The following is a 106,558-nucleotide window of genomic DNA, read 5'->3' as shown; positions in this document are numbered from 1 at the left end:
CGGCGTGACCGCCGTGGGCGGCCGCCCGCATGCCGAGACAGAAGCGCTCGCCGAGGCCGGTGAACTGGCCCGAGGCGCCACCGCTTATGTGACATTGGAGCCTTGCGCCCATCACGGCCGCACGCCGCCTTGCGCCAACGCGCTGGTCAATGCCGGCATCGCGCGTGTCGTTGGCGCTGCCAGCGATCCCGATCCGCGCGTCTCCGGCAAAGGCTACGCCATCCTGCGCGCCGCCGGTGTCGAGGTGGTGGAGAAGGTGCTGGCAGCCGAGGCCGCCGAGCAGATGGCCGGCTATCTCACTCGTTCTCTCAAGAAGCGTCCGGAAGTAACTCTGAAGCTTGCGCTTTCGAGCGACGGCAAGATCGGCCGCAAGGGCGCCGGCCAGGTCGCCATCACCGGCGAGATCGCGCGGCGCGATGTCTATCTGATGCGCGCGGAGTCCGACGCCATCCTGGTCGGCATCGGCACCGCGCTCGAGGACGACCCGGCGCTGACCGTGCGCCTGCCGGGGCTGGAGAACCGCTCGCCGGCGCGCATCATCCTCGATCGGCAGATCCGGTTGCCGGAGACATCCAAGCTGGTGTCCGGCGTCGACCGCGTTCCGCTCTATGTCGCCTCGTGCCTCGAAGCCGACCCGCACCGGCGGGCCGCGCTCGAACGCGCCGGCGTGCGCTTCATCGGCACCGAAACCCATGAGGGCGTCGTCGCCCTGCCGGAATTGCTGGAAGACCTTGCCGCGCTCGGCATGGCAAGCGTTTTGGTCGAAGGCGGCGCCAAGGTGGCCAAGGCCTTCCTCGAGGAAGACCTTGTCGACCGTATCGTGCTGTTCCAGGGGCCGGACGCCATTGGCGAAGACGGTATTGCATCGCCGATCGACGCCGACCATATCCCGGCCGGATTTCGCAAACTGCGCGACATGCGCTTCGGCGAGGACAGCTACGCCGAGTGGGTAAGACCATGATCCCAAAAAGTGGAAACCGGTTTTTGGATCAGATCAGGTCAAAACGAAAGAAGCTCTCTGATGTTTACGGGAATTGTGACCGACGTTGGCACGGTAGCCGCTGTGAAGCCGCTCGCCGAAGGCGTCGGGCTGCGCATCGACACGGCCTACGATCCGGAGACCATCGCCATCGGCGCATCGATCTCCTGCGGCGGCGTCTGCCTCACCGTCACGGCGCTCCCCGAACATGGCTCGAACGCGCGCTGGTTCGAGGTCGAGGCTTGGGAGGAAGCGTTGAGGCTGACCACCGCGTCGAGCTGGAAATCCGGCACCCGGATCAATCTCGAACGGGCGCTGAAGGTCGGCGACGAGCTCGGCGGCCACATCGTCTCCGGCCATGTCGACGGCACCGCCGAGATCGTCGAGCGCAAGGAGGAGGGCGACGCCGTGCGCTTCACGCTGGAGGCGCCGCGCCATCTGGCGAAGTTCATCGCGCCGAAGGGTTCGGTCGCACTCGACGGCACATCGCTCACCGTCAACAAGGTCCAGGGCACCCGCTTCGATGTTCTTCTCATCCATCACTCGCTGAGCGTCACCACTTGGGGCGAGCGCCAGGCCGGCGACCGCGTCAACATCGAGATCGACACCATGGCCCGCTACGCCGCGCGCTTGGCGGAGGCGGGGAAGGAAGGGCTGTGATGACCAAAGACGAGATTGGCTCCGCTTGGCGGGAAAAGCTCCACGTCGAGGACGCGACGGCCTCAATCTGCCGGTCAACGATCGCAAGGTATTCATTGAAGCGCTGACCAATCCGCGGCCGGCGAACGATCGTCTGAGGGATACGGTGCGTCGCTATCGCCAGGCTACTGGCGTCTGACTGCAACAATCTTCCGCTTGCGATCAACCCCGCTTCGGCATAAGTCACCGGCAACCCCCCGGAGACTTTTATGGCAGGCACATCCCAACACGGCAAAGCGTTCATTCGCCCGAAGGCGAAGGCGCATCTGCTCATTGTCGAAGCGCGTTTTCACGACGATCTGGCCGACGCGCTTCTGGAAGGCGCGACAGCCGCGCTCGATGATGCCGGCGCCACCTATGACGTCGTGACCGTTCCCGGTTCGCTGGAGATACCGGCCGTCATCACCTTCGCGCTCGATGGCGCCGCCGAAGGCGGCACGCATTATGACGGCTTTGTCGCGCTCGGCACCATCATCCGCGGCGACACCTATCATTTCGACATCGTCGCCAATGAATCGAGCCGCGCGCTGATGGACCTTGCGGTGCAGGAAGCGATCGCGATAGGCAACGGTATCCTGACCACCGAGAACGACGCGCAGGCATGGACGCGCGCGAAGAAGACCGAGGGCGACAAGGGTGGCTTCGCCGCGCGCGCGGCGCTGACCATGATCGCGTTCAAAGAGAAATTCGGAGCCCAATCGTGACCGAGCCTGCCTCGACCGGAGCGGTACGTCACGCCAACAAGCGCGGCGCCGCCCGCCTTGCTGCCGTTCAGGCGCTTTATCAGATGGATGTGGCCGGCAGCGGCGTCTTCGAGATCACGGCCGAATATGAGGCCTTCCGCCTCGGCAAGGAAGTCGATGGCGCGCTCTACCGCGAGGCGGACGCGCAATGGTTCCGCGCCATCCTGACCGGCGTCGTCGAGAACCAGAAGACCATTGACCCGGTCATCCGCCAGGCGCTGACCGAGGATTGGCCGCTGTCGCGGCTGGATTCGACGCTGCGCGCTATCCTGCGCGCCGGCGTCTACGAATTGATGAAGCGCGAAGACGTGCCGGTGGCCGTGATCGTGTCCGAATATGTCGACATCGCAAAAGCTTTTTACGAGGAAGACGAACCCAAGCTGGTGAATGCCGTTCTCGATCGCGTCTCGCGCCGGGTTCGCGGTGAGGGGCGCGGCAAGGACGCTTCGTGACGACCGCAACGGCCGCGGTCGCCGCGACCGGCAGGGAAGGGCGCCGCACAGCCGTCCTGCTTGCCGCCGCGCAGGCGATCGTCGGTTCGGCCGCTCCGATCGCCATATCGCTCGGCGCGCTGGCCGGGCAATACCTGCTCGGTCCCGACAAGTCTCTCGCGACGGCGCCGATCACCGGCTTCAATCTCGGCGTGGCGCTCGGAGCCTTGCCGGCCGCCGCCATCATCCGCAGCCTCGGCTATCGCGGCGGCTTCATGACCGGCACCGTGGTCACCGCGCTCGGCGCCCTGATCGCGACCCTCGCGCTCTTCCAGGCGAGCTTTTGGCTGTTTGCCTTCGGCCTTTGCGTGATCGGCGTCGGCGGCGCCTTCGTGCAGCAGTTTCGCTTCGCGGCCGCCGACAACGCGCCGCCGCAATTCAAGGCGCGCGCCATCTCCTTTGTGCTAGCGGGCGGCATCGTCACCGCCATCCTTGGACCGCAGATCGTCATTTACACCCGCGAACTGCTGGCCCCAGTTATGTTCGCGGGATCCTTCGCTTCGATCCTGCCGCTTGCGGCGGTTGGCGCGCTTATCCTGTCGTTCCTGCGTGTGTCTTCAACGACCAACACCGTCACCGAAACCGCTGCAAGCGATGGCCGGCCGCTGGCTGAAATCGTCACCCAGCCGCGTTTCGTCGCAGCACTTTTCTGCACCGTCGGCAGCTACGCGCTGATGAGCTTCGTCATGACCGGCGCGCCGCTCGCCATGGTCGGCTGCGGCCTGTCGGAAGACGATGCGACGCTGGGCATTTCCTGGCACGTCATGGCCATGTTCGGGCCGAGCTTCTTCACCGGCTCGCTGATCCATCGCTTCGGCGCCGAACGCATCCTGGCCACTGGCCTCGTGCTCCTGATCGGCTGCGCCACGGTGGCGCTTTCCGGACTGCATCTGTGGCAATTCTGGACCGCGCTGATCCTGCTCGGGCTTGGCTGGAACTTCGGCTTCATCGGCGCAACGGCCATGGTCGCGGCCAGCTACCGCCCCTCCGAGAAAAGCAAGGTGCAGGGTTTCCACGACTTCGTCCTGTTCGGCTCCGTCGCCTTCTCCTCGCTCATGTCAGGCGCGATCTACAACGCATGGGGCTGGACGATGCTCAACTGGGTCGTCTTCCCGGTCGTCGCGCTTTGCTTTGTCGCGCTCGGCACGTTGAGGATGGTAGGCTCCCGCGAACGCTGAGGAAGGTGCCGAGGCCGTTCCGGCGACAAGTCCGAAACGGCCGGCGTCATGCATCAGGCGGGAGCACCTGCAGCACCCGCGCTATGAACATGTGGAACTCGTCCATGTAATTGCGCAGGAATGTTTCGGTTGACGCCACAGTCACCTCGCCGTCGTCGGTGATCAATCCCGGGGTAAACTGGATATAGGCTTCGGGAGAGTTCATCTGGGGTGCGTTGCAGAAGCTGAGCACGCTGCGCAGGCTCTGCTGGGCGACGGCTGTCGCGATCGCGCCTGGCGAGGTTCCGATGACGGCAGTCGGTTTGCGGGCGAAAGAGTTCTTGCCGTAGGGCCTGCTCGCCCAGTCGATTGCGTTCTTCAGGCCGCCGGGGATCGAGCGGTTGTATTCCGGCGTGACGAAAAGCACTGCCTGGACGGACGCGATGGCCTTCTTGAACTCCAGGGCGACCGGCGGAAAGTCGGCATCATAGTCGTAGCTGTAGAGCGGCAGGTCCTTGAAGGGGATTTCCGTCATCTCAAGTTCGGGCGGCGCCAGTTTCACGAGGGCCTTCGCAAGCTTGCGGTTGATGGAGCCCTTGGCAAGGCTGCCGATGAGGTAGCCGACTTTATGCTTGGCCATGACCCACTCCCTGTTTTGGCCGCCGACCCGCCTTTCCCTAATATCCCCCAGAACAGGGCAGGCCGCCAGCCGACCTTAGGTCGGCATAGCCATGGCGGGGTGCGGCCGTGCCTTCGTCTGGCCGAACAAAATTATTGCGTGTATTCCCCTAGTTATGAAACCGTATGCCCCGACCGGCCGTTGAAGCTGTGCTCATATGCGACCACCGACTGAACGGCTTATAGCAAGGGATTTTCACAATGTTTTCAGCTAGAAAGCTCGCTTTCGCGGCGATGGCGCTTGGTATTGCGACGGCATCGGCGAATGCCCAGGTGGTGGTGTCTTCCAAGATCGACACCGAAGGCGGCGTGCTGAGCAACATCATCCAGCTCGTGCTCAACGCCAACAACATCAAGACCACCGACCGCATCCAGCTCGGCGCGACGCCCGTGGTGCGTAAGGCGATCACCGCTGGCGAGATCGACATCTATCCAGAATATACGGGTAATGCCGCCTTCTTCTTCCAGAAGGCCGACGATCCGGTCTGGAAGGACGCCGCCAAGGGCTACGAGACCGCCAAGAAGCTCGACTACGATGCCAACAAGATCGTGTGGCTGTCGCCGTCGCCGGCCAACAACACCTGGGCGATCGCGCTGCGCAAGGAAGTGGCTGACGAGAACAAGCTCGCCACCTTGTCGGACTTCGGCAAGTATGTCGCCGGCGGCGGCAAGGTGGTGCTCGCGGCTTCCGCCGAGTTCGTGAATTCGGCGGCGGCGCTCCCCGCCTTCCAGACGACCTACGGGTTCATGCTGAAGCCGGACCAGTTGATCACCCTCTCCGGCGGAGACACCGCGGCAACCATCGCTGCCGCCGCCAACCAGACCAACGGCGCCAACGCCGCCATGGTCTATGGCACCGACGGCGGCATCCAGCCCTCCGGCCTCGTCGTGCTCGAGGACGACAAGGGTGTGCAGCCGGTCTACCAGCCGGCACCGATCATCCGCGAAGAGGTCCTTAAGCAGCATCCCGGAATCGAGGCGCTGCTGAAGCCGGTCTTCGCCAAGCTCGATCTCGTCACCCTGCAGGAGCTCAATGGCCGCGTCCAACTGGGTGGCGAGCCTGCCAAGGGCGTGGCGGAGGATTTTCTGAAGAAGAACGGGTTCTTGAAGTGAGGTGAGCTCGGCGCGCCGTGCTGCGGCGCGCCGCCGATTGGGGGGCGATCGTGACCATCCGCTTCGACAAGCTCGGCGTCGTCATTGCCGCGATCGTCGCCTACGCTGCGTTGGCGGCCCCCTTTGCGACGTTCCGCGCCAACCGCATTGTGCCAGGCCAGGCGCGTTCGATCCTCGAAGCGCTGCCGCCCGCGCTTGGCATGGTGCTGCTGGCTATGGTGATCGTCGCCGCCATCGTCGCCTTGCTTAAGACGCCGCTGATCCTCAGGCTGGCGGTCAGCGTCGTCGCGCTGGTCGCGCTATCGGTCCTGATCGGCACCGCCGGCGGTTTCCTGACGCCTGCCGGAAACACCTTTGCCCGCGTCGCGCCCGCCTCCGGTTTCTGGCTGCTGATCTTTGCCTTCACCCTGCTGTTGGCCGATGTGCTGACCAGGCTGAACCTGTCGCCCTGGTCGCGCGTCGGCGTGCTCGTCCTTGCCGCGCTCGCCATTGCCGTGCTGCTCGTCTCGGGAAGCTGGGACACCCTCTCCATCCTCAAGGAATATGCCAGCCGCGCCGACAGTTTCTGGGCCGAGGCTTCCAAGCACGTTAGCCTGGCGCTTGGCTCGCTGGCTGGCGCGGTGATCGTCGGCATACCGCTCGGCATCCTTTGCCATCGCGTCGAGAAGCTGCGGGCGGGGGTGCTGAACGTGCTCAACATCATCCAGACCATTCCCTCCATAGCGCTGTTTGGCCTGCTGATCGCGCCGCTCGGCTGGGTCGCCGTCCACGTGCCGGGGGCCGCCGCGATCGGCATCAGGGGCATCGGCACCGCGCCCGCCTTTGTCGCGCTCTTCCTCTATTCGCTGTTGCCGGTGGTGGCCAACACGGTGGTCGGGCTGGCTGGTGTGCCCCGCGCGGCCAACGACGCCGCGCGCGGCATGGGCATGACCGATCGCCAGCGCCTTTTCGATGTCGAGTTCCCGCTCGCCTTTCCGGTGATCCTGACCGGCATCCGCATCGTGCTGGTGCAGAATATCGGCCTTGCCACCATTGCCGCGCTGATTGGCGGCGGCGGCTTCGGCGTGTTCGTTTTCCAGGGCGTCGGCCAGACCGCGATGGATCTGGTGCTGCTCGGCGCGCTGCCCACCGTGGCATTGGCCTTTGCGGCGGCCATCATCCTCGACGCGGTCATCGAGATGACCGCCACCAAGCGCAGGGTAGTTGAAACGGCATGATCGAGATCGAGGGCATCATCAAGCGCTATGACGAGACGACGGTGGTCGACAATGTTTCGATGGTCATTGAGCCGCGCACCATCGCCACCATTGTCGGCACGTCGGGATCCGGCAAGACGACGCTGCTCAGGATGATCAACCGGCTGGTCGAGCCGACCTCCGGCGTCATCAAGCTCGACGGCGCCGACAACCGCTCGGTGCCTGGCTATCAGCTGCGCCGCAGCATCGGCTACGCCATTCAGGGCCATGGACTGTTTCCGCATCGCACGGTGGCGCAGAACATCGCCACTGTGCCGCTGCTGCTCGGCTGGGACAGGGATCGGATCAAGGCGCGTGTCGACGAGCTGATGACGCTTTACCAGCTCGATCCACAGGCCTACGGCCCGCGTTACCCGCACGAGCTTTCCGGCGGCCAGCAGCAGCGTGTCGGCGTGGCCCGCGCTCTGGCCGCCGAGCCAAACGTGCTTTTGATGGACGAGCCCTTCGGCGCGTTGGACCCGATCATCCGCACCAAGGCGCAGGAGGATCTGCTGGCGATCCAGAAGCGTTTCGGCACCACCATCATCCTCGTCACCCACGACATGGAAGAGGCGGTGCATCTGGGCGACAAGATCGCCGTCATGGATGCCGGCAAGCTGGTGCAATATGCCAAACCGGCGGAGATTCTGGCCAGGCCGGCGAGCGGCTTCGTCGAGACATTGGTCGGCGCCAGCGAAAGGCCGTTCCGGCTGCTGTCGCTCGGGCCTGTGCGCGATGCGGTGGAGCCGGGCGGCGCGGAAGGCGAAGCGATCCCCGGTGAGGCCACGCAGCGCGACGCGCTTGCCGAGCTTCTGTGGTCGGGGCGGCCCGCGCTGCCGGTAAAAGGCGCGGACGGCAGGCTCATTGGCCGCGTCACCGTCGAGGGCCTGGTGAAACGCGCGGCGAGGCCGCAATGAAAGCCTGGCTGCCCGCGCTGCTGAGGCTGGCTGTCCTGGCGCTGCTGGTGGTCTTCATCATCAGCCCGGGCTGGTTCGAGCCGCTGTTGAAACCCCTGACCGAGAATGGCGCGCCGGCGATCTACAACCAGGGCAGCCTGCTGACGCTGACCCTGCAGCACCTGCGGACCGTCCTGGTCGCGACGGTCGCGGCAACGATTGTCGCGGTGGCTTTAGCCATCCTGGTCACCAGGCCGGCAGGCGCCGAGTTCCTGCCCTTGTCGCGCAGCCTGGTCAATATCGGCCAGACCTTTCCGCCGGTTGCCGTGCTGGCGCTTGCGGTACCGGCCGTCGGCTTCGGCGAGAAGCCGACGCTGATCGCGCTCTTCCTCTATGGGCTGCTGCCGATCTTCGAGAATGCGCTGACCGCGCTGACCACGCTGTCGGGCAATGTGATGGAAGCGGCGCGCGGGGCCGGCATGACCGGCTGGCAAAGGCTGATGAAGGTCGAGTTGCCGCTCAGCGCCCCTGTTATTCTGGGCGGCATCCGGCTGTCGGTCGTCATCAGCCTCGCCACCGCGACGATCGGCTCAACGGTTGCAGCCAAGACCCTGGGCGAGGTGATCATCGCCGGCCTGATCTCGAATAACCTTGCCTTCGTGCTGCAGGGCGGTCTCATCGTCGCCGCGCTTGCGGTGCTGATCTATGACGGTCTGTCGGCCATAGAGCGCTACGCCGCGCGGCGGATGGGGCAGGGGGCAGAGTAGAGATGTTCAGACATCTGTTTCGCTGATTTCCGCCATCTTCAGAAGATGGCGCACGAGACCCGTCTTGAGGGGCTTGTTGCCATGTATCGGGATAGAGAGACGCACAATGCTTCCCTCTTTTCCATAAATATGATGGCTGCCTGCTATTCGCAGAAGTTGCCAGCCTCGCCGCTCAATGGCCCTGGCCAGATCCTTGCCCGAAATGGATTTCAAACTGCGATTTCCACCACCTTGCCGGGAACTGAAGTGACCGAAGACGGCAGATCTACCGAAAGGCAGCCTTCAATTGCCTCACGCAGATTTGCCATGAGTTCGTCCAGGGTTTCTCCTTCGGTTGCGCATCCCGGAATGGCGGGAACCTCGGCCCAGAATCCACCTTCTTCCGCTTCGTGCACGATAGCTTTGAACTTCATTGATCAACTCCTGTCCACCCGGAAGATATGCTTGGCATTGAGCATTTGCAAAGCGCCGATCCGTCAGCCGCCAACCTCGCCACGGACCGATCCTGAGCAGCCGGACCCAACGTCATTTCAATCGATCTAATTCCAGGCTCGCGCTGGCACAACGATTCCCGCCTTCTTCTTTTGGGCGAAAGCCGGGCAAAAACCGAACAATATCTTGACGTTCCAAGCCTTGTTTCGCATACCCCAACCAAGAGGTGGATTCCAAGCGCGGCATCCGTCTCCGTTCCAACGGCCCAGGGAGGGGTTCTTTTGGGCCAACAATCGAGGAAAATCCGGCAATGACCATTATTACCGCCGTCATCGCCTGCGGCTTGCTGTCAGTTCTGTACGCCATCTGGGCGACACGTTCGGTCCTTGCGTCCGATCAGGGCAATCAGCGCATGCAGGAAATCTCCGCCGCCATCCGCGAAGGCGCCCAGGCCTATCTGGCGCGCCAGTACACCACCATCGCCGTGGTCGGCATCGTCGTGCTCCTGCTTGCCTGGTGGCTGCTCTCGATCACCTCCGCTATCGGCTTCCTGATCGGCGCCGTGCTTTCGGGCACCGCCGGCTTCATCGGCATGCATGTCTCGGTACGCGCCAATGTTCGAACCGCGCAGGCCGCCTCCAACAGCCTCGCCGCCGGCCTCGACATCGCCTTCAAATCCGGCGCCATCACCGGCCTGCTGGTCGCGGGCCTGGCGCTGCTCGGCGTCTCGATCTACTACGCCATCCTCACCGGCCCGATGGGCCTGCAACCGAACGACCGCGTCGTCATTGACTCGCTAGTTTCGCTCGGCTTTGGCGCATCGCTGATCTCGATCTTCGCCCGTCTCGGCGGCGGCATCTTTACCAAGGGTGCGGATGTCGGCGGCGACCTCGTCGGCAAGGTCGAGGCCGGCATTCCCGAAGACGATCCGCGCAACCCTGCCACCATCGCCGACAATGTCGGCGACAATGTCGGCGACTGCGCGGGCATGGCCGCGGACCTTTTCGAGACCTATGCGGTGACCGTCGTCGCCACCATGGTTCTGGCCGCCATCTTCTTCGGCGGCACGGCGGCGCTGGGCGCGGCCATGCTCTATCCGCTCGCCATCTGCGGCGCCTGCATCCTGACCTCGATCGTCGGCACCTTCTTCGTCAAGCTCGGCTCCAACGGCTCGATCATGGGCGCGCTCTACAAGGGCCTGATCGTCACCGGCCTGCTGTCGATCGTCGGTCTTGCCGCCGCGACCTCCGCCACGGTCGGCTGGGGCGAGGTCGGCACCGTTGCCGGCATCGGCATCACCGGCAAGAACCTGTTCATCTGCGGCCTCATCGGTCTGCTGGTGACCGGTTTGATCGTGGTGATCACCGAATACTACACCGGCACCAACAAGCGTCCGGTGAATTCGATCGCCCAGGCGTCGGTGACCGGTCACGGCACTAATGTCATCCAGGGCCTCGCGGTCTCGCTGGAATCGACCGCGCTGCCGGCCATCGTCATCGTCGGCGGCATCATCGCGACCTACCAACTAGGTGGCCTGTTCGGCACGGCGATCGCCGTCACCACCATGCTTGGCCTTGCCGGCATGATCGTGGCGCTCGACGCCTTCGGCCCGGTCACAGACAATGCCGGCGGCATTGCCGAAATGGCCGGCCTGCCCAAGGAAGTGCGCCACTCCACCGACGCGCTCGACGCTGTCGGCAATACCACCAAGGCGGTGACCAAGGGCTATGCCATAGGTTCCGCTGGTCTCGGCGCGCTGGTGTTGTTCGCGGCCTACTCGAACGACCTCCGGTTCTTTGCCGCCAATGGCGACAAGTACCCCTACTTCCAGGGCATGGGCGACGTCTCCTTCGACCTCTCCAACCCCTATGTCGTCGCCGGCCTGATCTTCGGCGGCCTGATCCCCTATCTGTTCGGCGGCATCGCCATGACCGCCGTCGGTCGCGCCGCCGGCTCGATCGTCGAGGAAGTGCGCAAGCAGTTCCGCGAGGACAAGGGCATCATGGCCGGCACCTCGAAGCCGAACTATGCGCGCGCCGTCGACATCCTGACCAGGGCGGCGATCCGGGAGATGATCATCCCGTCGCTGCTGCCGGTGCTGGCGCCGCTCGTCGTCTATTTCGGCGTGCTGCTGATCTCGGGCTCGAAGGCCTCGGCCTTCGCCGCGCTCGGCGCCTCGCTGCTCGGCGTGATCGTCAACGGCCTCTTCGTCGCCATCTCGATGACCTCCGGCGGCGGCGCCTGGGACAACGCCAAGAAGTCGTTCGAGGACGGCTTCACCGACAAGGACGGCGTCAAACACCTGAAGGGTTCCGAGGCGCACAAGGCCTCGGTCACCGGCGACACCGTCGGCGACCCCTACAAGGACACCGCCGGCCCGGCCGTAAATCCGGCGATCAAGATCACCAACATCGTCGCGCTGCTTCTTCTCGCCGTGCTCGCGCACGGCTGATCGCGGCAGCTATTCCAGGATAAAGCCCGCGGGAGCGATCCCGCGGGCTTTTTTTTCACATGACACCATGCGTGCCGCCTTCCCGGCGGGCACTCAGTTGGCTTCGGGCCTTTCGGTGCCATGGCGATAGCGGGCCAGCAACGCGTCGATGTTCGGCTCTCGCTCGGGCATTGGCGGCAAGCCGCGTGTCTGGCGCAGCATGGCAATGAAGGCGCCTCGGCGATGCTGGCGGCGGAAGGAACGCGCCCGCGGATGTATGCCAAGCATCGCCAGGAGCCTGCGTTTAAGGTAGCGGGAACGCTTGAGGGGAGCAGGTTCCTCGGCGTTGCCAAGAATCCTGGCGCGCAAAGCGTCCGGCGAGCTCATCGCGTCCATCAGTTCTTCCTGCTCCTGCGCCGTATCACGCGCATAGCTGCCTTCGCGCTTGCCCGAATGCAGCATGAGCACGGTCAGATGCGGCATTGTCGCGATCACCGCACCCTTGCGCCAGGCACGGAACAGCCAGTCCTGGGAACTCTCGCAAACGCACTGGCTGGCCGGGCGCCATGGTCCAAGCCTTGGCAGCGACGTGCGCCGGATCATTTGCGCGGAGCCAAATCCGACCGTGGTGACTGGGTCATAGAAGCCGTCCCGCCCCATCCCGAGGATCATATGCCTGGAACCCTTGCTCGCGGCCGACTCGATGACCGCGCCGCGGGCGATCACTACATCGGCAGCGGTGGCGTCGATCCAGCCGCTCACGGATGCCAGATGGTCGGGAAACCAGAGGTCGTCATGATTCAAGATCGCAACAAAACGGCCGCGTGCTCTGGCAAAGCCGATATTGTTGGGCCCCGACTGTTCGCCGAAATTCACCGGAAGATCGATATAGGATATGCGGCCGTCGCCGAAAGCGGCGACCGTTGTCGCGGTGTCCGGCCGGCACGCGTCGCCGACGACGATGGCTTCCCAGTCCCGCAGGGTCTGGCCCATGAGGCTCTTCAGCGTCTGGCGCAGTACCGCGGGGCGGTTGTGCGTCGCGATGATGACCGAGACAAGCGGTTCGATCCGCCCTGTCGGCGGGCGCTGGCCGGCCTGTTCCACGCTATGCCAGCTTGTAGGGGATCTGTTCGGTATCGGGCGGTAGCCGCCAGTGATCGGGCGCGTCATAGGCGTAGGCCTTGTCGACCAGATTGAGCACCAAAGCAATGTCCGGTCCGAGCGCGACGACTCCGTGCCAGACGCCGGGCGGAATGACGACGATGGCAGGCCTGACCGCGCCGACGATCTTGTGCCAGACCGCGCCGAATGTCGGCGAGGCCTTGCGACCGTCGAACAGTGAGATGCGAACGCTGCCCACCGAGCAAAAAAGCCGGTCGGTTGTGACGCCATGGGCATGCCACCCCGTCACCGCGCCGGGATAAAGCGTGCGTTGAAACACCTGTCCGACTGGAAGCCCGTCCAGATCCCATTCCTCGCGAAAGACTTCAGTGAGGTAGCCGGTCGAAGTCGCGACAGGCCGGATTTCCTTGAGCGCGACGCCCTGGATTGTCGGCGCATCCCACGACGAGCCAGTCGGGTGTCGCGGTCTGCCGGTCTGGCGTGCCTGTCGCCATCCAGCCTTGCGGCACAGTACGATCGCTGTTGCTCATGACCGGTCCCCAATCCCGGCGAATTGATAGGGGGACGCCGGAACATAAGCAAGGGCGTCGGGCCGCACATACACAAAACCCGCCGGCGAGGTGGCGGGTTTTGATTGTTCCGCGGTTCGTCGATAGACTTAAGGCGTGCCGCTGCCGCCGCCGGGGATGCCGGGCGCCAGCTTGCTGGCGCCGTTGATGACCTGGGTGAGGAAGTTCTGGTCCTTGCCGCCGGTCGGTGTCGTCCTGGAGATGAAGTCGAAGATCTTGCCATCCTTGAGGCCGTAATTGGCGATCTGGGTCACGCGGCCGTCAGCGCCGAAATAGACCGCCAGCACATGCTGGTCGATGATGTGCGGGTTGTCGAAGGCGACGTAGCGCTTGCGCGTCTGCGAGATATAGTAGAAGGCCTCGTTGTCGAAGGTCGCCGTCGTCGACGGCGTGCCCAGCGCCAGCAGCACCTGTTCACGGCTCGATCCGACCGGTACCGAATCGATGGCCTGCTGGTCGATGACGTAGCCTTTCGTCAGCGTCTCGCTTGGATGGAGATCGCCGAACATCTTAGATGAATTGCAGGCGGAAAGCGCTGATACGACCATCAGCAGTGAAGCCACGCCCACCGGGGCGGGCGCAAGAAACGACTTGAATTTCAGCGCACCCAACAACAATTCTCCATCACATCCCCGCAACTTGCGCTGGGCCGCAAAACCGGTAAACCAGCTTGCATGCCGATGCAACAAGGCCAAATCAAACAACAGGTCCCCGGGAGACCGCCCTCAATGTTCCAGCGCCTTTTTGGCCGCGAACGCAATGCCAACCGCGCTATCACCGACGCGCTCTACGCACAAATCGTGGCGGCGGCGCGGCAAACGGTGTTTTATTCGGACTGGAATGTGCCGGATACGCCGCTCGGCCGCTTCGAGATGCTGTCGCTGCATATCTATCTCGTCCAGCACCGTCTGCATGGCGAGCGAGGCGTGGCGGCCGAGGTCGCGCAAGTGCTGATCGACGAGTTCTTCCTCGATGTCGATCATTCGCTGCGCGAACTTGGAATCAGCGATGTCGGCGTGCCCAAGCGCATGAAGAAGCTGGCAAGGATGTTTTACGGCCGCACGACCGCCTATGATGATGCCCTCCGAGAAAACGACCGGTCGGCGCTTGCGGCGGCGCTTGCGCGCAATGTCAGGCCGGACGCGGGCCCCTGGCCGCAGGCGTCGCTGCTGGCGGATTATGTCTGCGATGCCAGCCAGAAGCTCGCCGCGCAGCCGACCGAATCGATCGCCGCCGGCACGGTCGCATTCCCGGCCGCCGGGGCCGCTTGAAGGAGGCCAGCATGAAAGACGCTGAATTGCGCAGCCCGGTATCCTTTGTCGCCAATGTCGCGCGGCTGCCGCAAAAGGGCCTGCCGATCCTGGTCGAGGCCGATCAGCGCCAGCGCGAAGCACTTGCAGCCGAATATGAGCTGCTTTCGGTCGAAAGCTACCGTGCCGAATTGCTTGTTGCTTCGTGGAAGCGCAACGGCGTCAAGGTTACCGGTCGTGTCGAGGCCGACATCACGCAGGCCTGCATCGTCACCCTGGAGCCGGTAAGCGCACATATAGACGAGCCGGTCGAGGCGCTGTTCCTGCCCGAGCAGTCGAAGCTTGGACGCGAGGGCTTCGAGGGCGGCGGCGAGATTATTCTCGACGCCGATGGACCGGACAGTCCGGAAACATTCTCCGGCGACACGATCGACGTCGGTGCGCTGGCCGAACAGTTCTTCGGCCTGGCGATCGACCCCTATCCGCGCAAGCCGGGAGCCTCGCTCGACGTCGCCGGCGACGATCAGGCCGAGGAAAGCGAATTCCAGAAAAAGCTGCGTTCGTTGCTCGGAAAATCCTGAGAGTGGTCCGGATTTTGGAAAAGTTGGTTGTGCGCAGGCGCAAAACCGCTATTTTCGCCGAACCTTCGCGAGCCCCCTTACCTTGGCAGGCGTCCGCCGCTAGCCAGGCAAACCGTGAGAAAAACACCGAGTGATCAGGATTTCCATCGATGCCATGGGCGGCGATCACGGACCAAGCGTGGTCATCCCGGCGCTGATGACGGTCGTCATCCGCCGCCCTGACATCCGCTTCGTCATCTATGGCCGCGAGGACGTGGTGCGTCCCGAGCTCGCCAAGTTCCCGAAACTCGCCGAAGTGAGCGAGTTCGTCCATTGCGAGATCGCCGTGCGCATGGACGACAAGCCGAGCCAGGCTCTGCGCCACGGCCGCTGGAAGTCGTCGATGTGGAAGGCCGTGGAGGCGGTGAAGAGCGGCGCCGCGCAGGCCTGCATCTCGGCCGGCAACACCGGCGCGCTGATGGCGATGTCGAAATTCTGCCTGCGCACCATGGCCACCATCGATCGCCCCGCGATCGCGGCGCTCTGGCCGACGACGCGCGGCGAAAGCGTCGTGCTCGATGTAGGCGCCACCATCGGTGCCGACGCGCATCAGCTGATCGATTTCGCCATTCTGGGCACCGGCATGGCGCGCTCGGTGTTCGGCATCGAGCGGCCGAGCGTCGGCCTGCTCAATGTCGGCGTCGAGGAGATCAAGGGCCAGGAAGAGGTCAAGGAGGCTGGCCGCATGCTGCGCGAGGCCAACATGGCCTCGATGAATTACCGCGGCTTCGTCGAAGGCGACGACATCGGCAAGGGCACGGTCGACGTGGTGGTCACCGAGGGCTTTGCCGGCAATATCGCGCTTAAGACCGCCGAGGGCACGGCAAGGCAGATCGCCGGCTATCTTCGCGCCGCCATGAGCCGCACGCTCATGGCCAAGATCGGCTATGTCTTCGCCAAGGGCGCCTTCGACCGGCTGCGCGAGAAGATGGATGTCGGCCGCTCCAATGGCGGCGTCTTCCTGGGCTTGAACGGCATCGTGGTGAAGAGCCATGGTGGCGCCGATTCGGATGGCTTCGCTGCGGCGATCGAGCTCGGCTACGACATGGTGCGCAATAATCTGCTTGACCGGATCGAGGCCGACCTCGATCTGTTCCATGCGCGCAATCCCAATGCCCAGGCAAACAGGAAATCCGGCGTCTCCGCCGACGCCGAGGAATAGGAACGGACCTTGATCAGATCAGTCGTGCGCGGCAATGGTGCCGCGCTGCCCCGCCGCATTATGAAGAATGCCGACTTCGAAGGCATGGTCGAGACCTCCGACGAGTGGATCGTCCAGCGCACAGGCATCCGCCAGCGTCATGTCGCGGCCGATGACGAGACGACGGCCTCGCTGGGCGAGGCGGCGGCGCGCGCAGCGCTCGACAGCGCGGGCATGACGCCAGCCGATATCGACCTCATCATCCTGGCGACTTCGACGCCCAACAACACATTCCCGGCGACCGCCGTCGAGATCCAGAACAGGCTCGGCATGCATCACGGCTTTGCCTTCGACATGCAGGCCGTCTGCTCTGGCTTCGTCTATGCCGTCGCCACCGCCGACCTTTATATCCGTGGCGGCTTGGCCAAGCGTGTCCTGGTGATCGGCTCGGAGACGTTCTCGCGCATCCTCGACTGGAACGACCGCTCGACCTGCGTGCTGTTCGGCGACGGCGCCGGGGCGCTCGTTCTCGAAGCCCAAGACGGCGCGATCACCGACCGCGGCGTGCTGGCGGCGAGCCTACGCTCCGATGGCGCGCATAAGGACAAGCTCTTCGTCGATGGCGGGCCTTCGACGACGGGAACCGTCGGTCATCTCAGGATGGAAGGCCGTGAGGTGTTCAAGCATGCCGTCGGCATGATCACCGATGTCATCGAGGCGACCTTCGGCGAGGCCGGCATAACGGCGCAGGACCTCGACTGGTTCGTGCCGCATCAGGCCAATAAACGGATTATTGACGCTTCCGCCAGGAAGCTCGGGATAGCCGAGGAGAAAGTTGTGGTCACCGTCGATTTACACGGTAACACCTCGGCTGCCTCGGTGCCGCTGGCTCTCGCGGTGGCCGTCGCCGACGGCCGCATCAAGAAGGGCGATCTGGTGCTTCTCGAGGCGATGGGTGGAGGCTTCACCTGGGGCGCGGTGTTGCTCCGCTGGTAAGTGCCGAACGCGCCGGTTCGGTCCTTGACCTTGCCGGATCAATTACTTAGGCTCTGCCTTTGGCTGTATCGATTTACATTTTCTGCGAGCAGATGGGACGGTCGCATGGGGGGAAAGACACTGACGCGTGCCGACCTTGCTGAAGCCGTTTATCGGAAGGTTGGCCTGTCGCGGACTGAATCGGCGGAACTCGTCGAAGCCGTGCTGGACGAAATCTGCGAAGCCATCGTTCGGGGCGAGACGGTCAAGCTTTCGTCTTTTGCCACCTTCCACGTCCGCTCCAAGAACGAGCGCATCGGCCGCAATCCCAAGACCGGTGAGGAAGTGCCGATCCTGCCGCGCCGGGTGATGACGTTCAAATCGTCGAACGTGCTCAAGAGCCGGATTCTGCGCTCGCACCAGAACAGCAAGGGCAAAGGCGGCAAGTAGTTTGCTGGCGAATGCGGTTGAAAACCGCCCGCGGTTTTGACGCTGGGCTTGAATATCGCTTCATAAATCGCTGAAATAAGGGGCGATTCGGCATCATGCGCCGGATCGTGGTCCAGTGTGGAGGATTGGCCCATGGACAAGAGCCCCGATGCTTTCCGAACCATCAGCGAAGTCGCGGAAGATCTCGACCTGCCGCAGCACGTGCTGCGTTTCTGGGAGACGCGCTTCACCCAGATCAAGCCCATGAAGCGCGGCGGCGGCCGTCGCTATTACCGGCCGCAGGACGTCGAGCTGATCAAGGGCATCCGGCACATGCTCTACGATCAGGGCTATACGATCAAAGGCGTGCAGAAGCTGTTGCGCGAGAACGGCAACCATTTTCTGGTCGCCATCGGCAATGGCGACATGGCCGCGGTGGAGGCGATCGCCCAGCGCCGTCAAGCCGAGCAGGTGCCGCTGACGGCGGCCGCACAGCCGCGCGGCGATGAGGATGCGCTCGTCGGCCAGCCGAAGGTGAAGCCCAGCCGCCGTTTCTTCGGTCTCGGCAAGAGTGACGACGAAGGTCCGGTGCAACCGGACGCCTCAAAGTTGTCGCGTGACAATCGCGCCTTGCTGCAGGAGGCGCTGTTCGACTTGCTGGAATGCAAACGCCTGCTCGACCAGGTTCGTTGAAGGCATCATTCCACGTGATGCCGCGCGGTCGGGCCGCCGGAACTGGCCCGTCGTCCGTGCGTTAGGCCTTCTCGAAGAGAAGGACAATCAGCATGGCATCGTTTTCGACCCTCTCCGACCTCGACATCGACAAGCAGGTCGCGGCGCTTTCGCGGCAATTGAACGACCTCAAGAAGGTTTTGGCCAGCCGCGGTGACGCCTATTATGAGGATGGCCGCGAGGCGGCGTCCGACTATTACTCGCAAGTTGCCGACCGCCTTCACGAGGCGCTGCCGGCAATAAGGCGCAGGGGCAGGGTGCTCGAGCGGACGGCGCGCGACCATCCGGCGACGACCGCCGCCGTCGGACTTGTCGTGGTCGGACTGCTTGCCGGCCTTCTTATCAGCCGCCGCTGATCAATCGACGGAATCTGAAACAGAAACGGCGGCCGTCCTCGACCGCCGCCATTTCCATACCGTCGGCTGCAGGCGATCAGTTCGCCAGCTTGAGCCGCCTCTTCGGGTCGACCTTCATGACGTGGCTGCACTTGCCGTAGACGGTGCCGTTCTTGTCGGTGGCGTCGGTGTAGGTGCCCTTACAATCGAGCTGCAGCACCAGGCAGGAGCCCGAACCCTTACAGACGGCGCCGCCGTCGCCGGTCGGATGCGTGCCCGCGAAAGCCGGAGCCGAGACCGAGCCGAAAGCCGAGACGACGAGAGCCGCGGCGAGGGTGATACGCTTGAAGTTGGTCATTTGAGCATTTCCTTCCATTGGTTGTTGGGATCGGCATTCTGGCGTCCCGTTGGGTTGAGGAGCACCTTCGCGGCGCCCATGACCGGTTAGTGCTGTCTCCAATGGAAAGGTTCATATGCGATGCAAAAAATGCGGGGCAGAGAGGAAGTCGCGAGTAGAACTCTCACCTGCGTGTTGCCATGTGGCAAATCCGTCCTAACGACAGCATATGAGCGATTGTCCCGATGCCCGAAGCGAAACGGATGGCGTTCCTGCGGCGCTGTCGGATTGCAAGTTACGGTCACTGACTTGTTCGGGTTTGGAAAGGTTGCCAGGTCGCTTGGTGGCCTGCGCGGCTTCACATGGGCGGCGCGATGCCGTGATTCCCGACCACGACCCGATTCGCGGTGAGCTTGCCATCGCCACCTCGCTTGGCGTTGACGAAGACCGCGGCGCCCGGCGTCAGATCCGAAGGCGTGGCAGCGGCGAATGTCACGATCGGCGTCGTCTGGGGGATCGCGATCTGTTTTTTCTGGCCGTTGTCATAGGTAAGCGTGACCGTGCGGCCCTGGATTTCGGTGACGTCGGCCACGGTGCCGTTTGTCATGCGGCTGTTGGGCTGCAGATCCCAGTCGCGGTCGCCTTCTCCCGTGCCCTTCAGCGCCGCGGGAAAGATGACGACTTCCAGCGCCCCGCTGGCGCCATCGGCCTTGGAAAGCGAGGCGATGCCGAGAAAGTCGCCCTGCTTGATGTCGGCCGCCGATGCCTTGGCGACACCCGAAATCTTCCAGCCGTCGGCAAGTGTGATCGCATCGGTCTTGCCGTCGCGGTCCTTCACCGTCAGCGTCGATCCGGTTATACCGACGACAGTGCCTCGAACACGTGCGGCATCCGTCGCCCACGCTTCCCCGCAGATGACACTTGAGACTGTGCCGAGCACAATTGCGAATGATTTCAAATTCATGGCATTCGATCCTTCCGTGAAACGCCCGTCGCCCGGGTTTTGGCTGCCGGTGACGGCCAGCTAACGAATCGAGGCGTCGAAAATGCCGGCGAAACCGGTCGCGGAGCTTCAAAAGAACTTGATTGGGCGCCGCGCGATCTTACATGTGGGACGCCTGCGATACCGGCCGGAATGCCGCTTCACGATGGCGTGACGGCCTAAGCTCTTGGCAAATCATTTGTTAACGAGCATTCTCCCGCCAGTCTCAGGCAACGCCACATTTCATCCGACCGTTTCATCCAAAGGAGTTGCCATGCCCAACACCGCACGGAACGCCGTTTCCAACGACATCATTGCCGCGTCCGGCCTCAATCCGCTGAAGGCCGCTCGCGAAACGAGGGGATATACGATCGAGGAACTGTCTTTGACCTGCGGCCTGGCCGTGGGCGAGATCGTCGACATCGAGGACGGCAAGGACGCCGATCCCGCCAAGCTCCGGCGCATCGCTTCCGCGCTGCAGATGCCGGAAGAGGAATTGATCAAAGTGCCGGCCGCCGAGAATCGGCCCACGCATCAGTAGAGGCGCGAAAAGCGTCCATTCGAGCCCGCCGAGGTTTCGCCCGGCGGGCTTTTTAATGCCTGAAGGCGGAAAGCGCTGGCTCTTGCCAACGATGGCTTAGCCGTGCGATTCGCCGACCGCTGCTATCCGACAGACCTGACGAGGGGCCCACCATGAGCTTGGAATCGGTTCGCGCTTTCTTTGCGCGGCATGCGCCCGACATCGAAGTCATCGTCACCGAGGCCAGTTCGGCCACCGTGGCGCTGGCGGCGGAAGCCCATGGCGTGATGCCCGCGCAGATCGCCAAGACGATCTGCCTGCGCGTCGGCGACGAGACCATGCTGGTCGTCACCAGCGGCGTCGTCAGGCTCGACAACCGCAAGTTCAAGGACAGGATGGGCGGCAAGCCGCGCATGTTGGGCGGCGAGGAGGTGCTGGCCGTCACCAGCCATCCGCCGGGCGGCGTCTGTCCGTTTGGCCTGCTGGCGCCGCTTCCCGTTTATTGCGATCTGTCGCTCAAGGCCTTCGACGAGGTCGTCCCCGCTGCCGGCGCCACCAACGCCGCTGTCCGCATCACGCCGCAGCGCATGGCCGATCTGGTCGGCGCCATATGGGTCGACGTTTGCCAGTAACAATTACCGCCTAGATATCTCCTTGCGGTCCGTCGAGCGCCTTCGCCGGCATTCGGCCACAGGCGCACGCTCGCATTGGGTTGATGGCGGCGCTCATGGTCCATGCCTTTCGCGGCCGCGCCTCGACCAATCCGAAAAGCGTCGACTAACGGCCAAAGATTTGGACATTAGTCTTGACAGAAATACATATGTTCAATACCCGTCAAGCAATCAGACAGCATGCGATATGGGAGGAATAAGCGGCATGGCTTCCAATATTTCGTTGACGGGCCTTGCCCGGGATCTCGAGGAACGCGGCAAGTCCGGCAAGCCCATCCGCATCGGCCTAATCGGCTCAGGCGAAATGGGAACCGACATCGTTACCCGCGTCGCCCATATGTCCGGCATCGAGATCGGCGCCATTTCCGAACTCAACCTGCCGGCGGCCAGCAAGGCCGTCGATATCGCCTTCCAGGAAACCGGCCATGCGCGGGAAGTGTCGAACGCGTCGGCCATGACCGCTGCCATGGAAGCGGGCAAGATCGCCGTCACCAACGATTCCAGCCTTGTCATCGGCAATGACCTCATCGACGTCGTGATCGACGCGACCGGCGTTCCGGCCGTCGGCGCCGAGATCGGCCTGCGCGCCATGGAGCATGGCAAGCACCTGGTGATGATGAATGTCGAGGCGGACGTCACCATCGGCGCCTATCTCAAGGCCGAGGCCGACCGGCTTGGCGTCACCTATTCCCTGGGCGCCGGCGACGAGCCGTCTTCCTGCATGGAGCTGATCGAGTTCGTCTCCGCTATGGGCCACCCGATCGTTGCCGCGGGCAAGGGCAAGAACAACCCGCTCAACATCGACGCCACGCCTCCGGACTATGAGGAGGAGGCGAAGCGCCGGCACATGAATGTGCGCATGCTGGTCGAATTCGTCGATGGTTCGAAGACAATGGTCGAGATGGCGGCGATCGCCAACGCGACTGGGCTGGTTCCCGACAAGCCCGGGATGCACGGCCCGGCGGCCACGCTCGGCGAATTGTCGAAGGTGCTGGTGCCTGAGAAGGACGGCGGCGTGCTGTCGAAGGTCGGCGTCGTCGACTATTCGATCGGCAAGGGCGTCGCGCCGGGCGTCTTCGTCGTGGCCGACATGTCGCATCCGCGCATCTCGGAGCGCATGGAAGACCTGAAGATGGGCAAGGGCCCGTATTTCACCTTCCATCGCCCCTATCACCTGACCTCGCTGGAAGTGCCGCTGACCTGCGCCCGCGTCGTGCTCTACGGCAAGGCCGACATGGTGCCGCTGGCAAAGCCCGTGGCCGAGGTCTGCGCGGTCGCCAAGAAGGACCTGAAGCCCGGCGACAAGCTCGATGCCATCGGCGAATATTGCTACCGCGCCTGGATCATGACGGCGCCGGAAGCCCATGCGGCGCGCGCGATCCCCTGCGGCCTGCTGCAGGGCGGCTCCGTGACGGCGCCCATCAAGAAGGGCGAGCTCATCACCTATGCCAATGCCGCGCCCGCGCCGGGCTCGAAGATCGCCGATCTGCGCGCCCGCCAGGACAAGCTCGTCTACGGAACCGTGGAGGCGTGATCATGGCCGGAGCCAGCAAAGCCGTCGTGGATAGCCGGGCCAACCTGCCTTTCGTCTATCGCCAGTACCGTCCAGAGCAACTGAGACAGGTGCTTCACAAGATGTACCTCATCCGCCGCTTCGAAGAGGGCGCGGAAGAGTGCTACATGCGCGGCCTCATCCACGGCACCATGCACCTGTCGATCGGGCAGGAAGCGAGCGCCATGGGCATCTGCATGCCGCTCGCCGAGGATGACCAGATCACCTCGACGCATCGCGGCCACGGCCATTGCATCGCCAAGGGCGCGGAGGTCAGCCGCATGTTCGCCGAGTTCTTCGGCAAGACCACCGGCTATTGCAAGGGCAGGGGCGGCTCCATGCACATCGCCGATGTCGCCAAGGGCAATCTCGGCGCCAATGGGATCGTTGCCGGCGGCATTCCGATTGCCGTGGGCGCAGCGCTTTCATCCAAGAGGATGAAGACCGGCAAGGTGGTCGTCTCCTTCTTCGGCGACGGCGCCAACAATGAGGGCGCCTTCCACGAGGCCTTGAACATGGCGGCGATCTGGAAGCTGCCGGTGATCTTCGTGTGCGAGAACAATGGCTACGGCATGTCGACCTCGACGGCGCGCTCGACCGCGGTGAAGAACATCGCCGAACGAGCGGCCGCCTATTCGATGCCGGGCGTCATCGTCAACGGCAACATCTTCTCCGAGGTGGCCGAGGCGTCCTTCAACGCGGTCGAGCGGGCGCGCGCCGGCGAGGGGCCGACGCTGATCGAGTCCAAGACCTACCGTCATCGCGGCCATTCCAAGAGCGATCGCAACCGCTATCGCACGAAGGAAGAGATCGAGGACTGGATGGCGAACCGCGATCCGATCACGCTGTTCGAGACGGAGCTGCGCGATTTCGGTTTCATCGACGACCAGGGCATTGAGGCGATCCGCGACGCGGTCGCCAAGGAGATCGCCGACGGCATCGAGTTCGCCAAGGCGAGCCCGGCGCCCGAGATCGCCACCCTCGAAAACTATGTTTACACGGAGCAAGCGTGATGGACGCCGCGGTGCGTGAACTGAGCTACGCCCAGGCGATCCAGGAAGCCATGGCGATCGCCATGGACATGGACGAGCGCGTCTTCCTGATGGGCGAGGATATCGGCGTTTATGGCGGCGCCTTCCAGGTGACCGGCGACCTCGTCGAACGGTACGGCACCGACCGGGTGATCGACACGCCGATTTCCGAACTGGGCGGTGCAGGCGTCGCGGTTGGCGCGGCCGTCACCGGCATGCGGCCGATCTTCGAATTCCAGTTCTCGGATTTCGCCACGCTCGGCATGGAGCAGATCGTCAACCAGGCGGCCAAGATGCGCTTCATGCTGGGCGGCGAGGTCTCGGTGCCGGTTGTGATGCGTTTCCCTGCCGGCTCCGGCACGGGTGCAGCCGCCCAACACAGCCAGAGCCTGGAAGCCTGGCTCGGCCATGTGCCTGGCCTGAAGGTGATCCAGCCGGCGACGCCGCACGATGCCAAGGGCATGCTGCTGGCCGCCGTTGCCGATCCGGATCCGGTGATGATCTTCGAGCACAAGCTGCTCTACAAGATGAAGGGCCATGTGCCGGAAGGCCACTATACCGTTCCGATCGGCAAGGCCGAGATCCGCCGCGAAGGTCGCGACCTCACCATCGTCGCCACGTCGATCATGGTGCAGAAGGCGCTTGACGCTGCTGCCGCGCTGGAAGGCGAAGGCATCGACATCGAGGTGGTCGACTTGCGCACCATCCGCCCGATCGACAGGCAGACCATCATCGACAGCGTGAAGAAAACCTCGCGCCTGCTTTGCGTCTACGAAGCGGTGAAGACGCTCGGCATCGGCGCGGAAGTAAGCGCGCTAGTCGCCGAAAGCGAGGCCTTCGATTATCTCGATGCGCCGATCGTGCGCCTGGGCGGCGCCGAGACGCCGATCCCTTACAATCCGGACCTGGAAAAGGCCACCGTGCCGCAGGTTCCCGACATCATCGCCGCAGCGCGCGACCTCGTGAAAGGGGTCCGCTGAGCGATGCCGACAGAAGTCATTCTTCCCAAGGTCGACATGGACATGGCGACCGGCCAGATCTCGCGCTGGTTCGCCGAGGAGGGCGCTCGCGTCAAGAAGGGTGACGTGCTCTTCGAGATCGAGACCGACAAGGCGGCGATGGAGATCGACGCGCCGGCCAGCGGCACGCTTCGCAACGTCACTGGCAAGGAGCGCGTCGACATTCCCGTCGGTGAGCCCGTCGCCTGGATCTATGCCGACGATGAAGTGTATTCGGCTGAGACGCCGCAGAACAAGGCGCCAATCTCCCCCCTCGTGGGCGAGATGTCGGCGCAGCCGACAGGTGCGGGCGTTGTCCCGCCAACCTCTCATTCCGTCCGGCCCCCCTCAGACCTGCCGGCCGTCTCCCCCACAAGGGGGGAGATCAGCCAATCGCAGGGGCCCGCCCGAGCCACGCCTTTGGCTCGACGCTTGGCCCGTGAGGCAAATCTGGACCTCTCGGCCATGGCAGGCAGCGGCCCGCGCGGCCGTGTCGTGCGCGCCGACGTCGAGGCCGCGGTCGCAGCGAAAGGCACGGCCACCCTCGCTAAGCCGGCCGCCGAGATTCCGGCCGAAGTCCCGTTCGCCCCGGCGCCCGCGCCCAAGCCGATGTCGGACGACCAGGTGCTGAAGCTGTTCGCCGAAGGCTCCTACGAGCTCGTTCCGCATGACAACATGCGCAAGACCATCGCGCGCCGCCTGGTCGAGGCGAAGTCCACCATCCCGCATTTCTATCTGACGCTGGACTGCGAGCTCGACGCGCTTCTGGCGTTGCGCACGCAGTTGAATGCCTCAGCACCCATGAGGGAGACCGACAAGGGCGAGGTTCCGGCCTACAAGCTCTCGGTCAATGACATGGTGATCAAGGCGATGGCGATGGCGCTGATGGCGGTGCCGGATGCGAACGCCTCCTGGACCGAGAACGCCATGGTCAAGCACAAGCACGCCGATGTCGGCGTCGCCGTGTCGATCCCCGGCGGCCTGATCACGCCGATCATCCGGCATGCCGATGAAAAGACGCTGTCGGTGATCTCCAACGAGATGAAGGATTTGGCCAGCCGTGCCAGGAGCCGCAAGCTGAAGCCGGAAGAGTATCAGGGCGGCACGACGGCGGTGTCCAATCTCGGCATGTTCGGCATCAAGGACTTTGCCGCCGTCATCAACCCGCCGCATGCGACGATCCTGGCGGTCGGCGCGGGCGAGGAGCGTGCGGTGGTGAAGAAGGGTGAGATCAAGATTGCCACGGTGATGTCAGTGACGCTTTCGACCGACCACCGCGCGGTCGACGGCGCGCTCGGCGCCGAACTGCTCGGCGCCTTCAAGCGCATGATCGAAAACCCGATGGGCATGCTGGTGTAAGCCAATTCCTGCAGGCCTTTGATCCGGCTTGATCTTACGCTACGGGGCCCTCCGATCACCGACTTGCCAGGCCGGCAGCTCGCGCAAATCCCGGCCCGGTGCTTGAAGCCGCCGCCATTTCGTTCCACATCGGGCGCAATGAACGGCAAGATGCGGGAATGGTTTCGGAATTGGCGATGGGCCTTGGCCGCATCGCTGTTCCTGCATGTCCTGATTGCAGCGTTCCTGTTCTTTGGCCTGCCGAGGCCCGAGCAACAGCCGGACCAGCAGGAACAGCCGGTCAACGTCGCGATCGTGCCGCCGCCGGAACAGCCAAAGCCGAAGCCTGCTCCGAAGCCGCCGGAGCCGAAACCTGAACAGAAGGTCGAAAAGCCGCCTGAGCAGCCGGCTCCGAAGCCACCGGCTCCGCAGCCGCCGAAGCCGCAGGACATCCCGGTTCTGAAGCGCGTTTTCCAGTACGGCGAGAAGGATACCGGCCCGGAGAAATCTCTGAACGGGGGCAGCGCTCCGGCCAATGCGCCATCGCCGACCCAGAATGAGCCCGCGAAGCCGCCGGTCGCGCCGAAGCCCGCGCCCGGCCAGCCCGCTTCGCCTGCAACGCCCGAGCAGCAGGCTGACGCCAATAAGCCTCAAGAGAAACCGGCAACCGCCGCGACGGAGGAAAAACCCGCTCAAAGCGAGGAGAAGCAGGCGACGGAGGATGCTGACAAACAGCAGCAGGACAAGCAGGAAACAGCTCCGGAAACCGCCGAAAAGCCTGCGGCCGTGCCGTTAAAGCCATTGACGGCCGAGTCAGGCGACAAGCCCGCGCCTCCATCCATGGCCGAAAAGGCAAAACCTTCCAAGGCGATGAAGTTCAAATCCGCAAGAGCCTTGAGAGCGCCAAGCGGGAACCCGGCAAGGTCGAACTCCGCCGACAGCGCGGCTGCGGGAGCGCCGATCTATTCCGGCCTGCCGGGCGTCAGGAAACTTTACTCGCCGGGTGCGACCGGCAATATGCAGGCTACGAGCTCGATGGAGAACGTGCCGCGCGATCAGCGCATAGCCAATCTTTGCGCCAACGTCCTGAACCAGGAACTGCAAAGTGCCGACTACGCGCCGAAATGGCTGCCGACCATCCCCCTGAAGCAGGGCAATGTTCTCAACCCTCCGCAGGCCGCCTTCAGCACGACAACCCAATGGTACGATCTGAGCTTCCGCTGCGAGGTCGACGCCGATGCGACGAGGGTCCTATCCTTCAACTTCCGTGTAGGGGGATTGGTCCCGCCGGGGGACTGGACCCGGCGTCGCTTCCCCAGTCTCCGCTAGATTAGGCCGGGACACCAAGCTCCGCCAATTGCCGGGCAACCTCGTGCCAGTCGGCGCAGACAAAATCGGCGCCGGCGGCTTTCAGCCGCGCGCCGTGCTCGGGATAGGTGTGACCGCCGCCGGTATAGCCGATCGCGATCATGCCGGCAGCCACCGCGCCCTGAACGCCGAAGGGCGAATCCTCTACCACGATACAGTCGGTCGGCTTCGCACCCATCTTCTCGGCGGCGTAGAGGAAGATGTCCGGCGCCGGCTTACCGTTCTTCACCATCGAGGAGGAAAAGATCGCCTCGCCGAAGAAGCGCGACAATCCCGTGACCGACAGGCTGTGGTTGATACGCTCGACCGAGGACGACGAGGCGACGCAACGGTTTCCGGCAAGCGCGCTGAGGAATGGCGCGATCCCCGGCGTCGGCTTCAACTCCTCGGAGAAGAGCAGCTTGGTCTCGGCCCAGATGTCGCCATCGGCCGCCGGGGGGAACTGGTGGCCGGTCAGTTCCTTGATCTTCACGATGATGTCGGCCTGCTTCATGCCGATGCATTGCGCGATGATGCCGCCATGCACGCCCGGCATGCCGTGCTTCTCGTAGACGCGCTCGTAAGCCTTGGCGGCGAGCGGCTCGCTGTCGACGAGAACGCCGTCGCAGTCGAAAATCATAAGTCTGGTTTGCGCCACGCGCTTCTCCCGGCCTCTGTGCCAATGCGCACATCGCTATCGATAAAAAGTCAGATGTTCAATAGCGGGTGATTACGTCTCCAGCGGCTCAAAGCTGGCGCAACGCCTCGCTGACCGGCGAGGATCCGAGCGCGCGCTGCATGGCCTGGCGCGACTGGGCGCGGTCGGGTGTGATCCAGTTGGGCTCGGCGCCGAGGAACCGATCGAGGAAGGCCACGGCATAAGCGGGCATTTCCGATGCGTTCTCGCGGTAGGACCACCAGGTGCGCAGATCGTCGGCGCATTTATCGATGCTGGGCGCGTTGCCGAATTCCTGCTCGTGCACGGCCAGGATCGCCGACACGCAGTAGTTGGTATAAAGGAAACCTTCCGGCCAGAAGCGCACGATTTCCGCCGTGCCGGCATTTGCCTCGGTCTCGACCATTTCCTTCAGACCTGAGGCCTCCCGCGCCGGCGCCTGCCGGATCAGCTCACGCAGCACCAGCCCGGCGGCGAAGACGATGAAGTCCGCGCGGTCGACCGCCGCAAATCGCTTCTGCGCTTCCATGACTTCGATCCAGTCGAGGAAGGCGCGCGTCAGCTTGGCCTCGTCGATCTCGAAGCGCACGCCGAACGTTTCCGACACCACCCTCGCGCTGCTGCGGAAGGTGGCGCGGAACCAGCGCAGCTGCCGCAGCCTGTGGCGAAGGTCCGGCATAAGCGCCAGTTCGTGCCTGAAGGGCAGGTCCATGTCTCACATCCCGTTTGACGACAGGCTACCACAGCGCCGCCGATGCCGAAATCGGCCGGTCGGCTGTGGAGCGTTATGGCTGCTAATATAATACATGTTGACATTCGAGGAAACAAATGTTCTCACTTTCGGGTCGTCTCGCCTCCGTTCAATATGTGCCGGAGGAAGAGACTCGGGAGGAGACCGAAATGGCAATCTGGCAGTGGGCACTGCTTCTGCTGTTTGTTGTCTGGGCGCTGCAATCGTTGGGCGTCTGGCTGCAGATGCGGCATTATTCGGATGTCTTCAAAGGCGTCACCAGCCAGTACAAGGACGGTTTCGTCGGCGCGGGCAATTTCCGCGGACGCCTGGCCAAGGGCACCATCGCGCTCATCGTCGTGACGCCGGATCTCATCGTGCGCCGCATGATGGTCATGAGCGGCCGTTCGGTGCTGACCAAGTTCAAGCGACATGAAGAATTCGAGGGTATCCCCCTCGATCGACTCCGGTCCAACCCTGCGATCATGGGGGAGGGGGAACCCGGTGTGGCCGAGGCCGTGAAACGGGCGATCGAGCAGATCGACCGCGCACGGTCGGAGCCGGGGAAGAAGCCGGGCCTGGCCGGCTTGAACATAGCAAGGGCTTAAACGACGCCGGCAGCCGGCTGGGAATGACCGGCAGGGGTCATAAGGAGGAGAAATGTCTGTAATTACACTATTGGCGCAGCATGCGGACCTCGCGGTGCACAACCTGCATGTCGCAGGCACCATGGTTTCGGATGCTGCCTGGCACGGCAAGCTCGGCGTCGAGCATGCCACCGATCATCTCGTGGTCCTGGCGCAGGCGACGACCGACAACGCGCCGGTCACCGCCGATCAGCTCAAGGAACAGCTGAAGAACGTGCAGCAGGAAGAGCAGCTCGGCTGGCTCACCGCCATCGGCAAGTACTTCATCGGCATCTTCCAGAAGGGCGGCGAAGTGTTCGCCGGCTTCGTCACCGGCATCATCCCGACCCTGGTCGTGCTTATGACGGCCTTCTACGCCGTCACCGAGCTGGTCGGCGAGGAGCGCGTCCACGGTCTGGCGCGTGGCGCCGGCCGCATCGCGCTGACCCGCTATACGGTGCTGCCGGTGCTCTCGGTGTTCTTCCTCACCAACCCGATGGCCTACACCTTCGGTTCCTTCCTGGAAGAAAAGCACAAGCCTGCCTTCTACGACGCGGCAGTGTCCTATGTGCATCCCCCGCTCGGCCTCTTCCCGCACATCAACCCCGGTGAATATTTCGTCTGGGGCGGCATGCTGGTCGCGCTGCTCGACCTCGAGAAGCGGGGCGTCATCGCCAATGGTTATCACGTCAAGGTAGCCATCTGGTACGCCATCGTCGGCCTCGTCGTCATCCTGCTGAAGGGCATCCTGACCGAGCGCATCACGGCCATCATGGCACGCCGCCAGGGCGTCGAGCTCTAAGGGCGGGAGGACACCATGGCCAAGACATACAAGGCAGTAAAGATATCGAAGGGGTCGACCGGTTGGGGCGGCCCCCTGGTCATCGAGCCGACCGAGCAGCGCAACAAGGTCGTGTCGGTAACCGGTGGCGGCATCCATCCGGTGGCGCAGCTCATTGCCGACATGACCGGCGCCCAGGCTGTCGACGGCTTCAAGTCGCCGCCGATCGAAAGCGAGATGGCGGTCGTCGTCGTCGACTGCGGCGGCACCGCGCGCTGCGGCGTCTACCCGCGCAAGCGTATCCCGACCGTCAATCTGACGCCGGTCGGCCAGGCGGGTCCGCTCGCCCAGTTCATCACGGAAGACATCTACGTTTCGGGCGTGAAGCCGGCCAATGTCGCAATGGCGGACGGATCCGAAGCGGTCACCACTGCGGGGGGAGCAGCATCGATGAGTTCAAGCAACAACACCACAGCCAGGGCGGCCGAGCCGCTGCCGAGCGAAGGCGGGCTTATCGGCCTGATCAGCTCGATCGGCCGCGTCATGGGCCGCGTGGTCGGCATCTTCTTCAACTCCGGCCGCCGCACCATCGATCAGGTCGTCCGCAACGTGCTGCCCTTCATGGCTTTCGTGACCATGCTGATCGGCCTGATCCTCTATACCGGCATCGGCGATGTGCTGGCGCAGCCGATGGGTCCGCTGGCCAACAACATCGTCGGCCTGCTGGTCATCTCGGCCATCTGCGGCCTGCCGTTCCTGTCGCCCATCCTGGGACCGGGCGCGGTCATCGCCCAGGTCATCGGCGTCGCCATCATCGGCCCGCAGATCGCCAACGGCACCATCTCGCCCGCAATGGCGCTGCCGGCGCTGTTTGCCTACAACACCCAGGTGGGCTGCGACTTCGTTCCTGTCGGTCTGGCGCTCGGTGAGGCCAAGCCGAAGACGATCGAAATCGGCGTGCCGGCGGTGCTCATCAGCCGCCAGATCATGGGCCCGGTCTCCGTGCTGATCGCATGGGTCGTGTCCCTGATCGTGTTCTAAAATAGCAGTAATAAAACGAGGTTCGCCAAATGTCGGTTCTTCTCAAGACACGGGTCACGGCAATTGGACCCGAAGTGGCGGACCTCGCCGAAGGCGGCGTGCTCATCCTGTTCGCGGATGGCTCGCCTCCCGAACTGGCCGAGGTCTCCGTGCTGCACAAGACGGAAGAAGGCCCGAGCGACGATGCGCCGGCAACAGGCGCCTCCATCACGCTCGGGCCGGTCTCGGCGACGATAACGGCGGTCGGCTCCACGGCCTGGAGCAAGGTCCGCGAGATGGGTCATGTCGTGATCTCTTTCAACGGAGCATCCGAGGCCGAAAGGCCGGGTGAGGTTTGCGCGTCCGAGGTCGATACCGGAGCGCTCGTGGCCGCCCTTACACCGGGCGCTGTCATCACCATCGCCGCCTGATAATATCCGCGCTGTCTGTCGATAAGCGCCCAAACCTAGAGAATTGCCATGGAACGCTCGACCATCGTCAGAGTGCACGAAGGTTTGCACGCCCGTCCCGCCACGCGGTTCGTAAAACTCGCCAAGGGTTTTGAATCCGATGTCGAGCTGATCAAGGACGGCAAGGCGGTCAGCGCCAAGAGCTCGGTCAAGCTGATGCTGCTGGCGGTCAAGGAAAACCAGGAAGTCACCGTGCGCGCCAACGGCGCCGACGCCATCGAGGCGATCGAGGCGCTGATCGGCTATCTGGAGAATCCGCGCGCCGGTCTCGACGACGAGAGCGAAGCGGGTGAGGGCGGCTCTGAAACCGCAGCCGTCGCACCTGCGTCGGAGCCCGTAGCACCGGCTGCAGCGTCGGCGGATGGAACGCCGAAACTGCAGGGCGTAGCCGCCAGTGAGGGCGTGGCGATCGGGCCGGCCTTCGCCCATTTCCCGCCGGAGATCGAGGGGCCGGGCAGGCACCTGCAGGCCGGCGAGATCGAAAGCGAGCTGGAGCGCTTCCGCGGCGCCGTCGCCAGCGTCCAGGCGCGCATGGACCGCACGCTTGCCGAGAACAATCTCGCCGCCGGCGACCGCGGCATCGTCGCGGCTTTGCGCGACATCGCCGCCGACGACAGCCTGACCGGCGAGGTCGAAAGACTGATCAAGGGCGGTGACGATGCGGTCTCCGCGGTCATCGCGGCCGCGGCCACCATCGCCGCCGATTTCAGCGCGGTCGACGACCATTATCTCAATGCCCGGGCCGACGACGTCCATGCCGTCGGCGGGCAGATCTGCCTGGTGCTGCTCGGCCAGGACGAGGTCAGCCTGGAGACCATCCCTCAAGGCGCGATCCTGATTGCCGACGACATCGGTGCCTGGGATCTGGCGCGCGCGCCGCTGAAGCGCATCGGCGGCGTGGTCTGCGGCCATGGCGGCGCCACCTCGCACATCGCCATCATCGCCCGCTCGCACGGCGTTCCGGCCGTGCTGGGTCTGGGAGACAAGATCAACGAGTTGCGTGCGGCCAAGGAGGTCGCCATCGACGGCAATGCCGGGCATGTCATCGTCGATCCGGATGGGGCGACGCGCTCCGATTTCAACAAGCGCGTTGAAGCCGCGGCGCAGGAGCGCGCCGGGCTGAAAGTGTTCAAGAGCGTGACGCCGACCCGCGCGGATGGCACGGTGATCGAGGTCGCGGCCAATATCGGCTCGCTGGAAGAGATCGAGGCGGCGCAGGAAGCCGGCGCCATGGGCGTCGGCCTGTTCCGCACCGAGCTGCTCTTCATGCGCCACATGCACCTGCCTTCGGAAGACATGCAGGCCGAGACCTACAGCGCGCTGGCCAGGGCGTTCGCGCCGCATTCGGTCATCGTACGCACGCTCGACATCGGCGGCGACAAGCCGATCGCCGGCATCGAATTCCCCGACGAGGAGAACCCCTTCCTCGGCTGGCGCGGCATCCGCATGTGCCTGGATCGTCCCGACATCTTCAAGAGGCAGTTGCGGGCACTGCTCAGGGCCGCGGTTCACGGCAACATCAAGGTGATGCTGCCGATGGTCTCGGAAATCGCCGAGGTGACGCGGACCCGCGCGCTGGTCGATGAATGCGCGACCGAGTTGAAGGCCGAAGGCGTGCCGCATGCAAGCTTCGACCTCGGCGTGATGATCGAGACGCCAGCCGCCGTGCTGATCGCGTCGGCGCTGGCGAAGGAAGTGGCGTTCTTCTCGATCGGCACCAACGACCTCACCCAGTACATCATGGCCGCCGACCGCCTCAACCCGACGGTCGCCAAGCTTAACGACGTCACCAATCCGGCGGTGATGTCGGCGATCGAGCTGACGGCCAAGGCGGGTGTCGCCGCCGGCATCATGGTGGGCATGTGCGGCGAGGCCGCCGGCCGTCCGGACCTGATCCCGGCCTTCATCGGGATGGGCCTGACCGAGCTCAGCATGAGCCCGGCCTCGATCCAGCGCGCCAAGAAGACCATCGCGGCGATGGCGCCCGAAAGATAGCGGATTCCTCGCGGCGGTTACGTCAGATGCGCGAGCAGAGTGGCGAGAACCGGTGTCAGTTCCTGGACGGCATTGGCCTGAGCGCAAGCCTGCCGGATGCGATCCTCCCGCACTTCGGCCGCCAGCACCGCGATCTCGAGAATGTCGGGCTCCGGCGTGCAGCCGTCCGCCTTGGTCGCCAGTCCGCAGGCAAGCACGACAGGCGCCAGACATCTTATGTCGAGCGACCGGTCGGCCGTGGCCGCCTCGCCAGGCTGAACCGGACGGTGGTTGAGGCATTCGACCAGCAGAGCCGCGCAGGCCGCAGCGACCTGGTCGGTGGAGACCGCATCCGCCGTCGCTCCAGCCAGAAGATCGGCATGGCGCTTGCGCATCGCGGCGTGCACGGCGGAAAAACTCGCCTCGTGTACGCGGGGATTGTCGACGCCGTGACCGGCCAGAACCGCGCGGGTCAGATAATACATGTCGCGCCTGAATTGACGTTCGCCGCCGATCTGCCGGTCTTCATCGCCGTCCGGGAAATAGGAGCGCAGGCTTTTCACGGTCGTTCCGTCGACCTTGAGCGGCCGGGAATGGGGAACGAAGGATTCGGCGATCGTCAGCGCGTCGTCGACAGCGCTCGCGGCGTGGCCGAGCAGGCTGCGGCCCGGAAAGGGAGGCAAATTCCCGACTATATCATGAGACGTCTCGCCGGCGCTGTCGTGCCGGCTCTGGCGAATGGCGTCGCGCAGTTCCCGAAGCCGGTCCTTCAGGTTGGCGCGGACGTCCTCGGAGATTTGTCGCAGCATCGCCAATTGCCTCGAAATGCTGAAGTCGCCAACGGCTCGGGGGCGCCAGTCGCCCCTCTCTAGATTGTTCGTGTCGATTGGTAGATCAATAGACGATATTTAACCAGTACGCAGAATCGGCGACGGCATCGCGGAGGGGACCTTGGGCAGGCGACGGCAGGGCGAAGCTGAAAACGGCAAGGCGACAGCGGAGGCGGCCGACCAGGTCGTCAATGAAAACCGGACCGACCGGCTCAGGATCCGCGCCGCCTGGATGTATTTCGTCGAGCAGATGACACAGAACGAGATCGCCGACGTGCTCGGCGTCGGCCGGGTCACCATCGTGCGCATGCTGGCGGAAGCGAGGGCGCGCAACGAGGTCAAGATCACCATCGAGAGCGAGCTTCTGGAAATCGTGCGCCTGGAGCGCGCGCTGGAAAAGACCTTCGGCCTGCGGCAGGCGCTGGTGGCGCCGCTCTCCGACCCCAACGCCGATCCGATCCCGGCGATCGCCGCCAAGACCGGCATGTTCCTGTCCGACGCCATGAAATCCGGCATGCGGGTCGGCGTCGGCTGGGGCGTGACGCTGTTCCACACCTTGCCTTTCATCAGCGCCAAGTCGCTGACCGACTTCAGCGTGATCTCGCTGCTCGGCGGCGTCGGCGTCGCGCGCCGGGTCAACCCGGCCGAGTTCGCCTGGCGCTTCGCGCAGATTTTTCAGGGCGACGGCTATTTGATGCCGACGCCGGCCGTCGTCGACAGCGTCGAGACCAAGATCGCGCTGGTCGAGCGCTGCGGCCTGCAGGAAATCTTCGAGATGGCCGATGCGCTCGATGCTGTGCTGCTCAGCGTCGGCGGCATCGCGTCGGCCACCACCTTCTCGCGCGGCGGCTTTCTCAAGGAAGCGGACCGGGAGGCCCTGCTTGCGCGTGGCGCCGTCGGCGACCTTCTGTTCCATTTCTACGACCGCAAGGGCGACCTGGTCGACCATCCCGTCAACAGCCATGTGATGTCGGTGGATGTCGATCGGCTGCGCAAGGCTCCGATCCGAATCCTGACCTCCGGCGGCGAAGAGAAGACCGAGGCGCTGCTCGGTGCCATGAACCTGGTCGCGCCGACCGTGCTCATCACCGACGAGGAAAGCGCGCGCCGCATGCTGGCCGCGCATGGCGCGTCGAGGTAGTTGCCGCAAATTTCAATTGATGCAATATTGCTTGCAATATCACTTCTGCAACTCGATATAGTCGCATGAGGCTGGTTCTCGACACAGCACGCCGGCAAGGGTAAGCCGCCTGTCAAAGGTGACGAATTGGCAAAGTAGCCGAATTTCGGCTGGCTTGGAGTGAGCACGGCTTGCCTCGCGTTATACGCTGCTGTGCTTCGCTGCCGTAATCGCTCGAAAAAATAGAATAACGTGGAAAACAGATGGAAGGCCCGGCGTGATTTTGTCCTATTGGCCTCTTGCTTCTGAACCTTTGAGACTATAGGGCTTTGCGCGGTCCGGAGTGTAGCGCAGCCCGGTAGCGCACTTGACTGGGGGTCAAGGGGTCGTCGGTTCGAATCCGGCCACTCCGACCATCTATAAAAACAAGGACTTACCCCCAAAAGTCCGATCTCTGAATATCTTCTTAAAATCGTTCTGGGTAACGTTCTGGGTAACGAAAGCCCGCCCCATCGGCAGATGGCCACACGATGATGAAGCCACCAATTTACGAGCAGTATGGCCAACCCGATCGGTTGCAGGAGATGCAAGGCATATCGCCGGAAATAGGCGCAAAGATCGCGGCGATCGTAACCTTCGGTTCGGCAATCGAGTATCACATCGAACGCTACATCTGGCACGCGCTCAAGATTCCCTACAAAGGCGTCCGGCCCAAAACGGATCTAATGAAGATCACCGATATGATCGGGATGCTCGAGCGGCACGCGGCGACGTTGACGCCGGTCAATGAGCGTCGCTTCCTAGAGACCTGGTGCAAAGCCGCTCGTCTTGCCTTTGAGGTAAGAAACGACATCGTTCACGGCCTGCCGGCGAAGGCAGGCAATACGGTCATCTTCAATAGAAATCCCCAATGGCATGGCGAACTGCGCAGGAAAGATTTCTCGGACTTTTGGGCTGAGGATTATGCCCTTGATCGCATGCGGGCATTCATGGCTGTTATCGCGCGCATCATCATCGAACTCCAAGTCGGTCGCTTCAAGCTGTCCGAGATCTCGTCGCAAGACGCAGCCCCCAAGGCTATCCGCGAAGTGATGGAAACGCTCGAAGAGCTTGCAGATCGTTTTTACAATCCAACGTTCGAGAAATATTGAGAAGGCAGCGTTCCGATGCCAGCTTCAGAAGCAGTTTGGACGAGCAAAGACATTATCCTTGCGATCATCGCGACGGGCTTGATTTCAGCCTTGGCCGGCTGGATTGCCGATTTTGTAAAAGAACGTTGGTCTGAAAGGCGGTCGGCGCGATACGGCGCCATGCGGTGCGCCGTCGCTTTTGAGCATTATGCCGCCGATTGCTGGAACAATGCCAATATGAGCGAGGGGCATTTTCAAATGGTCGAGGAGGCCTACTCAACATCTCTTCCACCGGCACCTGTCATTCCGGATGACATCGACTGGCGCACTTTGGACACGACGTTGTCGGATGAGGTCATGTCCTTCATCACGTCCAGCAAGATCGCGGAATCAGAAGCTGCCTACGCGCGCACTTATGAGGGCAACCCCTTCGATTTTGACGATTCTACGAGAATGCTAGGGCGTCGAGCGCTGGAAATCGCGTCCAAGCTCCGTGCAAGATATGGAATGCAACTAAGTCCCGAGCATGAAAAGATGGCTAAGCGTCTAAAAGGCAGTAGCTAACAGATTGAGAGGCCGGCCGCCTGAGCAGCCGGCCAAATCATTCACGGTGATTAGTTTCACCCCGCGCGCGATCAACGATAGAAGTGGCCGTCGGAAAGCGGCCGGGCGGTTGCGCACAAGTCTCGCTTCTGCAAGTATCACGGCGCTCTTTAAGGGGGATTGAAATGAAAATAGTCACGCGAGTTGAAGAAAAAATCCTGGCATCGTGTGAGCCAGGTGAATTGGTCCGCTTTGGGGTCGGCGGCCAAAGCCGTTTAGCGATAGTTCTCACAACAGTCGATTTTGGTGAAAGACTGATTCTGCTGCTCAAGGCAGAGGACCCAGAGATGGATTTCCATTTGTGGCAAACAGATCCCCATTTCAAGTGCGTTAGCTATGGCTTGACTTGGGTTGTAGAGCTTATCGACGATGAGAATTCTTGGCCAGGCAATGATCTAGACGAAGACAAGTTGGGAACAATTCACCAGATCTCCAACGATAGCGCTGCTATTACGATCAAGGGGATCAAGCCGCCGGTGCTGTTGGCTCTGGATTTGCAAAAAATTGCGGCCGCTAACGGTCAGCGCCGCGATGGAATCCTCTTTCGGAAATGGCGCATTTGGAAGACCGCTGAGGACGCGAGCAAGCCGAAGGCGCGGCCGATCTTCTCCTACGGTTTGGACGAGAAAGGCCCGGCCGCATAGCAGCCGGGCCAAATACGTCAGCGTGTCGGTTTTCAGAGGCCGCTGTAGCTGTCGTCCTCTCGCTCGTCCTCGTCGTCCGGGTCTTCCTCGCCATCAAGGACGTGCCAATCGTTCTCGGTCTCGACCATGCTTAGGCGCTGGTCGATATGATTCGTCCAGCCCAGGGACGGCTCATCTTCTTCTCCGTTGCCGAAGCAGGCCAGATCGCCCGTCAATGAGCCTGCCTCTCGCCACCCAAGATTATGCTCATGGTCGCCGCCTTCCTCGGCGTCCTCGCACCAGTGCGCACCCTTTCCGCCGCCGACGGCCCAAGAGGTATCCTTCTCGTCGCCGTTGGGCTCATAGTCACTGTCGTCGGCTTCGCGGTCATCGTACGCGCTGCCGCGGCCGTCGAGGAACATGTTGCTGCTGGCCTCAGGCCCGCGCCCCGTCCAACCGAGACTTGGCTCATCGTCGGCGCTGTCCTCAAGGTCGGGGTCCGGCGACAGATCGTCGAGCATGTCGATAAGCGCCTCGATCGACAGGGACAGCGCCTTCCGGCTGGTGCGGTCGATCTGGAGGGTGAGCACTTCCCCAACTGTTGCTCGTGCCGCGGCGACATAGGCCTGGGCCTTCTTGGTGAGTTGGAGGTCATCCATGGCCGCGGTCCTCCTCAATGTTGTCCATGGCATTGCTGCCGAGGTCGAGGAGCGCATTGGAGGCTCGGAGGAGCGCGTAGGCCAGGGAAGCGCGTGCAAGGCGCGTGCGGAGCGCTGCTGAGGCCAGCAGAAGCCCTATTGTGATGGTGGTCATGGTCGTTGCTCACGGTTCGAACCGGCTTCTGACAGCCGGCGGCAAAAGGGGAATACTTCCCGATTTGCCTATCTCGGCGGGCGTCGCCGAAGCCGGGGGGTCAGAAACTGCCGTGAGACAGCTCGATGTGCTTTTAGGCTTTCGCCCTGGACATGGCGCATCGACCCCGGCCGTGCTATGACGACGAGGACGGTGCGCTCGCCAAAGCGTCACCAATGGCACACAAAGAGCCCGCCAAGGCTCCGTGCGCCTCAGCAGACACCTACGACGCCAATCGAGGTTTCCTGCTTATCACGGTCCGGGTTCTGACACCCACGGACAGCATGCCCTTATTCGGTTAACAGTTCAATTCCCCTCTCTAGGGGAAGCGCTTGCGCAGTTGCGGAGCTTGCAGCAACCTCGCCGTGCGGAAACTAACCGCGGGGGATGATCTCGCATATGACCGACGATCCTAAATTCTTCATCAGCAATTGGCCCGAAGCTGACCGCTTGCGCTACGAGCGGCACGCCCAGGAGATTTTTCGGCAGATGGGCGAACTGAGAGCCGCAAGCCAGCGGAACCATGTTGATTACGGTCGATGGCTGATCGCCAGTCTCTTGGCCGTGCATGGCGGCTCGATCTACGCGATCAGCGGCCTCTGGAACGGGAACCATAAACTTTCCCCGGCTGCGATGCCGGACCTGATGGCTGGCGTGGGGTGGAACCTGTTCGGAATCGGTTTCATTCTCGTAGCTGCATTCTTGGCGTGGTTAAACTTCCAATTCGCTGAGCAATCGTATTTCCGTTGGTCGGATCCTGCGATGTTGTACCGATCGGATCGGTGGCCGAAGCCCGAGGAGAGAACCGATCCAATAACGGCGACGCTCTTCCTTGCTGCTGTATTCGGATTGATGTCGTTCGGCAGTTTCATCGCCGGCGCCATGGCCGTGTATAGGGCACTCGTGCCGGGCTGATGCTTGCGTGCGCGTCGCAGTTGCGCGATGCTGCCCTTGGGGAAGTGGAGGGCAACTATGAAACGAGCATTGCTCACTGCAGCGATAGTGCTTACGGCAAGCGCAGCTTATGCGGAGACGCAAGAGGAGTGCGAGGCGAAGTGGCTGGCCGCCGAAAAGGCTGGCATTGTCTTTGGCGTTGGCATGGTCGGCAGCACACCGACTGCCGCTGTAGATGAGGAGACATTCCTCAACGCTGATTTTGCGACCAAGACCGGATTTGCCGTGACGCTGGACTGCGCGGTCGCTGGCCCCGGCAAGCATCTTGGCGAAATCGAGTTCATCAGCAATCGGACACACAAGCGCCTTGCGAGGTGGACACCCTTTAAAGGGCTGGTGGTCGATTAGTAGCTCGGAGCAAAATACGGTGCGCAAAGGAACTGCCTTCGTACTTGCCAGCGCATTTGTGTGCGTCGTTTTGCCGGCGAGAGCTGAGACCGTGACGGAAAGTTGCAACGCAATAGGCGGTCTCGCCCGCAGCGTCATGACCAAGCGTCAAAGCGGTGCGGATATGTCGGAAATAATGACCGCCGTTGAATCGATCGACCAAAAAGACTTCATACCCATCGCGAGATCGATCGTGATCGCTGCCTATGGAATCCCGCGGTGGAACGGCGAGGAGTTGAAGCAGCAGGCGATTTCCGACTTCGCCAACGACGTCCAGGTGAGATGTTATCAGGCTAGGCAGTAGTGCTGCTCTGGCGCTTCCCTGTGGCCCGAATTTGCGCAAGCATCCGTGCCTCGGCAGCAATGCGCACCCGGTCGAGCGCTTCCTGCTGTGCTCGCTCTCGCTCGAGCCTGAACTTGTCGGGCAGCGGTTGCCAGTCGGCCGGCTTGAGCTTCATGCACCACTTCTCGCCGCGGAAGCCCCACAAGGCGATGCCGACGAGCTCGGAGCCATCGAACCATGCGCTTGAGTTCAGCTTCGGGAAATGCAAGCACCGGGCCGCCCACCACACTTTCTCAATGTCATGATCGCCGGTGCCTTTGGCCCATGGGGTCCAACCGCGGCCGGGCCGTTCGGTAAGGTCTTGATCGCGCATGCCGCGGATGTTGCATAAGTCGCGGCTTATCGGCAAGGCAGCCGGTTAACCTATTCGGTGGAACGCAGCGCACCCCAACTTGCTTGTGCCGTCAACTTGCGCGATTCTGATCCGTGGGGGTGGTGGCTTGGGGAAGCACCACGATGACATTTGTTGATTACTACGAGCTGCTGGAGATCAGCCCGAGGGCGACGCCAGAAACGATCGAGCGTATCTTCCGCTACTTCGCTAAACGCTACCACCCGGACAATCGGGAGACTGGCGACGAACGGCGCTTTAGCGACCTTGTCGAGGCGCACAACACGCTCAAAGATCCTGCCACCCGCGCCCAGTACGACATCCATTACCGAGAGTACCTAGGCCATCAGCGTGAGACGGCTCAGGAAGCCAGCGACCCACGAGTGGTCGAGAAGGACATGATTGTTCAGGACAGGGTGCTCTCTTTGCTTTGCATGAAGCGCCGGCAAGACGTCAACAATCCGGGTATCGGCGACGAAGAGCTCGAACGTCTGTCGGGCTGTCCGCGCGAGCACCTCGAATTCCACCTGTGGTACCTAAAGGCAAAGGGTTTCATAGGAAGGACCGAGAACGGGACGTTCGCCATCACAGTGCAAGGCATTGATCGCGCCTACTCGGAACGGCAGGAATCTAGGCCGGTCGCTACAAGACTGCTGGAAAGCACGGCCAGCTAACATTCAACTGGTCGCGGTTTATCGGCAAGCGTCATGCTCGCAAGCGCCGTTCGGCGCGACGGAAGAGAATGCCGATCTCGGCTTCGGTCAGTGTGATCTGATAGCGCTGTTTCGATTGCTTCGAGTAGATGTCGTCAGCAATAATCGAGACGGTCACATCGCCGTTCTCATCGATCTGAACATCGTCGATCTGGAGTGGCGCCGAGTATATGCATTTCGGTGATCCTGGCTTTCGCCCAGGCTGAGTAGACAATCGCATGTGAAGAGTATCCCCTTGCCAGCAATTCGGCTGTTGCAAAATTAATGCCAGCAATTCGGTCCCCAGATGAGACGGGCTGTGGCTACTCCCTCGTCGTCCTTATGGATATGTGCCTTCTATTTGGGCAGAGGCGTATATTTGCGCGAGCCGAAGTCCCCCCGGTTAGGCCCGGCGCTCACTGGCCTACCCCGTCAGCGTGCCGGGCCGCTTCCGACCTCCGTCGCCGACTGCGGATGTACCAGCGGCGACGGAGGAGGCCCTTGGGCCTAAGGGCAAGGCGTCCAGCCATTCCGCTGCTCCGGCTCCTGGCCCTTCGGCGTCGCGCCATCTTACCTCTTTTGACTAGGAACTGGCCTAATCCAGTTGGCCGTGAACAAAATCCATTAGCAATTGCTGATGGTTTGAACGTGCGGTGAACGGAAAGAGGCCTCGCCTTTTTTAACGCCTCTTGTCTGGCGTCAGCGCGTGGTTGGTGAACTGCAGGTTCCGATCATCGCGGCCGGCGCCGCGGCACTCGCTGCAATAAATGATCTTGAGCAGATCCCAATGCAGGCAGGGCTGATCCGGCCCGAACCGCCGCACCAGCTCCGCGACATCAAGGACTGCACGACGCTGACAGCCGAAGCAGTGAACGGACAAGCCCGTGCCGGCGGCCAGCTTGTCTCCCAGAGTGCTTTCTGAAAACGGATATTCCTTACCCATGGCGATCCTCGTGCTGAAAAGGGTCGCCGCACCGATGTGGGATTTATTCCTGACACCTGCCGGCTTCAAGCTCCTTCAGGAAATAAGCTTCATTGAGGAGCGTTTCCCAATCCGTGCCGAAGCGCTCAATCAGATCGCGAGCCTGTGCGTCCGTGAGATTCGCTTCTCGTGAGAGTCGGCCGGCCAGCAGGTCAAATTCGGTGAGATCGGCCGCGGGCGAACTGCCATCGCGGTGCTGCATCGCCGCCGCGATCACTTCGAAGACGCTGCCGACTTCCTCGTATATCTCGCTGACCTCGATGCCCTCACGGCCCGCAGCTTCCATCGCTTGGTCAGTCAGATCGCTTATCGCGGCAGGGTCATCCGTCAGCACTTTGGGCAGATGCTCTGCCATCCAACGGTCGAGGAAATTGGCGCCGCGCGTGCTCATCTCCGCATAAGCGAGAGGAAAACATTAGGTTCCGCTGATAGGGCCGACCGCTTGCTGTTTGATCCGACGTCTGTCGATCGCAACCTGGAGGCGGATGGCCGCGAGCAGAATGCTTACGGGAATAGGGTCTGTTACGGCTATTGGTCTCTGCATGCCGCCATAACAAATGTTAATGGACGTTGTTCCCGTCGAGCGCTCGGCATGGTTAAGAGCAATCTTGAAAGAGCCCGCCTGCCATGGGTGCCAGTCGGGCTCTTTATCGGCGTGTGGGCCTTGGAACGCGGAAAAGGCACCCCACCCGACGCGACGCGCCTGGATAGCAGCCTGGCGCGCCAACTGATCAATCAACCTGACATTCAGGCCGATGTTCCATTAGCAACCGCTTGACGAAGCCGGTTGCAGCGCCAGAGTCATGCCATGGCGAAGGGCAGCCTCAAAGTCGGCGATGAGGTCGTGATCACCGCGACGGTGCGCAAGCGCGTCACCGAGGACCGGGTGAGCGTGCTGATCCCGTCATATCATCAGCCCCATTCGATTGTGGACTCCACACCAAACGTCAGCAGCGGGCAGAAGATTGAGCTTACGGGGGAAGTCACCAGGGTAGATGGGGACAGCGTGACCGTCGGCGGCAAGGATCTCGGTATTACGGTCAAGCGTAGTGCTGTGCGGCTCGTCATCAGCCATGTAGCACCGAAGCGGAAGACATCCACGTGACAAAAAGCCCGTCGCCAATGCACAAGCGACGGGCCGTAATTAGGGGACTACAAGGTGAGCGGCCCGGAGGGGAGATGAACCGCTCATCGTCCAAACTCGCCGACTTCAAAACAGTTCCAGGTTGCTGGCGGAACATTTTAGCTAAAAGGAATGTTTGTTCGTCATGGAGACGATCGACATCACCGAGTGCCGCGCCGCGCTGCGCATGATCCGCGCAACGATCGAGGAGCATTGCCCGCCTGGCGTGCTGTTGAGCGAGGACCAGGTGAATGGGCAGTATGGTCCGACGCTGCTCGACGAGGCCGAGGCGTTGTCTGCCGCCATCGTGGCTACTGTCAAACGTTTGAGCTTCGACCCCCAAGAGATGCCACCGGCGCCGAGCATCAAGGGATAGCCCGGTCAAGCCAAGCGGCAAGCCGGAACAAGGCTTGGCGCTCATCGTTGGATCGGTGACCGAATCGGGGCGCTAAGCATGAAAACCTATCTGGTTGAAGAGATGGCCGGCGACACGCCCGTCTCCCACCACACTGTGATCGCCAACACGCCGTGGGAAGCAGCGACGATCGGAACCAGGAAGGAGGTCAAGGGCCGGACCGATGAACGGCTATGGGTTCGTGTCACGGAGGAGAGCAGCCGGACAGTGTATAAGTACGCGTTCAAATAGGCCTGTGGAAAGTAACCTCTCATTCACCATATCGGGGCATCCTAATTGAAGGCGCAAACATCGCGCCTAATCTAACATAGCGTCAATTGAGACGCGCCCCCGCCCAAACTGGCGGCCGACGCTTTCATGTATCCGGGACCCCAACCCCAAGTATGCGTCGGCCGCTTGCGGGGCTGATCGCGGGGGCGAACATGCACTGCCTCGCCGGCACGCCTGTCGCCATGCGTTCAGCTATGCGCTCAAGCCAGCGATTCTCTGCCGCTTTTACGCACGTTAATGCGGCGACAAAAAAGCCCGCTGGCCGAAGCCAGCGGGTGAAGTGGGGGGTTCGGCCCGGCACGTGGGCCAAGAACGTGATCTTGCGCTCACAGCCGTCCAGGCGCGCCTACAAATGTTAAGAGCTCGCAGGCTGCGCATAAGTCGCGACTTATCGGCAAGGGGCGCTGATCAAGGTGGCGCCGGCTCAGGCAACGTTCTACGTTGCCGGTCAATGAGCCGGGACGCTGTGCGAAAGCGCTAGCGCCCAAGAACCCAGGCAGATCCCGCCGTCAGGTTGCCGCCGGCCGTGTTGACAATGCGCAACGCGTTGATCGGCGATGTCGACTGGACGAACATGGCCGCCACACCCGCCGCGAAATTGTGGATTGGCTTGACGACGCCGTTCAGGCCCGCCTGCGGTATCCATACGTATCCGGATCGAGCGCTTGTCAGATTGCCGGTGTTGAAGCCGGCTGCCGCAATCGAATTCGTCTCGGCGCCAGTGGCGCCAATGGTAACATAATCGCCGCTGGTGCTTCTGAACGTCGATCCATTGTCGGTGCTGACCTGCAGGACGAGCGTACCGGAGGCGGATGTCGTGATACCCCTGACGACCGCCATCAACTCGTTGTAGCCAGCAAGGCCGGTGAAATCGACGTTGCCAACGTTTGTGCTGAAGGCCCAGCTTGCGGCCACCTTCCAGGCCGGCAACGCCCCCACAGTCGTCTGGCGCGAATTCCCCGCTTGGATGACGTGAAGCAATTCCGCGCCCGTGAGCGTGCTCGCCGCCGTGAGACTGCCGATTTCCTTGCCCATGCGGGAGGTCCTTTCGGTTATGCGTACTCGGCCCCAGAGGCGAGCAACGCGTTTGTGATTGGGTCGATGGCTTCATTGCCCGAGCGCTGATCGCCCGACACGTTCTCGGTGTCCGTGCCCGTGCCGCTCTGCTGATCGCCCGAAAGCCGGATGGTGCAGACGTAGGCGCCCTTACGCCATGTGCTGCGATCGTTGAACAAAAGGGGTGGGAGCATCTGGGAATCCCTTCAGTGAAACAGGAGCGCGCCACAGACGGCGAGCGATGCGATGAAGGCGAGGACGGGCATCATGCGGCATCGTCCGGCTTGCCGCCCGGCACGACGGTCAACAGAGGCCCGTTGCTCGGCCGGATGGTGACGCCGATCGTGCCGGCGAACAGCGGTTTGAGGCGTAGCGTCACCTCCTCAAGAAGGTCAGGCATGATCTGCTGCCGGCCGTCACCGCGCTTGCCGGCGTCAGACATGGCGCAGATGACGAAACCCGCCAGATGAGCCATGGCGGCATGCGCCGGGTCGCACCCTGGCGACGCCAGCTGCTCCCGTGTGATTTCGCTGACGAAGCCTGATGCCACATGTTGCGCCCAGTCGTTGTTTTCAGCTTCGAAGGGGCCAAGTGTCGGATTGGGGAAGGTCATGTCATCGCCTCCTCTCAGGCCTTCGTTAGCGATTGACCGACGGACCAGCGCGCAAGCTTATCGACTGCCGAATCCTCGGCGATCGCTCTCAACACCTGCTGCATTGTCGGGCCGTACTGCAGATCGACGTGCACAAGCTTGCCGGAAAGGCCGCCAGCCGTTGCCGGCGCAAGCTTCATGCTGGCGAAGCCGCCGCCGGCAAAGCTCTGGACCGACATCGATCGATTGATGCTGTCCACGAACCCGCCGAGATTGAATCCGCGCATGCCACGGAGCGCGCTCATAAGCTGCTCCCGCGGGATCGCCATTGCGTTGAGCGCACGGAAGAAGGGCCGGCCGTAATAGGAGACTGCAGGCGTTTGTGTGATCGCCTCCCCATCGGAAAGCCATGCCGGGATCTTGTCGCCCTTGGGGCCGCCAGGACCGCGCGCGAAGCCGCCGCCGGCAAAGCCTTGCGTCGATCCGCCGCCGCCACTGTCGCCGCCGCCGAGGCCGACGAGTTGCTTCGCGGCCGAGATAGCGCTCTGAATTTTCGAAATGATGCTGTCGACCAGGGACGAGATGCGGGCGAGGACGCTTCGCACGGTTTCGACGACACTGTCGAAGATTGAGGTAATGCGCTGAGGCAAGGTGCCGAACCAGCCGGCAATCCGGTCGACGATCTGCTGGGCGATCGCGCCGAGCTTGTCGACGAGGCCGTTCCAGGCCGAGACGATGGAATCGACGATGCCGTTGAAGGCATCCACAGCGGCTTGCTGCCCCTCGCCGAATGCAGCGACGATGCTCTCCCACAGGCCCGTGGCGCCGTCGACGATGGCTTGCCAGGCGCCAGCCGCGCCGCTGGTGATGAACTCCCATGCAGCGGCTGCGCCGGCTTTGATATCCTCCCAGAAGACGCCGATCGCCACGCCGGCCGCTACAGCTGCGGCAGCGATGGCCAAGGGGATGCCACCCACAAGTCCGACCAGGAAGCCGATCCCTGTCACGACGGCCGCGATTGTCGACCCGAGCAGCGTGAAGGCGCCGACGACGGATAGGACCGCGGCGCCGAGGGCGAGCTCACCGGCGGTGATGTCGGTACCGAAGATCTTGTTGATCTGATCGGCAACGAACTGTGCGCCTGCGCGAAGAGCCTTGAAGGCCGGCAGGATGAGGCCGTTAAAGACGCCAGCGACGTCGGACCCGAACTGTATGATCGCCGCCGACCAGTCTTTGATCCACGGGTTCTTGATGTTGTCGGTGTTGCCGCTCAGGAGGTGCAGAAGGTCGCCGACGACGGAGAGCACTTTCCGATTGATTGTGTCCGCGAAGTCGACCAGCGTCTGCCGGTTCTGATTGATGATGTCGGCGAAGCCCTGAGCGAGGGCCGTGATGCCAGGCGCGAACAGCAGGCCAAGCTGCAGGCGCGTGCCGGCCACCGCCTTCTTCACGCTGTCGAGACTGTCGCCGAGCGCGTCACCAACGTCGGCCTGTTGCTGGGTCAGCACGATTCCGAGCTGCGCAGCCTGTGCGCTGAGGTCGAGGATACCGGCCTTTGCCTGGTCGAGGAAAGGCAGCAACTCGGCGCCGCTCTTGCCGAACAATTCTACTGCCAGCGCTGCCTTGCGGGCGGACGGCGGCATTCGGGCAAACGCGTCGGCCACGTCTAGCAGGATGGCTTCATTTGACCTCAGCTTGCCGCTGGCGTCGAAGATCTTCACGCCAAGCTGATCGAACACGCTGGCGGTCTGCTTGGTGCTGGTGGCCGCCTTTGTGGCAGCAGCGCCGAACCTGGTGACGTGCACGCCGGCAACGTCCACAGCATCACCTGCTTTCGTCGTGCCCTTGGCCGCCTCAGTGATCGCCTTGTTCAGCTTTGTCATGCCGCCGATAAATTGCTCGGTGCTGACGTTGGCCATGTTGGCCGCAAACTCGAGCTTGGTGTATGCCTCGACCTGAAGACCGGTTTTCTCAGCGTTCTTGCCGGCCTGGTCGGCAGCGTCGCCAGAGGTTTTGGCGAGCGCGAAGATAGCAGCCCCCGTGGTCGTCGCCGCTGCCGCGAGGCCAGCGCCAACCAGGGCCAGGTTCTTACCGAGCGTGGCCAAATCCGAGCGCACCTTCCCAAGACTGGCGGAGAACTTTGCGAAATCGGCCTTGTTCGCCGCAGCCTGGATGGCTTTGAAGGCTTCCTCGCCCTGCTTCCCGAGAGCGAGCAACTGCGCCTTGATGGTATCACCGCCGTCCAGCGCGATGCGTTGCGTGATCGTGTTCTTAGCCACGGTCAGACCTCCGACAAAACGAGCATGATTTCGCCTGCCGCTTCGCCCGTCGGCGCCGGCAAGGGCTGGTGAGAGACGACGCGCCAAGACTTGCCGTTGAGGGTCAGATCCGCGTCACGAAGATTGGCCGGATCGATGCCGGCCAAGTCGGAAGCGCGGATCGTGGCCGACGGCTTCACATCGAGCACGTCGACGCCGCGGAAGTTCAGAGCGGCCGGGTTTGTCTTGTCGATGGCGCGGAGGGCCTTCGGCACCTCGCCGCAAGCGATAGTCAGCGAGGCGTCGACCGCGATCGGCGAGGCATAGAGAGCTGCGTAGTGGGTGTCCCAGATACTCATGGTCAGGCACCTCGGCGCCCGGCATAGATCTGCCGCGCCATGCCGCTGAAACCCGAGTTGGTCTTGGCGATGGCTTTGTCCCAGGAAAGGCGCTGAGCGGGCTTCTGCGCCGGCGGCGCCTTCGCCTTTTCATGCATACGGAAATCGCTGAATGCAGGATGCGAAGTTGAAACGGGCCGCGACGTTGCGACGGCCCTGCCATAGACCACAATGTCCATCGCCTCATGGAATGCCTCCGTGAGGTGCGTGACATCGCAACTCAGGTCGACGAGCCGATCGCGTTCGGCTTCGCTGAAGTGCCGCCAGTTCGGCGAGCGGTTGTTGGCTTCCATGAAAAACCGAACATTGTCGTCAAAGCTGGCGAGGCCGCTGTGATCGCCGGCGGCGGCGCGGCGCCAGTGTTCAGGCCAGTGTGCGGGTACGGTCATGCTGCTTCCTCTTCGTTGAGCCGGAGGTTGGCAAAGGCCTCCCATGCCTCAAGATCGACGGGCTCGCCGGCTGCCTTGGCCAGGTTCGGCCAGTCGACCTTTTCGAATGCCTCGAGATCCCAGATGTCCGGATCCGGATTCGACGCCCAAGGCTCGAGTTCGGAGAAGCGGCCTATCTCGGTGGCGCCATGCATCAGTGCAAAGGTCATGGCCTTGGCCATTGCATAGGCGACCTCGCACGGCGCCCCGCAGCCGATGGCCAGCGAAGCTGCTACCGGCTCGACGCGGTAAACCAAGGCCAAGGCCATATACGCGGCGCCCTTGTCCACAGGGTTGGAAAGATCGTCCAGCGCTTGGAAGCCGGGAGGCGCGGAAAAATGCTGCGGTGGCAACTTCGCTTTTGCGGGGACAGTCTTGCTCGCCAGCACTGGCGCAACGTCGGCGAGATGCCAGACCGGAGAGCCTTTCTGCTTGCCTGCGGGTCTGATCTGACCGACGCGCAATGCGACGGTCCTGCGATCGAGGCCGAACTCCGTCGCTAGAGCGTTGATAGACCAGGGCTTTTTGGTCATCGACATGAGCCGCGGCCTCCCAGGTGTGGTGGAACGCGCGAAAAAACTTTGTGGCTAGAGGCACGATGCGCGTAGCCGCCCCGTATCCGGTTTCCGATGTGGGAAGGACCCGTCCGAGGCTGGCGGGTCGAGCGGCACCGAACACCCGACCCGCGCTTGCCATGTCGCAGAGCATCGCCTGCGCCTCGACAATCCCGATCGATTGGCGATGTCGAGTAACCAGCCGATCGGAAGGTGGTAGTCGAACCGGCAGGCCACCGCTGAGAAGCCTGCCGGCTCTGTGCCACGGTCCGGCCGACAGCAAGGCGGCGTGGCATTCGCGAGCAGGCGGATGAAGCCTGCCTAAAAGAAAAGAAAAACGAGAATTTCGAAACCCGAAAAACACGGACGGATCGCCCTGCGCCGCCCCGTATCCTTGCCTGCTCTTGAGCGAGGAACCTTATGCCGGGGTGGGCATAGCTGGTGTAGTTTGCCCCCCAGGCGCCGCGCGCCCGCGTGACCTCCTGGGGAGCAGCACCGACCAGCGATGTAGGCGCTGGCGGTATCTGTGATGTCGTGGGTTTGCCGTTCATGCCGCGACGTCTTCCTCGGCCTGCTTGGCGTCGCTGGGATCGAGATACTCGGTCCTCACGTCCGCCGGATTGATGGCTGGCGCGGGGGTCATTGTGGCAAGCTGCTCCAGGGTGGCGATTACAACACTGGGGTTTGAGTATGTCGGCGCCTTCCAGAACGGGACATCGCCTACCTTGAGCCCCGGCATCTCCAAGCGCGCGATGCTTTCGGGTCGTTGGGTGTGCTGAGCAGGCACATAGGTGCGCTTGACCACGCGGCGTCGGGTGACGCTGGTCATTCCGCCCGAACTTCCCGACGGTAGCGATCCCTGGTTTGCCCCTCGGAAGCGGGCATTCAACTCGGCCTGCTTTTCTGGCGGGAGCACACGGATGTCGGGAGCGTTGCTGTAGCACCAGACGTCGACAGTCTCCTGACTGATTGTTTTCTCCGGCTCTCCGAGTTTGCCGCGCACCGCGAACTCTGGGTCCATCAGCGGTGCTGCACCCTCAGGCAGATTCTTGTTAGCCTCCTCGACTGCGATTGCTGCCTCGGCCAGCGTCTTCAGCAACGCGGTGAAGTCCTTGGCGATCGCCGGGTATTTGGTTGTGAGCAGCTTGGCAGCAGCATCGGCTTGTGCCTTGGCAGAAGCGTACTGTGCGGCCCGGTCCTGCTGGGTCTCGGCCACCGTTGCTGCTTCGATCCGGCGCTCGAGTTCGTCACGAGCAGCTTCCAATCGTTCCGTGTGACGGTAGGCGGCTGCCAAACGATCCTCGACTGCGGCCAGATCCTTGTCGCTGCCATCGAGCAAGACGCGCTTGCGCTCCGCCTCCAGGGCTTCGGTTGCCTCCTCGGCAGCCTTCAGATCGATGGCGGCCAAGGCAGATCTGAGGTCAGATGAAGTGTTCGATGGCCTGCGGAGAAGTTTGAAGATGTCCATGCCTGCACCTCGTTTTGATGGTCCGAAGGTGCGGTCGAAAACGTGATAGGCCTATAGGGGCCGGCACCGAAAAACGTGACAGAACGTGATAGGCGCAAGAAAAACGTGACAGCGCGCTTAGGCGGCTTTGCGTCGGCGATGAACCCGGGTGTGCAGTTCCTGCATGGAGACGACCCAGCCGGCGCCACGCTTCTCACCGATGCCCTCAGCCTGACACCACTTGCGGATCGTGTTCTGCGGAATACCGGTGCGCAGCTGGGCGATGTGCGGCGTCACCATGTCATGCCCGTCAAACTTGCGAGGCGGTTCCACACGACCACCATCGTCAGCATGGCCGATAGGCGGGTCCGGCGACGGCTCTTCCACAGTGAGCAGTCCGGCGAGCCGCTCGACCGCGGCGGCGATCGATGCGAGTTCGGCCAGGATAGCGGCGCGCTCGGTCATGACCGCGGCCGTTCTGTCGTAGGAACAAAAAATGCCTGCGCCGATTGAACGGCAAACCGAAAGGGTGCCGCGCAATGATTGAACTTAGGGTTCTGGAAATGGCAGTCGCAAGGCAACGCGAAAAGCGAGCCGAGCACTCGCTGAAGCAAGCGACGGCCTTGCTGGACGAGGACCACGGGCTTGCGGTCAGCCTTGCACTCTGCAGCCGGATACGAAACGGGCAAGCGCGTGCAAAAGCAGCCCGGCGTCGGCTGCTGAAGATCGCGCCGACCGCGCATTGAAACACGCTGCCTTTCAGCCTGTTGCCGGATGTGACGGAACCCACGCAGCCGCAAGTTGATTTTTCCGCCTGAGACTTCACCGTGGAGTTCTGCCCGATGATGCAGCACACAGGCTTCGAAGATGCAGAGGAGCGCATCCGCGAAACCGAACTGGCAATTCAGCGGTCTGAGAAAATTCTGGCCGAAAACATGGCACTCCGCAGCAGGATGCGAGGCCTGGTCGATGCCGCATACCGGGAGATCGATCGCCTCAACGAAGATCACAGCGCCGGTTGAACCAAGCCAGCGCTTGCCCCACTGCCTCGCGGTGATCATGACAGCCACCCCACGATGCCGGCGAGAGTGTCGGCGCAAAACCGGTGAAGGTGACGCCAACGTACGCCAAAGGGTGGAGGCGTTCTCGCCGGATGGTGAACTGGATGTGGCGACGGCTTTGAGCCACTGTAAGCGCCATTGGACTACAGCGTTTTGAGTACAGCGTTTTATGCGTTTTGCGCCATTGGACCAGGACGGCGAAAGGCGGGCCGCTCTTCACCGAGCCGCGCGCCTTTTGCTTTTGCGCGATCGGGTGATCAAACGGCTCGATCAAATCGACGAAAGGGCCGCTCGTGTGATCAAGGCTGCGGCCGAGTTGGTCCAAGCGATAGAGTCTGACCGGTCGATCAGATTGCTCAAGGCCGGTTCGACACTGGGGCTGTAGTTCCCTCGCGCGCGCTGTCACTCGTCGCGGCCCTCTGGCCACCGGCGCCACCATTCTCGCTCCAGCACGCTCGCCACCAGGTCGCCGGCCGGTGATCCGCGGCGCGTCGTGCGCGGCAGCATGCTCGGCTAGGAATGCGGCGTCGGGCATGCGCTCGGCGGCCTCGGCAAAGCACCCAAGGGCGGTCTCGATCCAGGTCGCGGCGGAGCGGTAGGCGTTCAAACCATCACCGCCCGCGCCTTCTTCAGCGCTTCGATCAGAGCGTCGACGTTGGCCTTACCGAATATGGCGATCCGATCCTCGCTGCCGTCGTGCGAGTCCGTTTGAGATATCGCCACGCTATCGTCATCGACCTCGACGACCACTGAATCCTGCTGAGGGAAAGCTTCGATCCGGTCGCTCATGCCGCGCTGCCTCCCGGCTGCTGACCGCCCTGATAGGTCTGCCGGATAATCTCGGCTTGCACCGCCGCCCAGAAGGCACCGAGCTGCTCGTCCTGTTCAGATTCGGAAATGCCTAGCCGGCCGAGATGACCGAGCAGGCCGGTGGTCACTTGGTCGCGATAGCTTTCAGCATGGCGATCCGTCGACTTCGCCAGCATCTTCGTGGCGACCTCCCGGATGCGACCGACCCGGCTGACCAGCGGGAATGCGATTACCTGGCAGGGCGGATTCCAATCGAGTAAGTTCATCTGCACGCTCACGCTGCCCTCCCTTTGGCTAAGGCGTAGCTGTTGGGCTGTTCCTTTCCCTCGCGCGCGTAGACACCAAGCTTTCCCTGTTCAGAGCGCTCTTTGGTATCCCTAAGGTTTCCCTCTAAGGTATCTACTTTACGGTGACCGTAAGGAACTTGGTTATCGGTGACCGGTAAGATGTTCTTATCGGTGACCGGTAATTTTCGAGACTGCTTGCGGAGGCGACCATCACGGAGGGCAGCGGCTTCTTCGCCCTTGGCAAATTGGGGCTTCGATACCCTCTCGGCCATGTCGGCGGCCCAGCTGAAATTGAGCTTGAGGAACAGCCCGCGTTCACCCTTCTTTGGCGCAACTTCGGACGGCACGTCGCGCCGGTGGACCTTTTCCAAGGCGCCCTCACGCTTCATTTTCGATATCGCCGGGCTGACCTTCTCAGGGGTTAGATTGAGCTCTGCCGCCAGTCGATCGAGCGACGGGAAAGCATATCCAAGCTCGGGGTTGTAGAAGTCGGCAATCTTTGTGGCGACACGGCCGAGGATAGTCTCGCGCTTCCATTTCGGCGCGGCGTTCACGGCGTCGCGCCAATCATATTTCGACATCTCGACTAGTTCCTTTCGGAACCACGGCTTGGGCTGTTTGGTCATTCGACCCTCGCCAATATACGGGCCGCGGCGGCGATCGCCTGGCAGGCTTCCGGCGCACTGAGGCCGAAGCGCTCGCGCAGCAAGGGCACCGCTGGGCGGTCACGCTGCCGGCGCGGTGTGTGCGCCAGCCAAGTCGCGGCCTCGTCGATTGCAGCGCTGGTTTCGTGGCAGAGGCCAGTGGTGCCGCCGATGGGAAGGTCGCTCATGGCGTGTCCTCCTTTAGCCAGCGTTCAGCCTCTTCGATGTTCCAGAACGAGTTGAAGGCCTCGCCCTTACGGAAGATGATGTGGGAGAGGAAGACTCTCCGATCGCCACCGTTGCGGGCATGGAAGCGGTATCCCGCCTTGGTCGCGGCCGACTGCAGCGCCCTGAGCCTAGCGAGACGATCTGCCGGCCAGAACCGTTTGAATGAGGCGCTGATCGTCATGACTCGTCCTTCTCAACACCGGGCTCGTAGTGCATTTCAGCCAGTTCGTTGATTAGCTCGACCTGGTAGATCGCCAGCGCCATTTGCAGCGAGAGAATGACCTCTCCAAGGGTGAGGCCGCGATCGTAGCTACCGCAGCGTTTTAGGATGCCGTCGAGGTGGTCGCTTCTGCGATTGAACATGGTGCGCAGTTCTTCCGCAATCTCGTGCGCTGCGTCAGCCACGCGAGTTTTGTTGGCGAAATCGCCTTCGGGATCTGGGCCAAGATGATAGGTTTCAGACGACGCGCTCATGCGGCATTCGCGGCACGAGCGCGCTCCCAAGCCACGAGATCGGCTTCAAGGAAGTATCGGCGCCGATTGATGACCATCGGCTTGGGAAATGAAAGGGCGGGATTGTTGAGCCAGCGATGCAGGCTCATGTCGCTGATCCCGTAGCGCGCCAGGACTTGCGGCGCGGTGAGATAGACTTCGGTTGACATCGTATGTTGGCCTTACGTTGGTAACGTTAGGCCCCTATACATAGCCATAATCGCGCCAGAGAATATTCCTCTTTGCGCGATTATTTCATGAGCAAACCGGGATGCCGATTTAGATGCTCATCGTCGCTTTTAAATCAGGAGAGTTTGGCCTTCTCTTCGTCGCGGTAGGCGATGACGTGGGTCACGATCGATTTGCGGGAAAGTGTTTTCCCCAGGAACATCGTCACGCCAGCTTCTATGAAACTCGCTGCGGGACTGCCTGAGCTCTCGGATATCTTGATGCGCGCAATCGGCACCTTGAACGCCGCACACCAGAGGCGAGCAAGACCGCGAATCAGCCCATCGATCTCAGGCTGCTCATTTTTCGCCGGCCGCCTATCCAGCCAATTTTCCAACGCGCCAGCCAAATCGGTCGCGTTAGCAAGGAGACGCTCAAGCACCCGCTTTGCGATCTCGACCTCGCCCACCGTAAACTCGGCCGGAACAAGAGCCGCTTCCAATTCCGCATCCGTCATGGGATTCCGCTGCTCGTCGTCCCAGCTATCAGGAAGGCCTGCAACAATTTCAGTGGCTGTGGAAAGCTCAAATCTCTGACTGTCCAAGTATCGGATGGTGGTGCTTACCGCGTCCTGGGTCCGTCTCCATGCGTCAACCGTAGCTTGGTGAGTGTCCTTCTTTCGGCTCTCTGCCGCCCAGTGAAACCTATTGGTGATGTCATGCAGCTTAGCCCTGAGCCAATCGTCGTGAGGCATAGAAAACCCCTGGGCTTTCAACATCGAAAGGATCTCGCGTTCGGCTTGCTCAGAGAAATCGTGCTGATAGTTGAAATCGATCGTCATTGTCCTGCAACCTTCATCGGCACGACGTTGCTCTCGGCCTTGCCGGTCACCAGTTCGTCGACATATCGGCCCCAGGCTTCGAGCGCGGCCTGCTTCTCCTCGTAATAGTCGTAGCGATTGTAGATGGCCGCGATGCCGCGGATGATGCCGCTCGAATGGTTGAGCACCGCCTCGATAACGTGAGGCCTGATGCGCAGCCGCGCCATGCCGCTGGCGGCTGTCCGGCGCAAGTCATGCAGAGTCCAGTGCTCCATTTTGAAATCAGGATCGCGCGTCTCTTCCTGGGCGATTTCCAGCATCGACTTGGCGATCGCCTTCGTTGCCCGCGACCAACCCGTTGCGTAGGTCTCGCCTGTGGTGGTGAAGACGTAGCCGGCCTTGGTCCGTATGGCCTTCACATCGTCAAGAACGTCTTTGACGGCGGTCGAGATCGGCACCACGTTGTCGCGCCCGTTCTTCGTTCGAGCGCCAGGAATAATCCAGTCGCTGCCGTCGATCTCCTTTGTGCTCATGGCCGCAACTTCTGTGCGGCGCTGGCCAGTCAACAACAGCACCTTAAACATATGGCCGAACGGTTGCCCGTGCTTCGTTGCGGCCTTCCAGAACCATCGGATTTCATCGTCGGTCAGGACACGATCGCGCGGCGTCTCGTCGTAGGACTTTTCCATGCCCTCCATCGGTGAACTGGTGACGGGAATGCCGTTCTTCGGCTTGGCGCACCAATCGAAGAATGTGCTCAACGCGGTGAACACCCGGTTGGCCATCACGTGCTTGCCGTCGGCGTCGATCTTGTTGATGAGATTGCGGACATCGACGTCTGTGATCTCCGAAATGTGCTTGTCGCCCCACTTCGGCGTCACATGGTTCGCAAACAAGGTTTCGACCCAATCGGCATAGCGGTTCTTCTTCTTGTGCCGGTGGTATTTGTCGACGAAATCGACCACCACGTTTTTGAATAGTAGCGATTGGTCCTCAGCCTCGGCCCTCGCGGCTTTCCGAGTCTCCTGCTTCTCGGCCGCTGGATCGGCGCCGGCGCGGATACGTTCGAGCGTCCCACTGGCATCGAGACGGACCTTTTTCAGCTCCTCCCCGGCCTTCTTCTCATCGCTGCCGGCCAGGTAGTTGCCGAGTGTCAGTTTGCGGGGCTTGCCCCGATGTCTGTAGCGCAGCGCCCAAGCCTTCCGGCCCGTCGGCTGCACGATGAGGAACAGGCCAGGCAATACCGCGTCCGGGATCTCCAGCCGCTTGTTCGGGTCTGCCTTCAGCTTGGTGAGCGCTGCGCCCGTCAGTGCCTTCGCCATTTCTGCTTTCCCCCTCTGGGTAACACCGGGGTAACAGAATTGGCCCGTTATGGCCCGTTACCCTGTGTTATCAACACATCCTAACATAGGCCGATTTTCCCGGAAAGCCAAAGGGATACAACAGGCACGAACGTTTTGACTTGTGAGGCGACGTTAGCCGGAGATTTTTGACTGGGGGTCAAGGGGTCGTCGGTTCGAATCCGGCCACTCCGACCATTTTTAACCTGAGACTTGGCCCCAAGGCTTTCATCGACCGGGAGCGACCGCTTCGTGTCGGTTCGTTCGGCTGCTTGGCGGAGCTCCCAGCCGCAAGTCCCGCTGATGCCGGTACTCCAGCACGATGGCGCCCCAGATCAGCCCGAGCAGCAGATAGAGATGGCGCCAGTGGTCGATGTCGATGAAGGTGCCGAGGCCTATATTGCCAAGATAGGCGACATAGGCGCAGAGCAGGTAGGGCTGCCATGGCCGGTCGCGCAGAAGGATGCGGAAGCCGGTGCCGATCGTCCATAAGGTCAGCGTCAGGAACGAGACGAAGCCCAGCCAGCCGTAATCCATCAGCGTCTTCAGCCAGATGTCGTGCGTGTCCTCGCCATAGATCGTGCCGAAGACCAGAGGGCCGATGCCGAACGGATGCTCGATAGCCAGCTGGAAGCCGATCGCGTAGCGGGCGAAGCGGCCGAGTCGCGCCGAATCGTAGCTCTGCTCGAGCTGCGCGCGCTGGGTGAACATGTCCGACACGCCGGGCAGTTGCAGGATGATGAGGAAGGCGATGACCAGCAGCGCCACGGCGGCGATCGTCATCACCACGACCCGCAGCCGGAACTTGCCGCTGGCGCTCTGCAGGAACAGGCATGCCGTGAGCAGCACCGCCGACACCGCGAACATGCCCCAGGCGCCGCGCGAGAAGGAAAAGAAGATGCCGGCGGTGATGATGAGCAGCGGCATCGCAAGCAGCGGCATGCGCGACACCGGGCCGGTGAGCAGCAGGTAGAGCAGGTAGGTGCCAGGCAGCACCAGGAACGGCCCGAACACGTTCGGGTCCTGGAAGGCGCCGGCGGCGCGGTCGTATTTGGTGAACACCTCAGCGCCGGGAAAGGCATGGAAATAGCCGGCGATGCCGAGCAGCGACGTCGCCACCGCCGACACGACATAGGCGATGAAGATCAGCCGGTAGAGGCTAGGCTGGACCGAGGTCACCGAGGCGAAGAACACCGCGCTGAAGGCCAGGAACAGCGAGACGGCGAGATAAAGCGGCGTGTTGGCGAGATCCGCCATCTGCGTCATGGCGATCATGCCGCCAATGTTCATCGCCACCAGAAGCACCAGCAAGGGAACGATCGCGCGCGAGATTCGAAGGCCGAACAGCGCCCAGACCGCGATCAGTCCGGCCATGTAGATCTCGTAGGGCGCGGGCTCGCTGATGACGAAGCCGGAGAGCAGGATGCCGATGCCGATCGCGGCCGACGCGATCAGCGAGATCAGCTTCGCGTTGACCGCCGAAGGCGGCAATGCCCGCGGCTGCAACTCATGGGCGACGGCGCTCAATAGGCGTTTTCCGTGTTGAGCAGGCGGATCGGCGTCAGGAACAGGATGCGCAGATCGAACAGCATCGACCAGTTCTCGATGTAATAGAGGTCGTATTCGGTGCGCATGCGGATCTTTTCGTTGGTGTCCATCTCGCCGCGCCAGCCATTGATCTGCGCCCAGCCGGTGACGCCGGGCTTCACCTTGTGGCGGGCGAAATAGCCGTCCACCACCTCGTTGTAGAGCAGGTTGTGCGACTGCGCGGCGATGGCATGCGGGCGCGGCCCGACCAGCGACAGCGAGCCGAACAGGGAGTTGAAGAACTGCGGCAGTTCATCGATCGAGGTCTTGCGGATGAAGCGTCCGACGCGGGTGACGCGCGGGTCGTTCTTGGTCACCGTCTGCTTGGCGGTCGGGTCGGACCTGTCGGTGAACATCGAGCGGAACTTGTAGACCTCGATGATCTCGTTGTTGAAGCCGTGCCGCTTCTGCTTGAACAGCACCGGGCCTTTGCTGTCGAGCTTGATGGCGATCGCCGTGGCGAGCATTACCGGCGAAAAGAGGATGATGCCGACAAGCGAGAAGACGATATCGAAGGCGCGCTTGGCGACCGAGTCCCAGTCGTTGATCGGCTTGTCGAAGATGTCGAGCATCGGCACGGAGCCGATGTAGGAGTAGGCGCGGGGCCTGAACTGCAGCGCGTTGGAATGCGCCGAGAGCCGGATGTCGACCGGCAGCACCCAGAGTTTCTTGAGCAGTTGCAGTACGCGCGATTCGGCGGTCAGCGGCAGCGAAACGATCAGCATGTCGATGCGCGCGATGCGGGCGAATTCTATGAGCTCCGAGATCGTGCCGAGCTTCGGATAGCCGGCGACGATCGGCGGCGAACGCTTGTCGTTGCGGTCGTCGAAGATGCCGCAGATGCGGATGTCGTTGTAGGGCTGCTTCTCGACCGAGCGGATCAGCTGTTCGGCGGCCTTGCCGCCACCGACGATGAGGGCGCGGCCTTCCATGCGGCCATCGCGCGCCCAGCGCCGGATGAGGCTGGACATCACCAGCCTCAGGCCGAAGATCAGCACAAAGCCGACCACGAACCAGGTGCCGAACAGCAGGCGCGAATAGTCTTCCGAGGCCTTGATGGCAAAGGCGGTCAGCGCCATCAGCGCGAAGCTGCCGGCCCAGACAAGCAGCACCCGGCCGAAATTGGCGAGGGGGCGCATCAGCGCCGCGATCTGGTAGCGGTCGGTGACGTCGAGCAGCACCACGGCCAGGAACGATGTCGACGCGATCGCCAGCGGGTATTGCCAGGCCAGATAATTGAAGAAGCCGACATAGTAGAAATAGACGCCGAGCCCCGACAGGAACAGCAGCGCGAACTCGACCATGCGCAGCACACCGCTGACCATGATCGGCGACATGGTATCGCGCCGGTATTGCGAGGCGACCTGGCGCGCCACATCGTTGATGCCGCCGGGCTTTTCGCTTTCGGCGGGGGCGTCGTAGTTGCGCACCGCATCCATGGAAAAGCGGCGTGCGGGGTCGATCTCATTCATGGGAACTGTCCGCGAGCTTCGCGCAATTGCTTAGCAAAAGAGAGCTAAGAAAGGCTTGAAACAACCCGTGGTTTTGAAGCTGTTGTGCGGTTGCGGACCTACTTGCTCAGCGCCGCGAAATAGGCCTTCTCGATCTCGGTTGCCATCACGTCGGAGCCGAAACGCGCCTTCAGCTCGTCGGCCTGTGGCATCGCCTTGCGGTACGCATCCATGTCTTTGACCGCCATGCCGATTTTGCTGGCAAGCTCGACGGGATCCGGCCGGATCAAGGCAGGGGAGCCATCGCCGAAGATTTCCGGAATGCCGCCGACCGCGGTCGCGATCATCGGCATGCCGGCGGCCAAGGCCTCGAGCACGATATAGGGCATCGCCTCCGCGCGCGACGGAACCACTACCAGCTCAGCCAGGGCGAAAGCTTCCCTCGCCGGCATCGGAGGCAAGAAGCGAACCCGGTTCTCGAGGCCGAGCCGCTCGACCTGAGCGTGGTAGCGCGGCAGGTCGTCGCCATCGCCAACCATCACGGCGCTCAAGGGGCGTTCAGGCTCGCTGCCGGCCAAAGCCAGCGCATCGATGAAGATATCCGGACCTTTCAGGTCGCGCATCATGCCGATGTACAGGAAATCGGCGGCATTGATCGCCGTCGTCACCGATTCGAATTCCGCGGCGCGCAGGCCGTTATAGACGAGCCGGTTGGGTATGGGCGGCTCGCCGACCTTGCGCCGATACGTTTTCCGCTCATAGTCGGAAACGAACAGCAGGCAATCGGTGAAGCGCGCCATGAAGCGCTCCAGGCCGAAGAACAGCTTTCCCGTCGCCGTCGTTTCGTCATAGTGGAGGGAGCCGCCATGCGGCGAATAAAGGCGGGCCACGCGAGACCTTGAAACCCGCAACAGTGAGCCGAACAGCCGGGCATAGGCGCCACCCTTGGCGCCATGCCCATGCAGTACGTCCGGCCGCAATTCCTGGATGATTCGATAGGTGCGCCAGGCCGAGGCGAGGTCGCCCGGCCCGACATGACGCTGCATCGGCGTGCGATGGATGCCGAGCGCGAGGCTGTCCTTCATCGCTTCGAAGAGCCGCTCCTCGTAGTCGCCGCCGGTTGTCGAATCGCAGACGATGCCCACCGCATGGCCGGCGGCGACCTGCGCCTCGGTGAGGTCGCGCACATGCCGGAAGATTCCCCCGACAGGTGAGCGGAAGCAGTGGACGATCCTGAGGTTCACCGTCACGACGGACTTTTCAGAACAGGCGTTCGCGAACGTAGACGGTGTCGCCGGGCAGGAGCGGATCGGATGTAAGCACCCGTCCGGTCATCACCTTGCCGTTGATGTCGCGGGTGATGTCGACGCTCTCCTGATTGGCGCGCGGCGTGAAGCCGCCGGCAATGGCGACCGCCTTTTGCACGGTGAGCCCCGGCACATAGGAATACTGGCCGGCAGCGCCCACTTCGCCCATCACGAAGATCGGCCGGTAACGGTCGATCTCTACCGAAACGTCGGGATCGCGCAGATAGCCCTGGCGCAATTTGTCGGCGATCTCCTTTTCCAACTGCTGCGCGGTGTGGCCGCGCGCCGGCACGGCACCGACCAGCGGGAAGGAGAGGTAGCCGGACTGGTCTACGCTGTAGGTGTTGGTCAACCCGTCCTGCTCGAACACCGTGACACGGACCCGGTCGCCTGCGCCGAGACGGTAGGGCTGGTCGAGCACTTCATGGAAGGCGGCGGGCGTCGGGCGATAGCTCGAGCAGCCGGTCAGCAGCGACAGGGCAAGCAAAGCGCGAAAGAGGGAAGCAGTGCTTTTCATGACCGGCCAGGAACCTTCATCGCTCTTGCCGCAAGCCGCGGCACAACCCCAGGAAAGTGCGACCGTTATCATCCTGTTAGGGTTAATGCGCGGTAAAGGAGTGCGATCGGGCGGCGTGCTGATCGGTAAAAAGCCCAATTGTTCTATTGCTTTCCCCGGATGTTCTTTGAGGATTGTCTAATAAGTGTTCGTTTCGATCTTAACGGGTGAGTTACCATAGTTGTTTACGGTCCATCCTCGACTCAAAGTTCGGAGCAGGATGCATGTCCGTTCAGTCCGCGGCCGCAGATGTCGATGTCGACCTGAGACAGCTGTTCGCCAGCCTAGCGAGGAACTGGCTGCGCATTGTTCTCGTCACGCTTGTGGTCACCGGGCTCGCCTTCGCTTTAGCCTGGCTCGCGACGCCTTACTACAAGGCGACAGCCAAGCTGGAGATCGGCTCGCGCGAATCGGAATACACCCGGCCGCCGGGCACCAACGATGACGACAAGCCGATTCTCGACGAACAGGGCGTGGCGACTCAGGTCCAGATCATTTCCTCGCCCGATATCCTCAAGCAGGTCGCGACCAAGCTCAATCTGGACAAGCTGCCGGAGTTTGACCAAACGCTGAAGATGTCGGCGCTCGGGCGCATCCTCGTTCTCGTCGGCTTGAAAAGCGACCCCTTCGATATCCCGCCGGAAGAGCGCGTGCTGAATGCCATGCACGACAAGCTCAATGTCTACGCCGTCGAGAAGACCCGCGCGATCGCGATCGAGTTCGCCTCGAAGGATCCGAAGCTTGCCGCCGATGTCGCCAACGGCATCGCCAACGCCTATATCGCCTCGAAGAGCGACGCCAAGCTCGAATCGAACGCAGCCGCCACCGACTTCCTGGCGCCGGAAATCGCCGACCTGCAGAATCGCGTGAAGGACGCCGAGGCCAAGGTCGCGGCCTTCCGTGCCCAGTCAGACCTTCTGATGGGCGGCAACAATGCGGTGCTGCCGACTCAGCAACTTGCCGAGCTGTCGAGCGAGCTGTCGCGCGTGCGCGCCAGCCGCGCCGCCGCCGAGGCGAGTGCCGAGAGCGTGCGCCGGGCGCTGCAGAACGGCGGTTCGCTAGACAGCGTGCCGGAAGTGCTGTCCTCCGAGCTGATTCAGCGCCTGCGCGAGCGGCAGGTCGAACTCCGGGCCAACATTGCCGACCTTTCGACGACCTTGCTCGACAACCATCCCCGCATTCGGGCGCTGAAATCGCAGCTTGCCGACCTCGACGGCCAGATTCGCAACGAGGCGCAAAAGATCATTCGCGGCCTGTCGGCGCAGGCGCAGACGGCCAAGGCCCGCGAGGATCAGCTGGTCGCGGACGTCAACACGCTGAAAGCCGCCTCGGCGCGCGCCGGCGAACAGCAGGTGCAGTTGGATGCCTTGCAGCGCGACGCGAACGTTCAGCGCCAACAGCTTGAATCCTATATGGCAAGTTACAATGCGGCGGCCTCGCGCAAGGACCGCAAATACTCGCCGGTCGCGGCAAGCCTGATCGCGCAGGCGCAGGTGCCGTCGCAGCCTTATTTCCCCAAGATCGGGCCGATCACCGGGGCCGCCGCCGCCGCTTCTCTGCTGCTGATGGCGATCGGCACGCTGCTTGGCGAGTTGTTCTCCGGCCGCGCCATGCGTCCGGCCGCTGGCGCCCGCTTCACCGATATCGAGCAGGTGGCAATGCCTGTCGCGCGCACGGAACCGGCGATCGATGACGAAGGTCGTGCGTTTGCTCCTTACGAGGAAGCCTCGGCAGGTCATTCCATCGCGGAAGCGGAACTCCCAAGGCCGGCCGAGAGCGAGCCGGTGGAGGTTCATGCCCCCGCTGCCAGACCCGCTGAGTCCGTTGTCCGGCCTTCTGAACCCCGCGGATCGGCGCCCGAGCCGCGCCAATCCCGGCTCGGCGAGATCGATGTCGACAAGGCGGCGGAGAAGCTGATCGCTTCGGGCGCGGCGCGCGCGATCTTCGTGTCGCCCGAAGGCGACGAGGCGGCCGCGTCCGCCGTGCTGGTGGCGCGCGAAGTCTCCGACGCCGGCCTGCGTGTGCTTTTGCTCGATCTAACCGCGTCGGGCGCGGCATCGCGGCCGATGCTGGACTCGAGCCTCTTCCCCGGCATCACCAATCTTCTAGCCTCCGAGGCGCAGTTCAGCGACGTCATCCATCCCGATCTCTATTCGGATGCGCATGTCATTCCGGTCGGCACCGCCGACCCGGTCCGCGCCATGCGCGCCGCCGACCGGCTGCCCATCATCATGCAGTCACTGACCACGGCCTACGATCTCGTCGTTGTCGAATGCGGCCCGGCCGACGCGCAAGGCATCAGCCGCCTGGTCGGCGATGGCACCGAAGTCTTCCTGTCGATGCTGGAAGCCGACGACCAGGTGACCCAGGCTGCGGTGAAGCTGATCGAGAACGGCTATCCCGACGTCACGCTGGTCACGCCGGTCGGTCATGAGCCGGGAGATCCATTGCCCGGGCGCCGGTCGGCTGCATAAGGCCGGAGGCCGACAAGGCTGTCCCGCGTTGCCGCTTCATTTCTCGGCGGCTCCCGCACTTTACATTGGCGGCAAGGCTCCTAGTTTCGATGTTTCGCGCTGCGCATTCTGATGCGTGGATGATCGAGAGCGGGACCGAAATTCCTAGGCCGGCCCCCAAAACTCCCAAAGGATGGCTGCTATGACACAGGCCAAGAACGGCGACACCGTACGCATCAACTACACTGGGCGTCTGGTGGACGGCACCCAATTCGATTCTTCCGGCAATGAACCGCTGCAGTTTACACTCGGTGAAGGACAGGTAATTCCTGGTCTCGAAACCCATGTCGAGGGCATGGAGGTCGGCACAAAAAGCACCGTCACCGTTCCCGCTGACGCCGCCTATGGCCCTCATCGCCCCGAGGCGGTCGTAACCGTCGACCGCGCCGCCGTGCCGGCAAACATCGACGTCGATGTTGGCACCCGATTACAGGCCCGCACCCGTGAGGGACGTCCCATGCAAGTGACGGTCATCGGCGTCGACGACGCCAGCGTCAAGCTCGACGGCAATCATCCGTTGGCCGGAAAGGACCTGGTGTTCGACGTTGAATTGGTCGAGATCGTTCAGGCGGCGTAGCTAGCGACTCTCGCCGGGCCTAGCTGTCGTCCTCGGCCGGAGCGGGTGCTGCCTGTCCGGCAGCCTTGCGGCGCAGCATCTTGGTCAGCCTCCAGATCGTCGGGTTGTTCTTGATGAAGGCCTTCCCCCTCGCGCCTTGCCGCATCGCCGCGGCCAACGCGTGGCCCTTCAGCGTCAGTGGCGCGAGCACCTCGAAATGCTGGACCTCGATATCGCACCAAAGTCGCTTGTAAGCCTCGTCTCCGACCGAGAAATCATAGACGTCGAAACCGAGCTCGCAGGCTTCCTGGATGTTGTCGAAGAACAGGAAGTCGCCGGGGCTGGTGAAGGCGAGATCGTCCTCGGCGATGGCGCCGAACTCGCAGATCAGCCGCTTGCCGCAGCGGCTGGAGCCGGTCACCGCGCGCAGCTTTCCCGCCACCTCCAGGCCGTGCAGCAGGAAGGACGGCCTTTCCTCAGCCAGCGCATCGGTAAACAGCGCCCGGAAGAAGTCGCGCACCTGCCTGTCGCCGAAGACATTGGCGATGCCCATCTTGGCGAAACGCGCTTCCTTCATACCGAGGAAGGCGTCGAGCAGCCTGTCGACGTCCTCGCGGGTGCGGGCTTCGATCCGCCGGAAGGCGCCGACGGCTTCGAACTTGCGCGTCTGCGAGCGGTGCTTCTTGCGCTTGCGCTTGCCGCTCGCGCGCGACAGCAACGCGTCGAACCCGCCGTCGAGATCGACAGCGAGCGCAAGGTTCGGACTGGGGAAGCTGGGCAGCGCTGCGAGCGGGTTGACGACGCCATTGAGGTTGGGCAGCAGCCTTTCCAGCGAGATTAGGTCGATGTCTGGGCGCATCCTCGCGATCGCCTTGAACATTGAGCGGATCGCCGAAGCGTCGATGGCGGGCAGAAAGCGTGGATCAGCGGCGGCGAAATTGCCGTTGGCGTGACGCCCGCCCGCGAAACGGGCAATTTTGAACGGGCCGCGTCGCACGACTTCCAGCGCCAGCGAAAGCGCCGGGCGGGCATCACAAGTCAGCGTCGCGACAACCATGTCGGCGCCCGTCGCGGCTGCCCAGTTGTTCACCCAGGATGCGCTTTGCGCCGGCGCAAACAGCGCCGAGGCGCAGAATTGGATGTAATCGGCAAGGCCGGCGCCGTCGCTTGCGGTAGCGGCCCATCGACCCTGATCGGCTCGCATGGAGCGCGCGGAAATCTCGTTGGCCGCGACCCGGTTGCCGTCAAATGACGCGGCGGCGTCAACCATCCCTCAATCCTTAAGACGTATTGGTTCCGACTTGGGGGTTCGCATAGGCGAATGTCGTGCTTGGATGAGTCTAGGCGCAAAAGGTGAAGGAATGATCGACGGGGGCGAGGCAATCCGGAAACTGGCGTTGAACCTTGCCCGCTACTCCGGTCTGGCGCCCCTGGCGCGGCCGTTTGTCGGCGGCATCGGCGCCATCCTGATGCTGCACCGCGTCACCGCGACGCCGGAGAAGCCGAACGGCGTCAACCGGCATCTGAACATCGCTCCCGCCTTCCTCGACAGGCTCATCGCCGACATGAAGGGAAGGGGTTATGCCTTTGTTTCCCTTGATGAAGCGATCGAGCGCATCAAGATGGGTGGCAAAGGCGGCCAGTTCGCCACCATCACCGCCGACGACGCATATCGCGACAACATGACCGAGGCGCTTCCCGTGTTGGAAAAGCACGGCGCGCCGATCACCATCTATGTCGCCCCCGGCCTGATCGACGGCGCCGTCGATCTCTGGTGGGACGTCATCGAGGACATCGTCGACACCTGCTCGCGCCTGACGCTGACGATGGCGGGCAAGCCGAGGGCGATCGATTGCTCGACACGGGGCAGGAAGATCCAGGCCATCGCGCGGCTGAACGCTTGGCTGACCGTGGAAGTGCCCGAGGAGGAGCAGGGTGCGGCATTGCGCGAGCTTGCCCGATCGAACGGCTATGAATTCGGCACAGGCCGCCCATGCACCTTGATGAATTGGGATGAGCTCCGTGCCGTGGCCGCACACCCGCTGGTGACCATCGGCGCGCACACGGTCAATCATCGAAATTTGAAGCGGCTGTCCGAAGCCGATGCGCGCCATGAGATCGGCGACGTCCGCCGTATCCTTGAAGAAAGGCTCGGCGAGGAGCCGCGTCATTTCGCTTACCCTTACGGCTATGCCAGCGCTGTCGGCTGCCGCGAAGTGGGCTTCGCCCGCGACGCGGGCTACGTCTCGGCGGTGACCACGCGGCACGGCGTGCTGAGGGCCGAGCATGCCGGCTTCCTGCACGCGCTGCCGCGCATCTCCGTCAACGGCCGCTACCAGAGCGTGGCGCATATCCAAACGATGCTGTCCGGCATCACGACGCCGCTCGCCAATGCCGGCAAGATGGTGGTGACCATCTAGACCAGCCGGCGCCGCTGGCGTCAGCGAGGATCAACCCTTCGGACGCGGCTCGATGATCAGCCATTTGATGATGGCCATGGCCGGCAGAACCCAGAGAAAGCCGCTGAGCAGGAAGAACAGGAGATGCGCCGTAGGCCCGTATTCGGCGAGCCTGGTGACCGCGACCGCGGAGGCGATCAGCGCATAGATGATGACCAGCGCCACAAGCAGGATGGTTCCGATCAGCTTTTTCAGGCGAATGGGCATGTCGCGGTCTCGTTGACCCGTCTCGCTTAGGCTGAATGGCGTGCGCACGCAACCACCGCGGCCCGGCGCGACGGCGTGCCGCGCTGTCCAGCCTTGCCACGGCGCGAGCCTTGGTCCACCACTCCAGCGTTTCAACTGCCGGAAAACGTCCATGGCTGCAATCACCGCCACGGCCCCCTATGCCGCACGCGACCGAGACCTCCATAACCGCGCTTTGGTGCGCGGCTGGCTCTACGTCGTGGTGTTCGTGCTGTTCGCGCTGGTTCTGGTCGGTGGTTCCACGCGTCTCACCGGCTCGGGCCTGTCGATCACCGAGTGGCAGCCGATCCATGGCGTCATCCCGCCGCTCAACGACGCCGAATGGCAGGAAGAGTTCCAGCGCTACCAGCAGATCCCGCAATATACCGAGATCAACAAGGGCATGAGCCTCGAGGACTTCAAGTCGATCTTCTGGTGGGAGTGGGCGCACCGCATCCTGGCGCGCAGCGTCGGCGTGGTCTTCGCCCTGCCGCTGCTGTTCTTCTGGGCAACGCGCCGCATCGAGCGCGGCCTTGGGTTGAAGCTCATCGGCATCCTGGCGCTCGGCGGACTGCAAGGCGCCATCGGCTGGTGGATGGTGGCTTCCGGCCTTGTCGACCGCGTTTCGGTCAGCCAGTACCGCCTGGCGACGCATCTGACGCTTGCCGCGCTGATCTTCACCGCCACGATGGCGGTCGCGCGAGGCCTGGCGCCGCATTCGGAGCCTGCCGCCGACCGCTCGACACAGCGGCTCGCCGGCTTCATCGTGTTCCTGACGCTAATCCAGATCTATCTCGGCGGATTGGTCGCTGGCCTTCACGCCGGTCTTTCCTACAACACATGGCCGCTGATGGACGGAAAGGTGATCCCCTCCGATCTGCTTCTCCTGAAGCCCGCCTGGCTGAACTTCTTTGAGAATCCGAAGACGGTGCAGTTCGTCCACCGACTGGGCGCCTATACGGTCTTTCTCGTGGCGCTCTGGCATATGATCGCCACGTGTCGGCGCCAGCCCGGCACCACCCATGCCCGTCGCACCACGCTTCTCTTCGCGCTGGTGGTCCTCCAGGCCTCGATCGGCATCGGCACGCTGCTGATGCAGGTGCCGCTGCACATGGCATTGACGCATCAGGCGATCGCGCTGGTCCTGCTCGGCTTCGCCACCGCGCATTGGCGTGGCACCAAGGGCGCCTATCCGCTGCCGACGGAGATAAACGTCAGAAGCTGACGGCCGGCAATGAGCTCAGGAGCGCCGACCTTCCAGCGCTCTGGAAACGCCTGCATCGCCGCTCAGTGCTTGATGCCGAGCATCAGGTCGAGATTCTGTACAGCGGCGCCCGACGCGCCCTTGCCGAGATTGTCGTAGACGGCCATCAGCAATGCCTGGGCCCGCTCGTCATTGGCGAACACATAGACCTTCATCCGGTTGGTGCCGTTATAGATCTCCGGATCGATCTCCGCGATCCGCTCCATGTGGGTATATGGCGCGACCTCGACCACGCCGCCGTCGATCGACGCATAATGGTCGGCGATCGCCGCGTGGAGTTCGGCGCCGGTCGGCACGCGGTCGAGACCGCGGAGCTGCAGCGGCACCACCGTGATCATGCCCTGCGCGAAATTACCCACCGCCGGCTGCATGATCGGGTCGTGCGACAGCTTCGCATAGGCGCGGAGCTCCGGCACATGCTTGTGCTGCAGCGTCAGCCCGTAGGGCAGGAACTCGGGCGCGTCCTCACCCTTGCCGACATAGTCCTCGATCATCGGCCGCCCGCCGCCGGAATAGCCGGAAATGCCGTTGACGGTGACCGGAAAATCGGCCGGCAACAGGCCGGCGGAGACCAGCGGCCGCAGCGTGGCGATCGGCCCTTGCGGCCAGCAGCCCGGATTGGCGATGCGCTTCGCGCTGGCGATCTTCTTCGCCTGGTCCTTGTCCATTTCGGCAAAGCCGTATTCCCAGCCCTCGGCGACGCGATGCGCGGTCGAGGCGTCGATCACCTTGGTCGTGTCGTTCGTGATCAGCGACACGCTTTCCTTCGCCGCCGCATCCGGCAGGCAAAGGATCGCGACATCGGCCGCGTTGAGGAATTCGGCGCGGGCGGCGGTCTCCTTGCGGCGCTCGGTCGGGATGGAGATGATCTCCAGGTCGCCGCGGTCCGCGAGCAGCGCCCTGATCTGCAGGCCCGTCGTTCCGTGTTCGCCGTCAATGAAGATTTTCGGTTTCATCGCTTACCAAATTCCCTGCGATTCCAATGTCATATGCCGTGAGCATGATTTAGCGCGGCATGATTGCCGTTGTTCAACTCTTCCGCCCGTGCCTTTCGTTCCGCCAACAGGCCGAGATAGTGCATGGCGATGATCGATCCGGCGATCGCCGTTATATCGGCATGATCATAGGCCGGCGCAACCTCGACGATGTCGGCGCCGACGACATCGACCTGGCCGAGTTGACGCAGCGTCGACAGCATCTTGGCCGATGACGGGCCACCTGCCACCGGCGTGCCGGTGCCTGGCGCGAAGGCCGGATCGAGGCAGTCGATGTCGAAGGTGAGGTAGGTCTTCTTGCCGCCAGTGCGGTCGACGATCGCATAGGCGATGTCGGAGGCGCGCATTTCCTCGACCTCATGGCCGTAGAGGATTTTTATGCCGAACGTATCCGGCGCATGGGTGCGGATGCCGATCTGGATCGAGCGGTCGGGGTCGATGATGCCTTCATTCACCGCGCGGGCGACGAAGGAGCCGTGGTCAATGCGCTTGCCGTCATCCGGCCAGGTGTCCTGATGCGCGTCGAACTGCACCATCGCCAGCGGCCCGTGGATCGCGGCATGCGCCTTGAGCAGCGGCCAGGTGACGAAATGGTCGCCGCCGAGCGTCAAAAGGAACGCGCCTGATTTCAGGATTTTGGCCGCCTCGCGCTCGATCGTGCCGGGCGTCTTGTGGTGATTGCCGCTGTCCAGCAGGCAATCACCGTAGTCGACCACCGAAAGATGCTCGAACAGATCGCGCGAGAACGGATACTGCGGATCGTTGTCGAGGATCGCCGAGGCGCGACGGATCGCCTGCGGCCCGAAGCGGGCGCCAGGCCGGTTGGTGACGGCGGCGTCGAAAGGAATGCCCCATACCACGGCGTCCGCGCCCTTCACGTCCTTCGTATATTTGCGCCGCATGAACGACAGCGCGCCGGCATAGGTCGGCTCGAACGACGCGCCCGTCTTGGAGCGGGCGGTGAACGCGTGGTCGATCTCTAGGTTCGCCATTACGGGTCCTCGGTTTGCATCGGGGCAGCCACAACTACAGAACCGGCACGCAACATGCCAGTCACAGCTTGCGGAAACGGCGCGGCGCTCGGCGAGTGCCAGGGCAACACAGGATCTGTATCATTATGGCTGAGACGGCTCTGCTCAACCTTGCGCCCGCACCAGCGGCGACCCGTGTGGGCACGGCGGCCGGCGAGCGCTTTCTGGTGCTGGATTCCTGGCGCGGCATCTGCGCGCTGCTGGTGGCGCTGTTCCACTTCCCGACGACCTCGATGATTTCGCAAAGCGCGTTTGTCGGCGGCTCCTATCTGTTCGTCGATTTCTTCTTCGTGCTCTCCGGTTTCGTCATCGCCAGCGCCTATGGCGGCCGCCTGAACGAGCCGGACGATCTTGCGCGTTTCGCGCTCGTGCGCTTCGGCCGCATCTATCCGCTGCATCTTATGATGCTTGCCGCTTTCGCTGGCTTCGAGGCGCTGCGGCTCGTCCTGCCGGCGCTGCACGGAACGGGTCCCGCACCCTTCACCGCCGGTTTCGACCTGAAAAGCTTGATCGCCAACCTCTTCCTCCTGCAGGGCATGGGCGTCGAGGATCATCTGAGCTGGAACGCGCCGAGCTGGAGCATTTCGGCCGAGTTCTTCACCTATCTGCTGTTTGCCGCCGTCGTCTTCGCCGCTGGCCAGCGCGCCTGGACATGGTTCGTCGCCGCCGCGGTGACGGCGCCGCTTTTCCTGCTCGCGGTCTCGACGCGTCATATGGACGTGTCCTTCGACTTCGGCTTCATCCGTTGCCTTTACGGCTTCTCGCTCGGCGCGCTGCTCGCCTGGTTTCAGCACGATTCCATTGCAGAGGCGCGACAAGCGCTTAGCGGCGGGACAGGGCGCATCGCCTGGACGATTGCGGAGCTTGTGACGATCACGGGGATCGCGCTGTTCGTCTCCATTGCCGGCACCAACGACCTTGGCATTGCGGCACCGGTCGTCTTCGCGCTGGCGCTTTACCTGTTTGCACATGAGGGCGGCTTGGTCAGCGCCGTGCTGCGCAGCCGGCCGATGCTGCTGCTCGGTTCGCTCTCCTATTCGATCTACATGGTCCACATCTTCGTCCAGGCGCGCCTGATCAATGCCGGCGGCCTGATCGAACGCAAGCTCGGGCTCGGCATCGTTGGCGACCTGATGCTGCGAGGTGAGCATGCGACCGGCTTCGGCGCCGGCTCGCCCTTGATCGGTTTTGCGGCTTTGATCGCGATGTTGATCGCCGTCGTCGTCGCGTCGTGGTTCACCTGGCGCTTCGTCGAAATGCCGGCGCTCGCCTGGTTCCGGCGCCTTTCCAAGCGTATTTGACGGACTTCGATACGAAACAGCTAGCCGGCTTCGTTCACCGCCCTGTCATGGGCATCGCCTAACCGGGTCGCGACCGGAACGGAGCGATTCCCCGATGCGAACACTCTGGCTGAGGCTTTTTCTGTCCGCCGCGCTTGGTGCAATTCCTAACCAAAGTCTAGCCGGCGAGACGCGCGCCGCCCAAATCCTCGATCGCTTCGAGCACGCCAACCAATGGCGCGATCATGTGATGATCGCCGCGCACCGCGCCGGCAGCATGCAGGCCGGCAAGACGCTTTATGCCGAAAACTCGTTGGCCGCGGTCGAAGGGTCGATCGCGATCGGCGCCGAGATCATCGAGGTCGATGTCCGGCGCGCGAAGGACGGCGAGTTCGTCATCATGCATGACAGCTGGCTCGACCGCACCACCACCTGCAAGGGGGAGGTCGTGAACTACACGCTGGCCGAGCTGAAGAACTGCCGGCTGGTCATCGAGGGCACGGGCGCCGTCACCAACGAGACGGTGTCGACGCTGCGCGAGATGCTGCTGACGACCAGGGACAGGATCCTGATCAACCTCGACAACAAGCTGGAGGTGACCGACCTGCCGGGCATGGTCGCGGAGGCGCGCGACCTCGGCATGGCCGACCAGGTGATCGTCAAGGAGAACCTCTGGAACCCGCAGCGCATCGATGCCGCCAGTGCCGCGCTTGCAAGCGCAGGCGGCGGCTTCCAGTTCATGCCGATCCTCGCCGACGACGCCGTGCATGATGCCGCCTTCGCCGATGAGGTCGACAAGGTGTTCGCGCCGCGCGCCATCGAGTTGATCAACTGGCGCAACGGCGCCGAGACGCTGACCGCCTCTGGCGGGCCGCTGTTCAGCAACCATATGCGCGCGGAAGCGGCTCGCGGCGATTGGCACCTTTGGGCCGACACCTACGCCATCGTGCACAAGCCGGGCGGCTTCCTCGCCGGCGGCCGTGGCGACGAACTCGCCGTCGCCGCCGGCCTGCCACGCGAAGCCTGGGGTTTCTGGGTCGACCGCGGCGCAACGATCATCCAGACCGACGAGCCGAAAGCGGCGATCGAGTGGCTGGCGGCGAATGGCTATCGGGTGCCTTATACGACGGACATCAGGCAGGCCGAGCCGGCGCATACGGCGAGCATTAATTAGCTGGCGTCGGCGCTTCACCCCGCCCGGCGCTTCGCGCCGACCTCCCCATCGACGGGAGGTAGAACGTCGTGCCAAACTGCCGTCGCTGCATGCCTGCGGTGCGGTAATCCTGAATGCTAAACTGGCGTTCAAGCATAAAGCGCGGCGCCCTACCTCCCCTCGATGGGGAGGTCGCGCCGCAGGCGCGGGCGGGGTGCTGCGCCGACCTACGCAGCTTTCGCCACGCCATCCAGCTCGTTCAACACATCAGCCGACAGCTCCAACTCCGCGGCTGCCAGATTCTCCCGCAGATGCGCGACCGAAGAGGTGCCCGGTATCAAAAGGATATTGGGCGAACGCTGCAGCAGCCACGCCAGCGCCACCTGCATCGGCGTCGCGCCGAGCCGGTCGGCCACGTCGGACAGCGTCGACGATTGCAACGGGCTGAACCCACCGAGCGGGAAGAACGGCACATAGGCGATGCCGTCGCGAGCCAGCTCATGGATCAGCGCGTCATCGTCGCGGTGCGCCAGATTGTACTGGTTCTGCACGCAGACGATGTCGCAGATCTTGCGGCCTTCCGCGATCTGCGCGCGGGTGACGTTGCTCAAGCCGATATGGCGCACCAGGCCTTTGCGCTGCAGCTCGGCAAGCTTGGTGACCTGCGCCTCGATGGAACCTTCGGCCGGACCATGCACCCCGAACATGATGCGCAGATTGACGACGTCCATCACCTCAAGACCGAGATTGCGGAGATTGTCGTGCACGGCCTGCTCGAGCTCGTCGGCTGTGAAGGCCGGCAGCCAGGAGGCGTCTTCGCCACGGCGGGCGCCGATCTTGGTGACGATGGTGAGGTCGTCGGGGTAGGGCGCAAGCGCCTCGCGGATCAGCCTGTTGGTGACATAGGGCCCGTAATAATCGCTGGTGTCGATATGGTTCACGCCTTGCGCTACCGCTTCGCGCAGCACGGCGATGGCCGCGTCATGATCTTTCGGCGGACCGAACACGCCCTTGCCTGCGAGCTGCATGGCGCCGTAGCCGAGGCGGCGGACCGAACGGTCGCCGAGTTTATAGGTGCCGGATTTGTTTACGCTGGACATCGTGGTCTCCTTCGCTGTCGACGAGGGAGATAGCTCATGGCCGCTGTCCCGATAACCGGGTATAACCGGTACGGCTTGTGCGGAATTAGGAACAATGGCGGCTGATCTCAACGATCTTCAGGCGTTTATGGCCGTGGCGCGCGCCGGCGGCTTTCGCGAAGGCGCCCGCGCCACGGCGGGCAGCGCCTCCGCGCTCAGTGAAGCCATCCGCCGTCTGGAAACACAGCTTGGCGTGCGGCTCTTCAACCGCACCACGCGTAGCGTCGCTTTGACCGAGGCTGGCGCCGGTCTGCTGGCGCGGCTCGGCCCCGCACTGGGGGAGGTCGAAGCCGCGCTCGATGTGGTGAACGGCTTTCGCGATCGGCCCGCCGGAACCCTGCGGCTCAATGTGCCGATAAGCGCCTCGCGGCTGGTGTTGCCAAGAATCGTTCCGGGTTTTCTGGCGGCCTATCCGGCCATTCGCCTGGAGGTGATCGCCGAGGAGAACTTTATCGATCTGCTGGTGGCCGGCTGCGATGCCGGCATCCGCTATGACGAGCGGCTGGAGCAGGACATGATCGCCGTGCCGATCGGACCGCGCACGCAGCGCTTCACCACCTCCGCAGCACCAGCCTATCTTGATCGCCACGGCCGGCCACAGCACCCGCGCGACCTGCTTGGCCATGCCTGCATACGCGGCCGCTTCCCGAGCGGGGTCATGACGCCCTGGGAGTTCGAGCGGGACGGTGAGGTGGTGCGCGTCGACACCACCGGACCATTGCTCGTCAGCATTGGCGGAGGCGTCGATCTCGCTGTCGACGCGGCGATTGCCGGTGTCGGCATTCTCTGGCTGTTCGAGGACTGGGTGCGCCCGCATTTCGAGAGCGGCGCGCTGGAGCCCGTGCTGGAGCCGTGGTGGCAGGAATTTTCCGGGCCGTTTCTCTACTATCCCGGGCGCCGCTTGGTGCCCGCGCCGCTGCGCGCCTTCATCGACTACATCAAAACGCCGGCCGGGCACTGGTAGCGGAAAACAAAAAGGCCGCTCGGAGGCGGCCTTTTCGAAAGCTTGGATTTCCCAGCGCTTAGCGCTTCGAGAACTGGAAGCTGCGGCGGGCTTTCGCCTTGCCGTACTTCTTGCGCTCGACCACGCGGCTGTCGCGGGTCAGGAATCCGCCCTTCTTGAGCACCGAGCGCAGGCCCGGCTCATAGTAGGTCAGCGCCTTGGAGATGCCGTGACGGACCGCACCGGCCTGACCGGAGAGGCCGCCGCCGATGACGGTGGCGACGATGTCGTACTGGCCGGCGCGGTTGGCCGCGACGATCGGCTGGTTGAGGATCATCTGCAGCACCGGACGCGCGAAATAGGTCGCGAATTCCTTGTCGTTGACAGTGATCTTGCCGGAGCCCGGCTTCACCCAGACGCGCGCGATGGCGTTCTTGCGCTTGCCGGTGGCGTAAGCGCGGCCCGACTTGTCGAGCTTCTGGACATGCACGGGCGCGGCCGGCTGCGCGGCGACGGTGCCGAGTTCTGCGAGCGAGGAAAGCTCAGCCATTACGAAGCCCTCTTGTTCTTGGAGTTCAGCTTGGCCACGTCGAGCGTGACGGGCTGCTGAGCGGTGTGCGGATGCTCGGCGCCGGCATAGACGCGGAGATTCTTCATCTGACGGCGGCCAAGCGGGCCGCGCGGGATCATGCGCTCGACGGCCTTCTCGACGACGCGCTCGGGGAAACGGCCCTCGAGCAGCTGGCGCGCGGTGCGCTCCTTGATGCCGCCGGGATGGCCAGTGTGCCAGTAATAGACCTTGTCGGTGTATTTTTTGCCGGTGAACACCACCTTGTCGGCATTGATGACGATGACGTTGTCGCCATCATCGACATGCGGGGTGAAGGTGGGCTTGTGCTTGCCGCGCAGATGGTTGGCGATGACGGTGGCCAGACGACCGACGACGAGACCTTCGGCGTCGATCAGCACCCACTTCTTCACCACATCCGCAGGCTTCTGCGAAAAGGTAGCCATGGTTTTGCTCTCAGGTTGACCTTTCTCGTCCACGAGGGACAAGAGAAGGCGTTTCTTGTTGCTTGGATTGACGGAAAGCCGAGCCACCCGCCAATAACAAAACGGCGGCCGTTGCGGGCCGCTGCTTCGCGAGGGCTTATAGGCGAGGGCACTTTATACGTCAAGGCAGCGGAAAATGCGTTTAGCGAGTAAAATAAAGAAAAAACAATGGCTTGGCTGAACGGTATTATTTTACCACAAAAGTAATCGATGCCAGTCGCCCTCGCGCTAGTGCTTTGCCTCAATTTCCCTGCGGGCGGCGCTTGAGAGAAATGCGGACCTGGTGATGCCGCGCTCGCGCGCGGCGGCATCGATTGCGCGCAGGACACCGCGTTCGAATGTCACGTTCGCCCTGACCACGGCACTGTCATTGTCGATCAGCGGCACGGAGACCAGATAAGCTCCTTCAGATAGCGCGGTACGGATATCGGCAAGCGATACAATCGCCTCATGGCTGGAGGGTTCAGGCACGGACATATCCTCGGCCCAAAGTTGCAGGGCCTCGATTGCATTCGGCACGATATCCTCGGGTACATCGGCCGCTGAAAAACAGCCCGGAATGTCGGGGAAGCGAATACCAAATGCGCTGTCGGCATCCTTCTCAACCAGCGCGAAGTAGTTCTTCATTACAGTCTCCTGATTGTATACTTCAGGTCTAGCGAATCCAGCCTGCCTGTTTGGCGATCGCGCGAGCAGTGCCGACTGGCAGATCTTTTTCCGGGTGCGGAACGACAAGCACGATGGCGCCTTTCCGGAATTTGTGATGCGAGCCCCGAACTGAGACCAATTCGAAGCCGTCGTCTCTCAGCCGCTTTATGATGCGGCGGCTGTCACGCTCGATCAAATGTCACCTATGCGCATATATATACACATCTCGCTGCGATATCAAGTTTGAGAAGACTTACGAGGGATCGAATAGGTCCCCGTGGCATGGGCCACAGTGTGCCCATCCGGGCCCGCCACGATGTCGATGTCGAACACCATCAGGCTCTTGCCGAGCTTCAGGATCCGGCAATGGCCGTCGATTGGACCGGCTTCGGCCTTGCGCATGAAGTTGATGTCGAGATTGACGGTCACCGACCGCGCGTCCGGTCCGGCGTGGCTGAGCACGCAGACATAGCCGCCGATGTCGGCCAGCGTGAACAGCGACGGACCGGACACCGTGCCGCCGGGACGCAGATGCCGTTCGTCGGCGTTGAGCCGAACCGTGCAGCCGCCGGGAAATACGTCGATCGCCTCATAGGAGGTGAAACTGTCGTTGAGCTGCGGATAGACGCTTGCCATCAGCGCATTGACTTCGGCCGCATCGAGCATTGGCTTCAGATCGCTTTGGGCGGGCATGGGCAACGTCCTATATGAGGTGACAAGCTCCGGGCGATATGCCTGGACCAAACGGTGCGACGGAGAAAACACGCCTCGCGGCTGTTCTTCAACCGGCAGCGTGCTAGTTCTGTTGCTCCATGCGCCGCGAGCGCTGACCCGAAAGGTTGGACATGGCTGAAGTCGTTGCCATCAAGCCCGCCGTCGCCGACGGCCCCGTTCTTGTCAGTCGGGACAAGGGCGTCCTGCGCCTCACGCTTGCCAGCCCGCCGGCCAATGCGCTGTCGCTGGCGACGATGGCAGCGCTGCAGGCAGAGTTCGATCGCGTGAAGGCCGACAAATCCGTGCGCGTCATCATCCTGGCTGCGTCCGGAAAAGTGTTCTGCGCCGGTCACGACCTCAAGGAGATGACGGCGCACCGCGCCGAGCCGGACCGCGGCAAAGCCTTCTTCGAAAGAACCTTCGCTGCCTGCGCGATGTTGATGCAGACCATCGTTCGCCACCCGAAGCCGGTCATCGCCGAGGTCGACGGTCTCGCCACCGCCGCCGGTCTGCAACTGGTCGCGAGCTGCGACCTCGCCATCGCCTCGCACGAGGCCACCTTCTGCACGCCGGGCGTCAATATCGGGCTGTTCTGCTCGACGCCCATGGTGGCGCTGTCGCGCAATGTCTCGCGCAAGCAGGCGATGGAAATGCTGCTCACCGGCGAGACGATCGACGCCGCGACCGCCAAGGAATTCGGCCTGATCAATCGCATCGTGCCGCGTGAATATCTCAACCAGGTTGTCGACAAATACGCCCAAACCATTGCTTCCAAGTCATCTTTGGTGGTCAACACCGGCAAGGAAGCCTTCTACGCCCAGGCCGAAATGGGGCTGGCCGACGCCTATGCCTATACCGGCCGCGTGATGGTCGAGAACATGCTGGCGCGCGACGCCGAGGAAGGCATCGGCGCCTTCATCGGCAAGCGCAAGCCGCAATGGTCCGACGAGTAGCCGGTTTGCATGGAGCCGCACCATCCCATCGCTGAAGGTTCGACGTGGCTGCCCGCAAGCAACTGACGCGGCTGAAGGCACCCTATCTCAAGCGCATCCTGCTTGAGCCGTCGCGCGTTGCCGATTGGGATAAATATCCCTGGAACTTGCCGATTTTTCGCGACCGCGAATTCGAGTTCGAATTCGCCTCGGCCATCACCATTATCGTCGGCGAGAACGGCACCGGCAAATCGACGCTGCTGGAAGCGATCGGAGCATTGGCAGGCTATGACGAGGCAGGCGGCGGCAAGGGGTATCGTCCGGTAGATCATTCCATCGCCATCGACAAAAGCGGCGCGGCGCTTGCGGACACGCTGCGTGGCCATTGGCTGCCGAAAGTCACCGCCGGCTGGTTCTTCCGCGCTGAATCGTTCTACTCGGTCGCGCGCTATCTCGATAAGGTTGCGCTCGAAGATCCGTTCAGGCCACCGCCACCCGACTTCCTGTCCTGGTCGCATGGCGAAGGCTTCATCCGCTTCTTCGAGGAGCGCTGCCGCCGGCAAGGCATCTACATCCTCGACGAGCCCGAAAGCGCGCTGTCGCCGACGCGCCAGATCGAGTTGCTCAAATTGCTTCAACGCATGGAGCAATCCGGCACGGCGCAGGTGATCATGGCGACGCACTCGCCGCTGCTGATGGCCTGTCCGTATGCGCGGCTCTTCCGCATCAGCCGCTTCGGCCTCGACCCGATCGATTTTCAGGATACCGATCATTTTCGCATGATGCGCGACTTCTGCAGCGACCCGGCTGCCTTTCTCGCCGAAGCGCTGTATGAGGACGAACCATGAATCACGACACTTACGACAACGCCTACATCGCCGGCATTTTGAACTCGGTGAAGACGATCGCCATGATCGGCGCGTCGCCCAACGATGTGCGGCCGAGCTACTTCGTGTTGAAATATCTATTGGCCAAAGGCTTTTCGGTGTTCCCGATCAACCCCGGCCATGCCGGCAAGGAGATCCTGGGCCGCACTGTCTATGCCAGCCTGGCCGACCTGCCACAGCCGGTCGACATGATCGACATTTTTCGCGCTTCCTCGGCGGTGCCGGGAATCGTCGACCAGGTGCTGAAGCTCGACCCGTTGCCCAAGGTCGTCTGGATGCAGCTTGGCGTGCGTCATGACGAGGCCGCCGCCCGCGCCGAGGCGGCCGGCATCAAGATGGTGATGAACCGCTGCCCGAAGATCGAATACGGCAAGCTGTCCGGCGAGATCGGCTGGACCGGCGTCAACTCCGGCGTTCTGTCGTCGAAGAAACCCTTGATGCGCCAGGGGTTTCAGAGCTTCGGCGTGCGCCAGAAGTAGGCACCTAGCGGCGCGCGCAAAATTATTCCGGGAAGAAACGGATTTTCTCGGGCGTTGGTCGCAGATCGCGCCCTGAAAGGTATTTTCTTCTTTGCATTCCAACCCGGGCTTCGCCAAGAATGCCCGGCGTTTTTTCGAAGATCAGGAGAGGAAGATTTAGATGACCCGTACGCCCGGTTTCAACACCTTGGCCGTTCATGCCGGCGCCAAGCCCGATCCGGCGACCGGCGCCAGGGCCACGCCGATCTATCAAACCACCTCCTTTGTCTTCGACGATGCCGACCATGCCGCTTCGCTGTTTGGGCTGAAGGCCTTCGGCAATATCTACACCCGCATCATGAACCCGACGCAGGCGGTGCTCGAGGAGCGCGTCGCCGCGCTGGAAGGCGGCACCGCCGCACTTGCCGTCGCCTCCGGCCATGCCGCGCAGGTAATCGTGTTTCACAACCTGATGCAGCCGGGCGACAATTTCATCGCCGCCAACAAGCTCTATGGCGGTTCGATCAACCAGTTCGGCCACGCCTTCAAGAATTATGGCTGGGAAGTGCGCTGGGCCGACGTCAACGACCTCTCGACCTTCGAGAACCAGATCGACGACAGAACCAAGGCGATCTTCATCGAAAGCCTCGCCAATCCTGGCGGCGTTTTCGTCGACATCGAGAAGATCGGCGACATCGCCCGCAAGCATGGCCTGCCATTGATCGTCGACAACACGCTGGCTTCGCCCTATCTGGTGCGGCCGATCGAACACGGTGCCGACATCGTCGTCCATTCGCTGACAAAATTCATCGGCGGCCACGGCAATTCGATCGGCGGCGTCATCGTCGACGGCGGCACGTTCGACTGGTCGAAGTCGGGCAAATACCCGATGCTGTCGGAGCCGCGCCCCGAATATGGCGGGCTCGTCCTGCACGAGACTTTTGGCAATTTCGCTTTCGCCATCGCAGCGCGCGTGCTTGGCCTGCGCGATCTCGGACCGGCGATCTCGCCCTTCAACGCCTTCCTGATCCTGACCGGCCTGGAGACGCTGCCGCTCAGGATGCAGCGCCATTGCGACAACGCCGCGAGCGTCGCCGGCTGGCTCTCCAACCATCCCAAGGTCGCCTGGGTGAATTATCCCGGACTGCCCAGCGACAAGAACAACGCGCTGCAGAAGAAATATTCGCCGCAGGGCGCCGGCGCGGTCTTCACATTCGGCCTCAAGGGCGGTTACGAGGCCGGTGTCAAATTCGTCGAGGCGCTGGAATTGTTCTCGCACCTCGCCAATGTCGGCGACACCAAGTCGCTGGTCATCCATCCGGCCTCGACCACGCACCGCCAGCTCTCCGACGAGCAGAAGGTCACGGCCGGCGCCGGGCCGGATACGGTGCGGCTGTCGATCGGCATCGAGGACGTCAACGACATCGTCGCCGATCTTGAGCAGGCGTTGAGCAAGGTCTGATATGTCTGCCTTTCTTGCGGTCAGTGTCGACAGCGTCGAGCCGGAGGCCGGTGCGCCGGCCCCGGACCGGGTGATCTCGGGCGATCCGAAATTCCGCACCTGGAATGTCGAGGAGCGCGACGGCGGCCTCTATGCCGGGATCTGGGAGGCGACGCCGGGCAAATGGCGCATCTCCTACGACGAATGGGAATTCTGCCACATCCTGTCCGGCGTCTCGGTGATCGCCGAAGACGGCGGCGAGGCGCGCACCGTGCGGGCCGGCGACAGCTTCGTGCTCAGGCCGGGCTTCAAGGGCACCTGGGAAGTGCTCGAGACGACGCGCAAGGAATATGTGATCAAGCTTTGACGGTTTCGGCCGGCTCACAACAGTCGGTCGACATCGTCGTCGGAAAAACCACATTCGCTCATCATCTTCCGGTGCCACGCACTTCCGAGCAGATCGCTCAGGCACCGATCGATCCGCTCGCGCAACGCGGCATTGCCCTTGGCCAATGCGAACGCGCCGGCGGCCGGCCGCTTCTCCGATGCGGGAACCTCGACGACATCGAGCCGCTCGTCGGGGCGCTGGGCAATGTAGCCGCGATGCGCCATGTCGACGCTGGCATAGGCCTGCGCCATATCCTTCGCCACGGCCCCCGCCGCCTGAGCCTGCGTCGCAAATATCCTGACCCGATTGGGCGGAACGCCATTCTGCAACGCGGTTTGATGCTGAACCTGGTCCGATATCACTGCAAGTACCGCTGAAGGGTGCAGGGCAAGCGAGCGGTAGCCCTCCAGCCCCAACGGATTGTTCTTCGCCACCATCAGTCCGTCAGGCAGCGACCAGATCGGGCGCGTAAACTCAACGAGCCTTTTGCGCTCGTCCGAGATGAACAGGCCCGTCGTCATGTCCCATCGGTTGTCCACCAGCCCGGGAAGCAGTTCAGCGAACTCGGCTTCGACGGGCGAAAACTCGCCCAGCCCGAGCATCTGGCATATCCGCTTGGCGAGTTCCACGTCGCAGCCGACGACCGAGCCCGATGCGTCGGTGAAGCAGAAGGGTGGTTCCTGCAGGTAGGCGAATTTCATGTTCTAGGTTCCCGAACGACAATTTTGGCTGCTCTAGGCAGGGTCGGTTCGCCTATCAAAAAGTCACGGCAACCCGCTCCAGCCCGTGGAAATGATAAGTGTCGCGGAAGCGCGGCGTCTCCGCCAGGCGTAGTTCCGGCAGCCGGTCGAACAGCGTCTTCAGCGAGACCTGCAACTCAAGCCGCGCCAGCGGCGCGCCGATGCAGAAATGGATGCCGGCGCCGAAGGAGACATTCTTCTGGTCCGCGCGGGCCGGATTGAAGGTGTCGGGCTCGGCAAAAGCCTGGGGATCGTGATTGGCCATGCCGAGCAGAAGCGCGACCACCTCGCCGGGCTTGACCACGATGCCTGGTGACACTTCGATCTCCTCATAGGCATAGCGCAGGAACATGTGCAGCGGCGCGTCGTAGCGCAGGCATTCCTCAACTGTCGCGGCATTCGCCTCGGGTGTCGCGAAGAAGCGGCGCGGATCGCCACCTTGCGCCAGGATCGAGCGCACCGCATTGCCGGTCTGGTGCACCGTCGCTTCATGACCGGCGTTAAGAAGCAGGATGGCCGAGGACACCAGCTCGTCTTCCGACAGCCTCTGGCCGTTGTCCTGGGCCTCGATCAGCAGGGAAAGCAGATCGTCGCCCGGCTTCTTGCGCCGCTCGGCGACGTAGCCGCGCAGGAACGCGGCAAAATCGCGTGCGTCGCGGTTGGCTGTGTCCTCGGTTTCGCGTGTGCGGCCATGCATGTACATGGCGACCATCTGGTGCGACCAGTCGAGCAGTTGCGGCCCCATCTCGACTGGAACGCCGAGCATCTCGGCGATGATGGTGATCGGCAAAGGCGAGGCGTAGGCCGGCAAAAGGTCGACGCCGTCTGGCTCGAAGCGGTCGACCAACTCGTTGGCCAAGGCCTCGATTCGTGGCCTGAGCCGTTCGACCTGGCGCGAGACGAAGGCGCGGTTTACCAGCGTTCTGAGCCGCGTGTGCACCGGCGGCTCGAGTTCCAGCATGGAGTTGGCCTCGATCGCATCAAAGGCCACGAGGTGCGAGCGGTCTTCGCCAACGCCGCGGCTGTCGGGAATCCCCGCCGGGTTCTGGCGGCCGAAACGGCGGTCGCGCAGCAAGCGGTTGACGTCGTCAAAGCCGCCGAAGCACCAGAAGCCGTAGTCTTCCCAGAAGAAGGCGTTGGCGGTGCCACGCAGGAAGGCATAGGCCTCGTAAGGGTTCTGCACGAAGGCCGGCTCGTGCGGATCGAGATGCAGGCGGCGACGGGTCGGGTCGAAGGCGAGATAGGCTGGCATCATGGTAGATCTTTAGCGCGCCTTGGCAGCGCGATGCCAGACAATGTCTTGGCGCCCGAGGCGGAGAAGCGTTGAGCCAGCCCTCAGTGTCCCGTCTTCAGGATGCTCGCCACCTTGGCGGCAATCGCCGCGTCCAGCGCCGGCCAGTTCGCCAGCAGCTCGCGCGGAAAGCGGAAGGTGAGGCTGAGATCGTCGCCGACCTGGATGTCGCGCTCGCAAGGCGCCAGCGATTCCTCCGCGCTCGGCCCGCTGAGGCAGCGGGCGACAAACGGATCCTTGCCGGGACGCTCGGCGACGGCCAGCACCTCGTTGAGATAGCCTGATTTTTCGCTGAAAGCGTAAACCGTCGTGCCGCCCGGGCCAGGGGTGCCGGGCTTTTCGATCAGGGCGCTGTAGATCGGCGCGAAACGGCCGCTCATGTCGCGCGACATCATGCGCGGCTCGAACGACAGGAAGATGATCTTCCTGGTCGTCGTGTGGTTGAAGTCGTCACGCGCGGCCGCGCTGTAGCCGTCCATCTCGGGATAGCGCAGATAGAGATCGAGCCGCGAGGCGATGCCGTCGCGCCTGGCCTGGTCGAAGCGGATGAAGTTTGCCGGCACGCTGATCAGATTGTTGCCCATGACGATCTGGCGCACCATGGTGTCATCCGAATAGCCCGCCATGGCGATCGACCGTCCGAGCCATTTGCCGCCGACGCTGATCGCCACCGAAAGCAGCGCCAGAGCCGCGAAAATATAGAAGACCCGCTTCATCAGGGTCGAATCGACGACCTCGAAGTCCGGGCTCTCGGCAGCCGTTGCGTCTCTCATCGCTCTTTCCCGATCCGCCCACCTGTCCTTCGGCGGCACAGCCTGCGCGGCATGGCTCTTGCAGCGCGTTGGCACGACTGTGCGTTTTCATGGTAAACGGTTGGTAAACATGGAGCCCGTTGTGCTTGTTCTTTACGCGTTTGCGATTGGTATCACGGCTTGCGGATTGGCCGGATCGGCCATGGAGCTTTTCTCCGGACGACGCCTGGCCTTCGCCGAGCCCTATGTTTCGCCGGTCCATATCCTGCGCTCGCTCGCGGCAACGGCCTGCGCCGGACCGTTCATGCTTACCAACGAAGCCTTGGCCGCCCGGCGCGAGGGCCGCATCGGCACGATGGCGCTGTTGTCCTGCGGCTGCACGGCCATCGTCTGGGCTCTGGCGCTTGGCGTCGTGCTCATCGCCATTGCATCCTGGGCGACCGAGAACTTAGGGTCTTTTGAATTCGCTGGTTGAGACGAATCGGAGACGAAAATGCCGGTCTATGCGATCGATGGGAAGGCGCCCGAGTTCGAGGACGCCGATACGAACTGGATCGCGCCGGACGCCACGCTGATCGGCAGTATCAGGATCGGCCGCAATGTCGGCTTCTGGTTCGGCGTCGCCATCCGCGGCGATGGCGAGCGCATCACGATCGGCGCCGACACCAATGTGCAGGAACATACGATCATGCACACCGATCCGGGCTTTCCACTGACCATCGGCGAAGGCTGCACGATCGGTCATAGGGCTCTGCTGCATGGCTGCACGATCGGCGACAACAGCCTGATCGGCATGGGCGCCATCGTGCTGAACGGCGCCAGGATCGGCAACAACTCGCTGGTCGGCGCCGGCGCGCTGGTGACGGAAAACAAGGTTTTTCCAGACAATTCGCTGATCGTCGGCTCGCCCGCAAAGGTGATCAGGACGCTGGATGAAGCGGCGGTCGAGCGCCTGCGCGCCTCGGCGGCTCACTATGTGGCCAACGCCAAACGCTTCAAGGCCAAGCTAACGGTGGTATAACGGCGGCCGCGCGCCGCGCGTCATCGGCGGCTGTCCATCGCTTCACGCAGCAGCAAGGCGCCGGCCTCGAAGCCGGCCTCTTCCGCGCCTTCCAATGGTGTCTCATAGTCGTCGATGCGGGTTCTTAGCGATGGATCCGCGCCCGAGAGCAGCAGCAGCTGAATCGCCTCGGCGTCACGCCGCGAAACCGCGTAGTGCAGGGGCGTCCAGTCGCTCACGCCGCGCATGTTCGGGTCGGCGCCATGCTCGAGCAGGATATGGATGACGTCCAGCCGGTCCGGCCGTTCCGTCGACAACGCCGCAATGATCGAAGGAAACCCGGCGGGATCGTCATAGTTCGGGTTCGAGCCGGCATCGAGCAAGGCGGTGATGAAGGCGGCCGGGCTCCAGTAGATCGCATATTCCAGCGGATGACCAAGGCCGAGCTCGAACGGCATCCGCTCGTCGAACCAGCGCGCAGAGCCGCCGAGCGCAACACCCAGAGCCGCGAAATCTCCGGCCTTGAACGCCTCGTCTATGGCCTTGAACAACAGATGGCGGGCGCCGCGTTCCTCAGGGATTTCCAGCATCGCCTTCATCCGCAATGAGCGAGCTATATTGCTCCCTTCCGCCTCGCTCGGAAAGGCCGTCTCGGCAGAGGCCGTCGGCAAGAACCCCGATCGCTGCCTTCGACAGGCCTAGCCCGAAACAGCGGAGCCGGCCCCGGGGACAGGGGCCGGCTCCTAAAACCCGGTCGTTGGGGACGGGGAGGGTGGGGACTCGACCGGGCTTTCTTCCTGGGCACGCCGCCGCGTCGCCGCGACATGCCCGATCGCTTCGGCGCCTTAGCGGACGCTGGCGACCGCGTCCTCGCGGCCGTCGTTGATCGTCACCCAAACGCCGGAATTCTCAGTCGATTGGCGCTTGAGATAGGTGTAGACCGTATCGTTCCAGGCGAGCACTTTCGGCTCGAGATTGTCGAGGATGAACTCGCCGAGGCCGGTGCGCACGGTGAGCACGGCATGGCCGTCGCCATTGGGCTGGCGCACCACCGTCATCAACAGATTGCCGGCCGGGACACCCGCGGCCATCAACTCGCGGCGCTTCTCCAGCGCGTAATCCTCGCAGTCGCCAACACCATTGTCGGGATAGGCCCAGTATTCCTCGACACCGTAGATTTCCATGTCGGTGCGCGGCTTGACGCGGGCGTTGACCGAATTGTTGATGTTGATGATCGTCGCCCACAGCTTGCGCGTCAGTTCGACCGGCGGTCCCTTCGGCGTCCGCTCGTTGCACTCGACCGGAATGCGCTGACAGAAATCATAGTGACCGACCGGCTGGGTGGTGCGGCCACCCGTATGCATGAACACCGGTCCTGCGCTTGCCGTGCCCCAGGCGGAAAGCTGCATCGCCATTGCCAAGAGCAACAGCTTGCCCCTCGTCATTTTCATTCTTGTAGTCTCCCCGTTTGAGGAGACTGTGCCACGTTGGGATTTATTTGACGCAAAAACTCGAAGTAGACATTGAGTAAAACGCCAGTAGAATAAACATAAAATTTGAACTATCGTGGGCCTGGGTTGTTCAGATTTGTAACGATTTGGTAGGTGCCGGGTGGCCTATTTCGGGTGAAAACCGGGCAACAAAAAACCGGCCGCCGAGGGCCGGTTCGTTTTCGCTTTGCGGTGGCTTGCGTCAGGACCGCGGCGCGTTGAATTCCTGGTCGAGCGTTTCCGGCCGCTGAATGACGGCGAATTCGATGGCGACGCCGTCCTCGAAATGGCGCACCACCTGGCCGCGCATGGTTCCAAGCATGACCTGGATGCCGATCGCCGGCTTGACGTCGATCTCGATCGCGGCGCCCGAGAGCGACAGGTCGATGATGCGGCACTGATACTGGCGCCCGTCGGTGAGCTGCAGGACGCTCATCGGGTTGCGCGGCGCCACGCGCTCGTGGCGACGGTCCTCGGGCAGGTCCAGCTCATGCTTGTTGGCAAGCCAGGTGAGCTGCGCGGCAAGCTTGTCCTTCTTGCGATCGGAGGCGATGACAGTCATGGCGAAACCGTCCGGCGACGTGCGCGTCACGATACCCTCGACACGGCCGATATGGTCGATATAGGCGATGACCTTCTCGCCCGGCATGCCGATGCGGTCGGTGCGCAGCGCGACATTGCCTGGCGACATATCGATCACCTGGCATGGATGCTCGGTGCGGTCTTCCAGCATGAAGCGTCCGTAAATCTTGACCCGGACACGCTGAAAGTTGCGCCGCTCAGCTCGTGACGGTGCAAATTCTACCGCCGCTGACCTCATGACTGCCTGCACCCCAATGGCATTCCGCGCGACGATGCGTGGAATTTCGCCCGAAAAACTACAGCAAAGCAGGTTAACAAACGGGAAAAATCGGCCGCGAAAGCCCGGGCCAGGAGACTCGCGCGACGGGGAAAAATTAACCACGCGTGAGGGGAAAATCCCGCGCGGCCGGGCTCATTCGTGACGTCCGCCGTCGAGGACGACGAGGTGGCGGATGCGGCGCACGCGGCCGAGCGCCGAGATGGTTTCCGGGGGATCGAATTCGGACGGAACGAGCGAGGGAACCTCGATCGCCGGCCGGTTCTTCAGGAACATCGGTTCCTTCTCGGGATCTATCACCCGGATCGTGTCGATAAGCGCGTCGGCAAGCGGGTCGGCGCCAAGCCAGAACGGCTTTTCGACGGTGCTGAAAATGCCGAGGCAGCGCGGGTTCTCGTGGCCCCCATCCAACGGCAGCGCAAGGAGCTCGAATTTGTTGGAGCGGCCGTTGCGGCTGAATCCCTCGTAGGTCATGAGCAGCACCGATTTCTGATCGAAAACGCCCTGCATCAGCCGCGACACCAGACGCTGGTCCTTCTCGCGCCACAGCGAAGGAAAAGAGAAGCCCTTGAGCTCGCGTCCGTAATAGGCGCAGAGCCTCGTGCCGGCCAGCCGAAACACCGCTTCGCCGCGCGTGTCGCGCTCTAGGATGAAGGTGTCGGCCAGAAGCGACTTGATGTCGGCTGGCTCCACTTCCGATCGCTTCGGGGCGAGGCGGCCATCACGCAACTGATTCCAATATTGGAACAGCGCGATCGATCCTTTTTCTTTCATGTCCATTCCGCTCCGCACAATCTGTCTTTTGATGTCCCATCGGCGAACAGACAGGGCGCCCTCCGATGACCTTCATGCGGTGCGGAGCAGGATGCGTGCCAGTATCGTTAACGTTTGTTCACGCCTCGGGGTCGTTAAGGTTAACAAATGGTTTACATTGCGTGCCGCCGAGGCCCGTGGCACATCAAAACCACTCCAAAACGGCCGTTCTAGCGACGACCGGCAGCACTTCAGTCAGAGTTTACGGGGAGCAGGGGACTCGACCGGCCGTCCAGGGGGACACCTGGACGGCCTTCTTTTTGATTCGTTCCCGTTCTGATTCGCGCCTTCTCCCGCACGCGTCCTGTGGCGAATAGCCATTTGTGATTCGAAAAAGCGTGATCTACATGCTCGTCGAAATCCCTGACTCCCGGACCGCAAGGGCGCATGAGCGAGCCTGTAAGCCCCACTGAGAACGAACCGCCGCCGGACGAGGCTCCAGAGCCAAGGCGCCGCGAACCGGTGTTCAACCTGCCGCCAGTGGTGTTGGCCGCGATCGGCATTTGCGCGGCTGTCTTTCTGTTGCAGCAATATGTCCTGGACGATGCGCAGAACATGGTACTGCTCTACGACGGAGCCTTCATTCCGGTGCTCTACACCGGCAAGTATGGCTTCGACTGGTTCTCGTTCACGCGTCCATTCACCTATGCGTTCATGCATGGTGGCATTGCCCACATCGCCATCAACATGATCTGGCTGGCGGCCTTCGGCTCGCCGCTCGCCAATCGTCTCGGCGCGCTGCGTTTCGCCATATTCTACGCGGTGACCGGGCTGGCTTCGGTTGTTCTGTTCTGGGCGCTGCATCCCTATGGCGAGGTGCCGCTCGTCGGCGCGTCGGGGGCGATTTCCGGCATGATGGGCGCGGCCGCGCGCTATGGCTTCCGCATCGACCGGTCGTCCGGCAGGGCGGCCTTCGCCGGCGAGCCGTTGCCGATCGCGGCCGTGTTGCGCTCGCGCGGCGTCATGACCTTTCTTGGCGTCTGGATGGTGATCAATCTGGCAACCGGCCTGCTCGGCTTCGCGCCGGGTGTCGACGGCCAGATCGCCTGGGAAGCCCATATTGGCGGCTTCATCGCCGGCTTCTTCGGATTGCGTTTCTTCGACCGCCGCCGGCTGCCGCCTACTCCTTAGGCGCACTTGAAAAGCAACCAATCACGGCGCACCATGTTTGCTAAGCACCCGGTGTCTTCCTAGGGGCGCAGGGGCTGAAAAGCCGGTCGGGGCGGGGAGCCGGCGTCAAAGGCAGTGGAGGACGCCATGACGGTTAAGGCAATTCTCGAAAGCAAGGGCCATGACGTGTTCACGCTCGGGCCCAATGAGAAACTCAGCGAGGCCATTCGCATGCTGGCCGAGCACAGGATCGGCGCGCTCGTCATCACCAATGGCGACCGGAAGATTGTCGGCATCCTCTCGGAGCGCGACGTCGTCAAGGTCCTGGCCAGGGAGGGCGCCGCCGCGCTCGACATCGCCGTGCGCTCTGCGATGACACCGAAGGTGAAGATCTGCAACGAAAACCACACGGTCAACGAGGTCATGGAGATCATGACGAGGGGCCGCTTCCGCCATCTGCCGGTGGAGAAAAACGGCCTGCTCGACGGCATCGTCTCCATCGGCGACGTGGTCAAGCGCCGCATCGAGGACGTCGAGCGCGAAGCCGAGGAGATCAGGGCCTACATCGCCACCGCCTAGCGTGCGACATATGCCGCCGGTTTTTCGGCCGGCGGCATTGGGCATTAGCGGTTGTCGAGCTCGGCGTGGACGAGCTGCAGCCCGCGCCGGGTGATGCGGTAGGGGCCGGCTTCCGTCGAAGAAACCGCTTTCTTGCGCCTCAGTCGTCGAAAGAGCTCCAGGTCGAAGCCAGGATAGCGCCAGCCGTCGCGGGTCAGGCACTGGACGGAGGCGATCTTTTTACTCTCGTTTTTTTCGATTTCGATACGCCCGCCCTGCGCGAGCAGATGCAGTATGCGCTGTTCCCCACAGCGCCGCGCGTCTCGGACGCGCAAAAGGACGCTGTGGCACTCTTGGTTGGCGCATGATCCTTTCCGAAAATCGGTTCCGATTTTCGGGGTCATGCGCTGCGCGAAATGTCCATTGGATAAAGTCCCGGGAAAAACAACAAAAGCCGCCGCCGCGAGACATCGCGGCACGGGGTTTCAGGTTTTTCTGCCCTGCCTCGCTACGAGGTCAGGGCTTCACCGGGACTGAGCGTAAGTGGACATCCACTCTCCATTGGGAGGAGTGTCCCATAGGCGAACGTAGCGGAAAAGGCCAGCGTGTGGGCTTTACGCTTGTCTCGCAGGGCGGTTTGCACTAGCGAAGTTGCGCACCGAAATATGCGTTTTGCATATCGCGAATTCTAAGATACGCAGGCCTCCATGAGCATCATCGACACCCGCACCCCTGACGCGAAACGTCTGATCCCCGGCGCCACCGGCGACTGGGAAATCATCATCGGGCTCGAAGTGCATGCGCAAGTGATCTCGCAGGCCAAGCTATTCTCCGGCGCCTCGACCTCGTTCGGCGCCGCGCCCAACGCCAATGTCAGCCTGGTCGACGCGGCGATGCCCGGTATGCTGCCGGTCATCAACGAGGAATGCGTCAAGCAGGCTATCCGCACGGGGCTCGGCCTCAAGGCCGCGATCAACCACAAGTCGGTCTTCGACCGGAAGAACTATTTCTATCCGGACCTGCCGCAGGGCTATCAGATCTCGCAGTTCAAGCAGCCGATCGTCGGCGAGGGCAAGGTAATCGTCTCCGTCGGTCCCGACCGCCAGGGCGAGTTCGAGGATATCGAGGTCGGTATCGAGCGCCTGCACCTGGAACAGGACGCCGGCAAGTCGATGCACGACCAGCACCCGACCATGTCCTATGTCGACCTCAACCGCTCCGGCGTGGCGCTGATGGAGATCGTCTCCAAGCCCGACATTCGCTCGGCCGACGAGGCCAAGGCCTATGTCACCAAGCTGCGTTCGATCATGCGCTATCTCGGCACATGCGACGGCAACATGGACGAGGGCTCGCTGCGCGCCGACGTCAACGTCTCGGTGCGCCGTCCGGGCGGCGCGTTCGGCACGCGTTGCGAGATCAAGAACATGAATTCGATCCGCTTCATCGGCCAGGCCATCGAATATGAGGCGCGCCGCCAGATCGCCATTCTGGAAGACGGCGGCAAGATCGACCAGGAGACGCGCCTGTTCGATCCGAACAAGGGCGAGACGCGCTCGATGCGCTCCAAGGAAGAAGCGCACGACTATCGCTATTTCCCAGATCCCGACCTTTTGCCGTTGGAGTTCGACCAGGCCTATGTCGATGCGCTCGCCAAGGACCTGCCGGAACTGCCCGACGACAAAAAGGCTCGGCTGGTCGATGTGCTTGGACTGTCCGCCTATGACGCCTCGGTGCTGGTTTCGGAAAAGCCGATCGCCGACTATTTCGAGAAGGTTGCCGCCGGGCGCGACGGCAAGCTCGCCGCCAACTGGGTCATCAACGATCTCCTTGGGCAGCTGAACAAGGCCGGCAAAGACATTGAAAATGCTCCGGTTTCGCCTGAGCAGCTGGGCGCCGTGCTCGACCTGATCAAGGAAGGCACCATTTCAGGCAAGATCGCCAAGGACCTGTTCGAGATCGTCTGGAACGAAGGTGGCGACCCGCGCCAGCTCGTCGAGAGCCGCGGCATGAAGCAGGTCACCGATACCGGCGCCATCGAGAAGGCCGTCGACGAGGTCATCGCCGCCAATCCGGACAAGGCCGAGCAGGCGCGCGCCAAGCCGACCATGGCCGGCTGGTTCGTTGGCCAGGTCATGAAGGCGACCGGCGGCAAGGCCAACCCGCAGGCGGTCAACGACCTCGTCAAGGCCAAGCTGGGCATCGAATAGAGCGATGTTCGTCCGCACCGCCAGCGAGCGCGATCTTGTTGCGGTCCGCGCGCTGCTGGTCGAGACCTGGCATGCGACCTATGACGCCATCTATGGCGCCGAGCGGGTTACGGCGATCACCGACGACTGGCATTCGATCACCTCGCTCAAGACGCGGCTGACGCGTCCGAATTCCGAGTTCCTGGTTGCTGACGACGGCAAGCGGCTCGGCGGCATGGCGTTCGCCGCCGCCACCACCGACCCGAAGATCGTCCTTCTGAACCAGCTCTATGTGCATCCGGCCTGCCAGCGGCAGGGGATCGGCCAGTCGCTGCTCGACGAAGTCGAGGCCAGTTTTCCGGAGATGGATACGCTGCGCCTCGAAGTCGAGGAAGCAAATGCCGTGGCGATCGCCTTCTACCAGGCGAACGGGTTCCGCCAGGCGGGCAGGACCGCCGATTGCGGCGGCAGTTCGGGATTGCCCGCGCTCATCATGGAAAAGCGGCTCGGCTAGATCGACGACGCCTCCAGTCGATGTATCTTATATGCCGTCGGAAGAATAGGCGTCACGGCGGCGACAGCTTGCCGATCGGAAGCCGATCGGAAGCCGATCGGACCGCGAGCGGTCACGCGGAGGGAATCTCCACATTGTCGATCAGCCTCGTCGTGCCGAGCCATGCTGCCGCGAGCAGGCGGCCGTCGCGGTCCCGTCGCCAGGGTGCAAGCGTGACGCTCGCGCGGGCGGCGACATAGTCGATCTTCCGGAAGCCTGCGGAGACAAGCGCCTTTGCAGCGTCTTCGGTGGCGCCGGATTCATCCGCACCGGCCGAAAGGGCCGCTGCCGCGCGGTGCAGGATACCGTTGAGCTGGCGCGCGATGTCGAGCTCGGCTTCGCTGAGATAGGCATTGCGTGATGACATGGCGAGGCCCTGGGCGTCGCGCACCGTTGGCGCGCCGATGATCTCGACAGGCAGGTCGAGATCGCGGCAGAGCTGCCTGACGACGCAAAGCTGCTGGTAGTCCTTCTCGCCGAACACGGCGCAGTCGGGCGCCGCCTGCAGGAAGAGCTTGGCAACCACGGTCGCGACGCCGTCGAAGAAGCTCGGCCTGAAGTCTGTCTCGAGACCCGACGAGGGGCCGCCCACCGCGATCTTGGTGGCGAAGCCGGCGGGGTACATTTCGCTTACGCTCGGCGTGAAGGCGAGATGCGCGCCTGCCTCCCGCAACCGGTCAAGATCGCGCGCCAGCTGGCGCGGATATTTGTCGAGGTCCTCCGTCGGCGCGAACTGCGTCGGGTTGACGAAGATCGAGACGACGCAGCGGTCGGCGCATTCGAGCGCGATCCTGACCAGCGAGATATGACCGTCATGCAGCGCGCCCATGGTCGGCACCATGGCGACCCTGAGTCCGGCCCGGCGCCACTCGCGCACCTGGGCGCGAAGGGCGGCGACGCTGTCGACGACGATTGCAGTGCTCATGTCTCGTCCTTGCCGGAGGTCGTCGTGAAGACGTGGTCGGGGCCGGGAAAGGCGCGGCTGCGCACCTCGGCCGCGTAGCGCGCCGCCGCATCGGCGATCACGCTGCGCAAGTTGGCGTATTCCTTCACGAATTTAGGCACGCGGTCGACGGTCATGCCGACCATGTCGTCGATCACCAGGATCTGGCCGTCGCAGTCGGCGCTGGCGCCGATACCAATGGTCGGTATGGAAATATGACGGGTCAACTTCGCGGCCACAGCCTCCATCGTTCCCTCTATGACAACCGAGAAAGCGCCGGCCTTTTCCACCGCCTCGGCGTCGCGGAAGAGCGCTGCGATGTTCTCCTCCGTGCGGCCCTTGATCCTGTATCCGCCGTCCCTTTCCACCGACTGTGGCTGCAGGCCGATATGACCCATCACCGGTATTCCCGCCGCAACGATGGCCGCGATCTGGGCGGCTATGTCGACGCCGCCTTCGAGCTTCACGGCCTGGCAGCCCGTTTCCTCGACAATGCGCTTCGCGGACGTCGAGGCTTGCGCCGGCGAGGCCTCATAGCTACCCGCCGGCATGTCGACCACGACGCAGGCCTTGGCCGAGCCGCGCATCACAGCCTGGCCGTGGGCGATCATCATCTCCAGCGAGGCGCCAAGCGTGGTGGCGTGGCCATGCAGAACCATGGCGACGCTGTCGCCGACCAGGAGCAGGTCGACATGCGGATCGAGCAGGCGGGCGACAGGGTAGGTATAGGCGGTGAGGCACACGATCGGCACGCCGCCCTTGCGGCGGCGAATATCTTCGGCGTTGATCCGGCTGTCGGCGGACGGTTTCCGGGTCAATCGTCACCTCCCTGAAGGCGCCCCGAACCGGGGCGGGTCGAGCTTTAGAAAGACAGGCAAGGCTTTGCAAGCCGCCCTGCCGCCAGCGGAGCGGCTGCATCGATTTAGCGCACGAAGCATTACATTCCGGGAGCGGCAAAACCCTTGCCTTCGCGGTGGCGTGACGCCATAAGCAGGGGAGAGGCGCAGCCGCTGCCGCCGCGAGGATCTGGATGAAAACTTTCCTGCTGCAGTTTTTCACTTGGTGGAACAGCCAGACGCTTGGCACCCGCTTCCACACCTGGCGCTTCGGCAAGAAGGTCGGCGAGGACGAAGCAGGCAACGTCTATTATGAAGGCGGTGTCGATTCGGAAGGTCGCACCCGCCGTTGGGTGATCTACCGCGACTATTCGGAAGCCTCGAAGATCCCGCCCGGCTGGCATGGATGGATCCATCACCGCGTCGACACGCCCCCTTCGGGCGAGAGCTACAAGGCGCGCGAGTGGCAGAAGCCGCATCGGGCGAACCTCACGGGAACGCCCGGCGCCTATCGGCCGCAAGGTTCGATCTTGACCAACCAGCATCGTCCGCAAGTGACCGGCGACTACGATGCCTGGACGCCGGGATCGTAATCACCCGGATCGCAATTCAAGGCGTCGCTTCGATCCTTTATCGCCACAATTGGCGTTTAGCTGCTTGCTGACTGCGCAGCCATGATTAGCCTTGGGCATTGAAGAATCACCCGGGCACAACCACCGGTGTTTGCATGAGCGATCCAGAGCAATTCCAGGAAAAGTGCGCAGCGGTTTTCCGTTCGGAATTGCGGCTCAGGATTCCAGCCCAAATCTCTAAGGCGCTGATCGCTGGGACGTCCCTTCTGCTTGCCTCGACAGCCGCTTTCGCCGCCGCGCAGGCGCCGGCCCCTGCGCCGGCTGCCTCCGAGCGTATCACCAACCCATTGGCCGAATTCGCCGGCATAGACAAGATCACCGGCCGCATCATCACCTTCGACGTCTATGTCGACGAGACCGTGCAGTTCGGCGCTTTGCAGGTCACGCCCCGCGTCTGCTATTCGCGGCCGGACACGGAGCAGCCGAAGACCGATTCCTTCGTCGAGGTCGACGAGATCACGCTCGATCGCAAGATCCGTCGCATCTTCACCGGTTGGATGTTTGCCGAAAGCCCTGGTCTCAACGCCGTCGAGCACGCCGTCTATGACGTCTGGCTCAAGGGCTGCAAGCAGAAGTCGGACGTGCCGCCGCCGACCGCGGCAAAGGCCGAGACGGGCAAGCCGAAGACCCAGGCCGCCAAGCCCAAGGCCGCGGCGGAGCCGGCGACCGAGCCGGCTGGCGCTGCCCCCGAGCCGACCGACGACGATCCCTCCAGCACCAACTGATCCCGGAACCTGCCCGCCTTTCAGCCGTTCCAACTCGGCAAGGCGAGGAGGATTCCGCGATGACCGCCACGAAGCCGATCATGGCCAACAAGCAAGAGCTTCTCGACATCGAGAAGGGCTTCTGGACCGGCGATTCCGCCTATTATGAAGCCAATGCCGATGTGGAATGCCTGGTGGCGTTTCCGCAAATGGCTAAGGCGATGACCAACTCCGAACTGGCGGCGACAGCCAGCAAACCCAACCGTTGGCGCGACCTCGACATCAAGCTGAAGGGCATGGTCGAGCCGGGCAGCGATATCATCATGCTGACTTACGAAGCGCGCGCGACGCGTGAGAACGGCGAATCCTATGCCGCGCTGGTCAGCACCGGCTATGTTCACCGCGCCGACGGCTGGAAGATGATGTTTCACGCGCAGACGCCGATGGATACGGCGCGGGACTGACCTCAGGGATAGAAGACGGCCTCGCCCTTCAGCGCCTCGGCCAGCAGCTTCTCATACTGGCCGCGCGGCACGTCGATGGCGCCGAAGCGCTTCAAATGCTCGGTGGTGAACTGCGTGTCGAGCAGCGCGAAGCCGCGCGCCTTCAGCCGCTCGACGAGATAATAGAGGCAGGTCTTAGAGGCATCGGTCTCCCTGGCGAACATGCTCTCGCCGAAGAACACGCGCCCGAGCGAAACGCCGTAAAGGCCGCCGACCAGACGGTCCTCGCGCCAGGCTTCGACCGAATGGCAGTGGCCGAGGCAATGGAGCTCGACATAGGCTTCGCGGATCGGCGCATTGATCCAGGTCGAGCGGCGCTCTTCGCGCTTCTCGGCGCAGCCGTCGATCGTCGCCTCGAAATCGAAATCGTAGCGGATCTCGAACGGGTGCTTGCGGATCGTTTTCTTGAGGCTGCGCGGCGTGTGGAACCCGTCCAGCGGAATGATGCCGCGCGTCTCCGGCCGCACCCAGAACACTTCCGGGTCGTCGGCGCTCTCGGCCATCGGGAATACGCCCGAGGCGTAAGCCCTGAGCAGCAGGTCGGTCGGGATGCGATAGCCTGGCGCGTAGGGGCGGGTCATCGCATCCCCGTGCTATTCACCCTTGGCCAGGTATTTTTCCAGCCAGTGGATATCGTAGTCGCCATTGGCGATGTCGGGATTGCCGACAAGGTCGCGAAACAGCGGCAGTGTCGTCTTGATGCCGTCGACGACGAATTCATCAAGCGCGCGGCGCAGCCGCATCATGCATTCCACGCGGTTGCGGCCATGCACGATCAGCTTGCCGATCAGGCTGTCGTAATAAGGCGGGATCTTGTAGCCGGAATAGACACCGGAATCGACGCGGACGCCGAGGCCGCCCGGCGTATGGAAATGCGTGATCGTGCCGGGCGAAGGCGTGAAGGTCCGCGGGTCCTCGGCGTTGATGCGGCACTCGATGGCGTGGCCGGTGAACTTGATGTCCTCCTGCCTGACCGACAGCCCGCCGCCGGAAGCGACGCGGATCTGCTCATGCACGAGGTCGATGCCGGTGATCGCTTCGGTCACCGGATGCTCGACCTGCAGTCGCGTGTTCATCTCGATGAAATAGAACTCGCCATTCTCATAGAGGAACTCGATCGTGCCTGCGCCTGAATAGCCGAGATCGGCGATCGCTTTGGCGCAGATGCCGCCGATGCGCGAACGTTCCTCGGCGTTGAGCGCGGGCGAATTGGCCTCCTCCCACACCTTCTGGTGGCGCCGCTGCAGCGAGCAGTCGCGTTCGCCGAAATGCACGCCGCGGCCGGCGCCGTCGCCGAACACCTGCACCTCGATATGGCGCGGCTTTTCCAGATATTTCTCGATATACACTGCGTCGTCGCCAAAGGCCGCGCCGGCTTCCGACTTTGCCGTCTGCAACGCGACTTCGAGGTCCGCTTCGGTGTGCGCCACCTTCATGCCGCGGCCGCCGCCGCCGGCGGAGGCCTTGATGATCACCGGATAGCCGATCTCGGCCGCAACGCGCTTGGCTTCCTTCTCGTCGCTGATCGCGCCGTCGGAGCCGGGCACCACGGGAATGCCGAGACGCTTTGCCGTGCGCTTGGCCTCGATCTTGTCACCCATGATGCGGATATGGTCGCCGGAGGGGCCGATGAAGGTGATGTTGTGGGCGGCGAGGATATCGGCGAATTTGGCGTTTTCGGACAGAAAGCCGTAGCCCGGATGCACGGCGTCGGCGCCGGTGATCTCGCAGGCGGCGACGATCTGGTGGATGTTGAGGTAGCTTTCGCGCGACGGCGGCGGGCCGATGCAGACGCTCTCGTCGGCGAGCCGCACATGCATGGCGTCGGAATCCGCGGTCGAGTGGACCACCACCGTCTGGATGCCGAGCTCCTTGCAGGCGCGCAGCACCCGGAGCGCGATTTCGCCGCGATTGGCGATGAGGATCTTCTGGAACATCTCTTGGCTGTTCCTACTCGAGGACCACCAGCGGCATTCCGTACTCGACCGGCTGGGCGTCCTCGATGAGGATCGCCGTCACCGTGCCGGCGCGCGGCGAAGGAATCTGGTTCATCGTCTTCATCGCCTCGATGATGAGAAGCGTCTGGCCTTCCTTCACCTTCTGGCCGATCTCGACGAACGGCTTGGCGTCGGGCGAGGGCGCCAGATAGGCGGTGCCGACCATCGGCGAAGGCACGGCATTCTTGGACGGATCGGCAGGCGCCGCGGCGACGGCCGCTGCCGGCTGAGCCGCGGCGGCGACGGGAGCGGCGATCGCGGGCAGGGGCGCGGCAACCGCATGGACAGCCTGCGACTGGCGCGACACGCGCACCTTGAGGTCGCCGAGCTCGACCTCGATCTCCGTCAGATTGGTGTCGTTCAGGATGCCCGCCAGGTCGCGGATCAGTTGCTGGTCAACACCGTTCTTTTTTATCGACATTTTCGAGCCTTCTGTTTGGGGGCCGGTCACAGGCGTGCCGCCAGTGCCTGCAGCGCGAGCGTGTAGCCGAGCGGCCCGAACCCGCAGATCATGCCGACAGCGACCGGCGCGACCATGGAGACGTGGCGGAAGGGCTCCCGCGCGTGGATGTTGGAAAGATGCACCTCCGCGACGGGCAGCGGCGCAACAGAGCGGATGGCGTCGTGGATGGCAATCGAGGTGTGGCTGTAGGCGCCGGGATTGATGACGATGCCTGCAGCCTTCTCGCCGGCTTCCTGGATCCAATCGACCAGATCGCCCTCATGATTGGACTGGCGAAAATCGATCCCGAGCCCGAGCGCGGCGCCCGCCGCCTTGCAATCCTCTTCGATGGCCGCAAGCGTCTTGCCGCCATAAATTCCCGGCTCGCGTTTGCCGAGCGCATTGAGATTGGGACCGTTGAGGACGAAAATCGTTTTCAATATGCCGACCTTGTTTCACGCCGACCCCAAGCCGGCGCACTGGGCCTCTATAATGGGCATAGCCGCCCGCGAAAAGAGCGCAAGTGCGTTCTTACGCTGTCCACAGCGGCCGGCTTTTGTATCCGCAAGCGCCTACAGTGCGCTCTTGGCCTCTTCGATCTTTTCCGCCAGAACCTGCTGGCCGAGCGCTCCGAAGATCACCTCGTTGCCGACCACATAGGACGGCGTGCCAGTGATCGACAGTTTCGTCGCAAGGTCATAGGTGCGCGAAAGCGTCTCGGCGATGCGCGGATCCTTCATCTTCTCGCGCAGCGTCGCCTCATCGGCGCCGAGCAAAAGCGCCACCTTGATAGCGGTCGCTTCGGTGGCGCGGCCCTGGCCGCCGAGCAGCGCGGTGTGGAATTCGCCGTATTTCTCCGGATGCATCAGGTGGAACGCCATGGAGACGACGCTGGCCTTCTGCGAATCGGGGCTCAGGATCGGGAACTCCTTGAGGACGAAGCGCAGGTCCGGATCGGACTTGGTCAACGCCTGCATGTCCTCGATGGCGCGTTTGCAAAAACCGCAATTGTAGTCGTAGAACTCGACGATCGTGACCTTGCCCTTGGGGTTGCCGACGACGCCGTCGAACGTCGAGTTGAAGATCTCGTCCTTGGAATTCTTGATGACGCCGAGTGCCGCAAGCCGCTGCTCTTCCTTCTGCTTGGCCTCGAGCGCGTCCTGCACCTCGAGCAGCACTTCCGGGTTCTTCAAGAGGTAGTCGCGGATGATGCCCTCGACCTCCTTGCGATCGATCTTGGTATCGGCGGCCGCCTGGGTGTCGGCGGAGGACGTGACCTGGGCGACCTGCACGGTATCGGCCTTCGCGGCCTGCGGATTTCCCGCCACGAAACCGAAGGCCAGCATGCCGAGCGCCACCGCCAGGCCGCCGGCACTGCCAAGCAGGATTGCCTTGTTCATTATCGTCGTCCTTTTTCCTGTTCCGGTCCGCCTTCGTCGTCGCCGACGTCCGGGAGGTTCATTTGAGTTTGTTAGACGGTGTGTAGTTTATAATATCCTGAGCGCGCACCCAGCGGGGTTCGCCGCGCTTCAATTTCTGTTGAGCGCGCATGGCGAAGATCTTCGCATTCTTGTAGTCGCCCGCATAGTAATGGCCCTCTGCGGTGGCAAGATCGGCGGCCGGAATGTCGCCCTGTTCTCCATAGGCCTGCGCCAGGAAGCGATAGGCTTCGGCATTCTCCTTGTCCCGCCCGACGCCGTTGTTGAGCTGGACCACGGCCTTTTTCAGCGAATCGGGCGTGCCCACCGCCATCAGCGCCTGGCCGAGCGAGACCAGCAGCAGTCCGGAATGCGCGGGATCGAGGCTCACCGCCTTGGCATAGGCGTCCGCCGCGTCCTTCGGCTTGTTGGCCTTCATCAGGATATCGCCGCGCAGCTCCTGGAAATAGGGGTTCTTCGGCTGTTCCTTGATCAGCGCCGCCGTCTTGGTCAGCGCGGCGCCTGGATTGCCGTAAAGATAGGTCTGCTGCGCGTCGCCATAGCGCGAGGCGAGGCTGGTCGGATTCTTGCGCATCAGCCGCGCGACAGCCGCCTGGCCCTGCATATAGGCGGCGATCTTGATGCGCATCATGTCGTGCCGCTGCTGCAGCGCCGGCGGGTCGACAACATTGACGAAGGGGCTCTGCTTGACCAGCACTTCAAGGTTGGAGATGCGCTCCTGCGGCATCGGATGGCTGATCCGGTAGGGATCCACCTGGGTGCCGGCGAGCGACAGCGCGCTCTGGAAGCGGCCGAAGGTCTTCAGCATGCCCATGCCTGACTGGCCGGTGGCGTTGAGATAGGTGATCGCCGAGCGGTCGGCGGTGATCTCTTCGGTACGCTGATAGGCAAGGATCGAGCGCTGCGCCATCTCGCCGCCGCCGGCGGCGACGCCCATGCCGGCGCCCGCCAGGCCCTTGCTGTTGGTGGTGGCGCCGGCCACCATGGCGCCGGCGCCGAGCAGCGTGGCGATGATGGCCATTGTCTTGGCGCGGTCGAGCTGGTCGCGCAATTTCTGCTGATGTCCGCCCGCGATATGGCCGGCCTCGTGCGCGATGACGCCGATGATCTCGTTCGGCGTTTCGGCGGTCACCAGCGCGCCGGTGTTGACGAACAGGCGCCGCCCGGTGACGAAGGCGTTGAAACTCGGATCGTTGACCAGAACGATGTCGATGCCGTCATTGGCAAGCCCGGCGGCCTTGAAGATCGGCCGGGCATAATCGCGCACCAGCGCCTCGATCTCGGCGTCGCGCACCACCGGCACGCCCTGCGCGAAGGCGCTGACCGAGCCGGACACGGCAACGGCGGCGGCAAGCATAAGCGTCGCGAAGCCGCGCGCGGTTCGGCTGAGGGAGGTCGATCTGCCAATCGATGGTCGGAGTCGGCTCAACATAGGTCCACTGGTAGACGAGCGGGCGAAAGATGAAAAGTCGGCGCCGGCAACTTCCTGCGCGCTTGTGATCCCCACATCAATCGGGCATTTGTGCGGCGCTGTTCCTTTAACTAGGGCAGTTCAAGGACAAGTCTGCGCTGCTTGCGTCCGGAATTCACCGAAATAGGGCAGTTGGAAGAGGTCAAATGGTCGTTTCGCTTTCGCGCCGGGGGGAAGTCGAGCCCTTCCACGCCATGGACATCCTGGCCGAAGCCAACCGGCTGAAGGCCACCGGCGTGCCTGTGGTGTCGATGGCCGTCGGCCAGCCGTCGGATCCCGCGCCGGCCGGCGTCCGCGAAGCGGCGGCCGCGGCCCTCAGGCACGGCCGCATCGGCTACACCGATGCCTTGGGCCTGGCCGATCTGCGCAAGGCGATCGCCGAGCACTATGGCGAGCATTACGGGATCGATGTCGCGCCGTCGCGCATTGCCGTCACCACGGGGTCGTCGGCCGCCTTCAACCTCGCTTTCCTGGCCATGTTCGATCCGGGCGACCGCGTCGCCATCGCCGCGCCAGGCTATCCTGCCTACCGAAACATCATGGCCGCGCTCGGCATCGAGATCGTCGAGATCGAGCTCGGCACGGATGCCTATCTGCATGCCGATCACCTGAAGAGCGCGCATCGCGATAAGCCGCTGAAGGGTGTGCTGTTTGCCAGCCCCGCCAATCCGACTGGAGCGGTGATCCCGGCGGACGAACTTGCGGCCCTGGTGAAGACGGCGGAGGAACTCGGCATCGCCGTCATATCCGATGAAATCTACCACCGGCTGGCCTATGCGGCGCCCGATGTGACCGCGCTGGCGCATGGCGCCGGCGTGACCGTGATCAATTCCTTCTCGAAATACTATTGCATGACCGGCTGGCGCATCGGCTGGATGGTGCTGCCCGAGGAACTGGTGCGGCCGGTCGAGCGTATCGCCCAGAGCCTCTATATCTCGCCGCCGGAATTGTCGCAGATCGCCGCGATCGAGGCCTTCAAGGCCACGGAGGAGCTCGAAAAGGTGAAGGCGCGCTATGCCTGGAATCGCGACCTTCTGATGAAGCGTCTGCCCGAGCTCGGCTTTGCGTTGGCAGCACCCATGGACGGCGCCTTCTATGCCTTCTGCGATGTCACCCGCCACACCAATGACAGCATGGCCTTTGCGCGAAAAATGCTGGCCGAGGCGCATGTCGCGGCGACGCCAGGCCGCGATTTCGATCCGCAACAGGGGCATCGCACCATGCGCTTTTCCTATGCCGGCAGCCATGAAGACATGGTCGAGGCGCTGGCGCGCATCGAACACTGGCTGAAATAGAAGCCATGCCGGAACTCGAGCAAGCATTGGCGGAAGTCGCCGCCGAAATGGCTGAACGCACCGATCGCGGCAAGGTAGCGACCTATATCCCGCAGCTCGGCAAGGTCGATCCGAAGAGGTTCGGCATCGCCGCCGTGACCAATGATGGCCGCGTCATCCTTGCCGGCGATGCCGATCAGCCCTTTTCCATCCAAAGCGTCTCGAAGGTCTTCACCCTCACGCTGGCGCTGGGAAAGGTCGGCGATGCGCTCTGGCAGCGCGTCGGCCGCGAGCCGTCCGGCAATCCGTTCAACTCGATCGTCCAGCTCGAACATGAGAACGGCATCCCGCGCAATCCGTTCATCAATGCCGGCGCCATAGTCGTCTCCGACGTGCTGCTCGCCGGGCATCAGCCGCGCGAGGCGATCGGCGAGATCCTGCGCTTCATCCAGTTCCTCGCCGATGACGAGACGATCATCATCGACCGCGAAGTGGCGGCGTCCGAGCGGGCGACCGGCTACCGCAACTTCGCCTTGGCCAACTACATGAAATCCTTCGGCAATCTTCATCATGAGCCGGAGCTGGCACTGGGCGTCTATTTCCATCACTGCGCCATCGCCATGAGTTGCCGGCAGCTTGCCATGGCGGGCCGGTTCCTCGCCAATAGCGGAAGGAATCCGGCGACCGGGCATTCGGTCGTGTCGGCCGAGCGGGCACGCCGTATCGGCGCGCTGATGCTGACCTGCGGCCACTATGACGGCTCCGGCGATTTTGCCTTCCACGTCGGCATCCCCGGCAAAAGCGGTGTCGGCGGCGGCATTTTGGGCATCGTGCCCGGCGTGGCTTCGCTGGCTGTTTGGTCGCCCGGCCTCAACGAGAACGGCAACTCCAAGCTCGGCTCCATCGCCCTGGAGAAGCTCGCACGGATGATGAACTGGTCGATCTTCGCGCCATAGGCAAGTCGATATTCAGGTGAGGCCGGCCTGCAAATGGCGGTTTCCTGCGCTTCCGGTGCTCACTCCGGTTCTCGGAACCAACCATTTTCGACTCGGCCTGATCTGAATGTCGATTTGCCTTGCGCTTCGGCAAACAAAAAATCCCGCGCCAGGTGGCGCGGGATCTTTGCAAAGAAATCAGTCCAACAATTTGAAAAGCTTAGAAGAAACCCTTGCGCTGCCACCAGCCTGCGCGCTTCGGTTTGTCCTCGGCCTTGGCCTCTTCGGACACGTTCGAGGAGACGACGGGAACAACCGGCGCATCGATCGACTGCGGCTTGCGCCGCGTCGGGTGGGCATTGGCGGCGGGCTCGGCCTCGGCCGCCGCGGCAGCCGCCGGCTCCGGCTCGACCGCCACGGGCGCGACCTGGGCTTCCGCCACAGATTCGGACACCGTCTCTGCCACGGCTTCCTCGGCGGCCTTCTTGGCGCGCGAACGGCGGGGCTTCTTCGGCTTTTCGACCGCCTCGGCGTCGTCATTGGCGGCCGCGGGGGCAGCAGGCTGCTCAGGCGCGGCTGCCACGGCCGGCTCGCCTGCGGCGTCCTCATCTTCCGCTGCTTCGTCCTCGCCGTCGCCAGCGGGGGCCTCTGAAGCCTCGTCGTCGCGGCGGTTGCGCTTGCCGCCGCGCTTGCCGCGCCGGCGCTTCTTGCCGGAAGCATCATCGGTAGCGGTTGCCTCGGCTTCGCCGCCATCGGTCGCCTCCTGGGCTGCTTCTTCCGGCGCATCCGCGGCATCGTCGCTGGTTTCGCCAGCTTCCGCCGGCGCCGCCGCGACATCCCCATTGTGCTCGCGGTCGCGGTCCCTGCCGCCACGCCGCCGCCGGCGCTTGCGACGCTTGCGGTCGCGGCCTTCGCCGTCCTCGGACCGCTGCTGGTGCTGGCCCTGCTGCTGCGGCTGGCGCGGCTGTTCGGCCTGCACCGCGGCCTCTTCTTCCTCCTCGATGATGATCTCGTCCTCGGGCTCGTCCGGCTCGACATAGGCCGGCAGGCTGCGCACCTCGACAAAACCTTCCGGCTTCTCGGCTATGGCGCCGCGGAAGATCGCGTAATGCTGGGTGCCGAGAGTCTCGTCAGCCTCGATCGTGATCGTCAGGCCGAAACGGGCTTCGAGCTCCACAAGGTTGGCGCGCTTGTGGTTCAGCACGTAAAGCGCCGTCGCGGCCGGCGTGCGCACGATGATGTGGCTGCGCGAATCCTTGAGCAGGAATTCCTCGATCGCCCGCACCACCATCAGCGCCACGGAGGAATCGGAACGCACATGGCCGGTGCCGCCGCAATGCGGGCAGGGCTTCATGGTCGATTCCAGCACGCTGGCGCGGATGCGCTGACGCGACATTTCCATCAGGCCGAAATGCGAGATGCGGCCGACCTGGATGCGGGCGCGGTCGTTCTTGAGGTGATCCTTCAGCCGCTTCTCGACAGCGCGGTTGTTGCGGTTCTCCTCCATGTCGATGAAGTCGATGACGATGAGGCCGGCAAGGTCGCGCAGTCTGAGCTGCCGCGCGACTTCCTCGGCCGCCTCTAGATTGGTGTGGAGCGCGGTCTCCTCGATCGAATGCTCCTTGGTGGAGCGGCCGGAGTTGACGTCGATCGAGACCAGCGCCTCGGTCTGGTTGATGATGATGTAGCCGCCGCTTTTCAGCGTCACCTGTGGCTGCAGCATGCGGTCGAGCTGCGCCTCGATGCCGTTGCGCACGAAGATCGGCGTCGTGTCGCGATAGGGCTGAACCACCTTGGCGTGGCTCGGCATCAGCATGCGCATGAAGTCCTTGGCCTCGCGATAACCGTCCTCGCCGGAAACCAGGATCTCGTCGATATCCTTGTTGTAGAGGTCGCGCACCGAGCGCTTGATCAGGCTGCCTTCCTCGTAGACCAGGGCAGGGGCCGTGGATTGCAGGGTGAGGC

133 protein-coding genes and 1 tRNA gene (2 of these 134 only partly in view) are annotated in these 106,558 nt (G+C 63.0%); 65 read left to right on the top strand and 69 right to left on the bottom strand.

Going from position 1 to position 106,558, the window contains the following annotated elements; genetic code table 11:
* The 5 genes from ribD to EJ072_RS32700 form a co-directional block, all read left to right on the top strand.
* On the top strand, positions 1 to 961 hold the 3' portion of the coding sequence (ribD, locus tag EJ072_RS32725) for a bifunctional diaminohydroxyphosphoribosylaminopyrimidine deaminase/5-amino-6-(5-phosphoribosylamino)uracil reductase RibD (RefSeq protein ID WP_189343147.1). It extends 167 nt beyond the left edge of the window; the window shows 961 of its 1,128 coding nt (coding positions 168-1,128); the start codon falls outside the window, past its left edge; the stop codon is at positions 959 to 961.
* Between the two features lie 60 nt (positions 962 to 1,021).
* Positions 1,022 to 1,639: a riboflavin synthase gene (locus EJ072_RS32720; RefSeq protein ID WP_126082940.1), complete on the top strand. Its 618-nt coding sequence runs from the start codon at positions 1,022 to 1,024 to the stop codon at positions 1,637 to 1,639.
* Positions 1,640 to 1,887: 248 nt separating this feature from the next.
* The gene (ribH, locus tag EJ072_RS32710; RefSeq protein WP_126082938.1) at positions 1,888 to 2,382 is read left to right on the top strand and encodes a 6,7-dimethyl-8-ribityllumazine synthase; all 495 of its coding nucleotides are present in this window, start codon (positions 1,888 to 1,890) and stop codon (positions 2,380 to 2,382) included.
* Positions 2,379 to 2,873, top strand: a complete 495-nt coding sequence (gene nusB, locus EJ072_RS32705; protein WP_040999924.1) for a transcription antitermination factor NusB — start codon at positions 2,379 to 2,381, stop codon at positions 2,871 to 2,873. Before ribH ends, nusB begins: the two co-directional genes overlap by 4 nt.
* On the top strand, positions 2,870 to 4,090 hold the full coding sequence (locus EJ072_RS32700; RefSeq protein WP_126082937.1) for an MFS transporter: 1,221 nt from the start codon (positions 2,870 to 2,872) through the stop codon (positions 4,088 to 4,090). The genes nusB and EJ072_RS32700 overlap by 4 nt, the downstream gene beginning before the upstream one ends.
* A gap of 46 nt (positions 4,091 to 4,136) precedes the next feature.
* Here EJ072_RS32700 and EJ072_RS32695 read toward each other — a convergent pair whose 3' ends face one another.
* Entirely contained in the window at positions 4,137 to 4,709 is a 573-nt protein-coding gene (locus EJ072_RS32695) for an NADPH-dependent FMN reductase (RefSeq protein WP_126082936.1), read from the bottom strand.
* Between the two features lie 272 nt (positions 4,710 to 4,981).
* On the opposite strand from EJ072_RS32695, the gene EJ072_RS32690 reads away from it, so the two are divergent.
* The 4 genes from EJ072_RS32690 to EJ072_RS32675 are packed head-to-tail and all read left to right on the top strand — an operon-like array spanning position 4,982 to position 8,758.
* Positions 4,982 to 5,860: an ABC transporter substrate-binding protein gene (locus EJ072_RS32690; protein WP_348526378.1), complete on the top strand. Its 879-nt coding sequence runs from the start codon at positions 4,982 to 4,984 to the stop codon at positions 5,858 to 5,860.
* 50 nt (positions 5,861 to 5,910) lie between these two features.
* Positions 5,911 to 7,077 (top strand): ABC transporter permease, encoded by a 1,167-nt coding sequence (locus EJ072_RS32685; protein ID WP_126082934.1) that lies wholly within the window; start codon positions 5,911 to 5,913, stop codon positions 7,075 to 7,077.
* Positions 7,074 to 8,012, top strand: coding sequence for an ABC transporter ATP-binding protein (locus tag EJ072_RS32680; protein WP_126082933.1), 939 nt, complete (start codon positions 7,074 to 7,076; stop codon positions 8,010 to 8,012). The genes EJ072_RS32685 and EJ072_RS32680 overlap by 4 nt, the downstream gene beginning before the upstream one ends.
* On the top strand, positions 8,009 to 8,758 hold the full coding sequence (locus EJ072_RS32675; protein ID WP_126082932.1) for an ABC transporter permease: 750 nt from the start codon (positions 8,009 to 8,011) through the stop codon (positions 8,756 to 8,758). Before EJ072_RS32680 ends, EJ072_RS32675 begins: the two co-directional genes overlap by 4 nt.
* A 6-nt stretch (positions 8,759 to 8,764) precedes the next feature.
* Here the strand turns inward: EJ072_RS32675 and EJ072_RS32670 are convergent, their stop codons facing one another.
* Both EJ072_RS32670 and EJ072_RS32665 read right to left on the bottom strand, forming a co-directional pair.
* Positions 8,765 to 8,971: a type II toxin-antitoxin system HicA family toxin gene (locus EJ072_RS32670; protein ID WP_126082931.1), complete on the bottom strand. Its 207-nt coding sequence runs from the start codon at positions 8,969 to 8,971 to the stop codon at positions 8,765 to 8,767.
* Positions 8,968 to 9,171, bottom strand: a complete 204-nt coding sequence (locus EJ072_RS32665; RefSeq protein ID WP_095818392.1) for a type II toxin-antitoxin system HicB family antitoxin — start codon at positions 9,169 to 9,171, stop codon at positions 8,968 to 8,970. Before EJ072_RS32665 ends, EJ072_RS32670 begins: the two co-directional genes overlap by 4 nt.
* 329 nt (positions 9,172 to 9,500) lie before the next feature.
* Between EJ072_RS32665 and EJ072_RS32660 the strand changes: the two genes are divergently transcribed.
* Positions 9,501 to 11,642 (top strand): sodium-translocating pyrophosphatase, encoded by a 2,142-nt coding sequence (locus EJ072_RS32660; protein WP_126082930.1) that lies wholly within the window; start codon positions 9,501 to 9,503, stop codon positions 11,640 to 11,642.
* Positions 11,643 to 11,735: 93 nt separating this feature from the next.
* Here the strand turns inward: EJ072_RS32660 and EJ072_RS32655 are convergent, their stop codons facing one another.
* The 4 genes from EJ072_RS32655 to EJ072_RS32645 all read right to left on the bottom strand — a co-directional run bounded on the left by EJ072_RS32655 (position 11,736) and on the right by EJ072_RS32645 (position 13,923).
* Positions 11,736 to 12,725 (bottom strand): glycosyltransferase family 2 protein, encoded by a 990-nt coding sequence (locus EJ072_RS32655; protein ID WP_126082929.1) that lies wholly within the window; start codon positions 12,723 to 12,725, stop codon positions 11,736 to 11,738.
* Position 12,726: 1 nt separating this feature from the next.
* Positions 12,727 to 13,146 (bottom strand): dTDP-4-dehydrorhamnose 3,5-epimerase family protein, encoded by a 420-nt coding sequence (locus EJ072_RS32650; RefSeq protein WP_245467391.1) that lies wholly within the window; start codon positions 13,144 to 13,146, stop codon positions 12,727 to 12,729.
* Positions 13,109 to 13,273 carry a hypothetical protein gene (locus EJ072_RS37140; protein ID WP_245467069.1) on the bottom strand — a complete coding sequence of 55 codons (165 nt, stop codon included), beginning with the start codon at positions 13,271 to 13,273 and terminating at the stop codon, positions 13,109 to 13,111. The genes EJ072_RS32650 and EJ072_RS37140 overlap by 38 nt, the downstream gene beginning before the upstream one ends.
* Before the next feature lie 128 nt (positions 13,274 to 13,401).
* Entirely contained in the window at positions 13,402 to 13,923 is a 522-nt protein-coding gene (locus tag EJ072_RS32645; protein WP_126082928.1) for an outer membrane protein assembly factor BamE, read from the bottom strand.
* A 117-nt stretch (positions 13,924 to 14,040) separates the two neighbouring features.
* Here EJ072_RS32645 and EJ072_RS32640 point away from each other — a divergent pair, with 117 nt between their 5' ends.
* The 7 genes from EJ072_RS32640 to EJ072_RS32610 all read left to right on the top strand — a co-directional run bounded on the left by EJ072_RS32640 (position 14,041) and on the right by EJ072_RS32610 (position 18,815).
* Positions 14,041 to 14,583, top strand: a complete 543-nt coding sequence (locus EJ072_RS32640) for a ubiquinol-cytochrome C chaperone family protein (RefSeq protein ID WP_126082927.1) — start codon at positions 14,041 to 14,043, stop codon at positions 14,581 to 14,583.
* An 11-nt stretch (positions 14,584 to 14,594) separates the two neighbouring features.
* A complete protein-coding gene (locus EJ072_RS32635; protein WP_126082926.1) occupies positions 14,595 to 15,143 on the top strand; it encodes a DUF177 domain-containing protein in 549 nt (182 codons plus the stop codon).
* A gap of 130 nt (positions 15,144 to 15,273) precedes the next feature.
* A complete protein-coding gene (gene plsX / locus EJ072_RS32630) occupies positions 15,274 to 16,344 on the top strand; it encodes a phosphate acyltransferase PlsX (RefSeq protein ID WP_042640146.1) in 1,071 nt (356 codons plus the stop codon).
* A 9-nt stretch (positions 16,345 to 16,353) separates the two neighbouring features.
* Positions 16,354 to 17,319, top strand: a complete 966-nt coding sequence (locus EJ072_RS32625) for a beta-ketoacyl-ACP synthase III (protein WP_126082925.1) — start codon at positions 16,354 to 16,356, stop codon at positions 17,317 to 17,319.
* A gap of 105 nt (positions 17,320 to 17,424) precedes the next feature.
* Positions 17,425 to 17,748: an integration host factor subunit alpha gene (locus EJ072_RS32620; RefSeq protein ID WP_023815657.1), complete on the top strand. Its 324-nt coding sequence runs from the start codon at positions 17,425 to 17,427 to the stop codon at positions 17,746 to 17,748.
* A 132-nt stretch (positions 17,749 to 17,880) separates the two neighbouring features.
* Positions 17,881 to 18,420, top strand: a complete 540-nt coding sequence (locus EJ072_RS32615; protein WP_042640150.1) for a MerR family transcriptional regulator — start codon at positions 17,881 to 17,883, stop codon at positions 18,418 to 18,420.
* Positions 18,421 to 18,512: 92 nt separating this feature from the next.
* Positions 18,513 to 18,815 (top strand): DUF883 family protein, encoded by a 303-nt coding sequence (locus tag EJ072_RS32610; protein ID WP_126082924.1) that lies wholly within the window; start codon positions 18,513 to 18,515, stop codon positions 18,813 to 18,815.
* Positions 18,816 to 18,891: 76 nt separating this feature from the next.
* On the opposite strand, the gene EJ072_RS32605 is transcribed toward EJ072_RS32610, so the two are convergent.
* Positions 18,892 to 19,152 carry a hypothetical protein gene (locus EJ072_RS32605; protein WP_126082923.1) on the bottom strand — a complete coding sequence of 87 codons (261 nt, stop codon included), beginning with the start codon at positions 19,150 to 19,152 and terminating at the stop codon, positions 18,892 to 18,894.
* A 337-nt stretch (positions 19,153 to 19,489) separates the two neighbouring features.
* Positions 19,490 to 20,095 carry a hypothetical protein gene (locus tag EJ072_RS32600; protein WP_189343146.1) on the bottom strand — a complete coding sequence of 202 codons (606 nt, stop codon included), beginning with the start codon at positions 20,093 to 20,095 and terminating at the stop codon, positions 19,490 to 19,492.
* 292 nt (positions 20,096 to 20,387) lie between these two features.
* On the opposite strand from EJ072_RS32600, the gene EJ072_RS32595 reads away from it, so the two are divergent.
* From EJ072_RS32595 to EJ072_RS32565, 7 genes are all read left to right on the top strand, one after another.
* Positions 20,388 to 20,654, top strand: a complete 267-nt coding sequence (locus EJ072_RS32595; RefSeq protein ID WP_042640159.1) for a helix-turn-helix transcriptional regulator — start codon at positions 20,388 to 20,390, stop codon at positions 20,652 to 20,654.
* A gap of 152 nt (positions 20,655 to 20,806) precedes the next feature.
* The gene (locus tag EJ072_RS32590; protein WP_126082922.1) at positions 20,807 to 21,265 is read left to right on the top strand and encodes a YbaK/EbsC family protein; all 459 of its coding nucleotides are present in this window, start codon (positions 20,807 to 20,809) and stop codon (positions 21,263 to 21,265) included.
* A gap of 244 nt (positions 21,266 to 21,509) precedes the next feature.
* Positions 21,510 to 22,838 carry an NAD(P)H-dependent oxidoreductase gene (locus EJ072_RS32585; protein WP_126082921.1) on the top strand — a complete coding sequence of 443 codons (1,329 nt, stop codon included), beginning with the start codon at positions 21,510 to 21,512 and terminating at the stop codon, positions 22,836 to 22,838.
* Positions 22,839 to 22,840: 2 nt separating this feature from the next.
* Positions 22,841 to 23,869: a thiamine pyrophosphate-dependent dehydrogenase E1 component subunit alpha gene (locus tag EJ072_RS32580; RefSeq protein ID WP_126082920.1), complete on the top strand. Its 1,029-nt coding sequence runs from the start codon at positions 22,841 to 22,843 to the stop codon at positions 23,867 to 23,869.
* On the top strand, positions 23,869 to 24,867 hold the full coding sequence (locus EJ072_RS32575) for an alpha-ketoacid dehydrogenase subunit beta (RefSeq protein WP_126082919.1): 999 nt from the start codon (positions 23,869 to 23,871) through the stop codon (positions 24,865 to 24,867). The genes EJ072_RS32580 and EJ072_RS32575 overlap by 1 nt, the downstream gene beginning before the upstream one ends.
* A gap of 3 nt (positions 24,868 to 24,870) precedes the next feature.
* On the top strand, positions 24,871 to 26,244 hold the full coding sequence (locus EJ072_RS32570; RefSeq protein ID WP_126082918.1) for a pyruvate dehydrogenase complex dihydrolipoamide acetyltransferase: 1,374 nt from the start codon (positions 24,871 to 24,873) through the stop codon (positions 26,242 to 26,244).
* 138 nt (positions 26,245 to 26,382) lie between these two features.
* Positions 26,383 to 27,552, top strand: a complete 1,170-nt coding sequence (locus tag EJ072_RS32565) for a DUF930 domain-containing protein (RefSeq protein WP_126082917.1) — start codon at positions 26,383 to 26,385, stop codon at positions 27,550 to 27,552.
* 1 nt (position 27,553) lies between these two features.
* Here the strand turns inward: EJ072_RS32565 and EJ072_RS32560 are convergent, their stop codons facing one another.
* Positions 27,554 to 28,228, bottom strand: coding sequence for an HAD family phosphatase (locus EJ072_RS32560; protein ID WP_126082916.1), 675 nt, complete (start codon positions 28,226 to 28,228; stop codon positions 27,554 to 27,556).
* An 88-nt stretch (positions 28,229 to 28,316) separates the two neighbouring features.
* Positions 28,317 to 28,958, bottom strand: coding sequence for a hypothetical protein (locus tag EJ072_RS32555; RefSeq protein ID WP_126082915.1), 642 nt, complete (start codon positions 28,956 to 28,958; stop codon positions 28,317 to 28,319).
* 188 nt (positions 28,959 to 29,146) lie between these two features.
* Between EJ072_RS32555 and EJ072_RS32550 the strand changes: the two genes are divergently transcribed.
* The 5 genes from EJ072_RS32550 to ptsP are packed head-to-tail and all read left to right on the top strand — an operon-like array spanning position 29,147 to position 33,868.
* On the top strand, positions 29,147 to 29,584 hold the full coding sequence (locus EJ072_RS32550) for a transcriptional regulator GutM (protein WP_042643996.1): 438 nt from the start codon (positions 29,147 to 29,149) through the stop codon (positions 29,582 to 29,584).
* Positions 29,585 to 29,636: 52 nt separating this feature from the next.
* Positions 29,637 to 30,404 carry a PTS glucitol/sorbitol transporter subunit IIC gene (locus tag EJ072_RS32545; RefSeq protein WP_041008501.1) on the top strand — a complete coding sequence of 256 codons (768 nt, stop codon included), beginning with the start codon at positions 29,637 to 29,639 and terminating at the stop codon, positions 30,402 to 30,404.
* A gap of 15 nt (positions 30,405 to 30,419) precedes the next feature.
* A complete protein-coding gene (locus EJ072_RS32540) occupies positions 30,420 to 31,424 on the top strand; it encodes a PTS glucitol/sorbitol transporter subunit IIB (protein ID WP_126082914.1) in 1,005 nt (334 codons plus the stop codon).
* 29 nt (positions 31,425 to 31,453) lie between these two features.
* Positions 31,454 to 31,834 (top strand): PTS glucitol/sorbitol transporter subunit IIA, encoded by a 381-nt coding sequence (locus tag EJ072_RS32535; RefSeq protein ID WP_126061115.1) that lies wholly within the window; start codon positions 31,454 to 31,456, stop codon positions 31,832 to 31,834.
* Positions 31,835 to 31,882: 48 nt separating this feature from the next.
* Entirely contained in the window at positions 31,883 to 33,868 is a 1,986-nt protein-coding gene (ptsP, locus tag EJ072_RS32530) for a phosphoenolpyruvate--protein phosphotransferase (RefSeq protein WP_126082913.1), read from the top strand.
* A 17-nt stretch (positions 33,869 to 33,885) separates the two neighbouring features.
* On the opposite strand, the gene EJ072_RS32525 is transcribed toward ptsP, so the two are convergent.
* On the bottom strand, positions 33,886 to 34,656 hold the full coding sequence (locus tag EJ072_RS32525) for a hypothetical protein (RefSeq protein WP_126082912.1): 771 nt from the start codon (positions 34,654 to 34,656) through the stop codon (positions 33,886 to 33,888).
* 142 nt (positions 34,657 to 34,798) lie between these two features.
* On the opposite strand from EJ072_RS32525, the gene EJ072_RS32520 reads away from it, so the two are divergent.
* The 5 genes from EJ072_RS32520 to EJ072_RS32500 all read left to right on the top strand — a co-directional run bounded on the left by EJ072_RS32520 (position 34,799) and on the right by EJ072_RS32500 (position 38,174).
* The gene (locus tag EJ072_RS32520; RefSeq protein ID WP_126082911.1) at positions 34,799 to 35,818 is read left to right on the top strand and encodes a sugar-binding transcriptional regulator; all 1,020 of its coding nucleotides are present in this window, start codon (positions 34,799 to 34,801) and stop codon (positions 35,816 to 35,818) included.
* Between the two features lie 318 nt (positions 35,819 to 36,136).
* Positions 36,137 to 36,213 (top strand) — tRNA-Pro (locus EJ072_RS32515).
* Positions 36,214 to 36,327: 114 nt separating this feature from the next.
* Positions 36,328 to 36,948, top strand: coding sequence for a hypothetical protein (locus EJ072_RS32510; protein ID WP_126082910.1), 621 nt, complete (start codon positions 36,328 to 36,330; stop codon positions 36,946 to 36,948).
* A 15-nt stretch (positions 36,949 to 36,963) separates the two neighbouring features.
* Positions 36,964 to 37,491: a hypothetical protein gene (locus EJ072_RS32505; RefSeq protein ID WP_126082909.1), complete on the top strand. Its 528-nt coding sequence runs from the start codon at positions 36,964 to 36,966 to the stop codon at positions 37,489 to 37,491.
* A gap of 164 nt (positions 37,492 to 37,655) precedes the next feature.
* On the top strand, positions 37,656 to 38,174 hold the full coding sequence (locus tag EJ072_RS32500; protein ID WP_126082908.1) for a hypothetical protein: 519 nt from the start codon (positions 37,656 to 37,658) through the stop codon (positions 38,172 to 38,174).
* 32 nt (positions 38,175 to 38,206) lie between these two features.
* Here EJ072_RS32500 and EJ072_RS32495 read toward each other — a convergent pair whose 3' ends face one another.
* The gene (locus tag EJ072_RS32495) at positions 38,207 to 38,812 is read right to left on the bottom strand and encodes a hypothetical protein (protein WP_126082907.1); all 606 of its coding nucleotides are present in this window, start codon (positions 38,810 to 38,812) and stop codon (positions 38,207 to 38,209) included.
* The gene (locus tag EJ072_RS36230; protein WP_189343145.1) at positions 38,805 to 38,966 is read right to left on the bottom strand and encodes a hypothetical protein; all 162 of its coding nucleotides are present in this window, start codon (positions 38,964 to 38,966) and stop codon (positions 38,805 to 38,807) included. The genes EJ072_RS32495 and EJ072_RS36230 overlap by 8 nt, the downstream gene beginning before the upstream one ends.
* A gap of 438 nt (positions 38,967 to 39,404) precedes the next feature.
* On the opposite strand from EJ072_RS36230, the gene EJ072_RS32490 reads away from it, so the two are divergent.
* Genes EJ072_RS32490 through EJ072_RS32480 form a run of 3 tightly spaced genes read left to right on the top strand, consistent with a single transcriptional unit; the run spans position 39,405 to position 40,650 of the window.
* The gene (locus EJ072_RS32490; RefSeq protein ID WP_126082906.1) at positions 39,405 to 39,920 is read left to right on the top strand and encodes a hypothetical protein; all 516 of its coding nucleotides are present in this window, start codon (positions 39,405 to 39,407) and stop codon (positions 39,918 to 39,920) included.
* A 57-nt stretch (positions 39,921 to 39,977) separates the two neighbouring features.
* Positions 39,978 to 40,307, top strand: coding sequence for a hypothetical protein (locus EJ072_RS32485; RefSeq protein ID WP_126082905.1), 330 nt, complete (start codon positions 39,978 to 39,980; stop codon positions 40,305 to 40,307).
* A 19-nt stretch (positions 40,308 to 40,326) separates the two neighbouring features.
* Complete coding sequence (locus EJ072_RS32480) at positions 40,327 to 40,650, top strand: hypothetical protein (protein ID WP_126082904.1); 324 nt, start codon at positions 40,327 to 40,329, stop codon at positions 40,648 to 40,650.
* Here the strand turns inward: EJ072_RS32480 and EJ072_RS32475 are convergent.
* Positions 40,640 to 41,002: a hypothetical protein gene (locus EJ072_RS32475; RefSeq protein ID WP_126082903.1), complete on the bottom strand. Its 363-nt coding sequence runs from the start codon at positions 41,000 to 41,002 to the stop codon at positions 40,640 to 40,642. The two genes, EJ072_RS32480 and EJ072_RS32475, sit on opposite strands and share 11 nt — an antisense overlap.
* A gap of 143 nt (positions 41,003 to 41,145) precedes the next feature.
* Here EJ072_RS32475 and EJ072_RS32470 point away from each other — a divergent pair, with 143 nt between their 5' ends.
* The gene (locus EJ072_RS32470) at positions 41,146 to 41,694 is read left to right on the top strand and encodes a J domain-containing protein (RefSeq protein WP_126082902.1); all 549 of its coding nucleotides are present in this window, start codon (positions 41,146 to 41,148) and stop codon (positions 41,692 to 41,694) included.
* 31 nt (positions 41,695 to 41,725) lie between these two features.
* Here EJ072_RS32470 and EJ072_RS37415 read toward each other — a convergent pair whose 3' ends face one another.
* From EJ072_RS37415 to EJ072_RS37135, 3 genes are all read right to left on the bottom strand, one after another.
* The gene (locus EJ072_RS37415; protein ID WP_281059290.1) at positions 41,726 to 41,851 is read right to left on the bottom strand and encodes a hypothetical protein; all 126 of its coding nucleotides are present in this window, start codon (positions 41,849 to 41,851) and stop codon (positions 41,726 to 41,728) included.
* Between the two features lie 540 nt (positions 41,852 to 42,391).
* Positions 42,392 to 42,655: a hypothetical protein gene (locus tag EJ072_RS32465; protein WP_126082901.1), complete on the bottom strand. Its 264-nt coding sequence runs from the start codon at positions 42,653 to 42,655 to the stop codon at positions 42,392 to 42,394.
* A 43-nt stretch (positions 42,656 to 42,698) separates the two neighbouring features.
* Positions 42,699 to 43,085, bottom strand: coding sequence for a hypothetical protein (locus EJ072_RS37135; protein WP_245467068.1), 387 nt, complete (start codon positions 43,083 to 43,085; stop codon positions 42,699 to 42,701).
* Between the two features lie 51 nt (positions 43,086 to 43,136).
* Here EJ072_RS37135 and EJ072_RS32455 point away from each other — a divergent pair, with 51 nt between their 5' ends.
* The 4 genes from EJ072_RS32455 (at position 43,137) to EJ072_RS32440 (ending at position 44,463) form a co-directional block, all read left to right on the top strand.
* Positions 43,137 to 43,472, top strand: coding sequence for a hypothetical protein (locus tag EJ072_RS32455; RefSeq protein ID WP_126082900.1), 336 nt, complete (start codon positions 43,137 to 43,139; stop codon positions 43,470 to 43,472).
* A 30-nt stretch (positions 43,473 to 43,502) separates the two neighbouring features.
* On the top strand, positions 43,503 to 43,799 hold the full coding sequence (locus EJ072_RS32450; RefSeq protein ID WP_126082899.1) for a hypothetical protein: 297 nt from the start codon (positions 43,503 to 43,505) through the stop codon (positions 43,797 to 43,799).
* 163 nt (positions 43,800 to 43,962) lie between these two features.
* Positions 43,963 to 44,193, top strand: coding sequence for a hypothetical protein (locus EJ072_RS32445; protein WP_126082898.1), 231 nt, complete (start codon positions 43,963 to 43,965; stop codon positions 44,191 to 44,193).
* A 78-nt stretch (positions 44,194 to 44,271) separates the two neighbouring features.
* Entirely contained in the window at positions 44,272 to 44,463 is a 192-nt protein-coding gene (locus EJ072_RS32440) for a hypothetical protein (protein WP_126082897.1), read from the top strand.
* Between the two features lie 516 nt (positions 44,464 to 44,979).
* Here EJ072_RS32440 and EJ072_RS32435 read toward each other — a convergent pair.
* The 24 genes from EJ072_RS32435 to EJ072_RS32315 form a co-directional block, all read right to left on the bottom strand.
* Positions 44,980 to 45,537, bottom strand: a complete 558-nt coding sequence (locus EJ072_RS32435; protein ID WP_126082896.1) for a hypothetical protein — start codon at positions 45,535 to 45,537, stop codon at positions 44,980 to 44,982.
* A gap of 17 nt (positions 45,538 to 45,554) precedes the next feature.
* Positions 45,555 to 45,752 (bottom strand): hypothetical protein, encoded by a 198-nt coding sequence (locus tag EJ072_RS32430; RefSeq protein WP_126082895.1) that lies wholly within the window; start codon positions 45,750 to 45,752, stop codon positions 45,555 to 45,557.
* A gap of 71 nt (positions 45,753 to 45,823) precedes the next feature.
* A complete protein-coding gene (locus tag EJ072_RS32425; protein WP_126082894.1) occupies positions 45,824 to 46,171 on the bottom strand; it encodes a hypothetical protein in 348 nt (115 codons plus the stop codon).
* A 14-nt stretch (positions 46,172 to 46,185) separates the two neighbouring features.
* Positions 46,186 to 48,429: a hypothetical protein gene (locus EJ072_RS32420; protein WP_126082893.1), complete on the bottom strand. Its 2,244-nt coding sequence runs from the start codon at positions 48,427 to 48,429 to the stop codon at positions 46,186 to 46,188.
* 2 nt (positions 48,430 to 48,431) lie between these two features.
* Positions 48,432 to 48,767: a hypothetical protein gene (locus tag EJ072_RS32415; RefSeq protein ID WP_126082892.1), complete on the bottom strand. Its 336-nt coding sequence runs from the start codon at positions 48,765 to 48,767 to the stop codon at positions 48,432 to 48,434.
* Between the two features lie 2 nt (positions 48,768 to 48,769).
* Entirely contained in the window at positions 48,770 to 49,099 is a 330-nt protein-coding gene (locus tag EJ072_RS32410) for a hypothetical protein (protein ID WP_126082891.1), read from the bottom strand.
* Between the two features lie 92 nt (positions 49,100 to 49,191).
* The gene (locus tag EJ072_RS32405) at positions 49,192 to 49,773 is read right to left on the bottom strand and encodes a hypothetical protein (protein WP_126082890.1); all 582 of its coding nucleotides are present in this window, start codon (positions 49,771 to 49,773) and stop codon (positions 49,192 to 49,194) included.
* Positions 49,774 to 50,335: 562 nt separating this feature from the next.
* Positions 50,336 to 51,256, bottom strand: coding sequence for a hypothetical protein (locus EJ072_RS32400; RefSeq protein ID WP_126082889.1), 921 nt, complete (start codon positions 51,254 to 51,256; stop codon positions 50,336 to 50,338).
* 117 nt (positions 51,257 to 51,373) lie between these two features.
* Entirely contained in the window at positions 51,374 to 51,700 is a 327-nt protein-coding gene (locus EJ072_RS32395) for a hypothetical protein (RefSeq protein ID WP_126082888.1), read from the bottom strand.
* Positions 51,697 to 52,296 carry a hypothetical protein gene (locus tag EJ072_RS36220; RefSeq protein WP_189343144.1) on the bottom strand — a complete coding sequence of 200 codons (600 nt, stop codon included), beginning with the start codon at positions 52,294 to 52,296 and terminating at the stop codon, positions 51,697 to 51,699. Before EJ072_RS36220 ends, EJ072_RS32395 begins: the two co-directional genes overlap by 4 nt.
* A complete protein-coding gene (locus EJ072_RS32380) occupies positions 52,232 to 52,621 on the bottom strand; it encodes a hypothetical protein (RefSeq protein WP_126082886.1) in 390 nt (129 codons plus the stop codon). Before EJ072_RS32380 ends, EJ072_RS36220 begins: the two co-directional genes overlap by 65 nt.
* Positions 52,622 to 52,899: 278 nt before the next feature.
* Positions 52,900 to 53,085 carry a hypothetical protein gene (locus EJ072_RS32375; RefSeq protein WP_126082885.1) on the bottom strand — a complete coding sequence of 62 codons (186 nt, stop codon included), beginning with the start codon at positions 53,083 to 53,085 and terminating at the stop codon, positions 52,900 to 52,902.
* Positions 53,082 to 53,384 carry a DUF6074 family protein gene (locus tag EJ072_RS32370; protein ID WP_245467067.1) on the bottom strand — a complete coding sequence of 101 codons (303 nt, stop codon included), beginning with the start codon at positions 53,382 to 53,384 and terminating at the stop codon, positions 53,082 to 53,084. The genes EJ072_RS32375 and EJ072_RS32370 overlap by 4 nt, the downstream gene beginning before the upstream one ends.
* Positions 53,381 to 54,019 (bottom strand): hypothetical protein, encoded by a 639-nt coding sequence (locus tag EJ072_RS32365; RefSeq protein ID WP_126082884.1) that lies wholly within the window; start codon positions 54,017 to 54,019, stop codon positions 53,381 to 53,383. The genes EJ072_RS32370 and EJ072_RS32365 overlap by 4 nt, the downstream gene beginning before the upstream one ends.
* Positions 54,016 to 54,225, bottom strand: a complete 210-nt coding sequence (locus tag EJ072_RS32360) for a hypothetical protein (protein WP_126082883.1) — start codon at positions 54,223 to 54,225, stop codon at positions 54,016 to 54,018. The genes EJ072_RS32365 and EJ072_RS32360 overlap by 4 nt, the downstream gene beginning before the upstream one ends.
* Positions 54,222 to 54,446, bottom strand: coding sequence for a hypothetical protein (locus tag EJ072_RS32355; protein ID WP_126082882.1), 225 nt, complete (start codon positions 54,444 to 54,446; stop codon positions 54,222 to 54,224). Before EJ072_RS32355 ends, EJ072_RS32360 begins: the two co-directional genes overlap by 4 nt.
* Positions 54,443 to 54,739 carry a hypothetical protein gene (locus EJ072_RS32350; protein ID WP_126082881.1) on the bottom strand — a complete coding sequence of 99 codons (297 nt, stop codon included), beginning with the start codon at positions 54,737 to 54,739 and terminating at the stop codon, positions 54,443 to 54,445. The genes EJ072_RS32355 and EJ072_RS32350 overlap by 4 nt, the downstream gene beginning before the upstream one ends.
* Positions 54,736 to 54,927 carry a DNA-binding protein gene (locus tag EJ072_RS32345; protein WP_126082880.1) on the bottom strand — a complete coding sequence of 64 codons (192 nt, stop codon included), beginning with the start codon at positions 54,925 to 54,927 and terminating at the stop codon, positions 54,736 to 54,738. The genes EJ072_RS32350 and EJ072_RS32345 overlap by 4 nt, the downstream gene beginning before the upstream one ends.
* A 134-nt stretch (positions 54,928 to 55,061) precedes the next feature.
* Complete coding sequence (locus tag EJ072_RS32340; protein ID WP_126082879.1) at positions 55,062 to 55,766, bottom strand: hypothetical protein; 705 nt, start codon at positions 55,764 to 55,766, stop codon at positions 55,062 to 55,064.
* Complete coding sequence (locus tag EJ072_RS32335) at positions 55,763 to 57,067, bottom strand: site-specific integrase (RefSeq protein WP_126082878.1); 1,305 nt, start codon at positions 57,065 to 57,067, stop codon at positions 55,763 to 55,765. The genes EJ072_RS32340 and EJ072_RS32335 overlap by 4 nt, the downstream gene beginning before the upstream one ends.
* Before the next feature lie 246 nt (positions 57,068 to 57,313).
* Positions 57,314 to 58,612, bottom strand: coding sequence for an O-antigen ligase family protein (locus tag EJ072_RS32330; RefSeq protein WP_126082877.1), 1,299 nt, complete (start codon positions 58,610 to 58,612; stop codon positions 57,314 to 57,316).
* The gene (locus EJ072_RS32325; RefSeq protein WP_126082876.1) at positions 58,609 to 60,144 is read right to left on the bottom strand and encodes an undecaprenyl-phosphate glucose phosphotransferase; all 1,536 of its coding nucleotides are present in this window, start codon (positions 60,142 to 60,144) and stop codon (positions 58,609 to 58,611) included. The genes EJ072_RS32330 and EJ072_RS32325 overlap by 4 nt, the downstream gene beginning before the upstream one ends.
* 98 nt (positions 60,145 to 60,242) lie before the next feature.
* The gene (locus tag EJ072_RS32320; protein WP_126082875.1) at positions 60,243 to 61,373 is read right to left on the bottom strand and encodes a glycosyltransferase; all 1,131 of its coding nucleotides are present in this window, start codon (positions 61,371 to 61,373) and stop codon (positions 60,243 to 60,245) included.
* A gap of 10 nt (positions 61,374 to 61,383) precedes the next feature.
* A complete protein-coding gene (locus tag EJ072_RS32315; protein ID WP_040983193.1) occupies positions 61,384 to 61,947 on the bottom strand; it encodes a polysaccharide biosynthesis/export family protein in 564 nt (187 codons plus the stop codon).
* A gap of 263 nt (positions 61,948 to 62,210) precedes the next feature.
* Between EJ072_RS32315 and EJ072_RS32310 the strand changes: the two genes are divergently transcribed.
* Positions 62,211 to 64,460 (top strand): exopolysaccharide transport family protein, encoded by a 2,250-nt coding sequence (locus tag EJ072_RS32310; protein WP_126082874.1) that lies wholly within the window; start codon positions 62,211 to 62,213, stop codon positions 64,458 to 64,460.
* Positions 64,461 to 64,641: 181 nt separating this feature from the next.
* Complete coding sequence (locus EJ072_RS32305) at positions 64,642 to 65,076, top strand: peptidylprolyl isomerase (RefSeq protein WP_126082873.1); 435 nt, start codon at positions 64,642 to 64,644, stop codon at positions 65,074 to 65,076.
* Between the two features lie 19 nt (positions 65,077 to 65,095).
* On the opposite strand, the gene EJ072_RS32300 is transcribed toward EJ072_RS32305, so the two are convergent.
* Positions 65,096 to 66,325, bottom strand: a complete 1,230-nt coding sequence (locus tag EJ072_RS32300; protein ID WP_126082872.1) for a GNAT family N-acetyltransferase — start codon at positions 66,323 to 66,325, stop codon at positions 65,096 to 65,098.
* A 91-nt stretch (positions 66,326 to 66,416) separates the two neighbouring features.
* Between EJ072_RS32300 and EJ072_RS32295 the strand changes: the two genes are divergently transcribed.
* On the top strand, positions 66,417 to 67,475 hold the full coding sequence (locus EJ072_RS32295) for a polysaccharide deacetylase family protein (RefSeq protein WP_126082871.1): 1,059 nt from the start codon (positions 66,417 to 66,419) through the stop codon (positions 67,473 to 67,475).
* Positions 67,476 to 67,505: 30 nt separating this feature from the next.
* Here EJ072_RS32295 and EJ072_RS32290 read toward each other — a convergent pair whose 3' ends face one another.
* A complete protein-coding gene (locus tag EJ072_RS32290; RefSeq protein WP_042643947.1) occupies positions 67,506 to 67,721 on the bottom strand; it encodes a DUF2842 domain-containing protein in 216 nt (71 codons plus the stop codon).
* Positions 67,722 to 67,872: 151 nt separating this feature from the next.
* Between EJ072_RS32290 and EJ072_RS32285 the strand changes: the two genes are divergently transcribed.
* Complete coding sequence (locus EJ072_RS32285) at positions 67,873 to 68,964, top strand: COX15/CtaA family protein (protein ID WP_126082870.1); 1,092 nt, start codon at positions 67,873 to 67,875, stop codon at positions 68,962 to 68,964.
* 62 nt (positions 68,965 to 69,026) lie between these two features.
* On the opposite strand, the gene argC is transcribed toward EJ072_RS32285, so the two are convergent.
* Positions 69,027 to 69,959: an N-acetyl-gamma-glutamyl-phosphate reductase gene (gene argC, locus EJ072_RS32280; RefSeq protein WP_126082869.1), complete on the bottom strand. Its 933-nt coding sequence runs from the start codon at positions 69,957 to 69,959 to the stop codon at positions 69,027 to 69,029.
* Between the two features lie 29 nt (positions 69,960 to 69,988).
* The gene (speB, locus tag EJ072_RS32275) at positions 69,989 to 70,990 is read right to left on the bottom strand and encodes an agmatinase (protein ID WP_126082868.1); all 1,002 of its coding nucleotides are present in this window, start codon (positions 70,988 to 70,990) and stop codon (positions 69,989 to 69,991) included.
* Positions 70,991 to 71,115: 125 nt separating this feature from the next.
* Between speB and EJ072_RS32270 the strand changes: the two genes are divergently transcribed.
* Positions 71,116 to 72,330 (top strand): acyltransferase, encoded by a 1,215-nt coding sequence (locus EJ072_RS32270; protein WP_126082867.1) that lies wholly within the window; start codon positions 71,116 to 71,118, stop codon positions 72,328 to 72,330.
* 94 nt (positions 72,331 to 72,424) lie between these two features.
* The gene (locus EJ072_RS32265; protein ID WP_126082866.1) at positions 72,425 to 73,483 is read left to right on the top strand and encodes a glycerophosphodiester phosphodiesterase family protein; all 1,059 of its coding nucleotides are present in this window, start codon (positions 72,425 to 72,427) and stop codon (positions 73,481 to 73,483) included.
* A gap of 206 nt (positions 73,484 to 73,689) precedes the next feature.
* On the opposite strand, the gene EJ072_RS32260 is transcribed toward EJ072_RS32265, so the two are convergent.
* Positions 73,690 to 74,562: an aldo/keto reductase family oxidoreductase gene (locus EJ072_RS32260; RefSeq protein ID WP_126082865.1), complete on the bottom strand. Its 873-nt coding sequence runs from the start codon at positions 74,560 to 74,562 to the stop codon at positions 73,690 to 73,692.
* A 94-nt stretch (positions 74,563 to 74,656) separates the two neighbouring features.
* Between EJ072_RS32260 and EJ072_RS32255 the strand changes: the two genes are divergently transcribed.
* Entirely contained in the window at positions 74,657 to 75,565 is a 909-nt protein-coding gene (locus tag EJ072_RS32255) for a LysR family transcriptional regulator (protein WP_126082864.1), read from the top strand.
* A 58-nt stretch (positions 75,566 to 75,623) separates the two neighbouring features.
* Here the strand turns inward: EJ072_RS32255 and rpsI are convergent, their stop codons facing one another.
* From rpsI to EJ072_RS32230, 5 genes are all read right to left on the bottom strand, one after another.
* Entirely contained in the window at positions 75,624 to 76,094 is a 471-nt protein-coding gene (gene rpsI, locus EJ072_RS32250; protein ID WP_040999876.1) for a 30S ribosomal protein S9, read from the bottom strand.
* Positions 76,094 to 76,558, bottom strand: a complete 465-nt coding sequence (rplM, locus tag EJ072_RS32245; RefSeq protein ID WP_040983169.1) for a 50S ribosomal protein L13 — start codon at positions 76,556 to 76,558, stop codon at positions 76,094 to 76,096. The genes rpsI and rplM overlap by 1 nt, the downstream gene beginning before the upstream one ends.
* 267 nt (positions 76,559 to 76,825) lie before the next feature.
* On the bottom strand, positions 76,826 to 77,224 hold the full coding sequence (locus EJ072_RS32240) for a type II toxin-antitoxin system HicB family antitoxin (protein WP_126082863.1): 399 nt from the start codon (positions 77,222 to 77,224) through the stop codon (positions 76,826 to 76,828).
* A gap of 28 nt (positions 77,225 to 77,252) precedes the next feature.
* Entirely contained in the window at positions 77,253 to 77,438 is a 186-nt protein-coding gene (locus EJ072_RS32235; RefSeq protein ID WP_126083820.1) for a type II toxin-antitoxin system HicA family toxin, read from the bottom strand.
* A 44-nt stretch (positions 77,439 to 77,482) separates the two neighbouring features.
* Positions 77,483 to 77,938: a PaaI family thioesterase gene (locus EJ072_RS32230; protein WP_126082862.1), complete on the bottom strand. Its 456-nt coding sequence runs from the start codon at positions 77,936 to 77,938 to the stop codon at positions 77,483 to 77,485.
* Between the two features lie 152 nt (positions 77,939 to 78,090).
* On the opposite strand from EJ072_RS32230, the gene EJ072_RS32225 reads away from it, so the two are divergent.
* From EJ072_RS32225 to EJ072_RS32205, 5 genes are all read left to right on the top strand, one after another.
* Positions 78,091 to 78,912, top strand: a complete 822-nt coding sequence (locus tag EJ072_RS32225; protein WP_126082861.1) for an enoyl-CoA hydratase — start codon at positions 78,091 to 78,093, stop codon at positions 78,910 to 78,912.
* A gap of 44 nt (positions 78,913 to 78,956) precedes the next feature.
* On the top strand, positions 78,957 to 79,739 hold the full coding sequence (locus EJ072_RS32220) for an AAA family ATPase (protein WP_126082860.1): 783 nt from the start codon (positions 78,957 to 78,959) through the stop codon (positions 79,737 to 79,739).
* Positions 79,736 to 80,257 (top strand): CoA-binding protein, encoded by a 522-nt coding sequence (locus tag EJ072_RS32215; protein ID WP_126082859.1) that lies wholly within the window; start codon positions 79,736 to 79,738, stop codon positions 80,255 to 80,257. Before EJ072_RS32220 ends, EJ072_RS32215 begins: the two co-directional genes overlap by 4 nt.
* Positions 80,258 to 80,417: 160 nt before the next feature.
* On the top strand, positions 80,418 to 81,698 hold the full coding sequence (locus EJ072_RS32210) for an O-acetylhomoserine aminocarboxypropyltransferase (protein WP_126082858.1): 1,281 nt from the start codon (positions 80,418 to 80,420) through the stop codon (positions 81,696 to 81,698).
* 1 nt (position 81,699) lies between these two features.
* Complete coding sequence (locus EJ072_RS32205) at positions 81,700 to 82,044, top strand: cupin domain-containing protein (RefSeq protein WP_126082857.1); 345 nt, start codon at positions 81,700 to 81,702, stop codon at positions 82,042 to 82,044.
* A gap of 14 nt (positions 82,045 to 82,058) precedes the next feature.
* Here the strand turns inward: EJ072_RS32205 and EJ072_RS32200 are convergent, their stop codons facing one another.
* The 3 genes from EJ072_RS32200 to EJ072_RS32190 all read right to left on the bottom strand — a co-directional run bounded on the left by EJ072_RS32200 (position 82,059) and on the right by EJ072_RS32190 (position 84,869).
* A complete protein-coding gene (locus tag EJ072_RS32200) occupies positions 82,059 to 82,766 on the bottom strand; it encodes a transporter substrate-binding domain-containing protein (RefSeq protein WP_126082856.1) in 708 nt (235 codons plus the stop codon).
* Between the two features lie 55 nt (positions 82,767 to 82,821).
* On the bottom strand, positions 82,822 to 84,060 hold the full coding sequence (locus EJ072_RS32195; protein WP_126082855.1) for a cytochrome P450: 1,239 nt from the start codon (positions 84,058 to 84,060) through the stop codon (positions 82,822 to 82,824).
* 80 nt (positions 84,061 to 84,140) lie between these two features.
* Positions 84,141 to 84,869: a hypothetical protein gene (locus EJ072_RS32190; protein WP_126082854.1), complete on the bottom strand. Its 729-nt coding sequence runs from the start codon at positions 84,867 to 84,869 to the stop codon at positions 84,141 to 84,143.
* Positions 84,870 to 84,978: 109 nt separating this feature from the next.
* Here EJ072_RS32190 and EJ072_RS32185 point away from each other — a divergent pair, with 109 nt between their 5' ends.
* Both EJ072_RS32185 and EJ072_RS32180 read left to right on the top strand, forming a co-directional pair.
* Complete coding sequence (locus EJ072_RS32185; protein WP_126083819.1) at positions 84,979 to 85,323, top strand: hypothetical protein; 345 nt, start codon at positions 84,979 to 84,981, stop codon at positions 85,321 to 85,323.
* An 18-nt stretch (positions 85,324 to 85,341) separates the two neighbouring features.
* Positions 85,342 to 85,869, top strand: coding sequence for a gamma carbonic anhydrase family protein (locus tag EJ072_RS32180; protein ID WP_126082853.1), 528 nt, complete (start codon positions 85,342 to 85,344; stop codon positions 85,867 to 85,869).
* A 20-nt stretch (positions 85,870 to 85,889) separates the two neighbouring features.
* On the opposite strand, the gene EJ072_RS32175 is transcribed toward EJ072_RS32180, so the two are convergent.
* The 4 genes from EJ072_RS32175 to EJ072_RS32160 form a co-directional block, all read right to left on the bottom strand.
* Complete coding sequence (locus EJ072_RS32175; RefSeq protein ID WP_126082852.1) at positions 85,890 to 86,438, bottom strand: ankyrin repeat domain-containing protein; 549 nt, start codon at positions 86,436 to 86,438, stop codon at positions 85,890 to 85,892.
* A 255-nt stretch (positions 86,439 to 86,693) separates the two neighbouring features.
* Positions 86,694 to 87,299 (bottom strand): transglutaminase-like cysteine peptidase, encoded by a 606-nt coding sequence (locus tag EJ072_RS32170; protein ID WP_126082851.1) that lies wholly within the window; start codon positions 87,297 to 87,299, stop codon positions 86,694 to 86,696.
* A 241-nt stretch (positions 87,300 to 87,540) separates the two neighbouring features.
* Positions 87,541 to 88,158, bottom strand: a complete 618-nt coding sequence (locus tag EJ072_RS32165; protein ID WP_126061083.1) for a PilZ domain-containing protein — start codon at positions 88,156 to 88,158, stop codon at positions 87,541 to 87,543.
* 174 nt (positions 88,159 to 88,332) lie between these two features.
* Positions 88,333 to 88,971, bottom strand: a complete 639-nt coding sequence (locus EJ072_RS32160; RefSeq protein WP_126082850.1) for a PAS domain-containing protein — start codon at positions 88,969 to 88,971, stop codon at positions 88,333 to 88,335.
* A 426-nt stretch (positions 88,972 to 89,397) separates the two neighbouring features.
* On the opposite strand from EJ072_RS32160, the gene EJ072_RS32155 reads away from it, so the two are divergent.
* A complete protein-coding gene (locus EJ072_RS32155) occupies positions 89,398 to 90,141 on the top strand; it encodes a rhomboid family intramembrane serine protease (protein ID WP_126082849.1) in 744 nt (247 codons plus the stop codon).
* 126 nt (positions 90,142 to 90,267) lie between these two features.
* Entirely contained in the window at positions 90,268 to 90,699 is a 432-nt protein-coding gene (locus EJ072_RS32150) for a CBS domain-containing protein (protein ID WP_126082848.1), read from the top strand.
* A 44-nt stretch (positions 90,700 to 90,743) separates the two neighbouring features.
* On the opposite strand, the gene EJ072_RS32145 is transcribed toward EJ072_RS32150, so the two are convergent.
* Positions 90,744 to 91,013, bottom strand: coding sequence for a YjhX family toxin (locus EJ072_RS32145; protein ID WP_245467390.1), 270 nt, complete (start codon positions 91,011 to 91,013; stop codon positions 90,744 to 90,746).
* 372 nt (positions 91,014 to 91,385) lie between these two features.
* On the opposite strand from EJ072_RS32145, the gene gatB reads away from it, so the two are divergent.
* Positions 91,386 to 92,885 (top strand): Asp-tRNA(Asn)/Glu-tRNA(Gln) amidotransferase subunit GatB, encoded by a 1,500-nt coding sequence (gene gatB / locus EJ072_RS32135; RefSeq protein ID WP_095820710.1) that lies wholly within the window; start codon positions 91,386 to 91,388, stop codon positions 92,883 to 92,885.
* 4 nt (positions 92,886 to 92,889) lie between these two features.
* Positions 92,890 to 93,378, top strand: a complete 489-nt coding sequence (locus EJ072_RS32130) for a GNAT family N-acetyltransferase (protein WP_126082847.1) — start codon at positions 92,890 to 92,892, stop codon at positions 93,376 to 93,378.
* A 112-nt stretch (positions 93,379 to 93,490) separates the two neighbouring features.
* Here the strand turns inward: EJ072_RS32130 and panC are convergent, their stop codons facing one another.
* Together panC and panB are read right to left on the bottom strand one after the other, a co-directional pair.
* Entirely contained in the window at positions 93,491 to 94,342 is an 852-nt protein-coding gene (gene panC, locus EJ072_RS32125; RefSeq protein WP_126082846.1) for a pantoate--beta-alanine ligase, read from the bottom strand.
* Positions 94,339 to 95,178 (bottom strand): 3-methyl-2-oxobutanoate hydroxymethyltransferase, encoded by an 840-nt coding sequence (gene panB / locus EJ072_RS32120; RefSeq protein WP_126082845.1) that lies wholly within the window; start codon positions 95,176 to 95,178, stop codon positions 94,339 to 94,341. Before panB ends, panC begins: the two co-directional genes overlap by 4 nt.
* A gap of 212 nt (positions 95,179 to 95,390) precedes the next feature.
* On the opposite strand from panB, the gene EJ072_RS32115 reads away from it, so the two are divergent.
* From EJ072_RS32115 to EJ072_RS32105, 3 genes are all read left to right on the top strand, one after another.
* The gene (locus EJ072_RS32115) at positions 95,391 to 95,789 is read left to right on the top strand and encodes an NADH:ubiquinone oxidoreductase subunit NDUFA12 (protein WP_042643890.1); all 399 of its coding nucleotides are present in this window, start codon (positions 95,391 to 95,393) and stop codon (positions 95,787 to 95,789) included.
* Positions 95,790 to 95,923: 134 nt separating this feature from the next.
* Positions 95,924 to 96,553: a DUF2155 domain-containing protein gene (locus EJ072_RS32110; RefSeq protein ID WP_245467065.1), complete on the top strand. Its 630-nt coding sequence runs from the start codon at positions 95,924 to 95,926 to the stop codon at positions 96,551 to 96,553.
* A gap of 59 nt (positions 96,554 to 96,612) precedes the next feature.
* On the top strand, positions 96,613 to 96,996 hold the full coding sequence (locus EJ072_RS32105; RefSeq protein WP_126082844.1) for a hypothetical protein: 384 nt from the start codon (positions 96,613 to 96,615) through the stop codon (positions 96,994 to 96,996).
* 2 nt (positions 96,997 to 96,998) lie between these two features.
* Here EJ072_RS32105 and aat read toward each other — a convergent pair whose 3' ends face one another.
* The 6 genes from aat to EJ072_RS32075 form a co-directional block, all read right to left on the bottom strand.
* Positions 96,999 to 97,616 carry a leucyl/phenylalanyl-tRNA--protein transferase gene (aat, locus tag EJ072_RS32100; protein ID WP_126082843.1) on the bottom strand — a complete coding sequence of 206 codons (618 nt, stop codon included), beginning with the start codon at positions 97,614 to 97,616 and terminating at the stop codon, positions 96,999 to 97,001.
* A 12-nt stretch (positions 97,617 to 97,628) separates the two neighbouring features.
* A complete protein-coding gene (gene accC, locus EJ072_RS32095; protein ID WP_126082842.1) occupies positions 97,629 to 98,972 on the bottom strand; it encodes an acetyl-CoA carboxylase biotin carboxylase subunit in 1,344 nt (447 codons plus the stop codon).
* A 13-nt stretch (positions 98,973 to 98,985) separates the two neighbouring features.
* Positions 98,986 to 99,453: an acetyl-CoA carboxylase biotin carboxyl carrier protein gene (gene accB / locus EJ072_RS32090; RefSeq protein ID WP_126082841.1), complete on the bottom strand. Its 468-nt coding sequence runs from the start codon at positions 99,451 to 99,453 to the stop codon at positions 98,986 to 98,988.
* A gap of 26 nt (positions 99,454 to 99,479) precedes the next feature.
* A complete protein-coding gene (gene aroQ / locus EJ072_RS32085) occupies positions 99,480 to 99,914 on the bottom strand; it encodes a type II 3-dehydroquinate dehydratase (protein WP_042643880.1) in 435 nt (144 codons plus the stop codon).
* A 132-nt stretch (positions 99,915 to 100,046) separates the two neighbouring features.
* Positions 100,047 to 100,874: a DsbA family protein gene (locus EJ072_RS32080; RefSeq protein ID WP_126082840.1), complete on the bottom strand. Its 828-nt coding sequence runs from the start codon at positions 100,872 to 100,874 to the stop codon at positions 100,047 to 100,049.
* A gap of 58 nt (positions 100,875 to 100,932) precedes the next feature.
* On the bottom strand, positions 100,933 to 102,345 hold the full coding sequence (locus EJ072_RS32075) for a M48 family metalloprotease (protein ID WP_126082839.1): 1,413 nt from the start codon (positions 102,343 to 102,345) through the stop codon (positions 100,933 to 100,935).
* A 185-nt stretch (positions 102,346 to 102,530) separates the two neighbouring features.
* Here EJ072_RS32075 and EJ072_RS32070 point away from each other — a divergent pair, with 185 nt between their 5' ends.
* Positions 102,531 to 103,679, top strand: a complete 1,149-nt coding sequence (locus EJ072_RS32070) for an aminotransferase class I/II-fold pyridoxal phosphate-dependent enzyme (protein WP_126082838.1) — start codon at positions 102,531 to 102,533, stop codon at positions 103,677 to 103,679.
* A gap of 5 nt (positions 103,680 to 103,684) precedes the next feature.
* Positions 103,685 to 104,614, top strand: coding sequence for a glutaminase (locus EJ072_RS32065; RefSeq protein WP_189343142.1), 930 nt, complete (start codon positions 103,685 to 103,687; stop codon positions 104,612 to 104,614).
* A 199-nt stretch (positions 104,615 to 104,813) separates the two neighbouring features.
* On the opposite strand, the gene EJ072_RS32060 is transcribed toward EJ072_RS32065, so the two are convergent.
* On the bottom strand, positions 104,814 to 106,558 hold the 3' portion of the coding sequence (locus EJ072_RS32060; RefSeq protein ID WP_126082836.1) for a ribonuclease E/G. 1,213 nt of this gene lie beyond the right edge of the window; 1,745 of the gene's 2,958 nt are visible here — the last part of the coding sequence; its start codon lies off the right edge, out of view; it ends in the stop codon at positions 104,814 to 104,816.

Origin of the sequence: Mesorhizobium sp. M2A.F.Ca.ET.046.03.2.1, from assembly GCF_003952425.1 — a bacterium.
Lineage (GTDB): Bacteria > Pseudomonadota > Alphaproteobacteria > Rhizobiales > Rhizobiaceae > Mesorhizobium.
This window is presented reverse-complemented; position numbering and strand designations above follow the sequence as displayed.

Bases quoted from the DNA above. Each gene is read 5' to 3' on its own strand.
- EJ072_RS32525 (WP_126082912.1), bottom strand. From the start codon at position 34,656: ATGCTGCGACAAATCTCCGAGGACGTCCGCGCCAACCTGAAGGACCGG.
- EJ072_RS32510 (WP_126082910.1), top strand. From the start codon at position 36,328: ATGATGAAGCCACCAATTTACGAGCAGTATGGCCAACCCGATCGGTTG.
- EJ072_RS32565 (WP_126082917.1), top strand. From the start codon at position 26,383: ATGAACGGCAAGATGCGGGAATGGTTTCGGAATTGGCGATGGGCCTTG.
- EJ072_RS32175 (WP_126082852.1), bottom strand. From the start codon at position 86,438: ATGCTGGAAATCCCTGAGGAACGCGGCGCCCGCCATCTGTTGTTCAAG.
- EJ072_RS32425 (WP_126082894.1), bottom strand. From the start codon at position 46,171: ATGACCTTCCCCAATCCGACACTTGGCCCCTTCGAAGCTGAAAACAAC.
- EJ072_RS32070 (WP_126082838.1), top strand. From the start codon at position 102,531: ATGGTCGTTTCGCTTTCGCGCCGGGGGGAAGTCGAGCCCTTCCACGCC.
- EJ072_RS32170 (WP_126082851.1), bottom strand. From the start codon at position 87,299: ATGAAAATGACGAGGGGCAAGCTGTTGCTCTTGGCAATGGCGATGCAG.
- EJ072_RS32360 (WP_126082883.1), bottom strand. From the start codon at position 54,225: ATGAGCGACCTTCCCATCGGCGGCACCACTGGCCTCTGCCACGAAACC.
- EJ072_RS32545 (WP_041008501.1), top strand. From the start codon at position 29,637: ATGTCTGTAATTACACTATTGGCGCAGCATGCGGACCTCGCGGTGCAC.
- EJ072_RS32215 (WP_126082859.1), top strand. From the start codon at position 79,736: ATGAATCACGACACTTACGACAACGCCTACATCGCCGGCATTTTGAAC.
- EJ072_RS32075 (WP_126082839.1), bottom strand. From the start codon at position 102,345: ATGTTGAGCCGACTCCGACCATCGATTGGCAGATCGACCTCCCTCAGC.
- EJ072_RS32635 (WP_126082926.1), top strand. From the start codon at position 14,595: ATGAAAGACGCTGAATTGCGCAGCCCGGTATCCTTTGTCGCCAATGTC.
- EJ072_RS32600 (WP_189343146.1), bottom strand. From the start codon at position 20,095: ATGAATTTGAAATCATTCGCAATTGTGCTCGGCACAGTCTCAAGTGTC.
- EJ072_RS32495 (WP_126082907.1), bottom strand. From the start codon at position 38,812: ATGGATGACCTCCAACTCACCAAGAAGGCCCAGGCCTATGTCGCCGCG.
- EJ072_RS32695 (WP_126082936.1), bottom strand. From the start codon at position 4,709: ATGGCCAAGCATAAAGTCGGCTACCTCATCGGCAGCCTTGCCAAGGGC.
- EJ072_RS32210 (WP_126082858.1), top strand. From the start codon at position 80,418: ATGACCCGTACGCCCGGTTTCAACACCTTGGCCGTTCATGCCGGCGCC.
- EJ072_RS32640 (WP_126082927.1), top strand. From the start codon at position 14,041: ATGTTCCAGCGCCTTTTTGGCCGCGAACGCAATGCCAACCGCGCTATC.
- EJ072_RS32445 (WP_126082898.1), top strand. From the start codon at position 43,963: ATGGAGACGATCGACATCACCGAGTGCCGCGCCGCGCTGCGCATGATC.
- EJ072_RS32270 (WP_126082867.1), top strand. From the start codon at position 71,116: ATGGCTGAGACGGCTCTGCTCAACCTTGCGCCCGCACCAGCGGCGACC.
- EJ072_RS32230 (WP_126082862.1), bottom strand. From the start codon at position 77,938: ATGCCCGCCCAAAGCGATCTGAAGCCAATGCTCGATGCGGCCGAAGTC.
- EJ072_RS32375 (WP_126082885.1), bottom strand. From the start codon at position 53,085: ATGAGCGACCGGATCGAAGCTTTCCCTCAGCAGGATTCAGTGGTCGTC.
- EJ072_RS32505 (WP_126082909.1), top strand. From the start codon at position 36,964: ATGCCAGCTTCAGAAGCAGTTTGGACGAGCAAAGACATTATCCTTGCG.
- EJ072_RS32400 (WP_126082889.1), bottom strand. From the start codon at position 51,256: ATGGACATCTTCAAACTTCTCCGCAGGCCATCGAACACTTCATCTGAC.
- EJ072_RS32500 (WP_126082908.1), top strand. From the start codon at position 37,656: ATGAAAATAGTCACGCGAGTTGAAGAAAAAATCCTGGCATCGTGTGAG.
- EJ072_RS32350 (WP_126082881.1), bottom strand. From the start codon at position 54,739: ATGAGCGCGTCGTCTGAAACCTATCATCTTGGCCCAGATCCCGAAGGC.
- EJ072_RS32405 (WP_126082890.1), bottom strand. From the start codon at position 49,773: ATGTCGATGACCAAAAAGCCCTGGTCTATCAACGCTCTAGCGACGGAG.
- ribH (WP_126082938.1), top strand. From the start codon at position 1,888: ATGGCAGGCACATCCCAACACGGCAAAGCGTTCATTCGCCCGAAGGCG.
- EJ072_RS32540 (WP_126082914.1), top strand. From the start codon at position 30,420: ATGGCCAAGACATACAAGGCAGTAAAGATATCGAAGGGGTCGACCGGT.
- EJ072_RS32105 (WP_126082844.1), top strand. From the start codon at position 96,613: ATGACCGCCACGAAGCCGATCATGGCCAACAAGCAAGAGCTTCTCGAC.
- EJ072_RS32570 (WP_126082918.1), top strand. From the start codon at position 24,871: ATGCCGACAGAAGTCATTCTTCCCAAGGTCGACATGGACATGGCGACC.
- EJ072_RS32690 (WP_348526378.1), top strand. From the start codon at position 4,982: ATGGCGCTTGGTATTGCGACGGCATCGGCGAATGCCCAGGTGGTGGTG.
- aat (WP_126082843.1), bottom strand. From the start codon at position 97,616: ATGACCCGCCCCTACGCGCCAGGCTATCGCATCCCGACCGACCTGCTG.
- EJ072_RS32285 (WP_126082870.1), top strand. From the start codon at position 67,873: ATGGCTGCAATCACCGCCACGGCCCCCTATGCCGCACGCGACCGAGAC.
- EJ072_RS36230 (WP_189343145.1), bottom strand. From the start codon at position 38,966: ATGACCACCATCACAATAGGGCTTCTGCTGGCCTCAGCAGCGCTCCGC.
- EJ072_RS32555 (WP_126082915.1), bottom strand. From the start codon at position 28,958: ATGGACCTGCCCTTCAGGCACGAACTGGCGCTTATGCCGGACCTTCGC.
- EJ072_RS37140 (WP_245467069.1), bottom strand. From the start codon at position 13,273: ATGAGCAACAGCGATCGTACTGTGCCGCAAGGCTGGATGGCGACAGGC.
- EJ072_RS32590 (WP_126082922.1), top strand. From the start codon at position 20,807: ATGAGCTTGGAATCGGTTCGCGCTTTCTTTGCGCGGCATGCGCCCGAC.
- EJ072_RS32675 (WP_126082932.1), top strand. From the start codon at position 8,009: ATGAAAGCCTGGCTGCCCGCGCTGCTGAGGCTGGCTGTCCTGGCGCTG.
- EJ072_RS32435 (WP_126082896.1), bottom strand. From the start codon at position 45,537: ATGGGCAAGGAAATCGGCAGTCTCACGGCGGCGAGCACGCTCACGGGC.
- EJ072_RS32430 (WP_126082895.1), bottom strand. From the start codon at position 45,752: ATGCTCCCACCCCTTTTGTTCAACGATCGCAGCACATGGCGTAAGGGC.
- accB (WP_126082841.1), bottom strand. From the start codon at position 99,453: ATGTCGATAAAAAAGAACGGTGTTGACCAGCAACTGATCCGCGACCTG.
- EJ072_RS32680 (WP_126082933.1), top strand. From the start codon at position 7,074: ATGATCGAGATCGAGGGCATCATCAAGCGCTATGACGAGACGACGGTG.
- EJ072_RS32080 (WP_126082840.1), bottom strand. From the start codon at position 100,874: ATGAACAAGGCAATCCTGCTTGGCAGTGCCGGCGGCCTGGCGGTGGCG.
- gatB (WP_095820710.1), top strand. From the start codon at position 91,386: ATGAGCATCATCGACACCCGCACCCCTGACGCGAAACGTCTGATCCCC.
- EJ072_RS32410 (WP_126082891.1), bottom strand. From the start codon at position 49,099: ATGGAAGCCAACAACCGCTCGCCGAACTGGCGGCACTTCAGCGAAGCC.
- EJ072_RS32335 (WP_126082878.1), bottom strand. From the start codon at position 57,067: ATGGCGAAGGCACTGACGGGCGCAGCGCTCACCAAGCTGAAGGCAGAC.
- rplM (WP_040983169.1), bottom strand. From the start codon at position 76,558: ATGGCTACCTTTTCGCAGAAGCCTGCGGATGTGGTGAAGAAGTGGGTG.
- EJ072_RS32415 (WP_126082892.1), bottom strand. From the start codon at position 48,767: ATGAGTATCTGGGACACCCACTACGCAGCTCTCTATGCCTCGCCGATC.
- EJ072_RS32485 (WP_126082905.1), top strand. From the start codon at position 39,978: ATGAAACGAGCATTGCTCACTGCAGCGATAGTGCTTACGGCAAGCGCA.
- EJ072_RS32585 (WP_126082921.1), top strand. From the start codon at position 21,510: ATGGCTTCCAATATTTCGTTGACGGGCCTTGCCCGGGATCTCGAGGAA.
- EJ072_RS32315 (WP_040983193.1), bottom strand. From the start codon at position 61,947: ATGAAAAGCACTGCTTCCCTCTTTCGCGCTTTGCTTGCCCTGTCGCTG.
- EJ072_RS32185 (WP_126083819.1), top strand. From the start codon at position 84,979: ATGGAGCCCGTTGTGCTTGTTCTTTACGCGTTTGCGATTGGTATCACG.
- EJ072_RS32295 (WP_126082871.1), top strand. From the start codon at position 66,417: ATGATCGACGGGGGCGAGGCAATCCGGAAACTGGCGTTGAACCTTGCC.
- EJ072_RS32180 (WP_126082853.1), top strand. From the start codon at position 85,342: ATGCCGGTCTATGCGATCGATGGGAAGGCGCCCGAGTTCGAGGACGCC.
- EJ072_RS32595 (WP_042640159.1), top strand. From the start codon at position 20,388: ATGCCCAACACCGCACGGAACGCCGTTTCCAACGACATCATTGCCGCG.
- EJ072_RS32130 (WP_126082847.1), top strand. From the start codon at position 92,890: ATGTTCGTCCGCACCGCCAGCGAGCGCGATCTTGTTGCGGTCCGCGCG.
- speB (WP_126082868.1), bottom strand. From the start codon at position 70,990: ATGGCGAACCTAGAGATCGACCACGCGTTCACCGCCCGCTCCAAGACG.
- EJ072_RS32240 (WP_126082863.1), bottom strand. From the start codon at position 77,224: ATGAAGAACTACTTCGCGCTGGTTGAGAAGGATGCCGACAGCGCATTT.
- EJ072_RS32395 (WP_126082888.1), bottom strand. From the start codon at position 51,700: ATGACCGAGCGCGCCGCTATCCTGGCCGAACTCGCATCGATCGCCGCC.
- EJ072_RS32475 (WP_126082903.1), bottom strand. From the start codon at position 41,002: ATGCGCGATCAAGACCTTACCGAACGGCCCGGCCGCGGTTGGACCCCA.
- argC (WP_126082869.1), bottom strand. From the start codon at position 69,959: ATGAAACCGAAAATCTTCATTGACGGCGAACACGGAACGACGGGCCTG.
- EJ072_RS32190 (WP_126082854.1), bottom strand. From the start codon at position 84,869: ATGAGAGACGCAACGGCTGCCGAGAGCCCGGACTTCGAGGTCGTCGAT.
- EJ072_RS32200 (WP_126082856.1), bottom strand. From the start codon at position 82,766: ATGAAATTCGCCTACCTGCAGGAACCACCCTTCTGCTTCACCGACGCA.
- EJ072_RS32610 (WP_126082924.1), top strand. From the start codon at position 18,513: ATGGCATCGTTTTCGACCCTCTCCGACCTCGACATCGACAAGCAGGTC.
- EJ072_RS32225 (WP_126082861.1), top strand. From the start codon at position 78,091: ATGGCTGAAGTCGTTGCCATCAAGCCCGCCGTCGCCGACGGCCCCGTT.
- EJ072_RS32300 (WP_126082872.1), bottom strand. From the start codon at position 66,325: ATGGTTGACGCCGCCGCGTCATTTGACGGCAACCGGGTCGCGGCCAAC.
- EJ072_RS32535 (WP_126061115.1), top strand. From the start codon at position 31,454: ATGTCGGTTCTTCTCAAGACACGGGTCACGGCAATTGGACCCGAAGTG.
- EJ072_RS32575 (WP_126082919.1), top strand. From the start codon at position 23,869: ATGGACGCCGCGGTGCGTGAACTGAGCTACGCCCAGGCGATCCAGGAA.
- EJ072_RS37135 (WP_245467068.1), bottom strand. From the start codon at position 43,085: ATGAGCACGCGCGGCGCCAATTTCCTCGACCGTTGGATGGCAGAGCAT.
- EJ072_RS32260 (WP_126082865.1), bottom strand. From the start codon at position 74,562: ATGTCCAGCGTAAACAAATCCGGCACCTATAAACTCGGCGACCGTTCG.
- EJ072_RS32195 (WP_126082855.1), bottom strand. From the start codon at position 84,060: ATGATGCCAGCCTATCTCGCCTTCGACCCGACCCGTCGCCGCCTGCAT.
- EJ072_RS32290 (WP_042643947.1), bottom strand. From the start codon at position 67,721: ATGCCCATTCGCCTGAAAAAGCTGATCGGAACCATCCTGCTTGTGGCG.
- EJ072_RS32150 (WP_126082848.1), top strand. From the start codon at position 90,268: ATGACGGTTAAGGCAATTCTCGAAAGCAAGGGCCATGACGTGTTCACG.
- EJ072_RS32440 (WP_126082897.1), top strand. From the start codon at position 44,272: ATGAAAACCTATCTGGTTGAAGAGATGGCCGGCGACACGCCCGTCTCC.
- EJ072_RS32305 (WP_126082873.1), top strand. From the start codon at position 64,642: ATGACACAGGCCAAGAACGGCGACACCGTACGCATCAACTACACTGGG.
- EJ072_RS32115 (WP_042643890.1), top strand. From the start codon at position 95,391: ATGAAAACTTTCCTGCTGCAGTTTTTCACTTGGTGGAACAGCCAGACG.
- EJ072_RS32665 (WP_095818392.1), bottom strand. From the start codon at position 9,171: ATGAAGTTCAAAGCTATCGTGCACGAAGCGGAAGAAGGTGGATTCTGG.
- rpsI (WP_040999876.1), bottom strand. From the start codon at position 76,094: ATGGCTGAGCTTTCCTCGCTCGCAGAACTCGGCACCGTCGCCGCGCAG.
- EJ072_RS32205 (WP_126082857.1), top strand. From the start codon at position 81,700: ATGTCTGCCTTTCTTGCGGTCAGTGTCGACAGCGTCGAGCCGGAGGCC.
- ptsP (WP_126082913.1), top strand. From the start codon at position 31,883: ATGGAACGCTCGACCATCGTCAGAGTGCACGAAGGTTTGCACGCCCGT.
- EJ072_RS32550 (WP_042643996.1), top strand. From the start codon at position 29,147: ATGGCAATCTGGCAGTGGGCACTGCTTCTGCTGTTTGTTGTCTGGGCG.
- EJ072_RS32310 (WP_126082874.1), top strand. From the start codon at position 62,211: ATGTCCGTTCAGTCCGCGGCCGCAGATGTCGATGTCGACCTGAGACAG.
- EJ072_RS32450 (WP_126082899.1), top strand. From the start codon at position 43,503: ATGGCGAAGGGCAGCCTCAAAGTCGGCGATGAGGTCGTGATCACCGCG.
- EJ072_RS36220 (WP_189343144.1), bottom strand. From the start codon at position 52,296: ATGATCACCGCGAGGCAGTGGGGCAAGCGCTGGCTTGGTTCAACCGGC.
- EJ072_RS32355 (WP_126082882.1), bottom strand. From the start codon at position 54,446: ATGACGATCAGCGCCTCATTCAAACGGTTCTGGCCGGCAGATCGTCTC.
- EJ072_RS32365 (WP_126082884.1), bottom strand. From the start codon at position 54,019: ATGACCAAACAGCCCAAGCCGTGGTTCCGAAAGGAACTAGTCGAGATG.
- EJ072_RS32325 (WP_126082876.1), bottom strand. From the start codon at position 60,144: ATGAATGAGATCGACCCCGCACGCCGCTTTTCCATGGATGCGGTGCGC.
- EJ072_RS32720 (WP_126082940.1), top strand. From the start codon at position 1,022: ATGTTTACGGGAATTGTGACCGACGTTGGCACGGTAGCCGCTGTGAAG.
- EJ072_RS32165 (WP_126061083.1), bottom strand. From the start codon at position 88,158: ATGAGGTCAGCGGCGGTAGAATTTGCACCGTCACGAGCTGAGCGGCGC.
- EJ072_RS32465 (WP_126082901.1), bottom strand. From the start codon at position 42,655: ATGGGTAAGGAATATCCGTTTTCAGAAAGCACTCTGGGAGACAAGCTG.
- EJ072_RS32490 (WP_126082906.1), top strand. From the start codon at position 39,405: ATGACCGACGATCCTAAATTCTTCATCAGCAATTGGCCCGAAGCTGAC.
- EJ072_RS32620 (WP_023815657.1), top strand. From the start codon at position 17,425: ATGGGGGGAAAGACACTGACGCGTGCCGACCTTGCTGAAGCCGTTTAT.
- EJ072_RS32605 (WP_126082923.1), bottom strand. From the start codon at position 19,152: ATGACCAACTTCAAGCGTATCACCCTCGCCGCGGCTCTCGTCGTCTCG.
- EJ072_RS32155 (WP_126082849.1), top strand. From the start codon at position 89,398: ATGAGCGAGCCTGTAAGCCCCACTGAGAACGAACCGCCGCCGGACGAG.
- EJ072_RS32065 (WP_189343142.1), top strand. From the start codon at position 103,685: ATGCCGGAACTCGAGCAAGCATTGGCGGAAGTCGCCGCCGAAATGGCT.
- EJ072_RS32345 (WP_126082880.1), bottom strand. From the start codon at position 54,927: ATGTCAACCGAAGTCTATCTCACCGCGCCGCAAGTCCTGGCGCGCTAC.
- EJ072_RS32255 (WP_126082864.1), top strand. From the start codon at position 74,657: ATGGCGGCTGATCTCAACGATCTTCAGGCGTTTATGGCCGTGGCGCGC.
- EJ072_RS32580 (WP_126082920.1), top strand. From the start codon at position 22,841: ATGGCCGGAGCCAGCAAAGCCGTCGTGGATAGCCGGGCCAACCTGCCT.
- EJ072_RS32340 (WP_126082879.1), bottom strand. From the start codon at position 55,766: ATGACGATCGATTTCAACTATCAGCACGATTTCTCTGAGCAAGCCGAA.
- EJ072_RS32660 (WP_126082930.1), top strand. From the start codon at position 9,501: ATGACCATTATTACCGCCGTCATCGCCTGCGGCTTGCTGTCAGTTCTG.
- accC (WP_126082842.1), bottom strand. From the start codon at position 98,972: ATGTTCCAGAAGATCCTCATCGCCAATCGCGGCGAAATCGCGCTCCGG.
- panC (WP_126082846.1), bottom strand. From the start codon at position 94,342: ATGAGCACTGCAATCGTCGTCGACAGCGTCGCCGCCCTTCGCGCCCAG.
- EJ072_RS32265 (WP_126082866.1), top strand. From the start codon at position 72,425: ATGCGAACACTCTGGCTGAGGCTTTTTCTGTCCGCCGCGCTTGGTGCA.
- EJ072_RS32615 (WP_042640150.1), top strand. From the start codon at position 17,881: ATGGACAAGAGCCCCGATGCTTTCCGAACCATCAGCGAAGTCGCGGAA.
- EJ072_RS32160 (WP_126082850.1), bottom strand. From the start codon at position 88,971: ATGAAAGAAAAAGGATCGATCGCGCTGTTCCAATATTGGAATCAGTTG.
- EJ072_RS32470 (WP_126082902.1), top strand. From the start codon at position 41,146: ATGACATTTGTTGATTACTACGAGCTGCTGGAGATCAGCCCGAGGGCG.
- EJ072_RS32110 (WP_245467065.1), top strand. From the start codon at position 95,924: ATGAGCGATCCAGAGCAATTCCAGGAAAAGTGCGCAGCGGTTTTCCGT.